The 97,110-nt window shown below is 63.8% G+C and carries 99 protein-coding genes, 1 tRNA gene and 2 pseudogenes (1 of these 102 only partly in view); 36 read left to right on the forward strand and 66 right to left on the reverse strand.

Annotated features, from left to right (window positions below):
* From IPM80_15585 to IPM80_15595, 3 genes are all read left to right on the forward strand, one after another.
* Nucleotides 1-873, forward strand: partial view of a peptidoglycan DD-metalloendopeptidase family protein gene (locus IPM80_15585; protein MBK8959793.1) — the 3' portion only. The gene continues 474 nt to the left of window position 1, outside the view; only the last 873 of its 1,347 coding nucleotides appear in the window; the start codon falls outside the window, past its left edge; it ends in the stop codon at nucleotides 871-873.
* Between the two features lie 10 nt (nucleotides 874-883).
* Nucleotides 884-1,030, forward strand: coding sequence for a hypothetical protein (locus IPM80_15590; protein ID MBK8959794.1), 147 nt, complete (start codon nucleotides 884-886; stop codon nucleotides 1,028-1,030).
* A gap of 62 nt (nucleotides 1,031-1,092) precedes the next feature.
* Nucleotides 1,093-2,187 (forward strand): anhydro-N-acetylmuramic acid kinase, encoded by a 1,095-nt coding sequence (locus IPM80_15595; protein MBK8959795.1) that lies wholly within the window; start codon nucleotides 1,093-1,095, stop codon nucleotides 2,185-2,187.
* A 78-nt stretch (nucleotides 2,188-2,265) separates the two neighbouring features.
* Here the strand turns inward: IPM80_15595 and IPM80_15600 are convergent, their stop codons facing one another.
* The 6 genes from IPM80_15600 to IPM80_15625 form a co-directional block, all read right to left on the reverse strand.
* A complete protein-coding gene (locus IPM80_15600) occupies nucleotides 2,266-2,664 on the reverse strand; it encodes a PEP-CTERM sorting domain-containing protein (GenBank protein ID MBK8959796.1) in 399 nt (132 codons plus the stop codon).
* The gene (locus tag IPM80_15605; protein ID MBK8959797.1) at nucleotides 2,645-3,148 is read right to left on the reverse strand and encodes a hypothetical protein; all 504 of its coding nucleotides are present in this window, start codon (nucleotides 3,146-3,148) and stop codon (nucleotides 2,645-2,647) included. Before IPM80_15605 ends, IPM80_15600 begins: the two co-directional genes overlap by 20 nt.
* Nucleotides 3,149-3,481: 333 nt before the next feature.
* Nucleotides 3,482-6,421, reverse strand: coding sequence for a PEP-CTERM system TPR-repeat protein PrsT (gene prsT, locus IPM80_15610; GenBank protein MBK8959798.1), 2,940 nt, complete (start codon nucleotides 6,419-6,421; stop codon nucleotides 3,482-3,484).
* 233 nt (nucleotides 6,422-6,654) lie between these two features.
* The gene (erpA, locus tag IPM80_15615; protein ID MBK8959799.1) at nucleotides 6,655-6,999 is read right to left on the reverse strand and encodes an iron-sulfur cluster insertion protein ErpA; all 345 of its coding nucleotides are present in this window, start codon (nucleotides 6,997-6,999) and stop codon (nucleotides 6,655-6,657) included.
* Nucleotides 7,000-7,084: 85 nt separating this feature from the next.
* Nucleotides 7,085-7,477 carry a polymer-forming cytoskeletal protein gene (locus tag IPM80_15620; protein ID MBK8959800.1) on the reverse strand — a complete coding sequence of 131 codons (393 nt, stop codon included), beginning with the start codon at nucleotides 7,475-7,477 and terminating at the stop codon, nucleotides 7,085-7,087.
* A 47-nt stretch (nucleotides 7,478-7,524) separates the two neighbouring features.
* Entirely contained in the window at nucleotides 7,525-8,235 is a 711-nt protein-coding gene (locus tag IPM80_15625; GenBank protein MBK8959801.1) for a hypothetical protein, read from the reverse strand.
* A gap of 273 nt (nucleotides 8,236-8,508) precedes the next feature.
* On the opposite strand from IPM80_15625, the gene hemJ reads away from it, so the two are divergent.
* The 4 genes from hemJ to hemL all read left to right on the forward strand — a co-directional run bounded on the left by hemJ (nucleotide 8,509) and on the right by hemL (nucleotide 11,681).
* Nucleotides 8,509-8,937 carry a protoporphyrinogen oxidase HemJ gene (hemJ, locus tag IPM80_15630; GenBank protein MBK8959802.1) on the forward strand — a complete coding sequence of 143 codons (429 nt, stop codon included), beginning with the start codon at nucleotides 8,509-8,511 and terminating at the stop codon, nucleotides 8,935-8,937.
* Between the two features lie 2 nt (nucleotides 8,938-8,939).
* Complete coding sequence (locus tag IPM80_15635; GenBank protein MBK8959803.1) at nucleotides 8,940-9,644, forward strand: bifunctional hydroxymethylpyrimidine kinase/phosphomethylpyrimidine kinase; 705 nt, start codon at nucleotides 8,940-8,942, stop codon at nucleotides 9,642-9,644.
* Between the two features lie 93 nt (nucleotides 9,645-9,737).
* A complete protein-coding gene (locus IPM80_15640) occupies nucleotides 9,738-10,382 on the forward strand; it encodes a thiamine phosphate synthase (GenBank protein MBK8959804.1) in 645 nt (214 codons plus the stop codon).
* Between the two features lie 15 nt (nucleotides 10,383-10,397).
* Nucleotides 10,398-11,681 carry a glutamate-1-semialdehyde 2,1-aminomutase gene (gene hemL / locus IPM80_15645; GenBank protein MBK8959805.1) on the forward strand — a complete coding sequence of 428 codons (1,284 nt, stop codon included), beginning with the start codon at nucleotides 10,398-10,400 and terminating at the stop codon, nucleotides 11,679-11,681.
* A 57-nt stretch (nucleotides 11,682-11,738) separates the two neighbouring features.
* Here hemL and fabA read toward each other — a convergent pair whose 3' ends face one another.
* The 20 genes from fabA to mnmG all read right to left on the reverse strand — a co-directional run bounded on the left by fabA (nucleotide 11,739) and on the right by mnmG (nucleotide 29,328).
* Nucleotides 11,739-12,302 (reverse strand): bifunctional 3-hydroxydecanoyl-ACP dehydratase/trans-2-decenoyl-ACP isomerase, encoded by a 564-nt coding sequence (fabA, locus tag IPM80_15650; protein ID MBK8959806.1) that lies wholly within the window; start codon nucleotides 12,300-12,302, stop codon nucleotides 11,739-11,741.
* Nucleotides 12,303-12,379: 77 nt separating this feature from the next.
* Nucleotides 12,380-13,738, reverse strand: a complete 1,359-nt coding sequence (locus tag IPM80_15655) for a hypothetical protein (GenBank protein ID MBK8959807.1) — start codon at nucleotides 13,736-13,738, stop codon at nucleotides 12,380-12,382.
* A gap of 24 nt (nucleotides 13,739-13,762) precedes the next feature.
* The gene (locus IPM80_15660; GenBank protein MBK8959808.1) at nucleotides 13,763-14,452 is read right to left on the reverse strand and encodes a response regulator transcription factor; all 690 of its coding nucleotides are present in this window, start codon (nucleotides 14,450-14,452) and stop codon (nucleotides 13,763-13,765) included.
* Nucleotides 14,452-14,745 carry a hypothetical protein gene (locus IPM80_15665; protein ID MBK8959809.1) on the reverse strand — a complete coding sequence of 98 codons (294 nt, stop codon included), beginning with the start codon at nucleotides 14,743-14,745 and terminating at the stop codon, nucleotides 14,452-14,454. Before IPM80_15665 ends, IPM80_15660 begins: the two co-directional genes overlap by 1 nt.
* Nucleotides 14,746-14,900: 155 nt before the next feature.
* On the reverse strand, nucleotides 14,901-15,731 hold the full coding sequence (locus IPM80_15670; protein MBK8959810.1) for a carbon-nitrogen hydrolase family protein: 831 nt from the start codon (nucleotides 15,729-15,731) through the stop codon (nucleotides 14,901-14,903).
* 62 nt (nucleotides 15,732-15,793) lie between these two features.
* Nucleotides 15,794-16,279, reverse strand: a complete 486-nt coding sequence (gene rraA, locus IPM80_15675; GenBank protein ID MBK8959811.1) for a ribonuclease E activity regulator RraA — start codon at nucleotides 16,277-16,279, stop codon at nucleotides 15,794-15,796.
* Between the two features lie 62 nt (nucleotides 16,280-16,341).
* Complete coding sequence (gene glmU / locus IPM80_15680) at nucleotides 16,342-17,709, reverse strand: bifunctional UDP-N-acetylglucosamine diphosphorylase/glucosamine-1-phosphate N-acetyltransferase GlmU (protein ID MBK8959812.1); 1,368 nt, start codon at nucleotides 17,707-17,709, stop codon at nucleotides 16,342-16,344.
* Nucleotides 17,710-17,852: 143 nt separating this feature from the next.
* The gene (locus tag IPM80_15685) at nucleotides 17,853-18,278 is read right to left on the reverse strand and encodes a F0F1 ATP synthase subunit epsilon (protein ID MBK8959813.1); all 426 of its coding nucleotides are present in this window, start codon (nucleotides 18,276-18,278) and stop codon (nucleotides 17,853-17,855) included.
* A gap of 37 nt (nucleotides 18,279-18,315) precedes the next feature.
* Nucleotides 18,316-19,713, reverse strand: coding sequence for a F0F1 ATP synthase subunit beta (gene atpD, locus IPM80_15690; GenBank protein MBK8959814.1), 1,398 nt, complete (start codon nucleotides 19,711-19,713; stop codon nucleotides 18,316-18,318).
* A gap of 57 nt (nucleotides 19,714-19,770) precedes the next feature.
* Nucleotides 19,771-20,631, reverse strand: coding sequence for a F0F1 ATP synthase subunit gamma (gene atpG / locus IPM80_15695; protein MBK8959815.1), 861 nt, complete (start codon nucleotides 20,629-20,631; stop codon nucleotides 19,771-19,773).
* A gap of 23 nt (nucleotides 20,632-20,654) precedes the next feature.
* Nucleotides 20,655-22,196, reverse strand: coding sequence for a F0F1 ATP synthase subunit alpha (locus tag IPM80_15700; protein ID MBK8959816.1), 1,542 nt, complete (start codon nucleotides 22,194-22,196; stop codon nucleotides 20,655-20,657).
* A 48-nt stretch (nucleotides 22,197-22,244) separates the two neighbouring features.
* Complete coding sequence (locus IPM80_15705; protein MBK8959817.1) at nucleotides 22,245-22,778, reverse strand: F0F1 ATP synthase subunit delta; 534 nt, start codon at nucleotides 22,776-22,778, stop codon at nucleotides 22,245-22,247.
* Between the two features lie 8 nt (nucleotides 22,779-22,786).
* Nucleotides 22,787-23,257, reverse strand: coding sequence for a F0F1 ATP synthase subunit B (locus IPM80_15710; protein MBK8959818.1), 471 nt, complete (start codon nucleotides 23,255-23,257; stop codon nucleotides 22,787-22,789).
* Between the two features lie 29 nt (nucleotides 23,258-23,286).
* The gene (atpE, locus tag IPM80_15715; GenBank protein MBK8959819.1) at nucleotides 23,287-23,544 is read right to left on the reverse strand and encodes a F0F1 ATP synthase subunit C; all 258 of its coding nucleotides are present in this window, start codon (nucleotides 23,542-23,544) and stop codon (nucleotides 23,287-23,289) included.
* A gap of 45 nt (nucleotides 23,545-23,589) precedes the next feature.
* Nucleotides 23,590-24,420, reverse strand: coding sequence for a F0F1 ATP synthase subunit A (gene atpB, locus IPM80_15720; protein MBK8959820.1), 831 nt, complete (start codon nucleotides 24,418-24,420; stop codon nucleotides 23,590-23,592).
* Between the two features lie 30 nt (nucleotides 24,421-24,450).
* Nucleotides 24,451-24,906: an ATP synthase subunit I gene (locus tag IPM80_15725; GenBank protein MBK8959821.1), complete on the reverse strand. Its 456-nt coding sequence runs from the start codon at nucleotides 24,904-24,906 to the stop codon at nucleotides 24,451-24,453.
* Nucleotides 24,907-25,018: 112 nt separating this feature from the next.
* Nucleotides 25,019-25,891: a ParB/RepB/Spo0J family partition protein gene (locus IPM80_15730; GenBank protein MBK8959822.1), complete on the reverse strand. Its 873-nt coding sequence runs from the start codon at nucleotides 25,889-25,891 to the stop codon at nucleotides 25,019-25,021.
* 31 nt (nucleotides 25,892-25,922) lie between these two features.
* Nucleotides 25,923-26,699 carry a ParA family protein gene (locus IPM80_15735; GenBank protein MBK8959823.1) on the reverse strand — a complete coding sequence of 259 codons (777 nt, stop codon included), beginning with the start codon at nucleotides 26,697-26,699 and terminating at the stop codon, nucleotides 25,923-25,925.
* A 66-nt stretch (nucleotides 26,700-26,765) separates the two neighbouring features.
* Nucleotides 26,766-27,431, reverse strand: a complete 666-nt coding sequence (rsmG, locus tag IPM80_15740) for a 16S rRNA (guanine(527)-N(7))-methyltransferase RsmG (protein ID MBK8959824.1) — start codon at nucleotides 27,429-27,431, stop codon at nucleotides 26,766-26,768.
* Nucleotides 27,432-27,435: 4 nt separating this feature from the next.
* Nucleotides 27,436-29,328 (reverse strand): tRNA uridine-5-carboxymethylaminomethyl(34) synthesis enzyme MnmG, encoded by a 1,893-nt coding sequence (mnmG, locus tag IPM80_15745; GenBank protein MBK8959825.1) that lies wholly within the window; start codon nucleotides 29,326-29,328, stop codon nucleotides 27,436-27,438.
* 383 nt (nucleotides 29,329-29,711) lie between these two features.
* Between mnmG and IPM80_15750 the strand changes: the two genes are divergently transcribed.
* Genes IPM80_15750 through IPM80_15765 form a run of 4 tightly spaced genes read left to right on the forward strand, consistent with a single transcriptional unit; the run spans nucleotide 29,712 to nucleotide 34,498 of the window.
* Nucleotides 29,712-30,668 carry an ABC transporter ATP-binding protein gene (locus IPM80_15750; protein MBK8959826.1) on the forward strand — a complete coding sequence of 319 codons (957 nt, stop codon included), beginning with the start codon at nucleotides 29,712-29,714 and terminating at the stop codon, nucleotides 30,666-30,668.
* On the forward strand, nucleotides 30,665-31,399 hold the full coding sequence (locus IPM80_15755; protein MBK8959827.1) for an ABC transporter permease subunit: 735 nt from the start codon (nucleotides 30,665-30,667) through the stop codon (nucleotides 31,397-31,399). Before IPM80_15750 ends, IPM80_15755 begins: the two co-directional genes overlap by 4 nt.
* A 36-nt stretch (nucleotides 31,400-31,435) precedes the next feature.
* Nucleotides 31,436-33,322: a Gldg family protein gene (locus IPM80_15760; GenBank protein MBK8959828.1), complete on the forward strand. Its 1,887-nt coding sequence runs from the start codon at nucleotides 31,436-31,438 to the stop codon at nucleotides 33,320-33,322.
* Between the two features lie 21 nt (nucleotides 33,323-33,343).
* A complete protein-coding gene (locus tag IPM80_15765) occupies nucleotides 33,344-34,498 on the forward strand; it encodes a DUF4340 domain-containing protein (GenBank protein ID MBK8959829.1) in 1,155 nt (384 codons plus the stop codon).
* Nucleotides 34,499-34,540: 42 nt separating this feature from the next.
* On the opposite strand, the gene IPM80_15770 is transcribed toward IPM80_15765, so the two are convergent.
* On the reverse strand, nucleotides 34,541-35,104 hold the full coding sequence (locus IPM80_15770; GenBank protein ID MBK8959830.1) for a hypothetical protein: 564 nt from the start codon (nucleotides 35,102-35,104) through the stop codon (nucleotides 34,541-34,543).
* Between the two features lie 140 nt (nucleotides 35,105-35,244).
* Between IPM80_15770 and glyQ the strand changes: the two genes are divergently transcribed.
* From glyQ to hemB, 5 genes are read left to right on the forward strand one after another with little or no spacing between them, the layout of a single operon-like run.
* A complete protein-coding gene (gene glyQ / locus IPM80_15775; GenBank protein ID MBK8959831.1) occupies nucleotides 35,245-36,171 on the forward strand; it encodes a glycine--tRNA ligase subunit alpha in 927 nt (308 codons plus the stop codon).
* On the forward strand, nucleotides 36,168-38,246 hold the full coding sequence (locus tag IPM80_15780; protein ID MBK8959832.1) for a glycine--tRNA ligase subunit beta: 2,079 nt from the start codon (nucleotides 36,168-36,170) through the stop codon (nucleotides 38,244-38,246). Before glyQ ends, IPM80_15780 begins: the two co-directional genes overlap by 4 nt.
* Before the next feature lie 4 nt (nucleotides 38,247-38,250).
* Entirely contained in the window at nucleotides 38,251-38,781 is a 531-nt protein-coding gene (gene gmhB, locus IPM80_15785; protein ID MBK8959833.1) for a D-glycero-beta-D-manno-heptose 1,7-bisphosphate 7-phosphatase, read from the forward strand.
* A gap of 2 nt (nucleotides 38,782-38,783) precedes the next feature.
* Nucleotides 38,784-39,509 (forward strand): 1-acyl-sn-glycerol-3-phosphate acyltransferase, encoded by a 726-nt coding sequence (locus tag IPM80_15790; protein ID MBK8959834.1) that lies wholly within the window; start codon nucleotides 38,784-38,786, stop codon nucleotides 39,507-39,509.
* A 50-nt stretch (nucleotides 39,510-39,559) separates the two neighbouring features.
* Nucleotides 39,560-40,567: a porphobilinogen synthase gene (hemB, locus tag IPM80_15795; GenBank protein MBK8959835.1), complete on the forward strand. Its 1,008-nt coding sequence runs from the start codon at nucleotides 39,560-39,562 to the stop codon at nucleotides 40,565-40,567.
* Nucleotides 40,568-40,577: 10 nt separating this feature from the next.
* Here hemB and ntrC read toward each other — a convergent pair whose 3' ends face one another.
* The 6 genes and pseudogenes from ntrC to IPM80_15825 all read right to left on the reverse strand — a co-directional run bounded on the left by ntrC (nucleotide 40,578) and on the right by IPM80_15825 (nucleotide 47,032).
* Nucleotides 40,578-41,993 (reverse strand): nitrogen regulation protein NR(I), encoded by a 1,416-nt coding sequence (gene ntrC / locus IPM80_15800; protein ID MBK8959836.1) that lies wholly within the window; start codon nucleotides 41,991-41,993, stop codon nucleotides 40,578-40,580.
* On the reverse strand, nucleotides 41,990-43,057 hold the full coding sequence (locus tag IPM80_15805) for a PAS domain-containing protein (protein MBK8959837.1): 1,068 nt from the start codon (nucleotides 43,055-43,057) through the stop codon (nucleotides 41,990-41,992). Before IPM80_15805 ends, ntrC begins: the two co-directional genes overlap by 4 nt.
* 182 nt (nucleotides 43,058-43,239) lie before the next feature.
* Nucleotides 43,240-43,842: a DUF4124 domain-containing protein gene (locus IPM80_15810; GenBank protein MBK8959838.1), complete on the reverse strand. Its 603-nt coding sequence runs from the start codon at nucleotides 43,840-43,842 to the stop codon at nucleotides 43,240-43,242.
* Between the two features lie 101 nt (nucleotides 43,843-43,943).
* The gene (gene glnA / locus IPM80_15815) at nucleotides 43,944-45,353 is read right to left on the reverse strand and encodes a glutamate--ammonia ligase (protein MBK8959839.1); all 1,410 of its coding nucleotides are present in this window, start codon (nucleotides 45,351-45,353) and stop codon (nucleotides 43,944-43,946) included.
* 236 nt (nucleotides 45,354-45,589) lie between these two features.
* A pseudogene (lysA, locus tag IPM80_15820) lies at nucleotides 45,590-46,841 on the reverse strand (diaminopimelate decarboxylase).
* 23 nt (nucleotides 46,842-46,864) lie between these two features.
* On the reverse strand, nucleotides 46,865-47,032 hold the full coding sequence (locus IPM80_15825) for a lipoprotein (protein ID MBK8959840.1): 168 nt from the start codon (nucleotides 47,030-47,032) through the stop codon (nucleotides 46,865-46,867).
* A gap of 317 nt (nucleotides 47,033-47,349) precedes the next feature.
* Here IPM80_15825 and trxA point away from each other — a divergent pair, with 317 nt between their 5' ends.
* Complete coding sequence (gene trxA, locus IPM80_15830) at nucleotides 47,350-47,676, forward strand: thioredoxin TrxA (GenBank protein MBK8959841.1); 327 nt, start codon at nucleotides 47,350-47,352, stop codon at nucleotides 47,674-47,676.
* A gap of 210 nt (nucleotides 47,677-47,886) precedes the next feature.
* Nucleotides 47,887-49,143, forward strand: coding sequence for a transcription termination factor Rho (gene rho / locus IPM80_15835; GenBank protein MBK8959842.1), 1,257 nt, complete (start codon nucleotides 47,887-47,889; stop codon nucleotides 49,141-49,143).
* Nucleotides 49,144-49,250: 107 nt separating this feature from the next.
* Here rho and IPM80_15840 read toward each other — a convergent pair whose 3' ends face one another.
* The 3 genes from IPM80_15840 to IPM80_15850 are packed head-to-tail and all read right to left on the reverse strand — an operon-like array spanning nucleotide 49,251 to nucleotide 50,823.
* Entirely contained in the window at nucleotides 49,251-49,595 is a 345-nt protein-coding gene (locus IPM80_15840) for a histidine triad nucleotide-binding protein (protein MBK8959843.1), read from the reverse strand.
* 32 nt (nucleotides 49,596-49,627) lie between these two features.
* Nucleotides 49,628-50,209, reverse strand: coding sequence for an NUDIX hydrolase (locus IPM80_15845; GenBank protein ID MBK8959844.1), 582 nt, complete (start codon nucleotides 50,207-50,209; stop codon nucleotides 49,628-49,630).
* Nucleotides 50,206-50,823 carry an arylesterase gene (locus IPM80_15850; protein ID MBK8959845.1) on the reverse strand — a complete coding sequence of 206 codons (618 nt, stop codon included), beginning with the start codon at nucleotides 50,821-50,823 and terminating at the stop codon, nucleotides 50,206-50,208. The genes IPM80_15845 and IPM80_15850 overlap by 4 nt, the downstream gene beginning before the upstream one ends.
* On the opposite strand from IPM80_15850, the gene IPM80_15855 reads away from it, so the two are divergent.
* The 3 genes from IPM80_15855 (at nucleotide 50,822) to IPM80_15865 (ending at nucleotide 55,192) form a co-directional block, all read left to right on the forward strand.
* A complete protein-coding gene (locus IPM80_15855) occupies nucleotides 50,822-51,526 on the forward strand; it encodes an ABC transporter ATP-binding protein (GenBank protein ID MBK8959846.1) in 705 nt (234 codons plus the stop codon). The two genes, IPM80_15850 and IPM80_15855, sit on opposite strands and share 2 nt — an antisense overlap.
* Nucleotides 51,519-54,023, forward strand: a complete 2,505-nt coding sequence (locus IPM80_15860; protein MBK8959847.1) for an ABC transporter permease — start codon at nucleotides 51,519-51,521, stop codon at nucleotides 54,021-54,023. The genes IPM80_15855 and IPM80_15860 overlap by 8 nt, the downstream gene beginning before the upstream one ends.
* Before the next feature lie 74 nt (nucleotides 54,024-54,097).
* Entirely contained in the window at nucleotides 54,098-55,192 is a 1,095-nt protein-coding gene (locus tag IPM80_15865) for a ferrochelatase (GenBank protein ID MBK8959848.1), read from the forward strand.
* A 3-nt stretch (nucleotides 55,193-55,195) separates the two neighbouring features.
* On the opposite strand, the gene IPM80_15870 is transcribed toward IPM80_15865, so the two are convergent.
* Both IPM80_15870 and IPM80_15875 read right to left on the reverse strand, forming a co-directional pair.
* Nucleotides 55,196-55,615 (reverse strand): YjbQ family protein, encoded by a 420-nt coding sequence (locus IPM80_15870; protein MBK8959849.1) that lies wholly within the window; start codon nucleotides 55,613-55,615, stop codon nucleotides 55,196-55,198.
* A gap of 10 nt (nucleotides 55,616-55,625) precedes the next feature.
* Nucleotides 55,626-56,210, reverse strand: a complete 585-nt coding sequence (locus IPM80_15875; protein ID MBK8959850.1) for a nitroreductase — start codon at nucleotides 56,208-56,210, stop codon at nucleotides 55,626-55,628.
* Between the two features lie 148 nt (nucleotides 56,211-56,358).
* Between IPM80_15875 and IPM80_15880 the strand changes: the two genes are divergently transcribed.
* Genes IPM80_15880 through IPM80_15890 form a run of 3 tightly spaced genes read left to right on the forward strand, consistent with a single transcriptional unit; the run spans nucleotide 56,359 to nucleotide 60,490 of the window.
* Nucleotides 56,359-58,275 carry a transglycosylase SLT domain-containing protein gene (locus IPM80_15880; GenBank protein MBK8959851.1) on the forward strand — a complete coding sequence of 639 codons (1,917 nt, stop codon included), beginning with the start codon at nucleotides 56,359-56,361 and terminating at the stop codon, nucleotides 58,273-58,275.
* Complete coding sequence (locus IPM80_15885; protein MBK8959852.1) at nucleotides 58,272-59,270, forward strand: complex I NDUFA9 subunit family protein; 999 nt, start codon at nucleotides 58,272-58,274, stop codon at nucleotides 59,268-59,270. The genes IPM80_15880 and IPM80_15885 overlap by 4 nt, the downstream gene beginning before the upstream one ends.
* Nucleotides 59,271-59,281: 11 nt before the next feature.
* Entirely contained in the window at nucleotides 59,282-60,490 is a 1,209-nt protein-coding gene (locus tag IPM80_15890) for a multifunctional CCA addition/repair protein (protein MBK8959853.1), read from the forward strand.
* Here the strand turns inward: IPM80_15890 and IPM80_15895 are convergent.
* The 3 genes from IPM80_15895 to IPM80_15905 all read right to left on the reverse strand — a co-directional run bounded on the left by IPM80_15895 (nucleotide 60,471) and on the right by IPM80_15905 (nucleotide 63,414).
* The gene (locus tag IPM80_15895) at nucleotides 60,471-61,388 is read right to left on the reverse strand and encodes an adenylate/guanylate cyclase domain-containing protein (protein MBK8959854.1); all 918 of its coding nucleotides are present in this window, start codon (nucleotides 61,386-61,388) and stop codon (nucleotides 60,471-60,473) included. The genes IPM80_15890 and IPM80_15895 overlap by 20 nt on opposite strands.
* 111 nt (nucleotides 61,389-61,499) lie before the next feature.
* Nucleotides 61,500-62,126 (reverse strand): peptide-methionine (S)-S-oxide reductase MsrA, encoded by a 627-nt coding sequence (gene msrA, locus IPM80_15900; GenBank protein MBK8959855.1) that lies wholly within the window; start codon nucleotides 62,124-62,126, stop codon nucleotides 61,500-61,502.
* A gap of 121 nt (nucleotides 62,127-62,247) precedes the next feature.
* Nucleotides 62,248-63,414, reverse strand: coding sequence for an SAM-dependent methyltransferase (locus IPM80_15905; GenBank protein ID MBK8959856.1), 1,167 nt, complete (start codon nucleotides 63,412-63,414; stop codon nucleotides 62,248-62,250).
* Between the two features lie 55 nt (nucleotides 63,415-63,469).
* Between IPM80_15905 and IPM80_15910 the strand changes: the two genes are divergently transcribed.
* Nucleotides 63,470-64,219: a pteridine reductase gene (locus IPM80_15910; GenBank protein MBK8959857.1), complete on the forward strand. Its 750-nt coding sequence runs from the start codon at nucleotides 63,470-63,472 to the stop codon at nucleotides 64,217-64,219.
* A 7-nt stretch (nucleotides 64,220-64,226) separates the two neighbouring features.
* On the opposite strand, the gene IPM80_15915 is transcribed toward IPM80_15910, so the two are convergent.
* Together IPM80_15915 and folB are read right to left on the reverse strand one after the other, a co-directional pair.
* Nucleotides 64,227-64,820, reverse strand: coding sequence for a hypothetical protein (locus tag IPM80_15915; protein ID MBK8959858.1), 594 nt, complete (start codon nucleotides 64,818-64,820; stop codon nucleotides 64,227-64,229).
* Nucleotides 64,817-65,173 (reverse strand): dihydroneopterin aldolase, encoded by a 357-nt coding sequence (gene folB / locus IPM80_15920; protein ID MBK8959859.1) that lies wholly within the window; start codon nucleotides 65,171-65,173, stop codon nucleotides 64,817-64,819. The genes IPM80_15915 and folB overlap by 4 nt, the downstream gene beginning before the upstream one ends.
* 111 nt (nucleotides 65,174-65,284) lie before the next feature.
* Here folB and plsY point away from each other — a divergent pair, with 111 nt between their 5' ends.
* Nucleotides 65,285-65,878 (forward strand): glycerol-3-phosphate 1-O-acyltransferase PlsY, encoded by a 594-nt coding sequence (plsY, locus tag IPM80_15925; GenBank protein MBK8959860.1) that lies wholly within the window; start codon nucleotides 65,285-65,287, stop codon nucleotides 65,876-65,878.
* Nucleotides 65,879-65,897: 19 nt separating this feature from the next.
* Here the strand turns inward: plsY and tsaD are convergent, their stop codons facing one another.
* Complete coding sequence (gene tsaD / locus IPM80_15930) at nucleotides 65,898-66,932, reverse strand: tRNA (adenosine(37)-N6)-threonylcarbamoyltransferase complex transferase subunit TsaD (GenBank protein MBK8959861.1); 1,035 nt, start codon at nucleotides 66,930-66,932, stop codon at nucleotides 65,898-65,900.
* A gap of 109 nt (nucleotides 66,933-67,041) precedes the next feature.
* Here tsaD and rpsU point away from each other — a divergent pair, with 109 nt between their 5' ends.
* The 9 genes from rpsU to IPM80_15975 all read left to right on the forward strand — a co-directional run bounded on the left by rpsU (nucleotide 67,042) and on the right by IPM80_15975 (nucleotide 75,923).
* On the forward strand, nucleotides 67,042-67,257 hold the full coding sequence (gene rpsU / locus IPM80_15935) for a 30S ribosomal protein S21 (protein ID MBK8959862.1): 216 nt from the start codon (nucleotides 67,042-67,044) through the stop codon (nucleotides 67,255-67,257).
* Nucleotides 67,254-67,715 (forward strand): GatB/YqeY domain-containing protein, encoded by a 462-nt coding sequence (locus IPM80_15940; GenBank protein MBK8959863.1) that lies wholly within the window; start codon nucleotides 67,254-67,256, stop codon nucleotides 67,713-67,715. Before rpsU ends, IPM80_15940 begins: the two co-directional genes overlap by 4 nt.
* Nucleotides 67,716-67,792: 77 nt before the next feature.
* Entirely contained in the window at nucleotides 67,793-69,532 is a 1,740-nt protein-coding gene (locus IPM80_15945; protein MBK8959864.1) for a DNA primase, read from the forward strand.
* 248 nt (nucleotides 69,533-69,780) lie between these two features.
* Nucleotides 69,781-71,655: an RNA polymerase sigma factor RpoD gene (gene rpoD, locus IPM80_15950; GenBank protein MBK8959865.1), complete on the forward strand. Its 1,875-nt coding sequence runs from the start codon at nucleotides 69,781-69,783 to the stop codon at nucleotides 71,653-71,655.
* A 62-nt stretch (nucleotides 71,656-71,717) separates the two neighbouring features.
* Nucleotides 71,718-71,794 (forward strand) — tRNA-Ile (locus IPM80_15955).
* 174 nt (nucleotides 71,795-71,968) lie between these two features.
* Entirely contained in the window at nucleotides 71,969-73,222 is a 1,254-nt protein-coding gene (locus IPM80_15960; GenBank protein MBK8959866.1) for a tyrosine-type recombinase/integrase, read from the forward strand.
* A gap of 441 nt (nucleotides 73,223-73,663) precedes the next feature.
* A complete protein-coding gene (locus IPM80_15965) occupies nucleotides 73,664-73,876 on the forward strand; it encodes a transcriptional regulator (GenBank protein ID MBK8959867.1) in 213 nt (70 codons plus the stop codon).
* Nucleotides 73,877-73,932: 56 nt separating this feature from the next.
* Nucleotides 73,933-74,334 carry a DNA primase gene (locus IPM80_15970; GenBank protein MBK8959868.1) on the forward strand — a complete coding sequence of 134 codons (402 nt, stop codon included), beginning with the start codon at nucleotides 73,933-73,935 and terminating at the stop codon, nucleotides 74,332-74,334.
* Nucleotides 74,331-75,923 carry a DUF3987 domain-containing protein gene (locus tag IPM80_15975; GenBank protein MBK8959869.1) on the forward strand — a complete coding sequence of 531 codons (1,593 nt, stop codon included), beginning with the start codon at nucleotides 74,331-74,333 and terminating at the stop codon, nucleotides 75,921-75,923. The genes IPM80_15970 and IPM80_15975 overlap by 4 nt, the downstream gene beginning before the upstream one ends.
* A 231-nt stretch (nucleotides 75,924-76,154) precedes the next feature.
* Here the strand turns inward: IPM80_15975 and IPM80_15980 are convergent, their stop codons facing one another.
* The 5 genes from IPM80_15980 to IPM80_16000 form a co-directional block, all read right to left on the reverse strand.
* Nucleotides 76,155-76,391, reverse strand: a complete 237-nt coding sequence (locus IPM80_15980; GenBank protein ID MBK8959870.1) for a hypothetical protein — start codon at nucleotides 76,389-76,391, stop codon at nucleotides 76,155-76,157.
* 543 nt (nucleotides 76,392-76,934) lie between these two features.
* Nucleotides 76,935-77,900, reverse strand: a complete 966-nt coding sequence (locus IPM80_15985; protein ID MBK8959871.1) for an EAL domain-containing protein — start codon at nucleotides 77,898-77,900, stop codon at nucleotides 76,935-76,937.
* Complete coding sequence (locus IPM80_15990) at nucleotides 77,876-78,268, reverse strand: diguanylate cyclase (protein ID MBK8959872.1); 393 nt, start codon at nucleotides 78,266-78,268, stop codon at nucleotides 77,876-77,878. Before IPM80_15990 ends, IPM80_15985 begins: the two co-directional genes overlap by 25 nt.
* A complete protein-coding gene (locus IPM80_15995; protein MBK8959873.1) occupies nucleotides 78,220-78,555 on the reverse strand; it encodes a PAS domain-containing protein in 336 nt (111 codons plus the stop codon). Before IPM80_15995 ends, IPM80_15990 begins: the two co-directional genes overlap by 49 nt.
* An 85-nt stretch (nucleotides 78,556-78,640) precedes the next feature.
* Nucleotides 78,641-79,114 carry a PAS domain-containing protein gene (locus tag IPM80_16000; protein MBK8959874.1) on the reverse strand — a complete coding sequence of 158 codons (474 nt, stop codon included), beginning with the start codon at nucleotides 79,112-79,114 and terminating at the stop codon, nucleotides 78,641-78,643.
* A gap of 594 nt (nucleotides 79,115-79,708) precedes the next feature.
* On the opposite strand from IPM80_16000, the gene IPM80_16005 reads away from it, so the two are divergent.
* Nucleotides 79,709-82,432 carry a hypothetical protein gene (locus IPM80_16005; GenBank protein MBK8959875.1) on the forward strand — a complete coding sequence of 908 codons (2,724 nt, stop codon included), beginning with the start codon at nucleotides 79,709-79,711 and terminating at the stop codon, nucleotides 82,430-82,432.
* Nucleotides 82,433-82,591: 159 nt separating this feature from the next.
* On the opposite strand, the gene IPM80_16010 is transcribed toward IPM80_16005, so the two are convergent.
* From IPM80_16010 to IPM80_16090, 17 genes and pseudogenes are all read right to left on the reverse strand, one after another.
* Nucleotides 82,592-83,011: a hypothetical protein gene (locus IPM80_16010; protein ID MBK8959876.1), complete on the reverse strand. Its 420-nt coding sequence runs from the start codon at nucleotides 83,009-83,011 to the stop codon at nucleotides 82,592-82,594.
* Nucleotides 83,008-83,895 carry a type II secretion system protein gene (locus IPM80_16015; protein MBK8959877.1) on the reverse strand — a complete coding sequence of 296 codons (888 nt, stop codon included), beginning with the start codon at nucleotides 83,893-83,895 and terminating at the stop codon, nucleotides 83,008-83,010. The genes IPM80_16010 and IPM80_16015 overlap by 4 nt, the downstream gene beginning before the upstream one ends.
* Nucleotides 83,896-83,908: 13 nt before the next feature.
* Entirely contained in the window at nucleotides 83,909-84,409 is a 501-nt protein-coding gene (locus IPM80_16020) for a hypothetical protein (protein MBK8959878.1), read from the reverse strand.
* A gap of 280 nt (nucleotides 84,410-84,689) precedes the next feature.
* Nucleotides 84,690-84,860: pseudogene (locus IPM80_16025) on the reverse strand (prepilin-type N-terminal cleavage/methylation domain-containing protein).
* A 73-nt stretch (nucleotides 84,861-84,933) separates the two neighbouring features.
* Nucleotides 84,934-85,377 carry a prepilin-type N-terminal cleavage/methylation domain-containing protein gene (locus IPM80_16030; GenBank protein MBK8959879.1) on the reverse strand — a complete coding sequence of 148 codons (444 nt, stop codon included), beginning with the start codon at nucleotides 85,375-85,377 and terminating at the stop codon, nucleotides 84,934-84,936.
* Nucleotides 85,378-85,522: 145 nt separating this feature from the next.
* A complete protein-coding gene (locus IPM80_16035; protein MBK8959880.1) occupies nucleotides 85,523-86,755 on the reverse strand; it encodes a type II secretion system F family protein in 1,233 nt (410 codons plus the stop codon).
* 22 nt (nucleotides 86,756-86,777) lie between these two features.
* Nucleotides 86,778-88,580, reverse strand: coding sequence for a Flp pilus assembly complex ATPase component TadA (tadA, locus tag IPM80_16040; protein MBK8959881.1), 1,803 nt, complete (start codon nucleotides 88,578-88,580; stop codon nucleotides 86,778-86,780).
* Nucleotides 88,577-89,227 carry a hypothetical protein gene (locus tag IPM80_16045; GenBank protein ID MBK8959882.1) on the reverse strand — a complete coding sequence of 217 codons (651 nt, stop codon included), beginning with the start codon at nucleotides 89,225-89,227 and terminating at the stop codon, nucleotides 88,577-88,579. Before IPM80_16045 ends, tadA begins: the two co-directional genes overlap by 4 nt.
* Complete coding sequence (locus IPM80_16050; protein ID MBK8959883.1) at nucleotides 89,197-89,763, reverse strand: hypothetical protein; 567 nt, start codon at nucleotides 89,761-89,763, stop codon at nucleotides 89,197-89,199. Before IPM80_16050 ends, IPM80_16045 begins: the two co-directional genes overlap by 31 nt.
* Nucleotides 89,760-90,638 (reverse strand): AAA family ATPase, encoded by an 879-nt coding sequence (locus IPM80_16055; protein ID MBK8959884.1) that lies wholly within the window; start codon nucleotides 90,636-90,638, stop codon nucleotides 89,760-89,762. Before IPM80_16055 ends, IPM80_16050 begins: the two co-directional genes overlap by 4 nt.
* Before the next feature lie 33 nt (nucleotides 90,639-90,671).
* Nucleotides 90,672-91,130, reverse strand: coding sequence for a hypothetical protein (locus IPM80_16060; GenBank protein MBK8959885.1), 459 nt, complete (start codon nucleotides 91,128-91,130; stop codon nucleotides 90,672-90,674).
* On the reverse strand, nucleotides 91,127-92,419 hold the full coding sequence (locus IPM80_16065; protein ID MBK8959886.1) for a secretin N-terminal domain-containing protein: 1,293 nt from the start codon (nucleotides 92,417-92,419) through the stop codon (nucleotides 91,127-91,129). The genes IPM80_16060 and IPM80_16065 overlap by 4 nt, the downstream gene beginning before the upstream one ends.
* 22 nt (nucleotides 92,420-92,441) lie before the next feature.
* Nucleotides 92,442-92,798: a hypothetical protein gene (locus tag IPM80_16070; GenBank protein ID MBK8959887.1), complete on the reverse strand. Its 357-nt coding sequence runs from the start codon at nucleotides 92,796-92,798 to the stop codon at nucleotides 92,442-92,444.
* Between the two features lie 21 nt (nucleotides 92,799-92,819).
* A complete protein-coding gene (locus IPM80_16075; GenBank protein MBK8959888.1) occupies nucleotides 92,820-93,437 on the reverse strand; it encodes a hypothetical protein in 618 nt (205 codons plus the stop codon).
* A 93-nt stretch (nucleotides 93,438-93,530) separates the two neighbouring features.
* On the reverse strand, nucleotides 93,531-94,106 hold the full coding sequence (locus tag IPM80_16080; protein ID MBK8959889.1) for a hypothetical protein: 576 nt from the start codon (nucleotides 94,104-94,106) through the stop codon (nucleotides 93,531-93,533).
* On the reverse strand, nucleotides 94,103-95,044 hold the full coding sequence (locus IPM80_16085) for a hypothetical protein (GenBank protein MBK8959890.1): 942 nt from the start codon (nucleotides 95,042-95,044) through the stop codon (nucleotides 94,103-94,105). Before IPM80_16085 ends, IPM80_16080 begins: the two co-directional genes overlap by 4 nt.
* A gap of 329 nt (nucleotides 95,045-95,373) precedes the next feature.
* Nucleotides 95,374-97,089: a response regulator gene (locus tag IPM80_16090; GenBank protein ID MBK8959891.1), complete on the reverse strand. Its 1,716-nt coding sequence runs from the start codon at nucleotides 97,087-97,089 to the stop codon at nucleotides 95,374-95,376.
* Nucleotides 97,090-97,110 lie beyond the last annotated feature (21 nt).

The following is a 97,110-nucleotide window of genomic DNA, read 5'->3' on the forward strand; positions in this document are numbered from 1 at the left end:
CTGCGCCCCGGGCAGATTCTCCGCTTTCGCATCGAAGATTCCTCGGTGGACGAGATGGTCCTCGAACTCGACCAACTCAATTCGCTCAACATCGTGCGCGCGGACAACGGTTACGTCGCCCGGGTGGATTCCATCGAGCCGGATATCAAGGTCACTGCCGCGACCACCACAATTACACAGTCGCTGTTCGTCGATGGACAGAAAGTCGGTTTGTCCGACGGCGTCATCATGAAGCTCATCGATATTTTTGGATGGGATATCGACTTTGCTCTCGATTTACAGCCCAACGACCACTTCAGTGTGATCTACGAAGAAGTTTATAAAGGCCAACAACTGGTCAAGCAGGACAGAATTCTCGCTGCTGAATTCGTCAATCAGGGCAAGCGCATGCGCGCTGTTCTGTATACCGGGCCGGATGGACGTTCGTCTTACTACTCGGACAAGGGCGAAGCGATGCATAAGACCTTCCTGCGCACGCCGGTCAAATTTACCCGCATCAGCTCGGGGTTCACGTTGGCACGTCGGCATCCGATCCTGAATACCATTCGCGCTCATCGGGGTGTCGATTACGCAGCTCCTGTCGGAACGCCTGTGCGCGCCACTGCAGACGGAAAGATTCTTTCAGTTGGAATAGGGCCGGGCTATGGAAACTTGGTCGAGATCCGGCACGGCGATTCCTACAGCACGCTCTACGGACATCTCTCGCGATTCGCACGCGGAATCAAGCGTGGCAGCTTCGTCAACCAAGGCCAGATTATCGGTTACGTCGGTCAAACGGGTCTCGCTACCGGGCCGCACCTGCATTACGAATTCCGTATCAAAGGTGTGCATCGTGATCCCTTTGAAAGTAGTCCTGCCGCGCCTGCCAATTGAAAAACGCTACATGGCAGACTTCCGTCAACGCTCCGCACCTCTGCTCGATCAACTCGACGTGCTGGTTGCGAAGCATGACAACTCGCACAAGACCTACGTGGCGCAGCTCGAATCGACCAAGTATTTGCAAGCCGCTGACAGCAACTCGCCGAATTGAAATTATCAGCGCCAGATTCCAGTGGTGACGGGCTCTTTCTGGGACTGATCTCCGGCACCAGCATGGACGGCGTAGACGCCGTCCTGATTGAAATCGCCGATGGTCGCTGCCGTACCTTGGGCAGCCTGACTCACCCCTACCCAGAATCGTTACATCGAAGATTGCATGCTGCAATCTCGCCGGATATGCGGCTCAGCCTACATGAAATCGCTTCTCTGAATATCGAAGTAGGCGAATGGTTCGCGAATGCTGCCTTGCAGTTGCTTGACCGCTGCGGCGTGCACCACGCATCGGTGGTTGCCATTGGCAGCCATGGACAAACGCTTCGGCACGCGCCGCGAGCTGAATGGCCGTATAGCATCCAAATCGGCAGCCCGGCGGTCATCGCGGCTCGCTCGGGCATCATGACCGTCGCCGATTTTCGTTCGATGGACATTGCCTACGGAGGAGAAGGCGCGCCGCTGGTGCCTGCTTTTCACGAGTGGGTGCTTAGAACATCGATAGAGAATTTGGCTGTCGCGAATATCGGCGGAATCGCAAACCTGTCGCTGCTCCCTGCGTCCTCCGACATTGCCATCAGCGGCTATGACACCGGTCCAGGCAATTGCCTGCTGGATAGTTGGAATGCGCGCCATCGAGGCCAGGCTTTTGACGAATCCGGAGATTGGGCGGCGTCCGGCACGGCGCATCATGAACTGCTCATGGCCCTGTTGCGCGACCCGTACTACGCGATGGCGGGCCCGAAAAGCACCGGGCGCGAGGTTTTCAATCTCGACTACCTGGAGCGCGTCCTGGCGATGTCCCCTATTTTCTCGGCCTTGGGAGCCGACGACGTGCAGGCCACGCTGGTGGAACTGACGGTCGAGACGCTGGCGCGGGAAATGGAAAAGCTGGAGGCGGGTTGGACCGCAAAACTGCTTATCTGCGGCGGCGGCTCGCGCAACACTCACCTCATGCACAGGCTCGCCCACCGGCTTGCTCCGATCGAGGTAATGTCAACCGCTTCGGTGGGCGTCGATCCGGATATGGTCGAAGCCAGCGCCTTTGCTTGGCTGGCTTACATGCGTCTGCAGGCTCGGCCGGTACGAGTGACGACCGGCGCGGCGGGGAAAGCGGTGATTCTAGGCGCCGTCTACCGGCCAACCCCCGAAAGCTGAGGGTGCTGCCGCGCTTCCTACTGGAGTGCAGCGCGCCCGCGCTCGAGAGAATTGCTCTGAAAGGGCGAACAGCAACTCTCAGGAAGCAGCGGCCAAGCGCCCGCGGCGGCGGCGTTGAAGCGCAACGCCACTCAGCGCCAGGGCGAACAAGCTGAGCGTCTGCGGCTCGGGCGTACCCGTCGGACCGCCACCCCCGCGGGTCAGCCCGGCATTGGTGAAAGGCGTACTGAACACTTTGCCCGTGCCTGCGGCATAGTTGCCCTTGAAGCCGTAGGCCATGGCGAAGGTACCCGCCGGCAGGGCCCCGGAATTGAACGTGATGTTGGCCAAGCCCCTGGCTGCAAGGATGCGGTTAGTGGAGTCGTTCTGGATGGCGAACACGTGGATGCCAAAACTCGTCGCGACGATGCCGTTGACGGCCAGTTCAGCCGCTTGCAAGTTGGTAAAGCTGTTGGAGTTATTGGTAGGTTCGGCCAAGTTGAGAAAGCTGTAAGATGTTGCTGCTGGTCATCGAGCCGTAATACGACTGAACCTCGGTCCCCGGACCATTCAAGCCGTAAACGCCCGCGGCAGGAATGAACGAAGAACCGGCAACGCCGGCATTGGTGTTGAACGTGTCCGGATAAGGGTTGTAGAAAGTGACGTTGGTTATCGGATTCGAAGCGAAGTAATTGGTCGTCTGATTCGGAATGGCGAGGATTAGCAGCAGCGGCTTGTTGTGCGAAGCGGAGACTTCCTGGCTGGCCGAGTTCTCGTAAATGCTGATGGTGTTGCCGGAACCCAGGGCATTCACCTCGTTACCATAAGTAAAACAGCCACCGGTCGGGCAAGTTGAACTGGCTCCTGCCCCCACGCGAAGCGTTGCCGAACCTGAGAATGCGGCGAACGCCGGCAGGGTGATCGTGAGCAACGACGCGCACAGCGCGAGTGCCGTTGCGGGAATGTAGCGAATCGACTTCATGAGTTTTGTAGCTCCCGAGAGTGGACGCATTTCAGGCGCACATCTTTTGCGTTGTTTTTGCAATATCCAGGCCAGAGGATAATTTTCCTATAGATCAATGGCCTGCAAAAATGCGGCCGACGTTTTCCGGCGCGAATGTAAGAATTTCGGACAGAAAGCTCCATCGGATGTAGCGGTTGGCGCGACCAAAAAATCATTTTTTTAATAAAAATCAAAATCTTACATATGCCGCCCGCAAGCCGCGAGCGTGTCGTAATTCTGAGACGGGGATCTCTACCGGCGAGGAAAGCGGACGAGACTATCGTCCGTGAGTCGACGCCCGAGTTTACGAAACTAGTTGGCCGTGAGCGTTGCCAGCAGCGCACGGGCTTCATCTATCCCGTCGAACACTACCCCGCTGCGCAAAGCGTCCTCAAGGGCCATTCGTGCTTCCGCTTCCTGTTTGACGGCCACCAGCGCCTGGGCGAGATGAAACTTGATGACACTCGAATCGGCGAGCAGGGTATCCGCCTCGCGTAAATAGCGCAGGCCCTCTTCCGCCCGGCCGTGGCGCACGAGGATCCAGCCGAGCGTGTCGTTGATGTTGGGGTCTGTCGGCGCCACGGCATGCGCGCGCTTGGCATAGTCCAGCGCTGCAGCCGGCACCGCGGTGATTTCCGCGAGGTAGGCCAGGTTGTTGAGGCATGCGGCGTCATCGGGGTTTTCCTGCACCAGACGCTCATACACCTCGCGCGCCTTGACCGGGGTCTTCTCAGCCAGGTGAACATCGGCCAGCAGCTTGCGCGCGGCAATGTCCTTGGGATGCGCATCGATCCAGGCCGTGACCGTCTTGATGGCCTCCTGACCGCGACCTGCGACGCCCCAGGCACGGGTGACCAATTCGACCGATTCGAGGGATGGCATGCGCGCGAGGAGTTTCTGGTAGCTTTCGGCAGCCGCGATTCCATTGCCACGCCGCAGCGCCAGGTCGCCGGCCAGGCGATGACTCATGATTTCGTCAGGCCACTTGGCCAACAGCCGCTTGAGGTATTCATCGGCACGCTCGAATTTGCCTTGGTCGATGGCAAGACTGGTCAGCGCCACCAGCACCGGCAAATCGTCCGGACGCCCCTGATCGGCCTTGGCAAGGGAATATTGAGCATCTTCCGGACTGCCAATCTGTCGTTGCAGGGTGGAGATCCTCAGCAACCAGGCGGAATCAAAACCAGCCATGTCCGACATTCTTTTGAGCGTGCTGCGCAAGGATTCGCGCTTGCCAGCCGCCAGCGCCGCACGCACCCGCAGTTCGTAAGTTCTCAAGTCTTCCGGCGCCTGTTTCTCGATTTCAGCAATGACGGCTATCGCTTCCTCGTGGCGACCGGCCGCGAGCAACAACTCGGCGAGGTAGCAGCGCACGTCCATGGATTGCGCAACCGCGCTGGGCTGTGAGGTAGTCTCTGCCCCGGACTCCCCAGCTGACTTGTCCGATGGCGGTTTCGTTGACGTGTCACGCGTAGTCTTTGCGCTTGACGGCGGCATCTCCGCCGGCCCGGGAGTAGCGAGCTTGCGCCCATAATCAAGCAGTTTGATGGCCTCATCACGCTGACCTGAATCAGCAAGCAAATGCGCCAGTTCCAGCAACAGGTCGGGGCTGCCGGGATAGAGCTTGCTGGCCTCGCCCAAGCGCTTGGTGGCGGCCGGAATGTTGCCATCCGCGACGTCCAGGCGCGCAAGGTTGATGATGCCGGGGACGAAGGCCGGCAGCTTGGCAAGCGCCTTTTCGAGGCGTTCGCGAGCGCGCTTGCGCTCCCCCATCGCACTTTCCGCGACGGCCATGAAATTGAGGAGCACGACGTTGTCGGGATCTTTGTCCAGCAACGGCTTCAACAGCTCGATGCACTTGCCGTACTCGCCATGCTGATTGTGCAGAACAGCCATCAACAAACGCGCTTGGGGATCCTGCGGGTCGGCCGCAAGCACGGACGACAGTTCTTTTTCGGCCTTGGCCGCGTCACCGCTGTAGATTTGATGAAAGGCCAGGGTTTTGCGCGCCGTGTTGTCCGTGCCCGACAGCGTGGTGGCCTGCTGTAACAGCCGAGTGGCCTTCTCCGCATCGCCCTTGGCCATCCAGGCATTCGCCAGCAAGGTCAGCATTTCCGGGTCGTCGGAGCCCAGGCTGCGCTCGTCCTCCAGAACTTCCAGCACTCGGCCGGGGTCACGCAAGGCCAGCAAAGTAGTGGCGAGCTTCTTGCGAACGTCGGCCAACTTCGGATTGGTATTCAGGCACACTTGGTAATAGTCGCGCGCCTGTTCGAAACGCCCCAGTGCGTAGTTGACCGACCCCGCAAGGTCAAGCAACTGGCAATTATTGTTCACGGCCTCGGAACTGATGTTCTCGAGCAGGACGTTGGCTTCCGCCAGCGCCGAATTGGCGCCGTGGACATCATCTCTGCGAGCAAAGCGCACCGCGCGCAGATAGGCCGGTCGCGGATCGAAGGGATTGTGCTCGGCTTCGTAGGCGAGATCGTCGGCCGTTTCGGCATCTTTGCCCTGCGCCAGGCGAATGGCGATGCGCGCAATCCTCGCGTCGTGCAGGTTCGCCGACAGGCCGAGCGCCTTGTCGTACAAGGCCAGCGCCATGACGATGTCACCGCGCGAGTGGAGCACGGAAGCCTGCACGTTCCAGGCATCGGCATTGCCCGGTTCAAGCTGCACGGCGCGCTCGGCAAAGCCGGCCGCGTCGTCGATTTGGTTCATGCGCAGCGAGGCGACGGCTTTGCCGATCAGCGGCTGGGCACTGTTGGGAGTGAGCTTTTCGACCGCATCGAAAGCTTCAATGGCGCCCTGTGCGTCACCGAGATTGATCAAGGCCTGTCCCCGCACCTGCAAAAACTCGGCGCGTGCGCCGTCGCTCAAGCCGTCTGCCGACAATTCATCGAGCAACTGCCGTTCGCGGTATTGAAAAAGATAAGCCTTGGCCAGTATCGGCACGGTCAGGGAGCGGTCGGCGCCGAGCTTGGCGACAGCCGAGATCTCACGCTCGGCCTCGCTCGCATGCCCCTGGGCAAGATAGGTCTTGGCGAGCAGCACGTGGGGCGCAAGTTTGGCCGGGTCGGCCTGGATGGCATTTTTGAGTTCGATGACGGCGGTGTCGAAATCGCGCTTCGCATAGGAAGCGAGCGCCCGCTCATAATGCCGTTGCGCTTCGACATCGGCATCGGCCGCCCACGCGGACGTCGCGCCCAGCGCTAGCAGCAACAACGAAAACGCGACGCAGCGACTCAATGCCGACATGGGAGCAGCCGTCATGCTATCCAGACCCCGGTAAGGTGGCACATGACCGTGATGGTTCAACGAGGCATGCGCAAACATTTGCAAATTGGAACCACGACGCACGCCGGCGGCGGTTCAAGGCTTGGTAGCGGCGCGCCGGAGGGATTCTGGATGGCCAAGGGGGCGACCAACTCGCCGCCGGGAACCGAGCCGCGGTGTGCGGCCCAGGTCAGGACGCCGGTCGCGCGAGCGATTCAGACCGAGAAGGACGAGCCGCAGCCGCAGGTGGTGGTGGCGTTGGGGTTCCGGATCACGAACTGCGAGCCTTCCAGGCCTTCGGTGTAATCGATTTCAGCGCCCATCAGGTATTGCACGCTCATCGGGTCGACCAGCAACTTGACGCCCTGGTTCTCGACCACGGTGTCGCCCTCGGTCTCGTTCTGGTCGAAGGTGAATCCGTATTGGAACCCCGAACAGCCGCCGCCCGACACGAACACGCGCAGCATGAGGCTCTGATCGCCCTCTTCGTCGATCAGCTGGCGCACCTTGTTGGCGGCCGAATTGGTGAAAACGAGAGTGCTCTCTTCCTGGACTTCCATCGCGCTGATTACCTATGAAATCTGGGCCCTGACGACGCCAAGGTAGTGTCTGCTCTCACACTATTCAACCTCGGGCGGGCTGTGCCTATTCGTATTCGGCCTCGGCTTTCGCTCCCCGGCCATCGTGATCCAGTGCCAGCGGCGCGCGATGCACTTCGGAAATGCGCACCAGTTTGCCGTTGACCTCCGCGCCCATCGCCATTTCGATGAGCGCGTAGTAGACGTCGCCTTCGACCCGAGCGCTGGATGCCAGCTCGACATGCTCGGTGGCGTAGACATCGCCGCGCACCACGCCGTTCAGGATGATGTAGGGCACCCGCACCTCGCCTTCGATGGCGCCACGATCACTGACGGTGAGGGTCGCCTTGTCGTCGCCGTCCGAAGCAACGTTGCCCTTGATTTGACCGTCGACGTGCAGCCCACCGCCGAACCGGATATCTCCCACCACCCGCGATTGGTGACCAATCAGGGAGTCGATTTTCGACGGTTTGCGCTTTTTGTTTCTGCCCAGCATGTGCCCTTTCCTCAGTTCTGCACGGCGGTCCAGTCGTAAGTTTCCGACGATGAACTCGCGATCGGGATTCTACTCTGCACCGCCACGCTGATCTGGCGCGGAATGAAGCCATCCGGCAGCTTCAGCGAGCCCTCGAACATGCGGAAATGCTTGAATTTGAAATTGAGGCTGTCCGAACCGGACTCGATGATCTCGCCCTGCGCCAGCGCCTTGGTCTGGCCTTTCAGTTCGCCCTTGACGGCGATGCGAATCGAGCCCTGGGCTTCCTTGTCGTTTTCATCGATGTGCGCCAACACCAGGCGGTAACCGAATCGCCCCGGGGTATCCAGGGGCTTGAGCTGGATGCCCTTGATCTGCGCCCCATCATCAACCTCCGAAGCCCCCACCACGTCGCGGTAGAATTTGATGTCAGCCTTGAGCCGCGCGAGCTCGGCCTGCATCTGCATGAATTGCAAATGGTTGTCGCTGCGGGCCGATTTGTCGATCTGCTCGCCGCGCTTGAGGCGTGCCACCTCGTAGCGCAGATTCGAATTTTCCTCGCGTAGCCGCGTAAGTTCATCGCCGGCCACGCGATTGCCGACATTTGGCACCATGGCGCGGGCCAACGAGCGCCATTGCCCGAAATCCGTCAAGAGCGCCACCAGCGACAGGGTAAGCACCACGATACCGGCGCCAAGCAGCACACGGCGCATTGGACGGTGCTGTTTGATGACCAGCTTCATCGAGCGCACCACTTACCGGCCGTATTGCGGGCGTCGCGCTCGATCTGGCCGTCCATCAGTGGGAGCGATTGTGGGTGCATTCCGGAGTCGTTGTTGGGCGACGAGCGCGGGCAAGGAGGTGTCGCCGCGCCCAACGCGATCTGATGGGCGCTTGCGGAGTCGGCCCGAAACTTAGCCGTCTATGCCGTGGCGGTCAATCACCGCATGTCGCCCGTCGGCCCCGGGCCGGCCGTCCCGTCGTAGAATTGCCGTTCCAGCCACAAGAGCAGCCGTATGTACGCGTGGGTCAAGGCCTTTCATGTGATTTTCATGGTGACCTGGTTCGCCGGCTTGTTCTACCTGCCGCGCCTGTATGTCTATCACGCCATGACCGAGGACGCGCCCGGCATTGCCCGCTTCAAGATCATGGAACGCAAGCTGTACCGTGGCATCATGACCCCCGGCGGGCTGCTGACCCTGGTGTCGGGTGTATGGCTGGTGTGGCTGCGCGGCGCCGACTGGTTCTCGCACGCCGGCTGGCTGCATCTGAAGCTGGCGCTGGTGATTGCGCTGGTCGCTTACCACCTGTACCTCGGGCGTGTGCTGCGGCGCTTCGCGAGTGACGACAATCGGCACGGCCATGTGTACTACCGTTGGCTCAACGAAGCGCCGGTGCTGGTGCTGGTGGGCGCGGTGGTACTGGTCATCCTGCAGCCGTTCTGACCATGGACAGCCCATCAGCGACAAATCCTCCGGCCATCGTGCTGTGCATCGGTGGCCATGACCCCAGCACGGCCGGCATTCAGGCCGATATTGAGACCGCGGCGGCGTTCGACTGCCTGGCCCTGACCGTGGTCAGCGCCTGGACCACGCAGAACACCTCGAAGGTGCAGCGCGTGGCAGCCGCCGACGCCGACGACCTCATTGCCCAGATCGAGCTGCTGCTGCAGGATTTCCCGGTGCGAGCCTGCAAACTCGGCCTGTTGCCGACCGCCGAACTGTGCGAAGCGCTGGCGCTATTGTTGGCGCGGCGCCTGCCCGGCCTTCCGCTGGTCATCGACCCCCTGCTGCGCGCCGGTTCGGGCGGCATGCTGGTCCAGTCACGCATGGAAGAAAGCTTCCTGCGCCACCTGCTGCCGCGCGCCACGGTGCTGACGCCGAATCGCCAGGAAGTGCTCCATTTCGGCGCCAGCGAAGTGCTGGGCAGCGCCGTCCGGCGGCTGCTAGAGGGCGGCTGTGCGCACGTGCTCGTCACCGACGCCTTGGGCGCCGGCCACGACATCGTCAACCAGCTTCACAGCCAAGACGGCACGGTCGAAAGATTTCGCCATGGCACGTTTCGACGGCGACTACCACGGCACCGGTTGCACCTTGGCCACCGCGATTGCGTGTGGCCTTGCCCAGGGCCGGTCGGTGCGCCAGGCCGTTGACGAAGGGCAACGGTTCGTCCACCGCGCGGTCGCCAACGCCTGGCGCCCCGGCAGTTGCCAGCACATCCCCCGACGCACACCGAGCCTGAGATCATGACACTGACCCTGCCCCGCCGCGGCCTGTATGCCTTGACTCCCGACCATCCGGGCGACACTTCCATGCTCGTCAAGCGGGTACTCGACGCCATCGCCGGCGGCGTGACGCTGGTGCAGTACCGCGACAAGACGGCCTCGCACGCGGAGCGCCGGGCGCGGGCCGCCGCGCTGGTGGCCGCCTGTCATCAGCGCAAGGTACCGCTCATCGTCAACGATACCGTGGAACTCGCGGTCGAGGTCGGCGCGGCCGGCGTCCATCTCGGGCGCGACGACGGCGACTTGTCGGCGGCGCGTGACGCGCTCGGTGCATCGCGCATCATCGGCGTGTCTTGCTACGACTCCCTGGACCTGGCGCGCGCCGCCGCGGCAGCCGGCGCGGACTATGTCGCATTCGGCAGTTGCTACCCGTCGACCACCAAGCCCCACGCGGTGCGTTGCCCCTTGTCGGTGTTACGCCAGGCGGCCGACGAATTGCCGGTCCCCATCGTTGCGATAGGCGGCATTAGCGCCGAGAATGCCCGCCCATTGGTGAGCGCCGGCGCCAGCCTGCTGGCCGTGATCGGCGCGCTATTCGACGCGCCCGACGTGACGGCCGCGGCTCGCGCTTTCGCGCCCGCCTTCTCGCCCGACCTCAAGCCCTGACATTCGGAACTCTTCATGACCACACGTTCTCAAGCATGGTTCGCCCAAGCCCGGAAAGTGCTGCCGGGCGGCGTCAATTCACCGGTGCGTGCCTTCAATGGCGTAGGCGGGACGCCACTGTATTTCACCAGCGGTGAAGGCGCCTGGCTGACCGACGCCGACGGCAAGCGCTACGTCGATTACATTGGCAGTTGGGGCCCCGCGATCGTCGGTCACGCCCACCCGCAGGTGCTGGCCGCGGTCGCAGCGCAACTGGCCAAGGGCCTTGGCTTCGGCGCCCCCAACGAACTCGAAACCACGCTCGCCGAGCGCATAATCGCCCTCATTCCGAGCGCCGAAAAAGTACGCATGGTCAGTTCCGGCACCGAGGCTGCCATGACCGCCATTCGCCTCGCGCGAGGCATTACCGGTCGCGACCGTATCGTCAAGTTCGAAGGCTGCTACCACGGCCACGCTGATTCCTTGCTGGTGAAGGCGGGCTCCGGCGCCTTGACGTTGGGCGTACCGACCTCACCCGGCGTGCCCGCCGCGCTGGCGGAACTCACCACCACGTTGACCTACAACGACAGCGCGGAAGTCGAGCGCGCCTTCGCGCAATTCGGCGACAGCATCGCCGCCGTGATAGTCGAGCCGGTGGCCGGCAACATGAATTGCATTCCGCCGGCGCCGGGCTTCCTGGAAACGCTGCGCAAGGTCACGGCGCGTCACGGCACGATTCTCATCTTCGATGAAGTGATGACGGGTTTTCGCGTGCATGCCGGCGGCGCGCAGGTGCTCTACAACATCACGCCGGATCTCACCACGCTGGGCAAGGTCATCGGCGGCGGTCTGCCGGTGGGCGCGGTGGCGGGCCCCGCCGTCAACATGGACAAGCTCGCGCCGCTGGGGCCGGTCTACCAGGCCGGCACCCTGTCGGGAAATCCCTTGGCCATGGCCTGCGGCCTGGCGACCTTGGATCTCATCAGCCAGCCGGGTTTCCATACGCGCCTTGCCGCACAGACCCGCAAGCTGTGCGAAGGCATCGAAGCACGCGCCAGGGCCGCCGGCATTCCGCTGGTGACCAACCACGTGTGTGGCATGTTCGGACTGTTCTTCAGCGAGCATCCGGTCGACAGTTTCGCGCGGGTGATGGCGTGTGACGTCGAGCGTTTCAAACGCTTCTTCCACGCCATGCTCGAGCAGGGTGTCAACCTGGCGCCATCGGCCTTCGAAGCCGGTTTCGTTTCCTCGGCGCATGGAGATGCGGAAATCGCCCACACGCTGGACGCGGTGAGCGCGGCGCTGGCGACATGCGGCTAGTTGCGCGCGGCTGAATGCGCGCCTCGCCGACGCAAGGCGCGGCGCGGCCGCGAGCAATCAGAGCTGGTCGGCGGTGAACAGTCCGACGCGCAGGTTGGAACCGGTGTAGATCAACTTGCCGTCGACCTCCATGGTCGCATCGGCGATGCCCATCACCAGGCCGCGCGCGATGATGCGGCGAATATCGACGGTGTAACGCACCAGCTTCTTGTCGGGCGTGACCTGACCGGTGAACTGGATGTCGGCGCCACCGAGTGCGCGCCCGCGTCCCAGTCCGCCTTTCCACGCCAGGAAAAATCCTACCAGTTGCCACATTGCGTCGAGGCCGAGACAGCCCGGCATGACCGGGTCATTGTCGAAGTGACATTGGAAGAACCAGAGATCCGGACGGATATCGAGCTCGGCGGTCATCAGGCCACGCTCGTACTTGCCGCTGGTGTCGTCGATGTGCGTGATGCGATCGAACATCAACATCGGCGGTGACGGCAACTGCGCATTGCCAGCGCCGAACAACTGGCCGTGGCTGCAGCCGATCAATTCGTCGTAGCTGTAGCTCGATTGCTGGCGGCCGCTGACGATGATGGGCGCGTCGGCGTTGATGGGAGCGCTGGATTTGGCCATAAAACTCGAGTGCGAAGGGAAGGCGGCAGTATAGCCAATGCCCACGCCCCTCGCGAGAGCGTCAGCGGCGTCTGCCTTTAGCCGAATTCGATTTCGACGTGCGCGTGCGTGCCGGCGGCAGAGGATTCGAAGGACAGTCTGCCGTTGTAGATGTCCTCGACCATATCGCGCACGATGGCCAGCCCGATGCCATGCCCCTCGACCGATTGATCAAGGCGCGTGCCGCGCTCGACCAGCAGCTCGAGCTGGTTCTCCGCGATGCCCGGACCGTCGTCGACGATTTCGAGTTCCAGGCGCGGCGCACCATTGGCGGACTTGCCACGTGTCGCCTTGACCACCACCCGCGTGCGGGCCCACTTGCAGGCGTTGTCCGCGAGGTTGCCGATGATTTCCATGAGGTCACCCTCGTCGCCGAAAAACACGGCCTGGGAATCGAGTTCCGCCACCAGTTCCAGGTTGCGATGGGCATGTACCTTGCGCAGCGTATCGAGCAGGCGCAGGGCCACCGGTTCCACCATCAAGGGCGGCGCCAGCAGCGAACGTCCGGCGGCCGCCGCGCGATGCAGATGGTATTCGACCGTGCGATCGATGCGGCCCAGCTGTTCGCTCGCCACCTCGCGCGCGATCTCCTGGTGCTCGGCCGAGAATTCGTTGCGCAGGACCGCCAACGGCGTCTTGATGGAATGCGCGAGATCGCCCAGCGCGTTGCGGTAGCGTCGCAGGCTCTCGCGATTGTGTCTGAGCAGTCGATTGAGATTGCGCGTCAGCGACTGCAATTCCTTGGGGTAGGTGCCCGTGATCGCTTCGCGGCTGCCGGCCTCGATTTCGCGCACTTCGTCATCCACGCTGCGCAGCGGCCGCAGGCCCCAGTTGAGATTCAAGGTTTGCACCACCAGCAGGCCGACGCTCAGGCCCGCGAACCACATCCACAGGCTGCGACGAAAGCGCGTGACGGTGCTCAGGTAGAGGTTTTCGTTCTCGCAGGCCTGGATCACGAACTGTCGCGCCTTACGTTTGCCCGCGCCTTCCCACAGGATGGCGTAGCCCAGCGAGAACAAGCCTTCATTGGCCGAGGTGGTGGTGCGCTCGAGTCGCCAGGTGCCGGTCTGTATGCGGCGCGGCAGGGGCAAACTCAAGCCGAGCAGGGAGCGACTCTGCCAACGGGTCTTGCCGTTATCGGAAAGGATGCGCACGTAGTTGCCGGAGCCGGGCATGGACAGCGTCGAGTCCGGCAATTCGCCGACCAGCGGCCGCGTCGACGGCGCGTCGAAATCGGCCGCGCCTATCAGCATGTAGATGCGGCCGCGCAAGCGATCTTCCACCGCATTCAGCGCGCTCTCGCGAAACGCCCGGTCCAGCAGCACACTGGCGCAGCCCAGGGCCGTCACCAGTACGACACTGGCGCTCAACAAGACCCGCGTGCGCAGTGAGGTCATCGCGGTGTCACGAGAAAGGAAACGTCAGGCGTCGACGTCGCGCTTGCCGAGGCGCAGACGATAGCCCTGTCCGCGAATGGTCTCGATGGGATTCAGCACGCGGTCGGGATCGATCTTCTTGCGCAAGCGGCCGATGATGACTTCCAGCACATTGCTGTCGCGCTCGGAATCATCTTCGTACAGATGCTCGGTCAGTTCCGACTTGGAGATGACGTCGTCGGTGCGCAGCATCAGGAATTCGAGCACCTTGAATTCGAGCGCGGTCAGTTCGAGTTCGCGCTCATCGACGCTGACTCGCTTGGTGCCGAGGTCCATGACCAATGGCCCGACCTCGATGCGCGACTGGCTCCAGCCCGCCGCCCGACGCAGCAGCGCGCGCAAGCGTGCCAGCAATTCCTCGTGGTAGAAAGGCTTGACCAGGTAGTCGTCGGCGCCGAGTTCGAGACCGGCGACCTTGTCCTCCCAGCGACCGCGTGCGGTCAGGATCAGGACGGGGAACTTGCGCTTGTGCTTGCGCCAGGATTCGATGATGGACGAACCCGGCAGATCCGGCAGCCCGAGGTCGACGATCGCCGCATCGATGGGATATTCGAGTCCGAAGAACTCGCCCTCGCGACCGGAACCGGTCTCATCGACGGCGTAACCCTCGCGCCGCAGGCGCTCGACCAGTTGGGCCCGCAGAGTTTCTTCGTCTTCAATGACCAGTATGCGCATCAGCGTTCCATGAAGTCCGGTGCGGAAGTGGGGTTGGCTTCGACCTCGACGACTTTGACACGACCGTCACCGAGCAACACCTTGACGACGTACATCGCCCGTTCGCCGAAGAAGCGCTTTTGCACGTCGAGCACCCGCCCGCCGGTCATGCCCACCGCCTGGCGCGCGGCGGCGCCGGCATCCTCGACCACGTCGACCGAGTCGGCGTTCGAAGATTCGCTCTCGACGCCATGCGCAGCGCACGCCAAGGTCATCAGCGAGGCAATCACGAACGGGCGGAAAAATAACCGCATGCAGGAATGATAGCGCAGGGCCCTGGCGCGGGATACGCAGCCCCGCCCTCTTCTCTCGCCTTGTCGCGCCATGCCATGCATGGGCCGCAAGCTAGCGGCGCGGCAGTGAACAAGTCCTGAACTTTTCGCGTGCGTGTAAGTGAAAAGACGATGGCCTATGCGGACGGTCCGACGATGTCGCGGTCATGCTCCAGCGCTGGGATCATGCGTCGCACTTCCGCGACCCGCGCCGGGTCGACTTCAGCCACGATCACGCCTTCTTCATCTCCCCCGTCGGCCAGCACCGTTCCCCATGGGTCGACGATCAAGGAATGACCGTAGGTCGCGCGCCCCCACGGACGCGTGCCGCACTGACCGGGCGCGAACACGTAGCAACCGGTCTCGATGGCGCGCGCCCGCACCAGCGTATGCCAATGGGCGGCGCCGGTCTTGGCGGTGAATGCCGCGGGGATACTCACGAAACTGGCGCCGTGCTGGGCGAGCCGTCGGTACAGGTGCGGAAAGCGTACGTCGTAGCAGATGGTGAGACCCAACCCGCCCCACGGCAGGGGCGCGATTACCGCCTCACCACCGGCCGCGACGCCATTCGATTCCTTGTAGCTCTGGCCATCCTTGATGGCGACATCGAACAGGTGAATCTTGTTGTAGCTGGCGACGAGCTCACCCTTTGGGTTGAGAACCAGGGAGCGGTTGTGGACCTTGCGTGCGTCGGCTTTGACCGGCATGGAGCCCAGCAACAGCCACAGGCCGAGTTCGCGTCCGAGTTCGCGCATGGCGGCCAGCGCCGGATGCGCATCAAGGTCATAGCCGTTGTCGTAATAACTGCCGTCGGCGGGCTCGAGATTACAGAAGAACTCGGGAAGACAGACCAGCGCCGCGCCCTGGCTGTGACCCGCGCGCACCAGGCGCTCGACGGTAGCGAGGTTGGCCGCCATGTCATTGGTCGCGCAGTTCTGCACGCAAGCCACTTTGAATGCGTTGGTCATGACGGCATCCTCACGAAAATTCACGGCGTTTCCACTGGTGCGGATTCATTCGCACCTGCAGCTCAATGCAACTGCTTGTCCGCCAGCACTACGCCATCGATGTCGGCGTAAAGGTAGTCGCCCGGTGCGATCACCACTTCGGCAAAACGCAGCGTCACGTCACGCTCGCCTTCGCCTTTCTTGACGCTCTTGCGCGGATTGGTGGCAATGGCCTTCACGCCGATGGCAATACCGCCGATGGGCGCGGCATCGCGGATGCAACCGTAGACCACGATACCGGCCCAGCCATTCTTGTGCCCGAGCGCCGCCAGGTTGTCGCCCACCAGTGCGCAACGCAGCGAGCCGCCGCCGTCGACCACCAGCACCCGGCCCTGTCCGGGTTCTTCGAGCGCGGCCCTGACAAGACTGTTGTCTTCGAACACCTTCAGCGTCACCACCGGCCCGGCGAACGTTTGCAAGCCGCCGAAGTCGCGAAAAATTGGCGCCAGGACTCGTAATTTCTCACCATGGGTGTCATAGAGATCCGCGGTGGCCGGTAAGGTCGACATACCTTCTCCTTCAAGCAGGTTTTACGATTCCGATCCGTCGCATCGTCGACGACGACGCGGGCTTATTTCTTTGGCTTGCGCGGCCGCTGCCAGCCGCTGATGGTCTTTTGGCGCACGCGACTGATGACCAGCTTGTCCGCTTCAACATCATCGGTGACGGTGGTGCCGGCACCGATGGTCACACCCTTGCCGATGCGCACCGGCGCCACCAGCTGGGTATCCGAGCCGACGAACACGTCGTCCTCGATGATGGTCTTGTGCTTGAAAGCGCCATCGTAATTGCAGGTGATGGTGCCGGCGCCAACATTCACCGCGCGGCCGATCTCGGCGTCGCCGACATAGGCCAGGTGATTGACCTTGCTCCCTTCGCCGATATCGGATTTCTTGATCTCGACGAAATTGCCGATATGCGTGTCGCGACCGAGATTGGTTTCGGGACGCACGCGTGAAAAAGGCCCGATACGCGACACCGCGCCGATGGTGGCCGACTCGATCACGCAGTTGGGCAGGATCTCCACGCCCTCACCGATGCTGGCATTGGCGATGAAATTGTTGGGGCCGATGCGCACGTTGTCGCCCAGCACCACGCGGCCTTCGAACACCACGTTGACGTCGATGACGACATCGCGTCCGCAGATCAGCTCACCGCGCACGTCGATGCGCGCCGGGTCCATCAAGGTCACGCCCGCGTCGAGCAGCGCGTTGGCGATGCGGGTTTGATGAATGCGCTCGACCTCGGCGAGTTGGCGGCGGTTGTTCACGCCCATCGCTTCATCGGCGTCGTCGATGTGCACGCGTTTGACGGCGATGCCCTCGCTGACCGCCATCTCGACGCAGTCCGTCAGGTAATACTCGCCCTGGGCGTTGCTGTTGCCGAGTTTCGGGATCCAGCGTTTGAGGTGCGCGGCGTCGATAGCCATGATGCCGGTATTGATTTCGGCGATTTCAAGTTCCACGGCCGTGGCGTCCTTGTGTTCGACGATGCGCGCCACGTTGCCGGCCGCGTCACGCAGGATGCGCCCGTAACCGCTGGGGTCGGTCATGGTGACCGTCAACACGGCGAAGCCGCTTTCAGCGGCGGCGTCGAGCAGGCCCGCCAGCGACGACGCGCGCAGCAGCGGCACATCGCCGTAAAGAATCAGCACCAGGCCCTGCGCCGGCAACTGGTCGAGCGTCTGCGCCACTGCATGGCCGGTGCCCAGCTGTTCAGCCTGCTCGGCCCAGGCGAGATTGCGATGCGCAAGGCCTTCGCGCAGGCGTTGCCCGCCGTGGCCGTAGACCACCACCGGCGTGGCCGTCGCCACTTCGGCGGCGGCATCGAGCACGTGTTCGACCATGGGCTTGCCAGCCACGCGGTGCATGACTTTCGGCAGGTTGGAATGCATACGTTTGCCCTGCCCGGCGGCAAGGACGACGATCGCGGCAGACATGAATTCCCCTTCAGCGCTGACGTGGTTGGAGTCTAGAGCAAGTACGCCGGACATTTAACGAAAAAACGCGGCTCGAAGCCGCGTTTCCGAGTTCGTCGCGACCACTGCGTTAGCGGCCGCGAGGCAGGGATATGCAGTGGCGCTCAGCGCCCGCCGCGCCGGCGCAGGCGCTGGATGGTCTGCAGCTGCGCGATGGTCTCGGCCAGCTCGGCACGCGCCTTGGCATAGTCCATGGCGCCGGAGTGGTCGGAGAGGTTACGCTCGGCCGCTTCCTTGGCTTTCAACACCGCCGCCTCGTCGAGGTCTTCGGCGCGCTCGGCGGTGTCCGACAGCACGGTCACCACGCGAGGCTGCACTTCGAGCATGCCGCCCGAAATGTAGAAAGCCTGTTCCTTGCCATCTTCGAGCTTGAGCCGCACTTCGCCCGGCCCCAGACGGGTCAGGAGCGGCGTATGGCCAGGCGCGATGCCGACTTCACCAAGAATGGCGGGCGCGAACACCATCTCGGCAAGGCCGGAGAAGATTTCGCGCTCGGCGCTGACGATATCGACGTGTACGGTCATGGCCATGTCCTGTCTCGCTCTATGCTCGCCCGAAGTCGCCCGTTCAGATCTTCTTGGCCTTCTCGACCGCTTCTTCGATCGAGCCCACCATGTAGAAGGCCTGCTCCGGCAGGTGGTCGTACTCGCCGGCTACGATCGCCTTGAACCCGGCGATGGTGTCCTTGAGCGGCACGTACTTGCCCGGCGTGCCGGTGAACACTTCCGCGACCGAGAACGGCTGCGACAGGAAGCGCTGGATCTTGCGCGCGCGGAACACGGTGAGTTTGTCGGTTTCCGACAGTTCGTCCATGCCCAGGATCGCGATGATGTCGCGCAGTTCCTTGTAGCGCTGCAGGGTGTTCTGCACGGCGCGTGCGGTGTCGTAATGATCCTGACCGACGACCAGCGGGTCGAGCTGACGGCTGGTGGAGTCCAGCGGGTCCACGGCCGGGTAGATGCCGAGCTCGGCAATCTGACGGGACAACACCACGGTCGCGTCCAAGTGCGCGAAGGTGGTGGCCGGCGACGGGTCGGTCAAGTCGTCGGCCGGCACGTACACCGCCTGGATGGAGGTGATGGAACCGGTCTTGGTCGAGGTGATGCGCTCCTGCAGCTTGCCCATTTCCTCGGCGAGGGTCGGCTGGTAGCCCACCGCCGACGGCATGCGGCCGAGCAGCGCGGACACTTCCACGCCGGCGAGGGTGAAACGATAGATGTTGTCGACGAACAGCAGCACGTCGCGGCCTTCATCGCGGAACTTCTCGGCGATGGTGAGACCGGTCAGCGCCACGCGCAGGCGGTTGCCGGGCGGTTCGTTCATCTGGCCGTAAACCATGGCCACCTTGGACTTCTGGAAGTCCTTGACGTCGACGACGCCCGCTTCCTGCATTTCATGGTAGAAGTCGTTGCCTTCGCGGGTACGCTCACCGACACCGGTGAACACCGACAGACCCGAGTGCTCGGTGGCGATGTTGTTGATGAGCTCCATCATGTTGACGGTCTTGCCCACGCCGGCGCCGCCGAACAGGCCGACCTTGCCGCCCTTGGCGAACGGGCACACCAAGTCGATGACCTTGATGCCGGTTTCGAGCAGCTCGGTGGTCGGCGACAACTCGACGAACTTCGGCGCTTCGCGATGGATGACCATACGCTCGTCCTCACCGATGGGGCCGAGTTCGTCGATGGGCTCGCCGAGCACGTTCATGATGCGGCCGAGGGTCTTGATACCGACCGGCACCTTGATGCCGGCGCCGGTGTTGGCCGCGACCATGCCGCGACGCAGACCGTCGGTGGAACCGAGCGCGATGGTTCTGACCACGCCGTCACCAAGCTGCTGCTGCACTTCCAGCGTGATCGAGGTGTTCTCGATGGTCAGCGCGTCATAAATATGCGGCACGCTCGCGGTCGGGAACTTGACGTCCACGACGGCGCCAATGACCTGTACTACGTCTCCAGAACTCATCGCTAAAGTTCCTCTTAAGTCGGATGCTTTGATTCAGTTGTTCGTTTGCGCGCGCGTTTAGACCGCGGCGGCGCCGGCCACGATTTCGGACAGCTCTTGCGTAATCGCCGCCTGTCGGGCCTTGTTATAAATGAGCTGCAGCTCGTCGATGAGCTTGCCGGCGTTGTCCGAGGCCGACTTCATGGCCACCATGCGCGCCGCCTGTTCGCAGGCGATGTTCTCGACCACGCCCTGGTAGACCAGCGACTCGATGTAGCGGGTCAGAAGCTGATCCATCACCTCGCGCGCTTCGGGTTCGTAGATGTAATCCCAATGGTGCTTGAGATCCGCCGAGTCGCTCGGCGGCAGCGGCAGAAGCTGCTCGAAATCCGGCTTCTGGGTCATGCGGTTGACGAACTGGTTGTACATCAGGAACACCTGATCCACGCGCCCTTCGTCGTAGGCATCGAGCATGATCTTGATGGTGCCGATCAGTTGTTCGAGCTGCGGCGCATCGCCGAGACCGCTGACCTGGCCGACCACGTTGCCACCGATACGCGAGAAGAAGCCCACGCCCTTGGTGCCGATCACGCACAGCTCGAGTTCCACACCCTCGCCTTCCCATTTCTGGAACTGGCGCAGCGCCTGGCGGAACAGGTTGCCGTTCAGGCCGCCGCACAGGCCGCGGTCCGAAGTGACGACGATCGCGCCGACGCGTTTGACTTCGCGCTGGATCAGGAACGGGTGCTTGTACTCGCTGTTGGCATGGGCGATGTGCGCCACCACCTGACGCATCTTGTCCGCGTAGGGGCGCGCCGAAGCCATGCGGTCCTGCGCCCGACGCATCTTGCTCGCCGCGACCATTTTCATGGCCTTGGTGATCTTCTGCGTGTTCTTGACGCTCGCAATCTTGGTGCGAATCTCTTTGGCTGCGGCCATCTTCGACTACCTTAAGGTTGCGCTTACCAGCTCTGGGTCGACTTGAAGCTGTCGAGGGCCGCCTTCATGCCGCTCTCGATGGCGTCGTCGAAGTCGCCGGACTCGTTGATCTTGTCGATCAGCGCCTTGTGCGAGGACGCCATGTAGCTGTGCAGCGCGGCTTCGAAGTCGCCGACCTTGGCCAGTTCGACGTCGTCGATGTAACCGCGATCAACTGCGAACAGCGACACCGCCATCTGCGCCACGGACAGCGGCGAGTACTGCTTCTGCTTCATCAGTTCCATCACGCGCTGGCCACGCTCGAGCTGCTTGCGGGTCGCCTCGTCGAGGTCGGACGCAAACTGCGAGAACGCCGCGAGTTCGCGGTACTGGGCGAGCGCCAGACGCACACCGCCGCCGAGCTTCTTGATGATCTTGGTCTGCGCCGCACCACCCACGCGGGATACCGACAGACCGGCATTGATGGCCGGACGGAAACCCGAGTTGAAGAGGTTGGTTTCGAGGTAGATCTGGCCGTCGGTGATGGAGATCACGTTGGTCGGCACGAAGGCCGACACGTCACCGGCCTGGGTCTCGATGATCGGCAACGCGGTCAGCGAACCGGTCTTGCCCTTCACTTCACCATTGGTCAGCTTCTCGACCTCGACCGCGTTGATGCGCGCGGCGCGCTCGAGCAGACGGGAATGGAGATAGAACACGTCGCCCGGATACGCTTCGCGACCCGGCGGACGGCGCAGCAGCAGCGACACCTGGCGATAGGCCCAGGCCTGCTTGGTCAAGTCATCATAGATGATGAGGGCGTCTTCACCGCGGTCGCGGAAGTACTCGCCCATCGCGCAACCGGCGTAGGGCGCGATGTACTGCATGGCGGCGGAGTCGGACGCGGTGGCCGCGACGATGATGGTGTGCTCCATCGCGCCGTGCTCTTCGAGCTTGCGAATGACAGTGTTGATCGACGACGCCTTCTGGCCGATGGCGACGTAGATGCACTTAATGCCGGTGCCTTTCTGGTTGATGATGGCGTCGACGGCGACGGCGGTCTTGCCGGTCTGGCGGTCACCGATGATCAGTTCGCGCTGACCGCGACCGACCGGCACCATCGCATCGATGGATTTCAGACCGGTCTGCACCGGCTGGCTGACCGACTGGCGCGCGATAACGCCGGGCGCGATCTTTTCGATCGGCTGGGTGAGCGCCGTGCCGAGGTCGCCCTTGCCGTCTATCGGCTTGCCGAGCGAATCGACCACGCGACCGAGCAGTTCCTTGCCGACCGGCACTTCGAGAATGCGACCCGTGCAACGGCAGGTGTCGCCTTCCGAGATGTGCTCGTACTGGCCGAGGATGACCGCGCCCACCGAATCCTGCTCGAGGTTCAGAGCGAGGCCGAACACGCCGCCCGGAAACTCGATCATTTCACCCTGCATGACGTCCGACAGGCCGTGGATGCGGGCGATGCCGTCAGACAGGCTGACCACGGTACCTTCGGTCCGCGCTTCGGCCTTCAGGTTGAGGCCTTCGATCTTCTTCTTGATCAGTTCGCTGATTTCAGTTGCGCTGATGCTCATGGCAATCCTCTGCGGCAAAGACTATGTAGTTTCGTGTGGGGCCGGCCTTCAGCCTGCCTGCTGGGCTAGCGCCGTCAGGCGGCCGCGCAGCGAGAGGTCAATCACGGAGTCGCCGACCTTGATGACCGCGCCCCCAATAAGGGCGGAGTCGACGGACGCGTCGATCTTGCAGTCCTTGCCAAGTCGTCCGCGCATCGCGGCATCGATCTTGGCGCGTTCCGCGTCGCTCAAGGGGAAGGCGGAAACGACTTCCACTTTCACCTGGCCTTCGGCATTTGCACGGCTGCGTTCGAACAGCTGGGCGATTTCCGGCGCGAGTTCCAGGCGTTCGCTCTCGATCAGGGTGGCGACGAAGTTGCGTCCCGCGGCGGAAAGCCGCGTGCCGAACAGGTCGCTGACCAAGCCCAGGAGTTGCTCGCGGCTGACCTTGGGATGACCGATGAAGCCGGCCAACGCCGGATCGACGACCGCCGAGGCCAAGGTCTGCAGGGTGGCCGACCAGGCAGGCACCTCGCCGTGCTCGACGGCATAGGCAAAGGCCGCGGCGGCGTACGGACGGGCGATGGTGAGTTTCTCTTGCATGACCGCTGCTACAGGTTGGCTGCGAGCTTGTCGAGCACGTCGCGATGCGCCTTCTCGTCGACTTCGCGCATCAGGATCTGCTCGGCTCCGACCAGCGCGAGACGCGCGACCTGGCCACGCAGTTCATCACGTGCCCGGTTGCGGTTCTGCTCGATCTCGGCGGCTGCCGACAGTTTGATCTTGTCGGCTTCATCGCGCGCGACGGTCTTGGCGGCTTCCACGATCTCATCGTGACGCTTCTGCGCCTGCACAATGAGTTCCTGGGCCTTGTCCTTACCCTCACGCAGAAGATCGGTCGCACGCTTCTCGGCAAGCTCGAGGTCGTGCTTGCCACGCTCACCGGCGGCGAGGCCGTCGGCAATACGCGATTCACGCTCTTCCAAAGCCTTGATGATCGGCGGCCACACGTATTTGACGCAGAACCAGACGAAGATCCCGAAGGAGATCATCTGGCCCAGCAGTGTCAGATTCATGTTCATGACTGGCCTACCTTGTTCTGAACCGCGGTTTAGTGAGCGATCTGACCGAGGAAGGGGTTGGCGAACATCAAGAGCGCCGCGAAGGCGATGGCGATAATCGGCACCGCGTCAGTCAGACCGAGCATGAGGAACATGCGGGCCTGCAGCATCGGCACCAATTCGGGCTGGCGCGCCGCGCCTTCCAGGAACTTGCTGCCGAGGATACCGATACCCACACCAGCACCCAACGCACCCAGACCGACCATGACACCGGCAGCCAGGGCCGAAAAGGCAACTATAGATTCCATAGTTATTCTCCTCTGATGAATTTCGTTGAAAAAGAAACTTGAAAATTAATGCGCGTCGTCGTGACTTTCGTGAGCCTGGCCGAGATACACGATGGTCAACATCATGAAGATGTAGGCCTGCAGCGTAATGACCAGGATGTGGAAAATCGCCCACGGCACCGACACCACCCACTGCAACCAGAATGGAATGAGCGCGGTGATCAACACGAACACCAGCTCACCGGCGAACATGTTGCCGAACAGTCGCAGTGACAGCGACAGGGGCTTGGCGATGAAGGACACGAGTTCGAGCGGCAGGTTGGCGAACACCATGTACTTGCCGAAGGGATGAAAGAGGAATTCTCCGGCGAAACCGCCGATGCCCTTGACCTTGATGCCGTAGTAGATCATCAGCAGGAAGACCGAGAGCGACATGCCGAAAGTGGCGTTGACGTCGGTGGTCGGCACCATCTTCATATGGCCGAGGCCCGCCGCCGAAGCCAGCATCGGCACCACGTCCACCGGCACGAGATCCATGAGGTTCATCATGAAAATCCAGGCGAAGATGGTCAGCGCCAGCGGCGCGATGAGGGCATTGCGGCCGTGGAAGGCGTCCTTGACGCTGCCGGCCACCATTTCCACCACCATCTCGATCAAAAGCTGCAGGCGCGATGGCTTGTCGACCGACACGTTGGCCGCGACCTTGCGGAAGTAGTAGCAGAAAATCACGCCGCACAGGATGGCCCAGCCCATGGTGTCGACGTTGATGGCCATGAAGCCCATGGCCTTGGCATCGGCGGCGTGTTCGGCGAAACCCAGCGAGCCGTCGGGCAGGCGCCCGTAGGTCAGGTTCTGGATGTGATGGCCGATATATTCAGCGGGTGAAGCCGATGACATTGACTGAAATCCGATGTTATCCGTTCGTTCTTACAAAGATGAACCCGCGCCCGTCGTCGGCGACCGCGGTGCTTCACCGACATCGATGAACAGCAGCGCCAGCCAGTTGATTGCCACCATCGCGAGATAGCCCGCGACGACAATCAGGAACACGACATCCAGGAGCCGGATCGCAATCACGAACAAAGCGATCGTGAACGCGATCTTGAGCAGTTCCCCCGTATAAATTCCGCGCAACGACTCGCTCGGCGTTGCGCCCGGTCCCCGCCGCAGCAGGCGTCTGGCCAGGTAGAAATTGGGCACGATCGCAATGACGGCGCCGACCAGGGCCGAACAGGCCGCGGTCTTTCCAAGCCACACACCGAGAATCAATGACAGGGCCACGGCGGCCAGCGATTGCGCGGCCAAGAGCCTCATCATGGCGTGCTGCGCGCGCTCGCGCAGTGGTCCACGAGCGACGCCTTTAGGGCGCTGACTGGTGAGCACGCTATCTTCTGCTGGCGTTAAGTCGGCGAGTTTAGCCGCTCATGTCGCAGCGCGGCAAGCCTCGGCGGCGAAAAGTTTGCAAACAAGCCTGCCGGCAAGCGCGGCGCCGTCGTCATTTGATGTGGGCGAGGATGCCATCGAGCTCGTCCAACGAGCCGTAGCTGATGACCAGGGTGCCCTTGCCGCCCGCCGCGTGCTTGATGGCGACCACGGCGCCGAGACGCTCCGCCAGCGATTGCTCGAGCTGACGCACGTTGGGGTCGACTTCCTTCTTCGACGCGGCCGGCTTGTCGGCCTGCTCGCCCTTCAGCCGCCGCACCAGCGCTTCGGCTTCGCGCACCGACAGGCCGGCGGTGGCTATCTTGCGGCCGGCCTCGACCTGCACCGCGCCCGCTAGGCCCAGCAAGGCGCGGGCATGACCCATCTCGAGGTCACCGCGCTCGAGCATTTCGCGGCACGGCGCTTCCAGTTCCAGCAGGCGCAGCAGGTTGCTGACCGCGGCCCGTGAGCGGCCGACGGCGTCGGCGACTTCCTGGTGGGTCATGCTGAATTCGCGGATCAGGCGCTCGAGGGCCAGCGCCTCCTCGATCGGATTCAACTGCTCGCGCTGGATGTTCTCGATCAGCGCGATGCTCATGGCCTGGGCGTCGGGCACGCGCTTGACGATGGCCGGAATGGCGCTCAAGCCGGCCAATTGCGTGGCGCGCCAGCGCCGCTCGCCGGCGATGAGTTCGTAGCGGCCGCCGTCGCCGATGGGCCGGATCACGACCGGCTGCACCACGCCCTGGGCTTTGATCGAATCGGCCAGTTCCTGCAGGGTGTCGGTCTTCATGTCCAGGCGCGGCTGGTACTGGCCGCGCTGGATGAGGTCGACCGGCACCATCTTCAGCTGGTCGCCGTTGGCTTCCTCTATCGCGACCTGCTCGGCGCCGAGGCCCAGCAAGGCGTCGAGTCCGCGTCCGAGTCCGCGCTTCTTGATGGTCATGGCCGCTCGTTTCCCCCGTAGTGCGCGGACGTCAGGCCGCGCTCGCCTCTTCGCGGCGCAGCATCTCGCCGGCCAACGCCAGGTAGGCCGTCGCGCCGCTCGAGGACTTGTCGTAAATCAACGCCGGCAGGCCGTGGCTGGGTGCCTCGGCCAGGCGTACGTTGCGTGGAATGATGGTGCGATAGACCTGCTCGCCGAAATGCTCGAGCAGCTGCCGCGACACCTCGTTGGCGAGGTTGTTGCGCGGGTCGAACATGGTGCGCAACAGGCCTTCGATCTTGAGGCCGGGATTCAGGAAACGGCGGATTTTCTCGATGGTTTCGAGCAACGCCGAGAGTCCTTCCAGGGCGAAGTATTCGCACTGGGTGGGGATCACCACGGCGTCCGCCGCGACCAGCGCGTTGACCGTCAGCATGTTCAGCGACGGCGGGCAGTCGATGATGACGTAGTCATAGCGGGCGCGCAGGTGTTCGAGCGCGTGGCGCAGGCGCATTTCGCGTCCCAGCTCCTCGAGCAGGCCAACCTCGGCGCCGGTCAGGTCGGCATTGCCCGGCAGCAGGTGATAGCCCGCCGCGGCATTGGTCACCAGCGCGTCCTCGATGCTGCTGTCGCCCATCAGCACGTCGTAGCTGGAGCGGAACAGCTGGCGCTTGTCGATGCCGCTGCCCATGGTGGCATTGCCCTGCGGGTCGAGATCGATGAGCAGGGTCGGGCGCTTGAACGCGGCCAGCGAGGCGGCCAGGTTGACGCTGGTGGTGGTCTTGCCGACACCGCCTTTCTGGTTGGCAATGGCGAGAACGCGTGACATCGCTACGGCATACCGTTGGCAGTGGATGGAAGATGCATGGTGCGGTCTGGGCGAGACCGGCCTGGATTATGGCACAAAGGCACCGGCCTCCGAAGCCGCCGCGTCGGCCTTGACGATCACGAGGTGACGCTCGGCATAGCCCGGGACCTCGAGGCTGACGGTGGTCAGCGCCGCCGCCGGCAGCGCGCAGGCATCGAGCTCATTGGCCACCAGCGGCCCCTTCATCGCCAGCAGGCGCGAGCCCGGGCGCCGCAGGGCGCCCGTGGCGGTCAGCAGCGCCGGCAGCGACGCCACGGCGCGTGCGATGAGGGTGTCGTAGTCGTGGGCCGGGCGATGATCCTCGACCCGCGCGCACACCACCTCGACGTTCGCGAGTGCCAGTTCGATACGCACCTGGGTCAGGAAACGGGCGCGCTTGGCGCGCGGCTCGAGCAGCGTCACGGCGAGATCCGGGCGCGCGATGGCCAGCACCACGCCGGGCAGGCCATTGCCGCTGCCGATATCCAGCACGCGACCGCTGCCCGCATACGGCACCACCGCCAGGCTGTCGACGAGCTGTTCGCGCGCGAAGGCCAGCGCGGTGGCGGCGCCGGTCAGGTTGGCAACCTGCCCCCAACGCATGACCATGGCGATGTACCGTTCGAATTGCTCGAGCTGTGACGGCGCGAGAGCGAGGCCATAGCGCGCCGCTGCCTCGGCCAACACCTCGCGCACCGACGTGGCCGACGTCACGCGCTCACGCCGAGCGCGACTGGCGCGCTCCGCTCTTCTTCAAATGCACCAGCAGCAAGGAGATGGCGGCCGGCGTGACGCCGGCGATGCGCGCCGCCTGGCCGACGGTATGCGGCCGGTGGCTGGCGAGCTTCTGGCGCACCTCGCTGGACAGGCCACGCACCAGCGCGTAATCGAGCGCGGCGGGGATGGTGGCGTCTTCCTGTTCGCGGTGACGCACCACTTCCGCCTGCTGCCTGTCGATGTAACCGCGGTAACGAGCGCTGATCTCGAGCTGGTCGATGACTTCCGCATCGTCCACGCCCGGGCCGACGCCGGGCAGCTGCATGAGGCGCGCGTAGTCGAGCTCCGGCCGCCGCAGCAGATCCGACAGGCGCTGGTCCTTGCGCAAAGGCTGTCCGAGCACCTCGGTGGCGACGTCGGCCGCCAGGCGCTCGGGCGACAGCCACACGCTGTCCAGACGCGCCTGTTCGCATTCCAGGGCCTGGTGCTTGGCTTCGAAGCGCGCCCAACGCGCGTCATCGACCAACCCGAGCTCACGTGCAATCGGCGTCAGGCGCAGATCCGCGTTGTCCTCACGCAGCATCAGGCGGTATTCGGCGCGGCTGGTGAACATGCGGTAGGGCTCGGCGGTGCCGCGCGTGACGAGGTCGTCGACCATCACGCCGATATAAGCCTCGTCGCGACGCGGATACCAGGGTTCTTGCCCGCGCGCGCGGCGCGCGGCATTGATGCCGGCCAACAGGCCCTGCGCGGCGGCCTCCTCGTAGCCGGTGGTGCCGTTGATCTGACCGGCGAAGAACAGGCCGGCAATCTCCTTTGTTTCGAGCCACGGCGTGATGTCTCGCGGATCGAAATAGTCGTACTCGATGGCATAGCCCGGGCGCGTGATCACGGCCCGTTCGAAGCCCTTGATGGAGCGAATGAAGTCGAGTTGGATGTCGAACGGCAAACTGGTCGAGAGCCCGTTCGGATAGATCTCGTTGCTGGTCAGGCCTTCCGGTTCGACGAAGATCTGGTGGCTGTCCTTGTCGGCGAAGCGCACCACCTTGTCTTCTATGGACGGGCAATAGCGCGGTCCGACGCCTTCGATGGCGCCGTTGAACAGGGGCGAGCGCGACAGGCCGTTGCGTATCAACTCATGGGTGCGCGCACTGGTGTAGGTGATGTGGCACGGCACCTGGCGCGGATGTTCCGCGACGCGGCCCATGAAGGAAAACACCGGGCAGGGGTCGTCGCCGGGCTGGGTGTCGAGCACGCTGAAATCGATGCTGCGGCCATCGATGCGCGGCGGCGTCCCGGTTTTGAGCCGCCCGACCCGGAGCGGCAGTTCACGCAGACGCGCGGCCAGGCGCATGGCGGGCGGGTCACCGGCGCGGCCGGCGTTATAGTTGGCGTCGCCGATGTGCACGAGGCCGGCCAGAAAGGTGCCGACTGTAAGCACCACCACCGGCGCGCGAAACGCGAGTCCCATCTGCGTCACCACGCCGGCCACGCGTTCGCCCTCGACCAGCACATCGTCGACCGCCTGCTGGAACAGCGTGAGATTGGGCTGGTTCTCCAGCGCCTGGCGTGCGCTGACCTTGTACAGGGCGCGGTCGATCTGCGCGCGCGTGGCACGCACGGCCGGACCCTTGCTGGCATTGAGAATGCGGAAATGGATGCCGCAGGCATCGGCGCCGTGGGCCATGAAGCCGCCCATCGCGTCGATCTCTTTCACCAGGTGGCCCTTGCCGATGCCGCCGATGGCCGGATTGCAGGACATCTGTCCCAGGCTTTCGATGCTCTGGGTGAGCAGCAGGGTGCGCGCGCCCATGCGCGCGGCGGCCAGCGCCGCCTCGGTGCCGGCGTGCCCACCGCCCACCACGATGACGTCATAGGACTCGGGATAGTGCATGGCGCGCGGGCTCGCGAAGAAAAACGGGCGGTGAGGATACTGCCGCGTGGCAGGCATTTGAAGCGCGGAGCGTGGTGCGGCGCGCGGCCCGCTGTCACGCGCTTCATCATCGCCACCATGAAACTTCGCGGCGCAGGTCGGGTCTGGCCCTTTTGTTGACGCATTTAACGGGCGTGTGGAACACTCTCGCGCCCACCGACGGGGGTGCTGAACACCGCGACGAGGGCACGGGTTCAACCTTGAGACGCAGTCGAACGCACCCCGACACAGTCCGGACGACGACAGTTGCCGTGCATGGCCGAGCGGGCGCGTAGCGCCGTTCGCCGAGTATCCGGCTGCCCGTTCAAACAAGCGGCATACAAGAGGCCCACGGCATGGAAACCTTGATTGAAGTCAAAGGTTTGAGCAAGAACTTCGGCGCGCTGCAAGCGGTCAGTGACATCTCGCTCACGGTCACGCGCGGTGAAGTGCTGGGGTTTCTCGGCCCCAACGGCGCCGGCAAATCCACCACCATGAAAATGATCACCGGCTTCCTCGCGCCGAGCGCGGGCAGCGTGTCGGTGGCCGGCTTCGATATCGAACAGGCGCCGCTGGATGCCAAGGCACGGCTCGGCTACGTGCCCGAAGGCGCGCCCGCCTATGGCGAGATGACGCCGGCCACCTTCCTCGACTTCATTGCCGACATCCGCAACATTCCCCACGCGCGCCGTCGCGAACGCATCACCGAAGTGATCGGCAAGATTCACCTCGAGAAGGTCATGCATCAGCGCATCGAAACCTTGTCCAAGGGTTTCAAGCGCCGCGTCGGCCTCGCCCAAGCCATCCTGCACGACCCCGAAATACTGGTGATGGACGAGCCGACCGACGGTCTCGATCCGAATCAGAAGCACGAGGTGCGTGAACTCATCAAGGAAATGGCGCCGCACAAGGCCATCGTCATTTCCACCCACATCCTCGAGGAAGTGGACGCGGTGTGCACGCGCGCCATCATCATCAACCAGGGCCGCCTGATCTTCAGCGGCACGCCGCTCGAACTCGCGCAGCGCTCGCGTTATCACAATGCGCTGACCGTGATCGTGCCGGCGGCGGCGCGCGCCGAGGCCCGCGCCGTGATTGCAGGTCTCGCCGCCGGCCACACCATCGAAGAACAACTGGTGGGCAGCGATGCGCGCCTCACTGTCAGCGGCGGCCCGGCGCTGCCGCTGGCCGAGCTGCAACGGCGTCTCGGCGAGAAGGAATGCAACGTCAATGGATTCTTCGTCGAACACGGCCATCTCGACGAAGTGTTTCGCACACTGACTACCGCGGCCAGCGCCAGCGGCGAGGTGCATCGCACATGAACGGTCTGTCCACCATTTTGAAACGCGAACTGCGTGCCTACTTCGCGACGCCGGTCGCCTACGTGTTCATCGTCATCTTCCTGGTGCTGGCCGGGGTCGCGACGTTCTACATGGGCGGTTTCTACGAACGCGGCCAGGCCGACCTGGAGCCTTTCTTCCAGTTCCATCCGTGGCTGTACATGTTCCTCATTCCCGCCATTTCGATGCGCCTGTGGTCCGAAGAGCGCAAGGCCGGCACGCTGGAATTGTTGCTGACCCTGCCGGTGCCGCTCGGCGCGGCGGTGGTGGGTAAATTCCTCGCCGCCTGGATCTTCACCGCGGTGGCGCTGGCCGGCACGCTGCCGCTGTGGCTGACGGTCAACTACCTCGGCGATCCGGACAACACCGTGATCTTCGCCGGCTACCTCGGCAGCCTGTTGATGGCCGGCGGCTTTCTTGCCATCGGCGCCTGCATTTCGGCGCTGACCAAGAACCAGGTCATCGCCTTCGTGGTGAGCTTCGTGATCTGCTTTGCCTTCAATCTCAGCGGTTTTCCGATGGTCATCGACATGTTCAGCGCGTGGGCGCCGCAGGCCATCGTCGACGTGATCAGTTCCTTCAGCTTCCTGACCCATTTCAATTCCATCGTCAAAGGCGTGATCGACGTGCGCGACGTGGTGTTCTTCGCCACGCTGATCGCGTTCTGGCTGTATGCCAACGTGCTCGCCATCGAAATCAACAAGAGCAATTGACGCGCCCCTGCGCGCTTCACACGCCAAGGTAATGCCATGAACAGAAAGCTGGTCACTGGAACGGGGCTCGTCGTCGCGCTGGCGCTGTTCCTGACGGTCAACATCATCGCCAACCAGGGCCTCACCTCCCTGCGTCTCGACCTGACGGAGAACAAGCTCTACACCCTGTCGTCGGGCAGCAAGAACATCCTGAAGCAGCTCGAGGAACCGATCACCGTCCGCCTGTACTACTCGGCCAAGGAATTCGCCAACATCCCGCAGCTCCTGAATTACGGCAAGCGCGTGCGCGACATGCTGGAGGAATACGCGGCGGCGGGCGACGGCAAGGTCAAGCTCATGGTCATCGACCCCGAGCCGTTCTCGGAGGCCGAGGACGAAGCGGTGTCCTACGGCGTGCGCCCGGTGCCGCTGTCGGCGAGCGGCGAACAGGGCTATCTCGGCGTGGTCGCCACCAACGCCACCGACGACGTGCAAGCCCTGCCCCTGCTGAGTCCGGATCGTGAGGATGCGCTCGAATACGAGTTGACCAAGATGGTCTACGCCCTCGCCCATCCCAAGAAACGCGTGATCGGTGTGATCTCGACCTTGCCGGTGCTGGCGCCGCCACCCGATCCCATGACCGGCCGCCAGCGCGCCCAGGACTGGACCAGCTTCCTGCTGTTGAAAGAGCTGTACGACATCAAGGAAATGACGCCCGACACCACCACCATCGACAAGAGCGTCGACACCCTGGTGGTGGTGCATCCCAAGAGCCTGCCGGCGGCAACGCTGTACGCCATCGACCAGTTCGTGCTGAAGGGCGGCAAGGCCATGATCTTCGTCGACCCGCTGGCCGAACAGGACCAGGCCCAGCCCGATCCGGAGCGCCCCGGCGTGCCGCCCAAGCTCGATTCCGATCTCGAGCCGCTGTTCGCGAAATGGGGCATCAAGTTGACGCCCGAAAAAGTGGTGGGCGATCCGACCGTGGCGGTGCGCGTGACCTTCCGCACCCAACGCGGCCCGCAGGAAGTGGAATACCTGCCATGGCTGCAACTGCAGGGCGCCGCGCTCAATCACGAGGACTTCATCACCAACGAACTCAACTCGGTCAACATCGGTACCGCCGGCTCGCTGGAAGCCCTGCCCGACAGCAAGATGAAAGTCGTGCCGTTGCTGCAGACCGACACCAGCGGCGGTTTGATCGATCGCGACTCGATCATTTTCGTGCGCAATCCGGCCGGCCTGCTCGACAACTTCAAGTCCGACGGCAAACACCACGTGATCGCCATGCGCGTCTCGGGCAATGCCGCGACGGCCTATCCCGACGGGCGCCCGACAAGCGAAGAACAGAAGAACGCCGGGCCCGATGCCGAGTTCGTGGCCACCTCGAAAGCGCCCATCAATGTCATCGTGGTGGCGGATACCGACCTGCTCGCCGATCGCTTCTGGGTGCGCTTCAACACCTTTGGCGACATGCGCCAGCCCGAGCCCTTCGGCAACAACGGCGACTTCCTGATCAACGCCATCGACACCCTCGGCGGCAATGACGACTTGATCAGTCTGCGCAGCCGCGGCCAGTACACGCGGCCGTTCAAGGTCGTGCAAGACATACAACGCGAAGCCGAAGCGCAGTTCCGCGATCGTCAAAAGGCCTTGCAGGACAAGCTCAGCGAAACCGAGCAGAAGCTGGCCAGCCTGCAGGGCGAGCACAGCGGCAAGGAGTTGATCCTGACGCCGGAGCAGAAGACCGAGCTCGAGACCTTCCGCCAGGAGCAGCTCAAGACGCGCAAGGAACTGCGCGCCGTGCAGCATGAACTCGACGCCAACATCGAAGGTCTGGGCACGCGCCTGAAATTCCTCAACACCGCGCTGGTGCCACTGGTGATCGCGCTGCTGGCCATCGCCGTGAGCCTGGTGACGGGCCGCGCCCGTCGCGGCGCGTAATTGGCCGGGAGAGCGCCACCGATGAACAACAAATTGCTCGCCGCCCTGCTGCTGGCCGTGGTATTGGGCGCCATGGCCTGGAAGATCAGCCGCGACAAGGCGCCACAGACCGAGGTCACGCGCAGCGCCTTGAGCGCCGGTCTGCTCGACAAGCTCAACGAGGTCTCGCGCATCGAACTGCGCGGCGCCGACAACAGCACCACCTTGAAGCGCGCCAAGGATCAATGGACGGTGGCCAACCGCGACGATTTCCCGGCCGAGCCGGCGGCGGTGAAGCGCCTGCTGCTGGGTCTTGCGGATCTGCAGATCGTCGAAGCCAAGACCAGCCTGCCCGGCAGTTACGCGCGTATCGGCGTGGCCGATCCCGGCGCGGGCTCCGACAGTCTCGGCGTCGAACTCTACGGCGCCAAGGACGCCAAGCTGCTGGCGCTGGTGGTCGGCCATAAGCGCGAGGGCGGGCAACAAAGCCAGCGCTATGTGCGGCGCGCGGGCGAAGCGCAGTCCTACCTCGTCAACGGCAAGGTCGAGGCCAGCGCCGATCCCATCACCTGGCTCGATGCACGCATCGTCGACGTCGATACCGCGCGCGTGCGCCAGGTGGTCATCACGCCCGCCGACGGCGCGCGCATTGCAATCGCCAAGCGCAAGCCCAAGGACAACTTCTTCGAACTGGTGGACGTGCCGGCCGGCAAGGTGCCGCGCTCCAAGGCGCTGGTCTCGAGTCTCGGCGCCGTGCTTCTCGACCTGCGCTTCAACAGCGTGGCGGCCGCCGCGCGTTTCGCCGACGCCAAGCCGCTACGGCAAACCACCGTCGAGACCTTCGACGGACTGGTGACGCGCATCGACGAATTCGAAGCCGAGGGCAAGACCTGGGCGCGCTTCGATTTCGCCTACGACGCCGCCATCGTCGACGCCGAGGCGGTGAAAGACATCGCGCCGGCCGCCAGCGAGCCGCCGCCGGTGCCGGGCGCCGAGGGCGCCGAAGGCGCCAAGCCGGCTGTCGAGCCGGCCGCCAAGGAGAGCGTCGATGCGGAAGCAACGCGCCTCAAGGCGCGCAACGCGGCGTGGGTCTACGAACTACCGGATTACAAGCTGCGCTTGCTTGGCAAGCGCCTGGATGACCTGGTGCAGGCGCCGAGCAAGGACGACGCGAAACAGCCCGCGACCACGCCCTGACGGCGAAGTCGCGCCGCGGGGCGCCCTGCCCCGCGCCAGCGCTCAGTGAACGTGCTGACTGGTGCCGCAGGACGCCGGCAGCGCGCTGGTCATGGAGCGCAGCATGCGCCAGCCATGGGCGCTGCCGAGTTCATGCCACAGGTTGTAGGCATTGAAGCCATCGATGCAGGGCTCACCGCTCTGCAACACGCGCAGGGTCTGCAAGGTATCCATGGCGCGCACGAACTCGTCGGCGAGCGCCGCGTGGATTTCCGATTTGTGTTTGGAAGCGTACTCGCGATAGGCGTGGCGTCCGACTTCGACGAAGTAGGACACCGGCACGCCCTTGGCGATGGCGTGCTCGGGAAACAGCCCGGCGAACAGCAGGCATTGATCGCCGACCACGGCCGGGTCGGAGGTATCGGCATGCAGGATGCGGTCGATACGGTCGATGAAGCCGTTCTCCAGGTCCTGGGTCGAGACCCCGGCGCCGACATGGCGGAACAACAGGCTCACCAGGTGTTCCTCGACCGCGGGCGTGAGGCGCACACCGGCAGCCAACTGGGCATGGGTGAGCAGGGCACGCCAACCGGCGGTCTCGGCAATGTGCAGTTCGGGGTGGGCCATGATGATTCCTCGCTTGGGGAAAATGTCGGCCCGCGGCGCCTAAGCTTTAGTCCGCGCGCGGCGGCCGGCGCGTGCCCTGGGATGCGGCCTGCGGCTATACTGCCGCCCCCTATGGCCACCCGCGATCGCGCCCACCACCCATGACTCAAGGAAGCTCCACGCCCGCCAGTTTCCAGGCACTGATATTCGAATTGCAGCGTTACTGGAGCGGTCATGGTTGCGTCATCGCGCAGCCCTACGACATGGAAATGGGCGCCGGCACCTTTCATCCGTCGACCTTCCTGCGCGCCATCGGCCCCGAGCCGTGGCGGGCGGCCTACGTGCAACCGTCGCGCCGGCCGACCGACGGGCGTTACGGCGACAATCCCAATCGCCTGCAGCACTACTTCCAGTTCCAGGTGATCCTGAAACCCTCGCCCGACAACATCCAGGAGCTGTACCTCGAGTCGCTGCGCACGCTCGGCATCGATCTCAAGGTGCACGACGTGCGCTTCGTCGAAGACAACTGGGAATCGCCGACGCTCGGCGCCTGGGGTCTCGGCTGGGAGGTATGGCTGAACGGCATGGAGATCACGCAGTTCACTTACTTCCAGCAGGTGGGCGGCCTCGACTGCCGGCCGGTGTCGGGCGAGATCACCTATGGCCTCGAGCGCATCGCCATGTACCTGCAGGGCGTCAACTCGGTCTACGACCTGCTGTGGACCGAATCAGCCGGCGGTCGCGTGACCTACGGCGACGTCTACCATCAGAACGAAGTGGAGATGTCCGCCTACAACTTCGAGCATGCCGACACGGCGGCGCTGTTCGCGTGGTTCGACCAGTGCGAAGCGGCCGCCACGCGCATGATTGAAGTCAACCTGCCGCTGCCCGCCTACGAGCAGATGCTCAAGGCGTCCCATACCTTCAACCTGCTGGACGCGCGTCGCGCGCTGTCGGTGACGGAACGCCAGCGCTACATCCTGCGCGTGCGCACCCTCGCGCGCGCCGTCGCCGAGACCTATCACGCCGCGCGCGAGAAGCTCGGCTTTCCGCTGCTGGCAGCGAGCAAGGAGGGGCAGCCGGCATGAGCCGCCACGACAATCTGCTGGTTGAACTCGGCACCGAGGAACTGCCGCCCAAGGCGCTGTTGAACTTGTCCGAGGCGTTTGCCGCCGGCCTCGACAAGCTGTTGCGCGGCGCCGGCTTCGAATTCACCGCTCTCGAACGCTACGCCACGCCGCGGCGCCTCGCCCTGCGCGTGGAGCAGATCGCTGCCGAACAGCCCGAGCGCGTCGAAACCCGCCGCGGCCCGGCGCTCGGCGCCGCCTTCGACGCCAGCGGCGCGCCGACCAAGGCCGCGCAGGGATTTGCGCGATCCTGCGGCGTCGAGGTCAGTGCCCTCGGGCGCCTGAAGAGCGACGAAGGTGAATGGCTGAGCTTCGAACAGCGGGTGGCGGGACGCCGCTTGTTCGATGTGCTGCCCGAGATGGTCAACCAGGCGCTGGCCGGTTTGCCGATTCCCAAGCGCATGCGCTGGGGCGCGCACAGCGCCGAATTCGTGCGACCGGTGCACTGGGTGGTGATGCTCTATGGCAGCGAGGTGGTGGCGGGTGAAGTGCTGGGCCTCGCCGCCGATCGCGTGACGCGCGGTCATCGCTTCATGCATGGCGCACCAATCGCGCTGGCCCACGCCGACGACTACGTCGCGAGCCTGGCGTCGCCGGGCTATGTGATCGCACCCTTCGCCGCGCGTCGCGATCGTGTGCGCGCCCTGATTGAAGCAAGCGCGGCGAGCGAAGGCGGTACGGCGGTCATCGACGACGCGCTGCTCGATGAAGTGACCGCGCTGGTGGAATGGCCGGTGCCGATCTGCGGCAGTTTCGATGCCCATTTTCTCGAACTGCCCGGCGAAGTGCTGATCGCGTCCATGCAGGGCCATCAGAAATATTTCCCGATCCGCGACGCCCACGGCGCGCTGCGCAATCGCTTCATCACGCTCGCCAACCTCGAGAGCGCGGCGCCGGAAGCGATCCGCGCCGGCAACGAGCGCGTCATCCGTCCGCGCCTGTCGGACGCCGATTTCTTCTACCGCGCCGACCGCGCCAAGCGTCTCGACAGCCGCCTGCCGGGGCTGGACAGCATGATGTACGAGAAGCGTCTCGGCTCGCTGGGCGACAAGACGCGGCGCATCGTCAGTCTCGCCGCCACGCTGGCCAGCGCCTGCGGCGCGGATTCGGCGCTGGCGGGCCGCGCCGCCGAGCTGTCGCGATGCGACCTGCTATCGGACCTGGTCGGCGAATTCCCGGAGCTGCAGGGCACCATGGGCAGCTACTACGCGGCCGCCGATGGCGAGGCGGGCGAAGTGAGCGTGGCCCTCGGCGAGTTCTACCAGCCGCGCTTTTCCGGCGATGCCATTCCCGCCACCGAGGTCGGTCGCGCGGTGGCGCTGGCGGACAAGCTCGATTCGCTGGTCGGCATCTTCGGCATCGGCTCGGCGCCGACCGGCGATCGCGATCCCTTTGCCCTGCGCCGCGCCGCCATCGGCCTGTTGCGCATCGTCATCGAGGCCGACATCGCGCTCGATCTGCGCGAGGCCATCGACTTCGCGCTGGCGACCTATGCCGGCGTCAAGCTGGCGCCCGACACCGCCGAGCAGGTGTACGCGTTCGTGCGCGAACGGCTGCGCGGCTATTACCTCGAGCGCGGCACGCCCAACGACGTGTGCGCGGCGGTATTCGCCAATGACCCGAGTTCGCCCGCGGAAGTGGCGCGCCGCCTGGTGGCCGTCAGCGGCTTCCGCGCCTTGCCGGCCGCCGCGGCGCTGGCCGCCGCCAACAAGCGCATTGCCAACATCCTGAAGAAGCTCGATGCGCCGCCGGCGGCCAAGGTCGATGACACGCTGCTGGCGGATCCCGCCGAGCGCGAGTTGGCGGCGCGCTACGCGGCGCTGGCGCCGCAGGCGGAACAGCTCTTCCTTGCGCGCGAATACACCCGCTACATGGAATTGCTGGCCTCGCTGCGTGAACCGGTCGACGCCTTCTTCGACGGCGTGATGGTGATGTGCGAGGACGCCGCGCTGCGTGCCAATCGCCTCGCGCTGCTGGCGCAACTGCATGCGCTGTTCACGCGGGTGGCCGATATCGCGCGCCTGCACGACGCCTGACGCGATGCGCACGCTGCTGCTCGATCGTGACGGCGTGATCAACCAGGATTCGCGTGACTACATCCGCTCGCCCAGCCATTGGCGCGCGCTGCCGGGCGCGCTCGAAGCGATGGCGCGTGCGCAACGGGCCGGCTTCCGACTGGTGGTCGTCAGCAATCAATCGGGGCTCGCGCGCGGTCTGTTCGGCATCCGCGAATTGAACGCCATTCACCAGCGCCTGTGCGACGAGCTGGCGCGCTTCGGCGGCCGCGTCGAAGCCTTCTTCTTCTGCCCGCACCTGCCCAGCGAGGACTGCAACTGCCGCAAGCCGCGCGCCGGCCTGCTGTTGTCGCTGGGTGAACGCCTGGGCATCGACCTCGCGCGCACCACCTTCATCGGCGACCGCGTCAGCGATGTGCGCGCGGCGCGCGCGGTGGGCGCCCGCCCGATGCTGGTGCGCACCGGCATCGACCCCATCAATCCCGATGAACTCGCGCCTTGCGGCCCGGTGGAAATCTTCGACGCGCTGCCGGACGCGGTGGCGGCCCTGGTGTAGACATGGCCAAGTTCCGCTCGATCGTCTTCTACACTGGGCTCGCGCCGCTGACGGTGCTGTTCAGCTTCATCGGCATCGCCATCCTGCCGCTGCCGCGTCCGTGGCGTTACGCCGTCATCACGCGCTGGTCACGGCTGACCATCGCCTGGTTGAAACTCGCCTGCGGCCTCGACTGGCGGGTCACGGGTCGCGAGAACATTCCCGCCACGCCGGGCGTGATCCTGTGCAAACACCAATCGGCATGGGAGACCATCACGCTGCAGCTGATCTTTCCGCGCCAGTCGCAGGTATTGAAGAAGGAACTGCTGCACGTGCCGTTCTTCGGTTGGGGCCTGGCCAGCCTGAATCCGATCGCCATCGACCGCAAGGCCGGCACCAAGGCGCTGCGCACCGTGCTCGAACTCGGCGCCGAGCGCATCAGGCAAGGCTGGTGGGTGCTGCTGTTCCCGGAAGGCACACGCATCGCGCCGGGCGAAAAAGGTCGCTACACGCAGACCGGCGCGGCGCTGGCGCTGGCGGCGGAAACCGTGGTGGTGCCGGTCGCGCACAACGCCGGCGTGTTCTGGGCGCGCAATGCCCTGACCAAGTATCCCGGCACCATCGATGTCGTGATCGGCCCGCCCATCGAAACCACGGGCAAGAGCGCCAAGGCCATCACCGTCGAAGCGGAACACTGGATCGAACAGACCTGCGCGCGCCTGCCACGCACGCCCGGCGGCTCGGCGTAGCGCGGTCCGACCCTTTACCATTGACCGACATATTTTTGGATAGCCAGGCCATGCGACACTCGAGCGACTCCCGATTTCCCGCCACCCGCATGCGCCGACTGCGCACGCACGACTTCATACGGCGGCTGGTGCAGGAAACCCGCATCTCGGTCAGCGATCTGATATGCCCGATGTTCATCTTGGATGGCGAGCGGCAACGCGAGCCGATAGCGAGCATGCCCGACGTCGAACGCTTGAGCATCGATCTCGCCATCGAACGCGCGCGCCGGCTGTACGAGCTCGGCATTCCAGCGGTGGCGCTGTTCCCGGTCACACCCGATGCGCGCAAGAGCGCCGATGGCCGCGAAGCCTACAATCCCGACGCCATCGCGCAGCGCGCCATCTCGCGCATGAAGGACGCGCTGCCCGAACTTGGGGTGATCACCGACGTCGCACTCGATCCGTTCACCACCCACGGCCACGACGGCGTGATGAACGACAAGGGCGAGATTCTCAACGATGCGTCGGTGGACGTGCTGGTGCGCCAGGCCCTGTCCCAGGCGCGCGCCGGCGTCGACATCGTCGCGCCGTCGGACATGATGGACGGCCGCATCGGCGCCATCCGCATGGCGCTCGAGAGCGAGGGCTTCCACAACGTCAAGATCCTCGCCTATTCAGCCAAGTACGCCTCGGCGTTCTACGGCCCGTTCCGCGACGCCGTGGGCTCGGGCGCCAAGCTCGGCAAAGGCAGCAAGAAAACCTACCAGATGGACGCCGGCAACAGCACCGAGGCGCTGCATGAAGTGGCGCTCGACCTGGCCGAAGGCGCGGACATGGTGATGGTCAAGCCGGGCATGCCCTATCTCGACATCGTGCAGCGTGTGAAAGCCGAGTTTGGGCGCCCGACTTTCGTCTACCAGGTGAGCGGTGAATACGCGATGCTGAAGGCCGCCGGCCAGGCTGGCTGGCTGGACGAACGCGCGGTGGCGCTGGAGTCCATGCAGGCGTTCAAACGCGCCGGCGCCGACGGCATCCTCACCTACTTCGCCGAAGCCGTCGCCACCTGGTTGGCCGAATGAACCCGCGCGCTCACACGTCGAGATCGAGCTCCTTGATCTTGCGCGTGAGCGTATTGCGTCCCCAGCCCAGGAGCTTGGCCGCTTCCTGACGACGTCCGCGCGTCGCCTTCAAGGCCACCTCGATCATGGTGGTTTCGAAGCGCGGCACCGCCTCGGCGAGGATCGGCGATTCACCGGCACTGCGGGTACGCAGTTCCGCCCACTGACGCAAGGCCGTCTCCCAGTCCGCCGGTCCGGCGCTGGCCTGCACTTCGCCGTCGGCCAACAGCTCGGCCGGCAGATCCTCGGTATCGATCTCGCGCGACGGCGCCATGATCATCACGCGCCGGCATACGTTCTCGAGCTGGCGTACGTTGCCGGGCCAGGCAAAGCGCCGCATCACCTCCAGTGCGCGCGGCAGCAGCTTCTTGGGTTCGACCTGCAGTTCGCTGGCGGTCGCGCGCAGGAAATGATCCGACAGCGCTTCCAGATCGTCGGCGCGCGCGCGCAGTGGTGGCAACTGCAGGCGAATGACGTTCAGGCGGTGGAACAGGTCTTCGCGGAAGTGCCCCGCGCGCACGCTCTGCTCGAGATGCTGATGGGTGGCGGCGATGACACGCACGTCGACGCGCACCGGCTCGTGACCACCGACGCGGTAGAACTCGCCGTCGGCGAGCACACGCAACAGGCGCGTCTGCAGCTCGGCCGGCATGTCGCCGATTTCGTCCAGGAACAAGGTGCCACCATTGGCCTGTTCGAAGCGCCCGATGCGCTGCACGGCAGCGCCGGTGAAGGCGCCTTTCTCGTGGCCGAACAGCTCCGATTCCAAGAGATCGCGCGGGATGGCGGCGGTGTTCAAGGCGATGAAGGGTTTGTTCGCGCGCGGGCTGTGACGGTGCAGGGCGCGCGCGACGAGTTCCTTGCCCGTGCCCGACTCGCCGGTCAGCAACACCGTCATGTTGGAATTGGACAGCCTGCCGATGGCGCGAAACACTTCCTGCATGGGCGCCGACGAGCCGATGATTTCCGGCACCGGCGTATTGTCCGCCGGTTCGGATTCGACGCTCGCGCCGGCGGCGGATTTGCGCAGCGCACGACGCACGATATTGATGACGTCATCGACATCGAAAGGCTTGGGCATGTACTCGAACGCGCCACCACGGAACGCGGCCACCGCGCGGTCGAGATCGGCGTAGGCGGTCATGATGATGACCGGCAGCTGCGGATGCGCGGACTGCACCGCCTGCAGCAGCGCCAGGCCATCGGTGCCGGGCATGCGGATGTCGGTGATGATGACGTCCGGCTCGAACTTCTCCAGTCGCGCGAGCACCTTGTCGGCGTTCTCGAAGCTGCGCGTGGCGACGTGCTCTTTCTCGAGAGCACGCTCCAGGACCCAGCGGATAGCGCGGTCGTCGTCGACGATCCACACTTCGTGCTGTCGATTCATTGCTGTTCTCCCACAGGCAACCATACGGAAAATTCAGTGTGTCCGGGCTCGCTCTCGAAGCCGATGAGCCCGCCCTGGCGATGCACCAGCGATTGCGCGATGGGCAGGCCCAGTCCCGAGCCATCGGCGCGCCCCGAGACGAGCGGAAAGAAAATGCTGGTGGCCAGCGCCGGATCGACGCCTGGCCCGTTGTCTATCACCTGCGTGCGGATCACCAGGCGATGCAGGGTATTGCCGATGGTGAACTTGCGTTGGATGCGTGTGCGCAAGGTCACCGTACCGCCCTGCCCTTCGATGGCCTGCACCGCGTTGCGCACCAGGTTGAGAAAGGCCTGCACCAGTTGATCGCGATCCGCGCAGATCTCCGGCAGGCTCGGATCGTAATCGCGCACGATTTCAACGGCGCCGCCGCGCTCCACCGACACCACCTGGCGCACATGCTCCAGCACGTCGTGGATGTTGAGCGTCTGCTTGTTGGATTCGCCGCGCGGCCCCAGCATGCGGTCCACCAGGGTGCGCAGACGGTCGGCCTCGCCAATGATGATCTGGGTGTACTCGGCGAGCTTCTGATCTTCGAGTTCGCGCTCCAGGAGCTGCGCCGCGCCGCGAATGCCGCCCAGCGGGTTCTTGATCTCGTGCGCGAGCCCCTGCAGCAGCACCGACGAGACCTGGTTGCGCATCAGCATGTTGCCTTCGAGCTGGATGCGCTGATGGCGCTCGACATTGGTCATCTCGATCAAGACCAGGCACGGGTCACTGCCGTTACGCCACAGCGGCGTGATGGTGCAGTCGACCGTCGTGACATTGACCCGGCCCAGCCTGAGGTCGAGATCGCGTTCGGTGAACGAGCGCCCTTCAAGCAGCGCGCGCCGCGCCGCCGCGATCAGTTCATCGGCGCCGGGCAGCACATCGGGCAAGGACAGGTCGCGCAGGCGGGTTTCGCTGGTCGCGATGAGCGACTGGGCCGCGGCATTGACCCGCACCAGGCGCAGCCGCTCGTCGACCATGATGACGGCGGTGGCCAGGGCCTCGAGAAGGTCAATATCAGGGTCGTTACACGGCATCATTTTCAGGCAAGCAGTTTGCGCTCTTTTGGTGCACGCGTTCCAAGCCTTTGATGGTCGCTACACCGTTTGACCCTTCATCCGGCCATAAGGAGGCCGAATTCGGGCGTGCGGGCGACGGCCCGCGTCCGGGAAGCACCTGGCGGGTGCCCTCAGGTTAACAAGGGCAAAATTCGGACCAATTACCTGGGCTTGGGGGGCGTGGGCAGGGAAGGTCGATGGGACTTGCCGGTCTTGGGGTCGGCAACGGAGGTTTTGTGGAAATGGAAGACCGTCGCGGTGGAGCGAATCAATTCAGCGCCCCCCGCATCGACCACCGCCGCCGCGAGCTGGTGGCTGCCGCGCGCCATGCCCGGCAGCACGAATTGCGGACTGTCGCTGGGCTCCCCGGCGGCGACGCCGTCGACATACAGCACCACACGGTGGCCGAGATCGACCATCAACGCCGGTTCGATGGCGACATCGACGGCGACCGACTGCTGGTCACGCAAGGTCTCGTCGTCGGGCGGGGCCACCACTTCGATGCTCGAATACGACGTCGGCTGGTCGGGAGTGGCGGATAACTCGGCCGCGGCGTCGGCCGGCTTGGCCGACTCGACCGGCGGCTCACCGGGGATGACCGTGGTCGGGCCCAGTTCGATGATTTGTGCACCATCGTGGGGCTGGTCCGAAAAGATCACGTTGCCGTCGGCGTCTTTCCAGCGGTACACCTCGGCCTGCACATCGCCGAGAGCGGCCAGGAGCAAGAGCAGCAAGGGCAGGCGCATCATGGTCTTCGCGGCCAAATCTGGGTTCCAGGCGCCAGTCTATAGGTCGCCCAGGCAAAAAACAGCCGGCACAAAAAAGCCCCCGTGAGGGGGCTTTTCCGCAAGTTGTGTCAGCGCGCTCAGACGCTGTAGTACATCTCGTATTCCACCGGGTGGGTGGACATGCGCAGCGTGGTGACGTCCTGCATCTTCAGCTCGATGTAGGCGTCGATCGCGTCGTCGGACAGCACGCCGCCGGCCTTCAGGAATTCGCGATCGCCATCCAAGGCCTCGAGAGCCTGGTCCAACGAATGGCAGACCGTCGGAATGCCCTTCGACTCTTCCGGCGACAGGTCGTAGAGATCCTTGTCCATCGCATCGCCCGGGTGGGTCTTGTTGAGGATGCCGTCGATGCCGGCCATCATCATGGCCGCGAAGCCGAGATAGGGGTTGGCGGACGGATCCGGGAAGCGCACTTCGATACGACGCGCCTTCGGGCTGAACACCCACGGAATACGCACTGAAGCCGAACGATTGCGCGAAGAGTAGGCCAGGAACACCGGCGCTTCGAAGCCCGGCACCAGGCGCTTGTAGCTGTTGGTACCCGGGTTGGTGAAGGCGTTGATGGCCTTGGCGTGCTTGATGATGCCGCCGATGTAATACAGCGCAATGTCGGACAGGCCGCCGTAGCCGTCGCCGGCAAACAGGTTCTTGCCATCCTTCGCCAGCGACTGGTGCACATGCATGCCGCTGCCGTTGTCGCCGACCAGCGGCTTGGGCATGAAGGTCGCGGTCTTGCCATAGCCATGCGCGACGTTGTGCACGACGTATTTCAGAATCTGGGTGGCGTCGGCGCGCTTGACCAGGGTGTCGAAGCGGGTACCGATTTCGCACTGACCGGCGGTCGCCACTTCGTGGTGATGCACTTCCACCGGCACGCCCATCTGCTCGAGGACCAGGCACATGGTCGAGCGGATGTCCTGCAGCGAATCGATCGGCGGCACCGGGAAATAGCCGCCCTTCACGCCCGGACGGTGACCGATGTTGCCGTCGTCGAACACCTTGGCGGAGTTCCAGGAGCTTTCGTCGGAATCGACGTTGAAGAACGAGCCCTTCATTTCCACGCCCCAGCGGACGTCATCGAAGATGAAGAATTCAGGCTCGGGACCAAAGTACGCGGTGTCACCGACGCCGGACGCCTTCAAATAGGCTTCGGCGCGCTTGGCCACCGAACGCGGGCAGCGGATGTACCCTTCGCCGGTCGCCGGCTCGACGACGTCACAGCGAACGATCAGGGTCTTTTCTTCGAAGAAAGGATCCATCACGGCAGTCGACGGATCGGGCATGAGGATCATGTCGGATTCGTTGATGCCCTTCCAACCGGCGATGGACGAGCCATCGAACATCTTGCCTTCTTCGAAGAACTCGTCATTGCATTCGCGCGACGGTACGGTGAGATGCTGCTCCTTGCCCTTGGTATCCGTGAACCGGATATCGACGAATTTGACTTCTTCGTCCTTGATCGTCTGCAGAATGCTCTCGACTGACATGGGGTAATTCCTCCAACCATCCACTTAAAGAAAAAAACGTTAGGCCTGACGCAAAAATTTGTCGCAGAAAGCATGCACGCCAAGAGAAAGGCTGCCCGGTCTGCCGTATGCGCCAAATCCGAGCACGATGTGTGCCAATGCTAAGCCATTGAATCTGCGAACACTAGCCGCCATTCGGGCGCAAAACGCACCAAAATAAAGCGCGCCTGTTTTGATTCGCACCAATAGAGCGCAAATCAGGGAATGAGGTGGTCCCGTTCGTTGGCCATCAGCGCCGGCAGCGACTCCCGCGCGCGGATGACGGAGAAGCTGTCGCCCTCGACCAGCACCTCCGGCGGGCGCGGCCGCGCATTGTAATTCGAAGTCATGGCGAAGCCGTATGCGCCCGCGTCGAGGATGGCGAGCACGGCGCCCGGCACGGCGGGCAAATCGCGGGCGCGCGCCAACCAGTCGCCGCTCTCGCACACCGGCCCGACCACGTCACAGTGCACCTGCGCCTCGCCCTCGCTCGGCGCCATGAGCGGCACAACACCGTGCCAGGCGTCGTACAGTGCCGGCCGCATCAAGTCGTTCATCGCGGCATCGACGATGGCAAAGGTCTTGACCTCGGTGGTCTTCAGGTACTCGACGGTGGTGAGCAGCGTGCCCGCCGCGCCTATCAACGACCGCCCCGGCTCCATCATCACCGCGTAGTGCGGCGGCACGCGTTCGCACACGGCAGCGACCAGCGCCTCTATGGGTGGCGGCGTCTCGTCCTGGTAGCTGATGCCCAAGCCACCGCCGACATCGATGTGCTCGAGGACGATGCCTTCGGCGCGCAGGCTCTCCGCCAGGTTCACCACTTGCGTGACGGCGTCCAGCACCGGCTCGATGTCCGTCAACTGGGACCCGATGTGACTGGCGATGCCCGCCGCGCGCAGCAGGGGATGCGCGGCGATGGTTCGATACAGCGCCAGCGCTTCGTCGAGCGGTACGCCGAACTTGTTCTCCTTGAGCCCCGTCGAGATGTAGGGATGGGTCTTCGGATCGACATCCGGATTGACGCGCAACGCCAGTTTGACCGGCTGCTGGAGTTCGGTCGCCAGTTCGGCAACGCGCTCGAGTTCGCCGCGCGACTCGACATTGATGCATGCCACACCGGCGCTGATGGCGCGCGAGTTCGGAGCGGGATTTACCGACGCCGGAGAACACCACGTCGGCCGCGCTGGCGCCCGCCGCCAATACACGCTCCAGTTCGCCACCCGAGACGATGTCGAAACCGGAGCCGAGATGTTTCAGGACGCGCAGGATGGACAGATTGTCGTTGGCCTTCACCGCGTAGTGAACACGGTGGCGACGCGTACCGAAAGCGCCATCGTAGGCGCGCCAGTTGGATTCGAGCTGCTGACGCGAATAGACATAGCAGGGCGTGCCGAGCGCCGACACGATGCGCCGCAGGTCCACCCCGTCGACATGCAAAACTCCGTCGCGATAGCCACGCATACTCATCAAGCGCCTCTTGTGAATCTTGGTCAGTGAGCGACGAAGTCCTGCTTCTTGTCGGACTCGTCCGGCAGGTAGAGGTCGCCTTTCTGGCCACAGGCCGCCAGCAGGCACAGCAACACCACTGACAAAAGAATTCTGCTCATGAGCCGTCCCGTAGTAATCCTGTTGGAGCCGCGGTTCGCCGCGCGCGACATTGCTCGACTGCTTTGCACCTTGCACCGCGCGGGCAACGCACCGTCGCGAGGAGCGCATTGTAGCGACAGGCGTAGCCATCGGCGACCACGGGCCGGGCGCGAGCACGCTCTCAAGAGTGGCGACTTGCGGCCGCCATAGCGCGTGTCTCGCCAAGCTCGACAGCGCGTCGGAGCGCCGTGAATGCACATGGCCGGGCCGCGTCAAACGGCCCCATTGAGCGTGGTCGAGCGCCGCCGGGCAGCCGGTCGCCAGCTTGCAATCGAGCTTAGGATCGTTCAAAAATGAAGCTCTTACCACTCCACAAACTCCATCACCCATGAGCGAAAAAATGATCCACGTAACCGACGATTCCTTCGATTCGGACGTCCTGAAATCCGACAAGCCGGTGCTCGTCGATTACTGGGCCGAGTGGTGCGGGCCGTGCAAGATGATCGCGCCCATCCTCGAAGAGGTTTCATCGGAGTATTCCGAGCGCGTGAAGATCGCCAAGCTCGATGTCGATCAGAACCAGGCCACGTCGATGAAGTACGGCATCCGCGGCATCCCGACCCTGATGCTCTTCAAGGAAGGCAACATCGTCGCGACGCATGTCGGGGCGCTGACCAAGTCGCAGTTGACGGCCTTCATCGACAGCAACGTTTGATGCCCGGCGGTGCCTGCGCCACGGTCCCGGCGCAGGCATCCGGATTTGTTTTCGACAGGTAGACGGCACCCATCGAGCGTGCTATTTTCCTGAGTACGGATCCTGGCGGCCTGCCCTGATCCGACCTCCACTGAATCAAGTTTCTTTTGGCACCCCATCGCGCCGCGCTCATGCGTCCCGCGATTCAATCCCACACGCGACTCTTAAACGATGAATCTGACCGAACTCAAGCAAAAACCGGCCTCCGAACTCGTCGATCTTGCGGATGAAATGGGCATCGAGGGCGTCGCCCGGTCCCGCAAACAGGACGTCATTTTCAGCATACTCAAGGCGCACGCCAAGAAGGGCGAAGACATCTCCGGCGATGGCGTCCTCGAGATCCTGTCCGACGGTTTCGGATTCCTGCGCTCCAACGACTGCTCCTATCTCGCCGGTCCCGACGACATCTACGTGTCGCCCAGCCAGATCCGACGTTTCAACCTGCGCACCGGTGACACCATCTCGGGCAAGATTCGCCCGCCCAAGGAAGGCGAACGCTACTTCGCCCTGCTGAAGGTCAGCGAAATCAATTTCGAGCCGCCGGAAAACGCCAAGAACAAGGTCCTGTTCGAAAATCTCACCCCGCTCTTTCCGCAAAAACGTCTGCATCTCGAACTCGGCAACGGCAGCACCGAGGATCTCACGCCGCGCGTGATCGATCTCGCCGCGCCGATAGGCAAAGGTCAGCGCGGACTCGTGATCTCGCCGCCCAAGGCCGGCAAGACCATGATGCTGCAGGGCATCGCCCATTCAATCGAGGCCAATCACCCCGACTGCTACCTGATCGTGCTGTTGATCGACGAGCGTCCGGAAGAAGTGACCGAGATGCAGCGTTCGACGCGCGGCGAAGTGATTGCCAGTACCTTCGACGAACCGGCCAGCCGCCACGTGCAGGTGGCCGAAATGGTGATCGAAAAGGCCAAGCGCCTGGTCGAGCACAAGCGCGACGTCGTCATCCTGCTCGATTCGATCACGCGTCTCGCGCGCGCCTACAACACGGTCGTGCCGTCCTCCGGCAAGGTGCTGACCGGTGGCGTGGACGCCAACGCCCTGCAGCGCCCGAAGCGCTTCTTCGGCGCGGCCCGTAATATCGAGGAAGGCGGCAGCCTGACCATCATTGCCACCGCCCTCATCGATACCGGCTCGCGCATGGATGACGTCATCTATGAAGAGTTCAAGGGCACCGGCAACATGGAAATCCACCTGGACCGCAAGATTGCCGAAAAGCGCATCTTCCCGGCGGTGAACATCAATCGCTCGGGCACGCGTCGCGAAGAGATCCTGACCAAGCAGGATGAGCTGCAGAAGATGTGGATCCTGCGCAAGCTGCTCCATCCCATGGAAGAAATCGCGGCGATGGAATTCCTGCTGGAACGCCTGAAGCAGACCAAGAACAACGCCGACTTCTTCGACGCCATGCGTCGCTGACGCTTTTGCCAGCGCATGTGCCGACAGCATTCGGCACATGCGTTCGTCCTCCATGCCTTCTTCCGCGCCGTGCGCAACGCACACGGCAACGTGCTATTCCGATGCTCTCAGCCCGGCGGCCAGGTGAAACGTCGTCCGCCCAAGACATGCAGATGAAGATGGAATACCGACTGCCCGACCGCGGCGCCGTTGTTGATGGCGACCCGGAACGCATCGCCGTAACCCTGGCTGTTGGCGACCGCCGCGGCCGTCACCAGCAGATGACCTAGCAGTGCGTTGTCGGCGGGGGTGGCGTCGGACAACATCGGCATCGGTTTTTTCGGACATACCAGCACGTGCATCGGCGCCTGCGGGTTGATGTCGCGAAAGGCGATGCACTGCTCGTCTTCAAAGACGATATCCGCCGGGATCTCGCGCGCGATGATTTTCTCGAACAGGGTTTTGTCGCTCATGTCTGTACCTGGGCAGTCAGTCGGAATCCGGTTCAAATCTCGACGGGCACGCGCCGCGGCACCATCACCGAGTGATGACCTTCGCGCACGATGTCGCCGAAATGGAGTTCGTAGCGGCCGCGCGCGCGGTCTTCGAAATAGTAACGCAGGGTATGGGTGATGGTCGGAAAAGCCAGATCCGTCCACGGGATCTCATGCTCGTAATAGAGCTTGCATTCCAGGCTCTCGGTGCCCGGCGCGAATTCCAGCACCGGCAGATGGGCGCGGAACATCATGTAGATCTGGTTGATCTGCGGCAGGTTGAACACCGCGAACAGGTCTTCGACTTCCACCCGTGAACAGGCTTCTTCCCAGGTTTCACGCGCGGCCGCCTCGGCCGTGGTCTCACCGTTTTCCATGAAGCCGGCGGGCAAGGTCCACCAGCCGAAACGCGGCTCGATGGCGCGCTTGCACAACAGGATCTGCTCTCCCCACACCGGGATGCAGCCGGCCACGATCTTGGGGTTCTCGTAAAAGATTTCACCGCAGGCATCACAGATGTGGCGCGGACGATTGTCACCATCGGGCACGCGCCACACCATCTGCTTGGAACCGCATCGACTGCAGAAATTCACGGATTTGCTTTCCTCTGCTTGGCTGCATCGATGGCGGTGCTGACAGCTGGCCACACGGTGGTCAGGATGCGCGGCTCCATGGCCGCCAGCGGGTGCAGGCCGTCCGGCTGAAATGCGCTGGCATCGGCGGCAAAGCCGTCCAGCAGAAACGGGCCGGCCACCACTTCCGGGCGCGCGAAAAACTCGCCGAACACGGCCTCGAAGGCGGCAGTGTATTGCGGCCCATAATTCGGTGGTACTCGAACCTGCAACAAGACCGGCACCGCATCACTGGCCAGCACCGCATCCACCATGCTTGCAAGGTTTTTGCGCAGCTCCGTCGCCGGCAGACCACGCAGGCCGTCGTTGGCGCCCAGCGCCACCACCACGATCGCCGGCCGGTGTTCGCTGAGCAGCGCCGGCAGGCGGCGCATGCCGCCGGCGGTGGTCTCGCCGCTGATGCTGGCGTTGACGACGCGATACGGATAGCCTTCCTCGGACAGGCGCGCGGCCAACAGGCTTGGCCATGCATCCTTCAAGTCAATGCCATAGCCTGCACTCAGGCTGTCACCGAGGATCAGGATGGATTGCCGCGCGTCGCCCCCGGCTGCGCGGCAGGGCCCGGCCACTAGCATGACCAACGCCAAGCACAGCAGCGCGGACCACGCGCAGGGCCACGTCATTCGCGCGCGGCATTTGAGCAAGGAAGTCATTGGTCCCGAGGGTGCGCTACGCATACTGGATGATATCAATTTTAGCCTTGGCGCTCGCGAAACGGTCGCCATCACCGGTGTGTCGGGATCGGGCAAGTCGACCCTGCTCGGCCTGCTGGCCGGGCTGGACAGTCCGAGCGAGGGCGACGTCGAGATCCTCGGCCACTCGCTGGCCGGCCTGGATGAAGATCAACGCGCCGAGTTGCGTCGCGATCACATTGGCTTCGTGTTCCAGGCCTTTCACCTGGTCGGCAGTTTTTCCGCGCTGGAAAACGTCATGTTGCCGCTGGAACTGAAGGGCGAATCCGACGCGCGGGAGCGCGCGCAAGCGATGCTGGCGAGAGTCGGTCTCGGCGATCGCCTCGCGCATTTTCCGCGTCAGTTGTCCGGCGGTGAACAGCAGCGCGTGGCCCTGGCGCGCGCCTTCTGCACGGCGCCCGCGATCCTGTTCGCCGACGAACCGACCGGCAACCTGGATGCCAGCAATGCCGCCGCCGTGACCGAACTGCTGTTCGGTCTGAATGCCGAGAGCGGTACCACGCTGGTCATCGTCACCCACGATCCGGCACTGGCGGCCAGCTGCGATCGCCGCCTGGCGCTGGCGGGCGGGCGGCTGCTTGACTGAGCCGCGAGCGACGGCGCTGCCCTTGTGGCGGCTGGCATGGCGCCTGTTGTGCCGCGACCTGGCCAGTGGTCGGCTGACCGTCATGCTGGCGGCGACGGTCATCGCGGTGGCGAGCACGGTGGCCGTGAGCCTCTTGGTGACGCGCGTCGATCGCGCGCTGGTGGCCGAATCGAGCGCCTTGCTGGCCGGCGATCTCGCGGTACTCGGCAGTGCGCCACCGCCCCATGGCTACGTGAACGATGCCACGGCGCTCGGCCTGCGGCATGCGCGCGTGGCCAACCTGCGCAGCGTAGTCGGCAAGGGTGAACAGCTGCAGCTGGTGCAACTGAAGGCCGTCGACGACGCGTATCCCTTGCGCGGACAGTTGCTGGTCGCCGAGCGCGTCGACGCGCCGGCCCAGGCGATCAGCCACGGTCCGCCGCGTGGTGAAGTGTGGGCCGAAGCCAAGCTCGCCGGCCTCCTGCAACTCGCCCCCGGTGACACGCTCACGATAGGCAGCGCCCGGCTGCGCCTGTCGCGCATCCTGGTGCTGGAACCGGATCGCGGCAGCGACCTGTTCTCGATCGCGCCGCGAGTGCTCATGCACTACGCGGATCTCGCCGCCACCGGCCTGGTCGTGCCCGGCAGCCGCGTCACCTACACCACCTTGCTGGCCGGCAGCGCCGCGACCATCGCCCGCTATCGCGAAGCGTTGGAACTACGCCGCGGCGACAGCGTGCAGGATCCGCGCAGTGCGCGCCCCGAGATGCGCGCGGCGCTCAGCCAGGCCGAGCGCTTCCTGAGTCTCGCCGCGTTTGCCGGCGTGATGCTGGCCGCCATCGGTATCGCGTTGGCCGCGACCGGCTACGCCGAGATGCACGAAGGCACGGTCGCAATCTTGAAGACCCTCGGTCTGACACGCCGCGCGGTGGTCATGCTGTTGTGTTGTGAAACGCTGTACCTGGCATTGGCGGCCACCGTGCTCGGCGACGGCACGGCACTCTTGCTGGAACGCGTACTGGTGCAGCGCCTGGTGCCGATGGCCGAATTCGCGGGCGGCGCGCCGGCGCCGCTGGCCCTGCTGCACGGCGCATGGGTGGCAATGGTGGCCCTGTGTGGCTTTGCCATTCCGGCGCTCGCACGTCTCGGTCGCCTGCCGGTGACCGCCATCCTGTCACGCGATCGGACCGGTCTGCCCGATGCCCGTCCATGGCGCTTGCTCGGCATGGTGCTGGCCTTCATCGCGATCGCGCCCTGGCACAGCGGCAATCCGCGCCTGGTGGCGATGGCCCTCGGCGGCATGCTGGTGTCGGCGCTGCTACTGGCGGCCACCGCCTGGGGGCTGGTGCGCTTGTTGGGCAGATTGCGCAACCAGACGCGCATGAGCTGGCGCTTCGGTCTTGCGAGCGTGGCGCGGCGCGCGCGCCTGTCGGTGCTGCAGACCACTGCCATCGGACTCGGCCTGGCGGTGATCCTGTTGCTCGGCCTCGTGCGCAATGACCTGTTCCGCCAATGGAGCGCGCATCTGCCGCCCGACGCACCCAACCAGTTCCTGATCAACATCCAGAGCGATGAAGTCGCGGCGCTGCGCGATTTCCTGCGCGCCCACGCCAAGCTGACGGCGGATTTCTATCCCATGGTGCGCGGGCGACTGACGGCCATCAACGGTGCGGTGGTGGTGCCGGACAACTACAGCGACCAGCGCGCGCGACGCCTCGCCGATCGCGAATTCAACCTGTCCACGGCACTCGAAATGAAAAGCGACAACCGCATCGTCGCGGGGCGCTGGTGGACACCCCAGGCCCGCGCCGAACTGTCGGTCGAACAGGGCATCGCCGAGACCCTGGGCCTCGTCCTCGGCGATGAGCTCACGTTCCTCATCGCCGATCGCGAAGTGCATGGCCGCATCACCAGTCTGCGCAAGGTCGACTGGGAGAACTTCCAGGTCAATTTCTTCGTCGTCACCACGCCCGAGTTGCTGGCCTCCGCGCCGGCCACCTACATCACGAGTTTTCGTCTGGAGGGCGCCGAGCCGGGCCTCATGGCCGAGATGGTCGAGCGCTTTCCGAGCGTGACCGTCATCGACATCGACGCCTTGATGCGCCAGGTGCGCCAGGTGATGGATCGCGTGGCGCAGGCCCTGACCTGGGTGTTCCTGTGCGCGCTGGCGGCGGGCGGCCTGGTGCTGGCGGCGGCCGTGCAGGCCAGCCAGAAGGAACGCCTGAAGGACACCGTCCTGCTGCGCACCCTGGGCGCGTCGCGGCGCTTCGTGCGCAGCGCGGTGCTGTGCGAATTCGTGGTCATCGGCGTGGTGGCCGGCACGCTCGCCAGCGGCGGTGCGCTGTTGACCGCGGGCCTGCTGGCGACACGCGTCCTCGACATTCCCTACCAGCCGGACTGGCGCATTCCCGTGCATGGCATCGTGGCGGCGGTACTGGCGCTGGCGCTCATCGGTTGGCGGGTCGCGGCACGCATCCTCGGCGCGCCGGTCGCCGACGGTCTGCGCGAGGCGCAATGAAGACCACGCGCGCTCTTTCAGCACACGACGCCATGGTGTAGCGTCGCGTCCTTTCCTCGCGAGAACAACCATCGATGGCCAATTACGCCGGCACGCCGGATTACGCGCACGGTCAACGCCAGCGACTCGGCGTCCTGGTGTGCAATCTCGGCACGCCGGACGCGCCCACGCCGCGCGCGGTGCGGCGCTACCTGGCGGAATTCCTGAGCGATCCGCGCGTCATCGAAACGCCGCGCTGGCTATGGTGGCCGATATTGCACGGCGTGATCCTCAATATCCGGCCACGGCGTTCAGCCCATGCCTACGCCAAGATCTGGCAGGCCGAGGGTTCGCCGCTGCTGAGCCTGTCGCAAAGCCTCGCCGACAAACTCGGCGGCGCGCTGGCGGGCGATGGCGACGCCATCATCACCGCGCTTGGCATGCGTTACGGTTCGCCGTCGATCGCGAGCGCCATCGATGCGCTCACCGCGCACGGCGCGCGACGCATCGTGGTGCTGCCGCTCTATCCGCAATACGCGGCGCCGACCACCGCCTCGGTGATGGACGCGGTGTTCGCCCATTGCGCGCGCCTGCGTTGGGTGCCGGAGCTGCGCTTCATCAATGATTACCACGCCAACCCGCGCTACATCGCCGCGCTTGCCGATTCGGTGCGCGAATACTGGGCCGCGCACGGTCGCCCCGAGCGCCTGCTGCTGTCTTTCCACGGCCTGCCACAAAAATACTTCCTGGCGGGCGATCCGTATTTCTGCCAGTGCCAGGCGACCGCGCGCCTCCTGCGCGAAGCCCTGGCGCTCGATGCCGAGAATTGCATGGTGAGTTTTCAATCGCGGGTCGGACCGACGCGCTGGCTGGAACCCTATACCGATCTCACGCTCGACTCGCTCGGCAAGGCCGGCACCCGGCGTGTCGACGTGCTATGTCCCGGATTCGCCGTCGACTGCCTGGAAACCTTGGAAGAAATCGCTCTGCAGAACGCCGACAGGTTCCGCGCGGCCGGCGGCGGTGAGCTGCGTTACATCCCGGCCTTGAACGACAGCCCGCGCCACGTCGAGCTGCTGGCCAGCCTGGTCGGTGATCATCTCGGCGGCTGGCGCGAAGCGGTGGCGGACGAGCCCGCCGCACGCGCGGCGGCCGCGGCCCGCGCCCGCGCCGCCGGCGCCAGGCACTGAGCCTCACTCACCGAGCAGCGTCACCTCGACGCGCCGCTGATGGCCGTGGCGGCGGTGTTCCCACAGGAACACGCCCTGCCAGGTGCCGAGCGCCAGGCGCCCGTCCCGCAACGGTATGTTCAGATCCGTATGGGTCAACACCGCGCGCACATGGGCTGGCATGTCGTCGTCGCCCTCGTCGACATGCCGGAACAGCGCGTCGCCGTCCGGCACCAGGCGCGCCATGAAGCGCTCCAGGTCGCGCAACACTTCCGAGTCGGCGTTCTCGCACACCAGCAGTGAAGCGCTGGTGTGACGAATCCACAGGCAACACAGGCCGACGCGCATGTCGCTGTCCAGCACCAGCGCGTTCAGCGCGTCGCTGATTTCGACATAGCCACGACCGTGCGTCGTCACCGACAGTTCGCGCGTCACCACCCGCATCGCCACGCCCTTACTCGATACGCGCCAAGACCTGCGCCAGCGGTCGACGTTGCTGTTCGACGACGCTCGCCGGACGGCCGTACCAGAACAGGCCGACCACGAACTCCCGCGCGGAATGCAGACCCAGCATGTGGAACAGCTCGGGGTCGCGCGTAATCGCGCCGGTCGTCCACTTGCAGCCCACGCCGTCGGCCCACAGCGTCAGCATCATGTTCTGCGCGGCGCAGGCGCAGGCCGCGTAGTCCTCGCGTTCGCGTTGCGCGTCATCGCTGCGCAGGCAGGTCATCAGCAGCCAGCCCGGCACTTCCAGCCAGCGTTGCCGTTTGATCTCGGCGGCGCGATCACCTTTCTCGGCGCGCACCAGTTCGGTGTTGCGTGCGATGATCTGCGTGCGCGCCATGGCGCCGAGCACGTAGAAGCGCCAGGGCTCGGTGCGATGATGGTTGGGCGCCCAGCGCGCCACCTCGATGGCGCGCTCGACGATGTCGTCGGCAATGCGCTCGGGCAGAAAATCGTGCACGGTGCGGCGCGTGCGCAGCACGTTCGCGACGGCGTCGCCATCGAGAGGCGTAGGCATGGGCGTCCTGTCGTTCATCAGTGATTGGTCCTTCGGTTAGAATCGAAGCCACGCGCATTCGCGCTGCAATTCGAATGAATATGTTAACGCCTTCGCGCCGTCGATGAAGTCACACTGCGGATTGAACCGCGCGCCGCGCCGAGCGCGCCGCTGCTGGCCGGCGCTCATGCTCCTGCTGTGCATGATGAGTCACGGCGCGTGGGCCGACATTGCCGCCCAGCGCGAGGTGTTCAAGCGCGCGCGACAGGCGCAGACCCATGGCGACCTGGTGCAGGCTCGTCGCCTCGGCGCCACGCTCGGCGACTACCCGCTGCGCGCCTACCTCGAATACGAAGACCTGCGTCAGCGTCTCGCCGGCGCCGCCGACGAACAGCTGCTGGACTTCATTGCGCGCCATGACGGCGACTATCTCGGTGAGCATCTGCGCAGCGCGTGGCTGCGCGAACTGGCGCGCAAGGCGCGCTGGTCGGTGTTCCTGGCCGCCTACCGCCCGCAGGACGATATCGCCTTGCAATGCCAGGCGCTCACCGCGCGCCTGCAAAGCGAATCCGCCGCCAGCGTGCTGCCCGATATCGTCACGCGCTGGCGGGCGGGCGGCGGTCGCGGCACAGCCTGCGTGCAACCCTTCGCGCGACTCTACGCAAGCGGCACGCTCAGCGACGCGCAGCTGTGGGAGCGGGTCTCCAATGCCTTCGAAAACGGCGAGGTCACCACGGCCAAGGAGGTGGCCGGCCACTTCAGCGGCGCGCGCCATCGCCAGCTGTTCGGCCTGTGGCAGCGCGCGTTGGCTTCGCCCGCGACGCTGTTGCGCGCGGCGGACCTCGAAGACAGCAGCGAAGCCCGGCGCGTGGCGCTGCACGCCCTCACGCGCCTGGCGCGCGCCGACGTCGATGGCGCACGTGGCGCCTGGCAGGAGGTGAGCGCGCGTCTGGCCTTCAGCGAAGCGGAGCGCGGCGAGGCCGCGCGCGCCATCGCGCTCGCCGCGGCCGGTAGCAACCACGCCGCGCGCATCGCCTTGCTCGACGCCGTGCCGCCGGCGGCGGTCGATGTCGACGTGCAACGCTACCAGTTGCGCGAAGGCATCGCGCGCATGGCATGGCCGGAACTCGCGCGCTGGACCGAAAGACCGCCACAGATCCCCGATGAATCCCTGCGCTGGCGTTACTGGCACGCGCGCGCCCTCGGCGAACTCGGTCATCACGACGAGTCGCAGCAGGCGTTGCGTGAACTCGCCAGCGAACGCGACTACTACGGATTCCTGGCCGCCGATCGCGTCGGCCTGGACTACCAGTTCCGCGAAGTACCGATAGCCGCGACGCAAGCCGAGCTCGCCGCGCTCGGCGCGCGCGGCGGCCTCGTACGCAGTCGCGAATTCGAGCGCGTCGCCCTGCCGCAGCATGCGGCGCGCGAATGGCACCATGAAATGAAGCGCCTGACCTCGCGCGAGCTGCAGGTCGCGGCGGTACTGGCCACGCAGTGGGGCCGTCCGGAGCGCGCCATTTTCGCGCTGGGCATGGCCAACGCCTATGACGACCTCGGCGTGCGCTTTCCGCTGCTGTATACCGAGCTCGCGCGCAAACACGCGGCGCGCCGCAATCTGGACCCGGCGCGCGTGATGGCCATCATCCGTTCGGAGAGCGCCTTCAATGCCAGTGCGCGTTCGCCGGTGGGCGCACTCGGCCTCATGCAACTCATGCCGCAAACCGGACGGGAAACGGCGCGCAGCATCGGCCTGCGCCTCGACAATCCCGCCGCCCTGCTCGAAACCGGCACCAATATCGCGCTCGGCACCGCCTATCTCGCGCAGATGCTGGCACGCTACGACGGCAACTTTGCAATGGCGGCGGCGGCCTATAATGCCGGACCGGGCCGGGTCCGCCAGTGGCAGGGCGCGCAATGCGTTCCCAGCGAACGCTGGGTGGAGTCCATTCCTTTCACCGAGACCCGCGGTTATGTACGACGCGCCTTGTTCTACACCGCCATCTACCAACGACGACTCAAGCTGCCAGTCATGAAATTCAACGCCGTGATGCCTCCGATACCCGCCCGCGACGGCCGCGTGACGCAGGACTGCGCGTCGTGAGCAAACCGCTGGTCGCGCTGTTCGGCGGCAGCGGCTTTGTCGGCACCGTGCTGGCCAACCAGTTGCTGCGCGCCGGCTACCGCCTGCGCATTTTCACTCGCGACCGCCAGCATGCACGGGCGCAGTGGCTGCTGCCGGATACCGAATTGGTGGTGGCGCATGTCGACGAGGAAGAGCGCATTGCCCAGGCGCTCAAGGGCAGCGTCGCCGCCATCAACCTGGTAGGCATACTCAACGAGCGACGTGACGACGGCGCCGATTTCAAGCGCGCCCATGTCGATACCGTGCAGCACCTCGTCAAGGCCGCCAAGCAGGCGCGTGTGCCGCACTTCGTTCACTTGAGCGCCCTCGCGGCCGACGTCGCCGCACCGAGCTACTACTTGCGCAGCAAGGGCCAGGCCGAGCAACTGCTGCTCGGCGCGGGCACTCGACACTTCCGTACCACCATCCTGCGGCCATCGGTGATATTCGGGCGCGGCGACGACTTCCTCAATCGCTTTGCGTCGTTGCTGCGCTTCGCGCCGCTGCTGCCGCTGACCGGCGCGCAGGCCGAGCTGCAGCCGGTCTACGTGGGCGACGTGGCGGCGGCGGTGTTGCGTTTGCTGGAGACCCCGGGCGCCGCGCCGCAGGGTGTGTACGAAATCGGCGGCCCTGACGTGATGACGCTGCGCGCGATCGTCGAATATGTCGGCGCGCTCGGCGGCCGCCGCCCGCTGATCGTGCCGATCGGCGGCCCGCTGGCAACGCTGATGGCGTGGTGCATGGAATGGGTGCCCGGCAAACCGCTGACCCGCGACAACCTGCGTTCACTGTCGGTGCCGTCGGTATGCCGGTCGGGCAACTCGCTGCTGGAACTCGGCATTCGCCCGACGCCGTTGGACGAAATCGCGCCCGCCTATCTCGCCGCCCGCCATCAGCGCGGCCGCTACGATCATTTTCGCGAGCAGGCGCGTCGCGCCCGTCAGGGCCCTGCCGCCGCGCGGCGGCGCGATTGAGATATCCCGCGATGCGCATCTACCAAGTCGGCGGCGCGGTGCGCGATCGTCTGCTGGGACGCGAAGTCAGCGATCGCGATTGGGTGGTGGTGGGCGCCAGCGCCGAGCAATTGCTGGCGCTCGGATATCGCCAGGTCGGCGCCGACTTCCCGGTGTTCCTCCATCCCGGCACCCACGAGGAATACGCCCTCGCGCGCACCGAGCGCAAGAGTGGCCACGGCTACAAGGGCTTCATCACCGACGCCACGCCGACTGTCACGCTGGAGGACGATCTCGCGCGGCGCGATTTCACCATCAACGCCATGGCGATGGGCGAGGACGGCGTGCTCGTCGACCCCTACGGCGGGCAGCGCGACCTGGCGGCCGGCGTGCTGCGCCATGTGACCGCCGCGTTCGTCGAAGACCCTTTGCGCGTGCTGCGCGCGGCACGTTTCGCGGCACGCTTCGGCTTCACGATCGCCGACGACACGCAAGCCTTGATGCAGGAACTCAGCGCCGCCGGCGAACTCGCCACGCTCGCGCCGGAAAGGGTGTGGCAGGAACTGCGCAGGGCGCTGGGCGAGCCCCATCCCGAGCGCTTCATCGAGGTGCTGCGCGCGTGCGGGGCGCTGCGCGAATTGTTGCCGGAAGTCGACGCCCTGTTCGGCGTGCCGCAGCCGGAGCGCTATCACCCGGAAATTGATACCGGCGTGCACCTGCTCATGACCCTGCAGCAGGCGGTGCGGCGCGAGGCCGACGAAGTGGTGCGCTTCGCGGTGCTGACGCACGATCTCGGCAAGGGCACCACGCCCGCCGAGATCCTGCCTTCCCATCACGGTCACGAGGAGCGCAGCGCCGAATTGACCGAAGCGCTGTGCACGCGGCTGCGCGTGCCGCGCGAACATCGCGAGCTCGCGGTGCTGGTGGCGCGCCTGCATACCCGCGTGCATCGCGCGCAGGAGCTGCGAGCATCGACCACCGTGCGCCTGCTGGCGGAAGCCGATGCCCTGCGGCGGCCGGCGCGCTTTGAACAGTTGCTGGAAGCATGCCTCATCGACGCGACGGGACGGCTGGGGCTCGAGCAGCAGCCCTATCCGCAAGCCGCCAGGCTGCGCGCGGCGCTCGAAGTGGTGATGACGGTGTCACCGCAGCCCTTGTTGGCGAAAGGGCTCAAGGGTCCGGCGCTGGCAGCGGCGCTCGAGCAGGCGCGTATCGAAGCGCTCACAGACAGCGGTATTTGATCGCGTAGTCCGCTTCTTCGGGTCCGGGCTTACCGGGAATGATCAGACCGGCGCCGGACAGGCGTAAGGATTCACGTTTGAATTCGACGCGCCGTCCATCGACGCCTATCACGCATGAACCATTGGTGCTGTTGTCGGTGATGGTGCAACGACCGCGGCTGAACTGCGCCGACAGGTGCTGGCGCGACACCAAGTCCTTGGCGACCACCAGGTCGTTCTTGTCGCCGCGACCGATGGAGATCACTGGTCGCGTACCGTCGACCTGCACACTTTGTGGACCGTAGGAAAATTCGACAGCCACACAGGTCTGGCTGTCGCGACCGGGCGCTTCGCCGTTGTAAGCCGTGATCGATTCGACATCCCAGATGATTTCGTACAGCTCGACGTGCTCGAGCGAAATGAAATTCCAGGTTTCGTCGTCGACGTAACGCGACACCGCGCGATACATGCGCGGCAAGCGATCGATGGTGGCCTTGGTGGCCAGCGATTGTTCGGGCTTGGCGTGGCTGCCCACCCAGTGGGCAATCTTGGCGGTCTCACCGGACAGGGCATCACTGTCACTCTTCACCGGCCCGTAATGCAGACCGATGCGCATGCGCATGCGCGGCCGCGCATCACGGCTCGCGCGTTCATGCATTTCGACATGGATTTCCGAGGCCGCCGAGGCCGCCGCGGTGGGGTCATCGAACAGCACCACGACCTGGTCTCCGACTTCGGCGACCACGCGGCCGTGCCTGGCGACGCACAGATCCTTGACGGTATCCAGGCATGCGGCGACCAGCGCCCGCGCCTCGGCGTCGCCGACCTGCTCGTACAGGGCCGTGCTGCCGGCGATGTCGGCCGACATGATGACCTGGCTGGTCGACTGCACCGTGCCGCTCATAGTGCTCAAATCCATAGCGCTGACCGGGAACTCCACGCCCTGTAGCGGCACGGAATCGACAAGTTCAAGTTAGCACTTCGGGGCAGCACGCTCCAGCGCGTGCGCGGCGCCGCGCCAGGGCTCAAATCAATGGCCGGCGCTTCCCCACAGTTCGGTCAGACGCTGGTCGCGGCCGCAGTTGTAGCGATAGAACTTGTAACGCAGCGGATTCTTCTTGTAGTAGTCCTGGTGGTAGTCCTCGGCCGCATAGAAAGGGCCGGCCTTGACCAGGCCGGTCTTGATCGGCGCTGTGAAGGGTTTGTGCTCGTTGAGCGCGGCGAGGGACGCCTCGGCGGCCTGCTTCTGCGCGTCGTTGTGGTAGAAGATGGCGGTGCGGTATTGATTGCCATGATCGCAGAACTGCTGATCGACGACCGTCGGGTCGATGTTGTGCCAGAACACCTCGAGCAGTTTTTCGTACGTCACCCGTTGCGGGTCATAGGTCACCTGCACCGACTCGGCATGCCCGGTGCCACCGGCCGACACCTGTTCATAGGTCGGGTTGGGCTGGGCGCCGCCGGTATAGCCGGCCGTGGTGGATATCACGCCGTCGAGCACGTCGAAGGGCCCTTCCATGCACCAGAAGCAGCCACCGGCGAAGGTCGCGGTTTCCAGCATTGCCGGTTCATCGGCATCGGCCGCCGGGCCGGCGGACGTGCCGCCCTCCTGGGCGCTCACCGCAAAGGCGGCCAGCAGCAGGAGCCACCCGGCCATCAATCGAAAGGTGGACGTCGACAACATGGATACACTCCCGCGCTGGGCCATGGATTCGTTACGACTCGGGCCGCCGGTTGAAGTTGCAGGCCGCAACTCGCCCGGCGTGCAGGCCCTGTGATCAGGTCGCGAAGCCGTCGAGGCGATGTCGTTCATCGTGCCGGAAACCGCGCAGCGCCGGCTGTTCACCGACGCCGAGCGCCATGACCTTGAAGGTTTGTCCCATGCTGCCCGGCATGAGCAACAGCTTGGCCTCCTGGGCCAGACGATAGCGTTCGGTGTCGTTGGCCGCCGCGCTGGCGAGGACCTGCTCGAGCCCGCAGTCGATGAGAAAGTGCGCCTGGGTGGCGTAACCGAGGATATCGAAGCCGGCCTCAAAGGCCTGCTCGGCGACGGCGGTGAAATCGACGGACGCGGTGATGTCCTGCAGTCCCGGGTAGAGCAGCGGGTCGTCGTGAACGTGGTGCAGGTAATGACACTTGAGCGTGCCGGCGCCGCGCGACGGATGCAGGTACTCGTGTCGCGGGTAGCCGTAGTCGGCGAGCAACACCAGCGCGCGCGACAGGCGCGAACGCAGGGTGGCGAGCCATGCGGCGAGCCCCGGGTTGGCCTCGCTCACGTAGCCGTCCGGCAGTCGCGCCGCCCAGGCCGGGTCGAAGTCCTGGCCGTGATAGGGTCGCGTGGTCCAGACCAAGCGCTCGTCTTCGACGGCCACCATGCACTCGAGCCAGGCGCCGGCGCGTACCACGCAGCGCGTGACCGGCATCGCATCCAGCACTTCGTTGGCGATCACCAGTCCATGGCTGCCGGCCGGGGCGTGCTCGTCACACCAGTGCACGCGGCTGCGCAGGGATTCGGGCAATTGCGCCGTGGCCGCCTGCTGGCGAACTCGCAGCGCCGCGCTCGGCTCGACGATGCAATAGCGCGCCGGCAAGGGCCCGTCGTGCGCGAGCGAGGTCAGCAGGTCGCAGGCCAGCCGTCCGCTGCCCGCGCCGTATTCGACGATGTCGTCGTCAGGTGTGAGCACGTCCGCGCACTGACGCGCGAGGCAGGCCGCGAACAGGCCGCCGGCTTCCGGCGCGGTGATGAAGTCGCCGTCGCGACCGAAGATCGCGCCGCCGCCGGTGTAATAGCCAAGCGCGGGCTCGTAGAGCGCCATCGCCATGTAGGTATCGAATCCGATCATGCCGCCGGCGGCGTGGATGGCATCACGAATGCGCGCGGCGAGCCGGCGCGATCTTTCTAGCGCCGCGCGATCCGGATCCGGTAAGCTTGATGTATCAACCATGTCCCGTGCCGGTTTCAAAGCGCGGCGAATATTCCACTTCCCATTGCCGATACCGATGACGAGCGTCACCTCTTGCAACGACGCGCCGGTGGCGCTCATCACCGGCGCCGCCAAACGCCTCGGCGCCTGCACCGCCCGCGCGCTGCATGCGCTCGGCTACGACATCGTCATTCATCATCACACGTCCGGCGACGAAGCCCATGCGCTCGCCGCCGAGTTGAATGCGCAACGCGCGGCATCGGCTTCGACCTTGCGTCAGGATCTGGCCGACGCCCATGCCGGCAAACTCATCATCGAAGCGCTGCACGCGCTGCGCGCGCGTCTCGATGTGCTGGTCAACAACGCCTCGGTCTTCGACCCCACGCCCATTGCCAGTGTCGACGTCGCGGCCTGGGATCGCCTGCATGCCATCAACGTGCGTACGCCCTACTTCCTGTGCCTCGCGGCCGCACCGCTGTTGCGCGCCAGCCGCGGCGCCATCGTCAACATCACCGACATCCACAGCGAACGTCCGCGCGCCGACTACAGCGCCTATTGCGCATCCAAGTCGGGCCTGGTGGCCGTGACGCGCGGACTCGCGCTCGAACTTGCCCCCGAGGTGCGCGTCAACGCGGTCGCGCCCGGCCCCATCCTGTGGGCGGCCAGCGAAGACGCCGCCTTGCAGGCCGCGACGCTCGCCGGCACGCCGCTGGCGCGACGTGGCGATCCCGCGGACATTGCCGCGGCGGTGTGCTATCTCGCCCGCGCGCCCTTCGTCACCGGCCACGTGCTGGACGTGGACGGCGGTCGTCACCTGGTGCTGTAAGGCGGGCTCAATGCCGACTGACGGGCGGCGCGCTCGTGGCCGGCGCGGCGCTCTTGGGCGGCGGCGGGCTCTGCGGTAACGGCAAGGTCTGCATCGGCGCCGCGCCGCGCGTCAGCGGCACGGTATCTTCATCTTCCACGCCAAAATTCGGCAAGGGCGACGCGAGGTACCAGCGTTTGCCCGTGGCGTCGTACCACCACATCTGCGCATCGTGCAGCAGGCGAATGACGCCCGAATCGAGTTCGTAGTATTCGATGGCGGCAATCACGCGCGCTTCCTTGCCGTCATCGCCCACGAAGGAATTGCTGACCGTGTAATTGGTGACGCGGTAGCGCGCCGCGGTCTTGAGATCGGCGGCGATTGGCTGGCCGTCGGGCGTGCGCAGGTACTTGGCCGCTTCGTCGTAATAGCCCCAGCGGATGAGCTTGCGGTAATTGTTGAGCGCCGCTTCGAGCACGACGGCGCGGTCGGACTTGCCGAGCGGCAGCGAGCCGCAGCCGGCCAGTGCGGCCAGCAGCAGCGCCGCCAGCAGGGTTCGAATGATGTTGATGCGCATGGCGGGGGCTTCGTCGTTGGTGAGCAAGGCGGCGTCAGGCGTCACGTGCGCGCGCCGCGTTCGATGATCACGCACACGTCGCGAACATGGCGCACCACGCCTTGCTTGTTGATCTGCAAACGCACCCAGTGCACGGGAAATTCCGCCAGCAGAATGCGCGTGATGTTTTCACCCAGGGCTTCGATGAGTTTGAACTGGCTGTCGCGTGCGAAGTCGCGAACGCGATCGGTGACGGCCTTGTAGTCGACCGTGTACTGCAGGTCGTCGGTCTCGCCGGCGCGGCGGGTGTCGAGTCCGAGTTCGAGATCGAGGATCAAGGTCTGGCGTATGCGGCGTTCCCATTCCCACACGCCGATGACGGTGTCGACCGTCAGATGCTTGAGGTAAATGATATCCATGCCAACCGATGCCGCGGAACACAAGCGGCGATGGTAGCAGAGTAGCGCGGCTGTTTGAGACCACCTGCAGCGCGCCTTGATCGGGGCTGCGCCATCGGTTGCAATACCGGCATGTTGATCCCCGTTCTCATGATCGCCGGCGCCTACCTGTTGGGCTCGGTGTCGACCGCGATCCTCGTGTGTCGCGTGATCGGCGCCACCGACCCGCGCGAAGCCGGCTCGCGCAACCCGGGCGCGACCAACGTGCTGCGCATCGCCGGCAAAGGGCCGGCCGCCGTCACACTGCTGGGTGATTCGGCCAAGGGTCTCATCCCGGTATTGCTTGGTCATGCGCTGGGGCTCGATGCCACGTGGCTGGCGGCCATCGCGCTGGCGGCCTTTCTCGGCCACCTGTACCCGCTGTACTACGGCTTCGAGGGCGGCAAGGGCGTCGCCACTTTCATCGGCGTGACGCTGGCCTTGAACCCGTGGCTGGGCGCGAGCTTCGTCGGCATCTGGCTGCTGGTGGCCGTGGCCTTGCGCTGGTCATCGCTGGCGGCGCTGGTCGCGACCGCCTGCATGCCGCTGGTGTCGTGGTATCTGCAAGCGCCGCCGGCGGCGGTGGCGCTGGTCGGCGTGATGGCGGTGCTGGTGTTCTGGCGTCACCAGGGCAACATCCGCAATCTGCTCGACGGCACCGAGAAGAAGATCGGCCAGAAGGCCTGAACCGAACTTCGAGTGCGCCTCAGCTCGCGACCTCGTGTTCCCCCAACGCGCCGAGCGTGGTCATGGGCCAGCGCGGCATGACCTTGAACGGCGCGCCGTCGTGTTCGCCGGCGGCCAATCGCAAATATCCGACGAACGCGATCATGGCGCCGTTGTCGGTGGCATAGCGCAAGCGCGGGAAAGCGGCCGTCGCGCCGAGGCCCGCGCACAACTCGTTGAGCCTCGCGCGCAGCGCCTGGTTGGCGCTGACGCCGCCGGCCACCACCAGGGTCTTCATGCCGGTCTGTTTCAAGGCCCGTCGGATCTTGATGGCAAAGGTGTCGACCACCGCGTCGCTGAAGCCGCGCGCGATGTCGGCGTGCAGGCTGGGCGCGGGCTCGGCGCCGCGCAAGGTATTGACGACGTGGGTCTTGAGCCCGCTGAAGCTCATGTCCAGTCCCGGCCTGTCGGTCATCGGGCGCGGGAAATGGAAACGCGCCGGGTCGCCCTCGCGCGCCAGTTTCTCGACCGCCGGCCCGCCGGGGTAACCGAGGTTCAGCATCTTGGCGACCTTGTCGAAGGCCTCGCCCGCGGCATCGTCGACCGACTCTCCAATGATTTCGTAGCGCCCGTAGGCCTCGACGCTGACCAGCAGGGTGTGGCCGCCGGACACCAGCAGCGCCAGGAACGGCGGCTGCGGCCCGCCCGGCTCGAGCAAGGGCGCGAGCAGATGCCCCTCCATGTGATGCACACCGAGCGCCGGAATACCCAGCCCCCAGGCGAAGCCGCGCGCAAAGCCGGCCCCGACCAGCAGCGCGCCGGCGAGGCCCGGGCCGGCCGTGTAGGCCACGCCGTCGAGCTCCGATGCGGCCATGCCGGCCTCGGCCAGCACCGCCTCGACCATGGGCGCGAGCTTGCGCACGTGGTCACGCGAGGCGATCTCCGGCACCACCCCACCGTACTGGCGATGGGCGTCGACCTGGCTGTACAGGTGGTCGGCGAGGATGCCCCGCTCGCCGTCGTAAATGGCCACCCCGGTTTCGTCGCAGGAGGTTTCTATGCCCAGGATACGCACACTCAAATGCTCCAATGACGCTCGCCGGTCTCGACTTCGGGAATGATCATGGCTATATTTCGCGGTTCCCGCCGTGCTGGCTGTAATCAGTTAAGGAACTCAACAAGGTATGCCAAGCGTTCGCGTTCGCGAGAATGAACCTTTCGATATCGCCATGCGGCGATTCAAACGGGCCTGTGAAAAAGCCGGCGTACTTGCCGAAGTACACCGCCGCGAATTCTACGAGAAGCCCACCCAGGTGAGAAAGCGCAAAGCCGCTGCCGCCGTGAAGCGCTGGCAGAAGAAGGCCGCCCGTCAGACCCTGCGTCGTACGCGCCCGTTCTGAAATCAGTGAGCGGGTCGTTCAAAGAACGGCTGAGCGAAGACGTCAAGACCGCCATGCGCTCGGGCGACAAGCCCAAGCTCGCGGCGCTCAGGCTGATCTCGGCGGCCGTCAAACAGTACGAAGTCGATCACCGCGTGACTCTCGAGGAGGGCGCGGCGCTGGAGTTGCTGACCAAGATGGCCAAGCAACGCCGCGAATCCATCAGCCAGTTCCAGTCCGCCGGCCGTGACGACCTCGTCACCCAGGAAGAATTCGAACTCGCGCTGATTCTCGATTACCTGCCGCAGCCGCTCAGCCCGGCCGAAGTCGAACAACTGGTGTCCGACGCGATTGCGTCCACCGGCGCGGTCGGCGTGCGCGACATGGGCAAGGTCATGGGCGTGCTGAACGCCAAGATGAAAGGCCGCGCCGACATGGCCGCGGTCAGCGCGATGGTCAAGGGCAAGCTGGCCGGCTAGCCCTGCGCGGGCGCGGCTACCGGCCGCTCCCGTCGCTGCATACAATCGCCCTTCCCTAGCCACCTGCGCCGTATCCCATGGCTGGCCGAATTCCCGAACAATTCATCGCCGACCTGCTGGCCCGCGTCGACATCGTCGAACTGGTCGAGGGTTACATGCCGCTGCGCAAGGCCGGCAAGGATTTCCAGGGCTTGTGCCCGTTTCACGGCGAAAAGACCCCGTCCTTCACGGTCAGCCGTGACAAGCAGTTCTTTCACTGCTTCGGCTGCGGCGCCCACGGCAGCGCCATCGGCTTCCTGATGAAGCACCGCAACCTGGAATTCGTCGAGGCGGTGGAAGAACTGGCGGGCGTGGCCGGCATGGAAGTGCCGCGCGAGGCCCGCGGCAGCCAGCGCGCCAGCGGCAGCCGCGACCTGTTCACCATCCTCGAGCACGCGCGCGCATTCTTCGAAGCGCAGTTGCGCCAGAGCAGTGAAAAACAGGTCGCCATCGATTACCTCAAGAAGCGCGGCCTGTCCGGCGAGATTGCCAAGGCCTTCCGCCTGGGCTATGCGCCGTCGGGGTGGCGCAACCTGCTCGACACCCTGACCGCCGCCGGCATCAGCGAGGAGCAGGCGGAACGCGCGGGTCTCGCCATCAAGCGCGAGCGCGGTGGCTACTACGATCGCTTCCGTGAACGCGTGATGTTCCCCATCCACGACCGTCGCGGCCGCGTGATCGGCTTCGGCGGCCGGGTCATCGAGAACGGCGAGCCGAAATACCTCAATTCCCCGGAAACCGAGGTCTTCCACAAGGGCCGCGAGCTCTACGGCCTGCACGAGGCGCTGGCCGCCAAGCGCAAGCTCGACAGCCTGTTGGTGGTGGAAGGCTACATGGACGTGGTCGCGCTCCATCAGTTCGGCCTGCCCAACGTGGTCGCCACGCTCGGCACGGCGGTCACCCGTGAGCATCTCGAACTGCTGTTTCGCCAGGTGCCGGAGGTGGTGTTCTGCTTCGATGGGGACGCGGCCGGCAAGCGCGCCGCGTGGCGCGCCCTGGAAAACGCCTTGCCGCTGGTGGAAGGCAATCGCGCGGTGCGCTTCGCGTTCCTGCCCGACGGCCACGACCCGGACAGTGCCGTGCGCGAGTTCGGCCCCGAGGGCTTTCTGAAAGCCGCGCGGCAGTTCGGCCTGGCCGACTACCTGCTCGACACCTTGAAGCTCGAAGTGGATCTCACCAGCGGCGACGGCCGCGCGCGTCTCATCGAACGGGCCAAACCCTATCTCACCCAGATCCCGAGCCAGAGCCACCGCGCCGGCGCCGTGCGAACGCTGGCGAACCTCAGCAAGTTCGACGAAGACCTCATACGCCGCGAACTGGGCCTTGCCGCCAACCGCGGCTTCGCGCCACGCCGCGCGCCGGTGCTGAACCGTTTCACCAGCCGTTCGCTGGAAGAACAGGCGCTGGCCATGCTGCTGCAAAAACCAGCGCTGGCCGCGCAAATCGACGCCGGACTGGTGGATTTCTGCCGCCAGGAACTGCGCGACGGCCTCACCCTGCTGGAAGTCGGCACGGCCATCCAGGCCCAACCGCCGGCCTCCACCGCCGCGCTCTTGGAACGCTGGCGCGACGACCCGATGGAAGCGCAACTGGCCGCCCTCGCCGCGCTCGATCTCGGCATCCCCGACAGCGCTTTCGAAAGCCAGTTCGCCGGCGCCCTGGCGCGGCTGCGCGCCAAGGCCGAGGAACAGCGCTTCGCGCGCATCAAGGCCATCCCCTTCGAACAGTGGACCGAGGAGCAACGCGACATCGTGCGCAACTACAAGCGCGCCAAGTGAGGCACACGGGCCGCGGCCGCACGGCAGGCTTGCAAGTTGTGACCGGCGGCCCCAAATAGCGGAGCGGCCCACACGCCCGGCGGCCGATAAGCCCACCACGCACGCTGCTGCGGGCTAGGCAAACGACGCCTTCGGCACCTATACTACGCGGCTATTTTGCTGCCCAGCACACCTGGCGGATCCACCGCCCTATACTAGAATTTCAACGATCCATCCCACGGATCGACGGACTACGAGGCACGTGGAAGTTGAGCAAGGCCAAACAAGATTCGGTCGAGACGGTTGAAGAACTCGATACCGCCGACCAGCAGTCGCAACTCAAACTACTCATTTCGAAAGGCAAGGAGCAGGGCTTCCTGACCTATCACGAGGTCAATGATCACCTGCCCAACGACATCGTCGATCCTGAGCAGATCGAAGATATCATCAACATGATCAACGACATGGGCATCGCGGTCCACGAGACTCCGCCGGACCTCGACGCCATGCTGCTGAACGACAACGACGTCGACGAAGAAGCGGCTGAAGAAGCCGCCGCCGCGCTCGCGGCGGTCGACAACGAATTCGGCCGCACCACCGACCCGGTGCGCATGTACATGCGCGAAATGGGCACGGTGGATCTCCTGACCCGCGAGGGCGAAATCAAGATCGCCAAGCGCATCGAGGACGGCCTCAACCAGGTGCTGTCCGCGCTGGCCGATTTCCCCACCGTGTCCGAACTGTTCTTGAGCGAGTACGCGCGCAGCGTCAGCGGCGAGATCAAGATCACCGACGTCATCTCCGGCTTCATCGACTACAGCGAAGCGGCGGCCATGCCGCCGCCGGTGGTGGTGGCTGAGGAAGCGGTGGCCGCCGAGGGCGATGACGAGGAAGAAGTGGAAGGCGCCAGCGAGGACGAGGAAGCGGCCGCGCCGACGCTCGACCCGGAAGAAGTCATCCGCCGTTTCGACGAATACGGCAAGCTGTTCAAGAAAGTGCAGGCCGCGACCAAGCGCAACGGCCGTGAGCATCCCAAGACCGAACAGGTACGCAAGGAACTGCAGGAGCGCTTCCTCGAGTTCAAGCTGGTGCCGAAGCTTACCGACAAGCTCGCCGAGCACGTGCGCCTGGTGGTGGAAGAGATCCGCAAGCAGGAAAAGTCCATCATGGACGTGTGCGTCAAGCACTGCCGCATGCCGCGCAAGGACTTCCTCGCGGTATTCGTCGATGCCGAGACCGACGACAAGTGGGTCAAGACCTTGGTACGCGCCAAGAAGCCCTATGCTGCAGCGATCAAGGAAAGCCAGGGTGAGATCGAGACCGCGCAAAAGCGCCTGCTCGAGATGGAAGAACTGCACGCCATCACCATCGGCGCGATCAAGGACATCAACCGTCGCATGTCGATCGGCGAAGCGAAGGCACGCCGCGCCAAGAAGGAAATGGTCGAGGCCAACCTGCGTCTCGTGATCTCGATCGCGAAGAAGTACACCAACCGCGGCCTGTTGTTCCTGGACCTCATCCAGGAAGGCAACATCGGTCTCATGAAGGCGGTCGACAAGTTCGAATACCGTCGCGGTTACAAGTTCTCGACCTATGCCACCTGGTGGATTCGGCAGGCCATCACGCGCTCGATCGCTGACCAGGCGCGCACCATCCGCATCCCGGTGCACATGATCGAGACCATCAACAAGCTCAACCGCATCTCGCGCCAGATCCTGCAGGAGAAGGGCCGCGAGCCGACGCCGGAAGAGCTGGCCGATCGCATGGAGATGCCCGAGGACAAGATCCGCAAGGTGCTCAAGATCGCCAAGGAACCGATCTCGATGGAAACGCCCATCGGTGACGACGAAGACTCGCATCTCGGCGACTTCATCGAAGACACCAACATCCAGGCGCCCATCGATTCGGCCACCTTCGAGGGCCTGTGCCGCAGCACCCGCGAAGTGCTGGCTGGGCTCACGCAACGGGAAGCCAAGGTGCTGCGCATGCGCTTCGGCATCGACATGAACACCGACCACACCCTCGAGGAAGTCGGCAAGCAGTTCGATGTCACGCGCGAACGCATCCGCCAGATAGAAGCGAAGGCGCTGCGCAAGCTGCGTCATCCCTCGCGTTCCGAGCGTCTGCGCACGTTCCTGGATTAATCCGCAAGCTGATGGGCCTGTCGCGTCACCATGACGCGACAGGCCGCTCGATTCATGTCTGCGGGCCTGTAGCTCAGTTGGTTAGAGCAGGGGACTCATAATCCTTTGGTCGTAGGTTCAAGTCCTACCGGGCCCACCATTCACCCTTCCAGCACCCTCCAGCGCAGTCCAGATTCTTCCGAAATCTCTCTATTTTTCGACAAGTTACGTGCCTATGCCTTCCGACGCGATCTGTTGACAGCCTGACCCGGCTGACGGTAGCTTGAACGGTAACTACCCCAGTTACCGCCAAAACGCTACAGGAGTTACCGTCATGGCAGGCAAACTCTCCGCGACCAAGATCGAAAACGCAAAGGCGAGCGACAAGCCCTATAAGCTCACCGACGGGGACGGCATGTACTTGCTGATCACGAAGGGAAAAGCTTCGCCGGATGGCAAATTTAAGCCTGGAACCCAGAAATGGTGGCGTTTCGATTACCGGTTCCATGGCACCCGACGGACCTTGTCGCTCGGTGTCTATCCAGACGTTTCGCTGAAGGACGCCCGTGACCGGCTCCGCAAGGCTCGCGAGGTGCTGGCATCGGGTCGTGACCCGTCCGCCGAAAGGCAGCGGGAGAAAGCGAGCAACGAGAAAGGCAATTCTTTCGAAGCGGTCACCAACGAATGGCTCGATAAGTACCGCCCGACGTGGGCGCCAAAACACACAGAAAAAGTCGAAGGCCGATTCAAACAATACGTCTATCCCTGGCTGGGAGCGCTGCCCGTCAACGGCATCACGGCAGCCGACCTGCTTCGAATTTTGCGGCGGATAGAAGAGCGCGGAGCCAATGAAACCGCCCATCGCGTTCGCCAGCATTGCGGGCAGGTCTTCCGCTACGCCATTGCAACGGGACGCATGGAAACTGACCCGACGCATGGGCTGCGCGGCGCGCTCGCACCCGCTCAGGTCAAACACCATGCCAGTATCATCGAGCCCAAAGCGATTGGTTTGTTGTTGCATGCGCTCGATGCATACACGGGATATTTCGTCACCCGCTGCGCACTCATGCTCGCGCCGCTCGTATTCGTTCGCCCCGGCGAATTGCGGAATGCCGAATGGAAGGAATTTGATCTCGAGGCCGCCGAGTGGCGGATCCCGGCAGAGAAAATGAAAATGAGCCGGCCGCACATTGTGCCGCTGTCGACTCAGGCGATCGAAATCTTAAAGGATCTCCAGGCGCTGACTGGCACTAGCCGATACACGTTTCCGAGCGTTCGCAGCCGGCTCAAACCCATGAGCGATGCCACGCTCACCAACGCCCTGCGCAGCTTGGGGTATTCCGGCGACCAAATGACTGTGCACGGCTTTCGCAGCATGGCGAGCACGCGCTTGAACGAAATGGGTTGGCATCGTGATGCTATAGAACGACAGCTCGCTCACATCGAAGGCAATGCTGTGCGTGCCGCTTACAACTATGCCGAACATTTACCAGATCGCCGCCGCATGATGCAGGCATGGGCGGATTATCTGGATGGGTTGCGTAAGAGCGCAAATGTAACGCCCATTGCCCGAATTCGCGCGGCATGAACCCAGCCAAGAAATTTAATTTCACCTCACTGAATTTTATTTTTAATGCGGGCTCAAGTACGACAAATTCCGCTTAATTCCGCAGACAACCAGAATGGAGAAGTTGGGTTCGTCTGATCGAAAGAAATTCAAAAAAAGCCTGATTGCAATCGCGTTTCTTGGTGGTAACGTGGCGCCCAGTATCGACTCGCAGGACTTCATTGTGTCTCCGTTATCACGAGACGAACGCGGGGTTAATGGGAGTTGATACTGTGATGTATACGCATTGCTGCTTTACATGTGAAAGGGCTGCGTCAGTGTGAGTGGACCGACAGAACCATAGGTCAGAGCCAGGGATTGGCGGCACCAGAACGCGCCCTCCCAGTTCCGTAACGCTCCGGCCGAAGCACGGCGGCTTTTTTAAACAGAAGCAGCTTTTTTCACCATCGGGAGAAAAAAGCCTTGAGTTACTCAAACAGATTGCCGGTGCCCGGCTATTCCCGGGTCCGCGACATCCTTGAAGTTTTTCCTGTCAGCCGAAGCCGTTGGTATGCCGCAATTGCGGAGGGTCGTATCGCGCCACCGACGAAACTCGGAGCGCGCACGGCTGCTTGGCCCAATGTCTACCTGAATGAATTGCTCACCCGCCTCGAAGCGGGCGAGCGAATTCTCTGAGTTCCGACATGGCCACGCACCGCGGGGGATCAACGGGCCCGTCTCATGTGCGAGCGTTGCTCGACCGTCTGGAGAGAGTGACCGAGCGCGGTGGCGGCCACTATATGGCTCGATGTCCCGCCCACGATGACAGCAATCCCAGCCTGTCGGTACGCGAAGTCGACGACCGCGTACTGGTGCACTGCTTCGCAGGATGCAGCGCCGGCGCAATCGTCGCAGCAGCAGGTCTGTCGCTGGCCGACCTGTATGTCGCTTCCCCCATCCGCAACTTGTCGCCCCTGCCGCGCGCGCGGCGATATGACGCTCACGCACTGCTACGCCTGCTCGCTCATGAAGCACTGGTCGTCGCTATTGCTGCAGATGATGTCGCAAACGGAAAGCCCCTATCGGAGACTGATCGAGAACATCTCACAGCTGCCGCTCTCCGGATCCGACACTCAATTGAAGCGCTGACATGAATCTGCTCGAGCGCGCCAATGCGGATCTTGCTCAAATAGACCTCACCGCGCGAATGCTGGACGAGGCGATCTCAGCCCAGCCCTCGCCATTATCAGAAGTGTCATCCAAGCCGGTTGCGACAGCGACAGTTGCGACTTCTGCGACAGTTTGGCCGGCACCATTGCCGATTGAGCGGCACGCCGCGCGAGCCCCCTACCCCATGGACGCATTGCCGGCGGGCGTCGGCGCAGCCGTACGTGAATATCAGTCCTATGGGCAGCAACCCGTCGCACTGGTCGCGTCGTCGGCATTGGCGGTGGTGTCGCTGGCTACGCAGGGCCTGGCTGATATCGCGCGCGACGAACAACTATCGGGACCACTGTCATTGAATTTCCTGGTCGTCGCGCAGAGCGGCGAGCGCAAAACGGCCGCCGACAGGGCGTTGGGCCAAGTCCTCAGCGATTGGGAACGCGAACGCTCCGATGCCCTTCAGGACGACATCAGAGAGAGTCGCTCCGCAGTGGATGCCTGGCTGGCAGAACAGGAAGGACTCAAAGCTGCGCTCAAGACAAGCATCCGCAAAAAGCCACAGGAAGCCGAACGCCTGCGCGTCGAACTCGCTGCCCACGGACTGCGCAGACCCGCCGAGATTTACGCCCCACGTCTCCGCTATGAGGACGTCAATCCCCAGTCCCTCGCCTTCCTGCTAGCCACAGGACATCCCTCGGCGGCACTGTGGAGTGACGAAGGCGGCATGGTGACAGGCAGTTTGGGCATGGCCAAGGAATCCCTGTTGGGGTTTCTATCGTCCCTCAATCGACTGTGGGATGGTGGTGCAATCCGGCAGGACCGTAAGCAGGCCCAATCCGTTCACCTTGAAGGCCGCCGTTTGACCGTCAGCCTCATGCTCCAGCCCATCGTATTGGCAGAATTATTCGCGCGCGGCGGCGGACTGACTCGCGGCAGCGGCTTCCTCGCACGGTATCTGATCACGGCGCCGGACTCGACCATGGGCACGCGCTTCTATCAGCCGCCCCCACGAGGCATGCCGGCTCTCACCGACTTCCATCGACGGGTACGTCTATTACTCGATTCGACCTTGCCTATGGACGGTCAGAGTCGTCTCGCTCCTCCCCAACTGCGCATGTCGGAAAACGCGTTCGCGCTTTGGCGCGCATACCACGATGAGATTGAACGCGAACTCCGCCCTCTCGGCGAGTTCGCAAGCGCTCGCGACTTCGCGGCCAAGAGCGCTGAGAACGCTGCGCGCATCGCCGGCTGTCTACATTTGTTCCAAGGTATCCAGGGCGCGGTCCAAGCGCGAACAATGGACCAGGCAACACGCTTGGCCCACTGGTACTTGCGCGAGGCACTGAGCGTCTTGAATGTGTTGGACGAGCCGCAAGCTTGGGGTGACGCGCAACTCCTCGACAATTGGCTGCAGAAAACCAGCAACGCTTCTACGCGCGACGTGCTGAGGTCCGGGCCTAACCCATTGCGCGACAAGCATCGCCGTGACGCCGCGATCGAAGTGCTCGTTGAACTGGGTCGAATTCGCATTGGTCGCGAAGGAAAATCCGAGCGGATTTTGCGCAATCCGGCCTTGTGAGCCTATTGGCCTTCGAAAGGATTCTGAATCCACGCGTAAAACCGGAAGTGTCGCAGAAGTCGCAACTGTCACTGTCGCAGCGAACCGGCATCACAATTCCGCAATCGGCATTCTCGATCAACAGAAATAGCCTATAGCTGAGAGAAACCAGAAGGGAGCTTCGGTAATCTCAGAAAAAGGCATCTGTGTTGAGTTGCATCTCCGATTGACCCGCCGTGGGTGCGTTTATCGTCACTTGAACTCCAGCAGGATCATCTGCAATGGCGTTTGCCCCTCGTTCAGCGCGATGTGACAGGTACCGCCAGCTGGCACTCTCGAACGCACGATGGTGCCGTGCGCGGTGGAGAACCGCGCACGGCCCTCGGTCGTGGGCAAAGGTTCCGTCCCGCCGCTCAGCAGGCTGTAGGTCTCGAGTTCGCCGGCGACGTGGCTGATCGTCGGTTCGCCACCGCCGGGGAAGGTCGCCACGTAATCGCGCAGATGGCGATGTGGCGATGTAGGGATGTGGCGATTCCAGGCTTGAAAAACTCTTCCCGCGCGGCGCAATGCGGTGTTCGATCATGAGGACCATATCGCGGGTCTCCTTTTGAAATATCCGGCGTTACGACCAGAAGATGTTTCTCGATACCCGCTCGGATACTCGCTTTTCAAGGCGGCACGCTCGTGCGCCTGACCAAAACAATCTGACTCTTGAGAACTAAAAGCACCGGGACGGCATTTTCGCCCAGAACAGCCGGGCAATGCATCTATGGCGTTGGATCAATGAAGACTCGCGCGTCTAGGAACTCGGTACCCCGCGGATGAGCGGAGAGCGCACAAGCCAATCTTAATGGCGATGCTGCGATCATTGGACGACTTCCTATTGGCCAGAATGTGTAGCCCTACGAATTTCGACGCAGTTTCTGAAAATCTAACTGTGCCGGTATGGTTGATCGAAGAGAAGCAGATTACGGTGCGTAGCCCGCGTAAGGACAAGTCCAGTGGGGCCCCCGACTCTGCGCGGGAAAAGCTTTACGCACGTTCAGCGCAAGCTGAAGCGCCTTGCAAAAGCCAATCAAGAGGCTGAGGTCGGCTGACGGCATAACCTTGGGCGAAATTTACGCCTAGTCCCTCTACGGCAGCCATTATCTCCGCGTTTTCCACGAACTCCGCAATCGTCCTAATTCCCATCACATGCCCAATTTCATTAATCGATTTCACCATTGCGTAATCGACTGCATCCCCTAACATTCCTTTCACAAACATGCCGTCGATTTTTAAAAAGTCGACGTCCAGAGTTTTGAGGTAACCAAACGACGATAGGCCACTACCAAAGTCATCTAACGCAAATCGGCAACCACGGGACTTGGTAATTTGAATGAATCGAGTCGCCAAGGTGAGATTAGCGATTGCGGCGGTTTCCGTAATTTCGAAGCAAAGCAATTTTCCTGGAATGCGATACTCATCCATCTTTCGGATTATGAAATCCAGGGTTTCTTCGTCGCCCAGAGAAAGCCCCGAGAGATTGATACAGAATAGAGCGTCTGCACTGACGTTGAGTTTATGCTTACTTATCCACTTGAATAGCGTGCCGATCACCCAACGATCAATTCGAGAAGCCAAGCCGTAGCGTTCCGCCGCGGGGAGGAATGCTCCAGGAGAAAGAACTTTCCCGTCGGGGTCTAACAATCGGATTAGTAATTCGCAATGGATGTCCTCGCGCGGCGTCGGTCCGAGTGGTGCAATGGTCTGCGCGTAAAGGCGGAATCGATCATGCTCCAGAGCGTCATTGAGGCGTCCGATCCACTGCATCTCCTCATTGCGAAGGTTGACTGCTTCATCATCGAGTGCGTACAGGTGGACACGGTTCCTGCCGTTGTCCTTGGCCACATAGCATGCGGTATCTGCACGCTTCATCGCCTCGGCGACGTCTCCCATTTCGGCGCCAATCGATACGAGTCCAATACTGGCCCCTAGATGAAAGCTCCTCCTTCCCATGGAAATCGATAGTCAAAAATAATCTCACGAATTCGATTCATCACGGTTTGGGCATGGCGCAGTGAGCACTCTCCCATGAGAATCGCGAATTCGTCACCGCCCAATCTCGCTAACGTGTCTGTGGCTCTCATATGTGTGGCAAGGATTGTCGAGATCTGGCGCAACAGCTCGTCGCCTGCAATGTGGCCGCAGGTGTCGTTAACAATTTTGAATTGATCCAAATCAAGGAAAGCCAGGAACGATTGGCCGCCATTACGTTGGCGTGCGGATATGCAATCCCGCAGCCGGCGCTCAAATTCAGAGCGATTAACAAGGCCGGTCAGGCTGTCATGTATGCCGCCTGGTGCCCCAACTTGGTATGTAGCAATTTTTCTTCAGTAACGTCATGAAGCAGTCCGTTCCAGATAACACTCCCGTCCATTTGCTTTGGTTCAGGAACCGACTGACCGCGGATCCATTTGACGATCCCGGCGCTGGTCTGAACACGAAATTCATGAGACCACTCCGAATGATTTTCGAATGCCGCATCAATACTTGCTTGAAGCGGAGCCTTGTCGGAGTCCACAACGAGAGCAAATAGATGAGAAAGTGTAATCGTTTCGGTTGGCAAGTCCGTCCCCAAAAGCTTCTTTGAACCAGCGCTCATGAAAAGCATGGCCTGCTCGCCGTCTGGGGTCCGTAGAAACTGAAATAGAGCGCCCGGTACCGTATCAGTGATGTTTCTTAGACGGGATTCGTGTCTATCGTTGGAGTGGGGAGAATGGATGTCGGGCGTGGGACATTCCATAGCCAAGGCCCACACTCCATCGGATCGGGGGGCGGTCGGTACCACGGAGACGGTCACCGGCGCGAGTGTTGGGTTGGGAGGCAGGCATAGCAGGTGCCGTGAGAAGTTGGCGCTCTTTCCGGCCACTGCATCGAACCCCGGTTCGAGGACGCCACGGGGATTGATGTCGAGATCCGGGAAGAGATCGCTTTAGTGGACGACCGAGCAACTCGTCCAATCTTGTGCGTGCAACGGTTGTTGCGGATCGATTGGCGTCCAGGATTGTTCCAGCATTGGATACGATTAGGAGTGCTTGCGACAAATTGTCGAACAAGTCGTGCAGAAAGGCCGAGTCCAGTTCGGGCCGCACCGGCGCGGGGGATGCTGCGTTCTCCTCGATAAGTAGAGGAGGAAACTGTCGAAAATCTTCGTGGTGTATCATCTTCATCGTCCCTTGGTGCGAAAGCGAAACGATCCTCTCGTGGCTGTCAACCTTCTCTAGTGACTCTTCAATTCAAATTCCGTCGTGCGGTAGCAATTGCGGGCCGTAAGTCACCGCATCCCAGTTAAATTGCTCCCCGCAATGGAGCTGCGCCGGTAATAGGGAAAGAAGCGGGTACCGATGCCGACCAATTGCGATTGACCGGAGTTGCAGTCGATTGTTTCGGCCCGATTTACAGAGACTTAAACTGGCGAGTAAAAAGCTCCCAAGGTTATCCGACAAAACCCCTTCGGCCTTAATTAGGTTGAATGCATTCCCCAGTCCGGAGGACCGAGGTGCGATGCTGATTTCGAGCGAGTGACAGTGAGGTCTAAAGGCCGGGACGACGCGGCCGCTAGACCCTGCATGACGCAGACGATCTTGTCCGTCTCTGTCGTTAATCGACGCGCGACGGCCGCACGAGATTATGGAAGCCAAGCCTGCCGTTCCCACCACAAGACCAGTCATACTTTAGGACTCGCCGTGCAGAACAGCGATCCCCATATTTGGGCGAGGCAGCGAAGCGTTAGACGCGCGTGTGCTTGGATTGCGTGTAAGTTCGTGTTGCTGAGTCTGCTGTGTGCGCCGCCGGCAGAAGCGCTCACCTATAAAGACACTTCAGTGGCGATGAACTGGGTCGACCCAGCGAAACACACCGCAGTCACCTGGACCAGCGGCGCATCGTGTACCGCCTATGCCTCTGCGCCCGCCGACGACGACATCACCGCGCCACTGAATATCGGTTTCAATTTCGTGTACGGCGCCACCACCTACACGACCGTCCAAATCATGACCAACGGTCGCCTGCAGTTCGGCAACAAGCATTGTGGCTTTGGCACCCAATCGAGCGGTAGTCCACCGACTTACGCCTTGCCGTACTTCGATGCCAACCTGAACAACACCATGCGCATCTACGGTGCCGATCTCGATCTGAGCGTGAAGGGCACGGGCACCAGTTGCCCTGCCGCGACCTGTGGCGTGCGCTACACAGCGACGCCAATCGGCACCGCGCCGAACCGGCAGTTCGTCGTGACGTGGCTCAATGTGCCCGAATGGTCGCAAGGGTCGAGTTTGTTCAATCTGCAGATCATCCTGAGTGAGGATGGCTCGTTCACCTATCAGTTCGGCTCCTTCAGCAATCCGTCCAAGGGCAGCGCCCAGAGCGGCTGGCAACTTAGCGCCAGCGACTTTTTCGTCAAATCCAAGGGCACCCAGTCGAACGGCACCGCGATCAAGTACCTGCCGACCGCGGTGGCCACCAGCGGTCTAAAAATCAGCGTTGCGTCTGCCACCGCAAGCACCTGCACGCCGACGGTGGTGACGGTGTCCGCCATCGACGGTGCCGGCAATGTCGTCAGCAGCTATGCCGGCACCATCAAGTTGACGACTTCGAGTGCGCACGGCAGCTGGACGGTATCGACTGCCACCGGCAGCTTCAGTGCCGGTGGCGGTGACAGCGGTACGGCGACCTACTCCTTCAACGGCTCCGGCGGCGGCAAAGACAATGGTGTCGCCGCGTTTGCCTTGAGCAACACCCACGCCGACACACTGACCATCAGCGCGGCCGACACCGTCGTCAGTAGTCTGGCGGTCACCAGCGGCACGGTGTCATTTCTTACCAATGCGTTCGTGGTACAGCCTACCGATGGCCTCGGTAACACCGTGGTGGCGGGACGCGCCCACGCCATGAAGGCCGAACTGTGGCAGAAAGACCCGACCTCCGGCACCTGCAGTATTGCCAGTACCTACAGCGGCGCCAAAACCCTCGACGCGTGGCTCACGCGCGACAGCGCAGACCCGGGCGGCAGTGCGCCGACCATCGGCGCGGTGGCGTTGCCCAACGTGCCGTCCGGCGGCAAAGGCAGCGACAATATCATGCTGACTTTCAGCGCCGGCACGGCAACGTTTTCCCTTGCCACCGGCGACGTCGGCAAGTACGCGCTCAACCTGCGTGACGACAGTCGTGTGTTCGCCGCTGGCATCGATGTCAGCGGCGCCACCTCGACGGTCACGGTGCGGCCGTTCGCACTCAGCCTTGAGTCCATCGCCGCCGGCGCAATCAGCAATCTCGCCAACGCGGGCGCGACCGGCACGGTGTTCGCCCGTGCCGGCGCCAACTTCAGCGCGACCGTGCGCGGCGTGTTGTGGCAGTCGGCCGACGATCCCTCCAACAGCGGCAGTCCGATCACCGGTGCCAACCTGACCGACAACGGCACCGCAGCGAGCTTTGCCTGGGCAACCAATGTTGCGGTCGCCGCGCCGTTCACCCCGGCCAGCGGCGTGCTGGGCGTACTCAGCAACGGCAGTGTCGCGCAGGGCGCGTACGCCGGCGGTCGCGCCACGGCCAGCACCCTGCAGTATTCGGAAGTCGGCAGCGCCAGCCTTGCCGCAACCGCCAGCACCTACCTCAATACCGCCGGGCTCAATCTGAACACACCCGGCGTGGTGGTCGGGCGCTTCACGCCGACGGCCTTCGCCGTTGCGACTAATACTCCGGTTTTCAGTGCCGGCTGCGCCGCCAGCGGCTTCACCTATGTCGGTGCGCCTTTCACCTATCGCACCGCGCCCGTCATGACCGTCACGGCACTCAATGCCGCCGGTGCCACCACCCGCAATTACACCGGCAGCTTCTGGAAACTGACCACCGCCAGCCTCACGGGAAAGAGCTATCAGGCCATGACCGGCACGCTCAACACCGGCAACCTGCCGGCCACGGATCCGGTGATTGTCGATAACGGCAACGGCACGGGAACCCTGACCTTCAGCAGCGGCAGCGGCGGTCTGAATTTCGTACGCGGCGCGCCGAGCGCGCCGTTCAACGCGGAGCTCGCACTACAGATCAACGTCATCGACACCGACGCCGTGGCGTTTGCCGGCAACCCGGCGCGCTTCGGAGCGGCGACCGCCGGCAACGGCATCGCCTTCGATGACGGCAGTGCATCGACCAGCAACGACAAGCAGATGCTGTGGGGACGGTTGCGCCTGGTCAGCGGCTTCGGCTCGGAGCTGCTGCCGGTCAGCGTCAACGCGGTGTTTGAAAACTATTCTGCGGCAGGCAACTTTGTACTGAATGCGGCGGACAACTGCACGCCGGTGCCGACCACGGCGGTCAATCTCGCCAATACCCTGCAGACGCCCGCGGCCGGCACCACCTCAATCCGGATTGCCGGCACGGCCACAAGCACCGCGACCATCACCAGCACGCCCGCGCGCCTCGGTTTGTCGTCGTTCCTGTTCAGCGCACCCGGTGCCGGCAACACCGGCTACACCGGGCTCAGCTTCTGATCTCGGCGCAGCGTCCACCAGCTGGCTGCAATTTGATTGGAGCGGCACCGGCACCACAACCAGAATCCCAACGCACGCGCCGACTTCGGCATCTTCAATGGCCCGCGCACCGTCATCTACGCCCGCGAGCCCTGGTAGCCCGGCGTGCGTTTTGGTCCTTTACGGCGCGCTCGTGACCGTTGCCAGCAATGTGCGGGTGACCAAATCTCCGGTCGCACTTGCGCCTGAAGTCGCAGTCGCACCGAGGCTGTATACCACGTAGGTGGAAGTGCCTTCGGTGACGGTGACAGCGCTGCACGTCACTCTGACCGTGAAGCCGAGCAGACCGGCGGTGGTCGAACTGAAACTGGTATTGGCACAAGTGGCGCCCACCAGCGCCGCACGCGCTGCATAGGCGAGCCCACTCTGGGCGGCATTGAACGCGCGAGCGCCCTGGATCGAAAGCAGCGAACTGGCCTGCTGCGAACCGGCAATGTTGATCAGCACTCCGGCGATGGCCGCCAGCACCGTGATCAGAAATATCGCCGCGGGTAGTGCAAACCCCGCGACCGGCCCCGGTCTGGCCCGTGTGCGCTTCACGGCGCGTTCACCACACTGACTTGCTGCAAAAGACTGACGGTCTCGGTCGTTCCCGCGATGGTGTTGGCGGCACTGACCGCAATCTGGATGGACAGCAGGCCCGCCCGCGTAGCCGTACCCGGGGTGTAGCGAAATACGCAGGCACTGACGTCCAGCGCCAAAGGTTGCGCGCTGCCGGCCGGCGGCACCGCCATCGCGGCGCTGATGCCGTAGCCTGCATAGCGGCTGAGCGTACCGGTACCGAGATCGCACACAAAGCTCACCGCGCTGTCCACCACATGCAGCCGCTGATTGGGCGAAGCACGCGGCAGCAGGCTACCGACATCACTGCGATCGAAGGTCAATGCCACACCGCGCGCGTTGTTGACGACCGCCGCGACTCCCGCAAGATCATCACCGCTGTAGGCATTGGCGCCGGTCTGCCCGGTGTTGTAGACAGCAATGCAGTCGATGCGCCCGGCCATGCACGCCGTACGACCACCGCTGCCGCTGACTATCTGCGCGGCATTGGGCATCCCACCCACCAACTCCACACAGTCGCGGGTACTGGCGAGGTTGATGGCGTCGGCATCGGGGGCGGTACACAAATCGTTATTGCTGCCGTCCCCTTCAGCACGGTAACGACCGCCGGAACGGGTGCGCAGGAATTCGATGGCGGTGCCGGCGTTGTTGACGCGAATGCTGTTCGGTAACGCCAGACGCAGTTCGCGGGTTATACGGCTGAGCGCAGTCTCGGCGTAGTCCACCAGCGCAGCGCGGGTGGTGCCATCGCGAGCCCCGGTTATCTGCGGCACGATGGCGCGCCACACCACCGAAGCCAGAATGGTGGTGATGACCATCACCGAGATCATTTCGATGAGGGTGAATCCGTGATTGCCGCGCATGGCCATCGCCGCTTCAGTAATTGGCGCGATAAACCGACAGCACGACCGGATTTGGCATACTGGCATGCGTCACTGTCACCGTCGCCCTCACCACTGCACCACTGTTTGAAGTCAGACCATTCAGGCTCTCACCGACACTGCTCACGTTCACCGCCACGGTGTATTGCGAGAGCTGCACGATCGCGTTGTTGAACTGGTCACGGGCACCGACGTCGCGCAGACCGTTGTAGTCACACACGTCGTCAAAGCTCACGCGTGTTTCGGCAGCGCCAATGGCGCCGGCACAGGTGCCACAGGCCGAGGTTGTACAGACGCTCGCGCAGTTGGCGGAGAAGTCAGGGTCGCAGAATGACTTGGAACCCAGTTCTTCGATGTAGGCCTGGGCCAGCGCAGACGCCTGTTCCTGCACCATCGGATCTGCACTCCGTGCAATGCTGGCGTTAATGGTGAACAGGATCCCGGCGAGCGCCACACCGAGTACCGCCATGGCGGCGATCAGTTCGACCAGACTCAAGCCTTGCTGCCGGTGGTAGCCGCTCACTGCACCAGCCCAGTTTCCGCATCCACTGAAAAGGAAAAGCTGCCGACGCTGACGACGTTGCCGGCTGTGATCGCAACCGCGCGGCCGATTTTGTCGAAAGTGATGCTGGTGGTGGTGACAGTGACGCCGCCGGGGCGGCACCGCTCAGGGCGTCGGCACTACCTGGCCGCGGCACGCCGGTCTCCGCTGCGCTGTTGCAGGACATGAACGCGCTGTAGCCGGCATTGAAGGCAATGCGCACGTTACAACCCGACGCGATGGCTAGCTTTTGCGCATAGCGCGTGGCCGCCACCGACTCGTCGAAAAATGCCCGCACGCGGAACGGTCCGGGATCGGCGAAGCGGGGCGCCGCCACGGCCGCCATCGCGCCCACCAGCACCACGACCGTGATCAATTCGACCAGTGTGAATCCGCCCTGTGCCATCGGCGCAGGGCGCAACGTGGCCCGGTGTGCGGCAGACATGGCCGCTACACGCGTGGCCGCGTTGCCGGGTCGCTTATGGACAGCCGCTGGTGACGACGGTGACGGTCGGCTGGGTATTCGCCGCAGTCGGGGCCACATAGGTAACGCTGCAGTTGGCAGGCGTACCCGCGGATGCGACCGTGTACACACCGGTGGCCGCAGTGTGGGTGTAGCCGGTGGTGTCGGTGATGGTGTTTTCAATGCCTCCGGCGCCGGCCGTGGGATATCCATTGACCATCGCCACCGCATTACCTTCCATGGTCACCGAAGTGCTCGCACTGACGTTCTGCGCGATTTGAACGCCGTGCGCCAACGCCGCCGCTGAGCGGATGCTGCCGGCCAGACCGTTGATGGAGGCGACACGCGCCTGTCCTTCGACACCGGCGAAGCGCGGCAATGCGAAGGCCGACAGCAAGCCCAGGATTACGATTACCGCAATCAGTTCGATTAACGTAAAGCCGCCCATGTTCCGATTCATAGATGTCCGTCTCGTGTTTGAGTTTCTGGCTGGCAATGTGGCGTTGTCGAAATCTGTGCCTGACGACACGCAGTTCGATCAGCAGACATGCTTGGAATTCTTAGCGTCGGCCCTGCCTGAAAACTTTAGCGGCCTGCCATCGCGTTCAATGTCCGGCCTGCAATTTGACGCCGGCCAGATCCCACATCGGCAGAAAGATGCCGAGTGCGAATATCAGCACGAAGCCCGCCAGCACCACGATCAGAATGGGTTCGATGGCCGAACTCAGGTTTTTGACGTCGTAATCGACCTCGCGCTCGTAGTAGCTCGCACACTCCGCCAGCATGCGGTCGACCGCGCCGGTTTCTTCACCGACGGCCAGCATCTGCAAGACCAGGGGTGTGAACATGCCGGTTGCGGTGGCGCTGCGCGTCAGGGTGTCGCCACGTTCGACGCCAGTGCGAATGTTGCGGATGCGCTCGCCGACCTGCTCGTTGTCGACCGCCTGCGCCATCACACCCAGGGCCTGGGTCAGCGGCACACCGGCAGCCATGGACATGGCAAAGCCGCGCGCAAAGCGGCCGAGGGTTGCGCGGTGAATGATGTCGCCGACCAGCGGTAAGCGCAGCTTGATGCCATCCCATCGGTAGCGGCCCTGCTCGGAGCGGATCCAGGCACGAAAAGTGAACGCGGCGAGCGCGCCCGCGCACAACATCACACCCCAGTACTCCGTGCAGAAATTGGACATGCTAATCAACAGGCGTGTCGGCAGCGGCAGTTCGACCTTGGCACGCGCAAAAATCTGCGCGAACTGCGGAATGACCACCACATTGATGACGCCGATGGCAGCAACGATCGCGCTGATAACAAAACTTGGATAGCGCAGCGCGCTTTTAATCTGGGCGCGGGTGTTGCGATCCCGTTCCAGGTATTCCGACAGGCGCAGGAAAGCATCGTCGAGCCGGCCGGTACTTTCGCCGATGCGCACCGTGTTGACGAACAGGCTCGAGAAAATCTGCGGGTGCTGGGCCAGTGCAGTCGACAGTTCGCGACCCCTCTCCAGCACGGTGCGAATTTCAGCGAGCACTTTGCCGAGCACCGGGTTGCGTGCCGAGCGCACCAGCCCGGTCAGACCCTGTCCTATCGGCACGCCGGCGTGAATGAGGGTGTACATCTGCCGGCACAGCAAGATCAAATCGTCGAGTGACGGCTTGTTTGGCTGCAGCATCTCGCGAAGCGCCGCCAGGACATCGACGCGCGTCACCGCCACCTGGATATCCACCGGCGTGATGCCGCTGGTGAGAAGCTGGGCTGCGACCGCGTCGCGCGACGAGGCTTCCAGTGTGCCCTTGATCAGGTCGCCGCGGCGACCGCGCCCCTTGTATTCAAATTGGGCCATGAGCGGACCGGAATTCGTCGGCTCAAGCCGCGTTGCGCCGCGGCGTGGTCACGGTCGGGCCGCCTTGCGCATCGCCGTCACCGGGCTCTGCGCCGCCGCCGGCGTGCAACTCCGGCAGATCGCCGAACTCGCCGTCGGCGGCAACCCGCAACGCTTCGCTGACAGTGGTCAAGCCGGCTGCCGCGTGATCCAGCGCCAGCCGATCGAGCGTGCGATAGCCGGCACTGGCGCGCGCCAGCCGCGCAAACTCCACGCCGTCCCCATGGGTCAGCGCATCGGCCATCGGTCCGTCGATTTCGAGCATTTCATACACACCCATACGACCGCGGAAGCCTGTGTTGTTGCAGCGGTGGCAGCCTCTACCCATCTGATAGACCGGCAGCGGCAGTTCGTCGCCCAGGCGTCCCTGCACCCAGATCCGCTCGGCGGTATCGAGTTCGGTCGGCGCGCGACAGTCGGCGCAAATGCAGCGGATCAGGCGCTGTGCCAGCACCAGGCGCAATGCGGAGGCCAGCAGATATCCCTGCGCGCCCATGTCCAACAGCCGGCTGACGCTGCTGACCACGTCGTTGGTATGCAGCGTCGACAAGACCAGGTGACCGGTCATGGCGGCGCGCAGACCGATTTCCGCAGTCTCCTGGTCACGCATTTCGCCTACCAGCACGATGTCCGGATCCTGACGCAAGGTGGTGCGTAACACCCGCGCGAAATCGAGTCCGATTTGCGCGTTGACCTGTACTTGATTGACCCGCGGCAGCCGGTACTCGACCGGGTCCTCGACCGTGATGATCTTCACCGCCGGGTCGTTCAGGTGATTGAGCGCCGAGTACAGCGTGGTCGTCTTGCCGCTGCCGGTCGGGCCGGTCACCAACACCAGGCCATGCGGTCGCTTCAGGGCGCGGCTGAAGCGACGCAGCAATGACGGCGGCATACCGAGTTGGTCGAGGTCGCGCACGCCGTCGCTCTGATCGAGCAAGCGCATCACCACCGCTTCGCCGGTCTGCAGCGGCATGGTCGCGATGCGCACATCGATGCTCTTGTCACTTACCCTGATGCTGAAGCGGCCGTCCTGCGGCAGACGCTTCTCGGCGATGTCGAGGTTGGACATCAGTTTCAAGCGTTGCACCAGAGCAGCGGCGATACGTCGCTCGTTCAATACCTGCTCGTGCAGAATGCCGTCGACGCGCATGCGGATGCGCAGCACCGTGTCGTCGGGCTCTATGTGGATGTCCGAAGCCTTGATTTGCACGGCGTCCTGAAACAGCGAGTGCAACAGTTTGACCACTGGCGCTTCGCTCAGGTCGGCGCCCGCGGCCAGTTGGTCGACGTCGAAGTCGCTGTCCTTCAGTTCGTCGTTGAGCTGTTCTGCGAGGCCCGAGATCTGGTCACTCTGGCGATAGGCGCGGTCAATAACCTCCAGCAATTCATCTTCGCGTACCACGGCAATTTCAATCTGCCGATGCACGAGGCGCGTCAATTCGTCGTAGGCGAACAGATTGGTCGGGTCAGCCATGCCGACCAGCAAGGTCGTGCCACGCTGCTTCAAGGCAATGACGCGAAAGCGCCGTGCATGGATTTCGGGAATGAGTTTGATGGTATCCGGCTCGAACTGGTAATGGCCCAGTTCGACGAATAGCACATTGAGCTGTTCCGACAGGAAGGTCAGCAGACTGTCCTGGGTCAGGCAGCCGGTCTCGACCAGTACCTGACCAAGTTTGCGCCCGGATTTTTTCTGTTCGGCGAGCGCCAGATCAAGCTGGTGCGCCGAGATGACTTTCTTTTCGACCAGCAGATCGCCGAGTCGAATCTTGCGCGGCAAACTCATGGGCTGGCCTGCAGGCGAACGATTTCAGCGGCGGCATAGCTGTCCATGGTCTGTGACAGCGTGCCGCTGGATCGTGCCTGGCTAAAAGCGGCCACCGCTTCGCGGCGTGCATCGAGCGCGGCAAGTGATATGGCGAGACCCATCCACGCGTTGCCATGGGATGGCGCTGCCTGCAGGACTTCGCGGTAGGTGGCCACCGCCGCCGCGTGCTCTCCCTGGCGCTGTTGTAGCGCAGCGAGGAACTCGTGGTACTCAAGCGCCTGGGCAACGGGTGGAGCGGAACGGGTGAGGACCGCCAGCGCGCCGGCACTGTCACCGGCGTCGTAGCGCAGATGCGCGAGCATTTGCGCGAGAGCGGCCGCACGGGGCGCCTGTTTGAGCCCCTCGCGCAACGCGGTTTCCGCTTCGCCGCTACGGCCCGCCTGCAGTAGATGCCGTGCATAAGCCAGATTCAGTCTTTCGCTGCCCTGGAAGCGCGACACTGCCGCTTTCAAAAGCGCGAGGCCGACCGCCGTATCGCCGCGTACGAAGGCCTGCTCGGCCTGCTGTATCGCGCTCGCCTGATCGTCGCTACGGCTCGGGGGCGCACGCGAAATATGCATCGTCCCCAAGTTCTCTACCAGTTCGGAATCCGCGTCCAGCGCCACCGGCGGCGCTGCAGGCTCGAACAAACGGCGCGGCGTATCGCTGTCGGTGGCGGGCTCAGGCGGCGGCGCGGCAGAGGTGCATTGATTGCTTCGACGACCGCTTGCGGTGGTGTCGGCGATGGCGTTGCGGTCAATGCGGCCGGCGCGGGCGGCGTGGTGGTGGTCGCGGGCATCGCCGCAACAGTGGGTGCGGGCGGCGTCACGTCCAGCGGCGCCGCCACGGCAGAAGCTGGAGGCGCAGGCGCGATGTCGGACTGGGTAACGACCACGGCAGCACCGGTTGGCGCCGGCGCCGAGGCAACGGCACGAAACGGCGCCGACCTCGTCATGCCGATGTCGATGATCGCATCGCGATCCCACAACAGCAGCGTGCTGAACAACGCTGCCGACAACACCCACGGTAAAGCCGGATGGACTTTCACCTCGCGCGGCAACACATCGGCCGGCACCAGATTGGCCAGTACGCCGTCCAAGGACACGCTGCGTCGCCGCTGGCGCTGGTCGAGGTCGCGCAACATCTTGTTGATGAGGCTCATGCGTGCCCCGCCAACAGACGCAACCATCCCAGGCCGCGCGGATAGGTGCGCTGCACTCCAGCTTCGCGCGCGTCGACGGTATCAGCGATGGCGGCCCCCACCGTACGACGGCTGACGGTCGTCAAGCCGAGGCCGTAGGCTGCCATCAGCGACTTGTGGGCGAGGATGTTGACCAGGCGCGGCACACCGCGACTACCCTCGTACAGCGCGTCGAGTGCGCGCCGCTCAAACAAATCGCCGTCGCGATAGCCGGCGACATGCAGTCGATGGGCGATGTATTTGTCCAATGCCGCCCGCCCGAGCGGCTGGAGTTCGTAGGCAAAGGTGATGCGCTGGCGCAGTTGCCGAATCGAGGGCTGGTTGGAGGTGGCTTCCAGCTCGGGCTGACCGAACAGCACCACCTGCAGCAGTTTGCGCTTCTCGGTTTCGAGGTTGGTCAGCAGGCGCAGGGTTTCCAGGGTCGCTACCGGCACCGCCTGGGCTTCGTCCATGCACAGCACCACTTGCCTGCCACCGGCATGCAAGGCGAGCAAGGCATCGGTCAGACAGCGTGTGAGTTGATGCTGGGTGGCGCGCTTCGGGTAGATGACACCCAACTCATCGGCGAGCGAAAACAACAGGCTGGACGGCCGCAGATAAGGATTGGGCAGATAGGCGCTGGCGAACTCGTCACCGAGTTGCTTGAGCAGCGTGCGGCACAACATGGTCTTGCCAGTACCCACTTCGCCAATCACCTTCACGAATCCTTCGCCGGCACGCAACGACACCAACAACACGTTGAGCGCATCGTGATAGCCGTCACGGGTCATGAAAAACGCCGTGTCAGGCGTCAGGGTGAACGGCATTTCGTTCATTGCGAAATGTTGCAGATACATCTGTGCCCCTCCTGTGACTAACGAACTACGTGCTCAGGGCTGCGGGATGCCCAGCGTGCCGCCGACCTGCTTTTCAGCCATCTGGCGCGCAGCCTCGCCGAGCGAACCGAGTTCTTCATGCGCGTTGTTGAATGCGGCGGACCAGTCGCTGGGTGTATCGATGACCATGGGCCGCAGCAGGATCACCAACTCGCTCTTGCGCGTACTGCTCTGCTTGTGACGAAACAGCGCACCCACCATCGGCAGTTCTCCAAGCCCGGGCGTCTTGGCGTCCAGATCAGCGTCGCGGTTCTGCATGAGACCGCCTATCACCACCAACTGTCCGTTGAGCGCCTTCACGATCGAGTCGGATTCGCGCACGGTGCTGCGCGCCAACGGCAGCTTCTGAGATACGCCGCCGACCGTGATGTTCTTCTGCTGATCGGTCACCTCACTGACGCTCGGGTGGATGTGCAACATCACCTCACCGGCCTTGCTGATCTGGGGCGTCACATCGAGCGCGATGCCGGAAAGAAAGGCGTCAGTTCAATATTCGGCGTGGAGGTGGTCGACGTGCCGGTCACCGTGGTGGTGGACACATCGGTCACAAAGAATTCATCAGTACCGACCTTGATGACCGCTTTCTGGTTGTTCATGGTCGAAATGCGAGGGCTGGACAACACCTGCACGTTGCCCTGGGTTTTGAGCAATTCGAGAAAGGCACCGAAATCCTTGCCCTGCAGCGCGAGCGAGAACACGCCGCCAAAGCCCGATGCCGGCACCGCCATGCTCGCCAGATTGGGCAGCGAGAACTGCGCGCCGCGATTGTTGCTGGCCACGGTGGTGTCCGGGAACACGGTGCCACCGCCGGTATGGCCGAGGGTGAATTCGCCAATCACACTCGACCAGTTGATGCCTGACTGAAAACCGTCGGACAACTCGACTTCAAGAATTTTCGCCTCCAGCACCACCTGGCGCTGGGCAATCAACTGCGCCGCCGACAGAAAGGATTCCACCTCGCGCAGCTCGGTGGTCAGTGCACGCACCACAATCACGCCGGATTGCGAGTTGACCACCACACTGCGTCCATTGCCTTCACCGATGATGGCGGCAACCGAGGCCGACAGTTCCTGCCAGAACGAAGTCTCGGGCTGTCGCGTGGTGATTTGCGTGCCGACCGCGGAGCGACTGTTGTTGCTGCCGCGGCGATGCCCGTTGCTTTCTACCGGTTGGTCCTGGCCGTTCTGGGTTCCGCCCTGCGAGTCGTTGCGGTCTTCATCGTTGCCCCGCTGCAGCGTGCCGGCGCTGACGAAGGTTGAGGACGAACCACTGCGATTCATGTTCAGGTAGTTGATCGGATAGACGCGCGCCTCAAGGCGTGCCGGCATGATCTGAAATCCATAGGACGTGCGCTGGAACTCGTAGCCGTAAACGTCGCGGGCGGCGGCGATCACTTCCGGAATGGTGACGTTCTTGAGGCTCAGCGAGATTTTGCCGGCAACATCAGGATGCACGACCATGTTGTATGGCGTGCCATCGACCAGACTCATGAAGAACTGCCGCGCCGGCACTTCATTGACGGAAATTTCGAAGCGTTGCTCGGCGGGCGCGGTTGTGCCCGCCGCGTCGATTTTGAGGGTCGGCACCAGCGCGCGGCTGACTTCGTCCGGCACCGGTGGCGCGGGCGCCGTCGCAGCGGGCAGCGGCGCGCTGCGTGCCGCGTCGATGGAGGTCTGCATCGCGGTCAGATTGTCGGTGCGCGGCGGCGGATTCTGACAGCCGCTCAGCAGCAGCGCACACAAGGCCGGTACGAGGACACGCCGCTCAGCGGAGATGTTTGCGGACTTCAATGTCATGTTTGATCTCATAGCTGTTAAGGCGGAGCACCAGCGGCCCCTTGCTTGTACTGATATCGACTTGTTGACTGCGGATCTTTCGCACTACCGCCTGGCCGATACGCCCGCCCTCGTAAACGAGTTCGTCATTGATGATGGCGTGGGAGCGTCGGCCGTCCAGTTTGATCGCGGACAGCGCATAACTTTGCTCGTCTTGCGGGGCGGAAACGGCTGTCGCCCCGGCGCCCGGCACGGCCAGTGGACGCATTGGGTCAACCAGTGGCTCGGGCTGCGGCGGCGTTTCACGCGGTGCGGCGACGGCGGCAGTGGAGAGAACGAACAGCATGAGGGCCCAGCAACGCATCGGTCACACCCCAATCCAGTGGCGGCTCAGGCTGACCGTGTAGACCACAATCGCGCCTTCGGTGTTGGGATAGTCTTTGGTTTCGAGTTCGATGCGGTCCCAGAAAAATCCCCACGGCAAGGCTTCGAGAGCCCGCAGATAGGCGAGCGTGTCGAAATAACTGCCTTTGAAGCGAATGCGGATGCCATGCCGGTAGGCACCGGCCTGGCTTTTGTCGGTGTCGCCTGTTGGCGCGTCACCCGCTTGCGCTGCGGGCATAGCGATGGGTTCAGCGCCGAGCCCTTCCAGGGCCACGAACTGCAGCTTGTCGAAGCGGCGCAGCACTGCGGACAGCACCTCGGCCATGCGCTCGCTCGGTACCATGTTGCCGATCTTGGCCTGGACGTCCTGGTCGAGGGTGGTGAGTTCAGAGCGTCGGCGCGCAATCGCGGCCTCTACCGTCGCATCGGGATTGTCGCGCGCCGCATTGACCACCGAATCGGCCAGCAAATGGGTCTCGCGCAGATTTTGACTCAAGGTCGCGACTTCCCCTTCGAGACGGGCGCGCTCGGCTTCTATCGGTCGCAGCAACAAGGCATCGCAGATCTTCAGCAACACCAGCACCGTCGCACCCAGCAACAAGACGCGCTCATTGAGACTCAGGCTGTCGATGCGTTCCAGCCACGGCTTGAAATCAGCCACGCTCGTCCTCCCGCTTGGCAATACCGTCGGTAGTCACCGAGAACTCGATGGCATGGTCATCGGCGGGGTCGTGCCGCAATTCAAAGCCGCTGAATGCCTTGCCGCCAAACACCGCCTCAGCCGCCAGACGCTGCACGAATTCGGGATCAAGGCCGGGCTGACGGCGCGGCCGTGTAGGCCGATCACACCGCCGTCGGCGATTTCGATATGCGTCAGCCACGTTCCGTCAACATGCTGACGTGAGAAGCCGAGTAGATAGGATGACAGCCCGGTGGTGTTGCCGAGCGCGCCGCCCTGCAGCGCGCCGGCCAGGGCTTGAACGCGACCGACCGCCGTTTCCACATCCACCAGTTCCTGCTGCAAAAGCGGGCTGCTGACGCGCACAGGATACTGCTGGCGCAATTGTTCGAGGCGCTGTTGCTCGCGCGCCTGGGTCGCCGACAATTGCGCGACCTCGGCGGCCAGGGTGTGGGTGCGCCAGTAGCCATAGCCGGCCATCGTCAGCAGGGCCAACATCGAAGCGGTAACGATGGCGAGCAGGGTCAGCGCCGAAAATACCTTGCGCGGGTTGCGAAATACCGGTTGGAAAAGATTGATCTGCTGTTTCACAGCGCCACCTCTTCGCGGCGCAGCGCGCTGCCGATGGCGAGCAGACAATGGGCCTGGGTGTTGCCATCCAGCGTCTCGTCAACGGCCAACATCTGGTTCAAGTCCATTTCACGCACCGCCACACCGAGTTGGCTCTGCAGGTAGGCGCGCGCCGCGCTGAGCGGCACGGTGCAGGGCGCCAGCACGATGGTCTGTATCGGATTCTGGCCAAAGTGCCGTTCGTAGTAATCCAGCGAGCGCTGAATCTCGATCACCAGACTGTCGAGCACGCCTTCATTGGCGGCGTCCACCGCCGGACCGGCACCGAACAGGCGGGCTGTTCCGAAGTCCAAGCGCCGCGACAGATACAAGTCGCTCTGGCGGGTGATGGTCAAGATGCCGCGCTCGGCTTCGAGGGCGATTACCGCAACGCCATGGGCATCTTCCGGCAGACGTTCGGCAAGATTGCGCAGCGCAAATTCAGGGATGTCGATCACCGCCAGGCTCAGCCCGCTGGCGGCGAATTCATCGACCGCACGGCGGACGGCGGCGCTGCGCGCGGCCACGGCATAGACGCGATTGGAGCGGGCACCGGCGCTGCCGGGTACGTCGAAAATGTCGACCACCGCATCACCGACGTGAAAATCCAGCAACTCGTTCAGACGCCAGCGCACTGCGGCGCGCATTTCAGCGGGCGGAACATCCGGCTGGTCGACCATCACCAGCGTGTACTCATCGTGATTGAGGGTGGTGACCGCACCAATGCCGCGAGCTTTGCGCTGCTGCGCGAGGCTGCTCAAGCCACGCAGTCCTTCCTCGCCCTGGATATGCAGCGTCCACTGTAAGCGCGGCGGGGAGCCGACATCATGCTTGACCACGGCGGCACCCAGCCCTCCATGGGCCGCACACACGCCTAGCTGCAATGCTTTGTCGACTTTGCGATTGAACCAGCCCAACACCCTGCCCCTCCATTGCGCGTGGTCTGATTCGGCCCCGCTCTAGGGTCCGCACGGACTGCGTGTTCTTTTTAGCGGCGGGCGGCGGCAGGGACTGAAGTGCGAGAGGGTGACGAAGAGTGAACGGTCGCGGACTCGTTGGTTTGGCCGCTGCGGACGGACGGTGACTGGAAGCGACCCACGGCTGACTACAGCACACTGGCGTTCGCACAATTCACGTTGCTCAACCCATCGCGCAAGGCGTGGCGCTAAAGTCCGGGCGCGGCGTCGAGCCCGACGGTGCATGGCAGAAGTTTGGATTCCCCTATCGGGGATCCGTAATCCCCCCGCTCTCAGGTCATAGATACCCGGTGAACTTTTGCGGCGCCGGTCGCCGAGTCCGGCAGTGATCCGGGCGGCTCGTCTGCCAGCAGGGCGTCGAGCCCGGCCAGCACCTGTGCCAACTGCGTATCCAAGACGGCGGCATGCTGCCTGATATCGCCTTCCTGCGCGCCACTCCTGCAGGCTTTTTCCAGCACGTCGGCCGCTTGCTGCACGCCTGTTGCCCCGACATTGGCGGCGACGCCTTTGAGCGAATGGGCGACCCGCGTTGCCGCTTCGAGGTCGCCGTTCGCGAGCGCGCCGGCAAAACGTTCGCCAAAGCCGCTCTGATTATCGCGGAAGCGCAGCAACAGGCGGCGATAGAAGTCCGGTTTGTCGCTTGCGATGGCCAGCCCTGCGTCCATGTCCAGACCCGGCAATTCTGGAAGCCCGCTGTGATGGCGGCGCGCGGGCTCAGACATCTCCGGCGCGATTGCCGCGTGCGACGTCTGTGCTGCAGATCCGGCCAAGAGTGTCGCGGGGCGTACCCAACGCACCAGCGCCGCGAACAACGCCTTGCGATCGATGGGCTTGCCAAGGTGATCATTCATACCTGCTTCCAGCGCACGGTCGCGATCACCGCTCATCACGTTCGCGGTCAGGGCAATGATCGGCATGTCGGCAAACTTCTGGATCTCGCGAATCTTGCGGGTGGCCGTGTAGCCGTCCATGACCGGCATCTGGCAATCCATAAGTACGCCGTCAAACGTCGCGTTATCAAGCCGCTCCAGGGCTCTGGCCCCGTGTTCCGCCAACACGACCTCAATGCCAGCATCACCCAACATTTCGGCGATGACTTCCTGATTGATGTCGTTGTCTTCCACCACCAGCAGGCGCGCGCCCCGCAGCTGGTCAATGGCCGCCGAAAGCTGCTCTCCGCGCGAAGCGGCGCGGTCGCGCACCGCCGCGCGCTGGCCGGTGGCATGCAGTATTGTGTCAAGCAATGTCGAAGGTAGTACCGGTTTGCTCACCACGGCCGTCACCGGCACATCTTCGCCGGCTTCGCGTACCACGTCGGTACTGCAACCCGTGACCATCACCACCGGCGGAGCCGGTCGGTCCGGGGAGCGACCGGCACGCATGCGTCGCACCGTTTCGAGTCCATCGATGCCGGGCAGACTCCAATCCATCAGCACCACATCGTAATCTTCCTCTGCGCCCAGGCGTTCGAGTGCCTGTTCGCCACTCTCGACAATGTCGACCCCGTAACCAAAGCCTTCGAGCATGTCACCGAGCACTTCGCGGGTGGTGATTACGTCGTCGACCACCAGTACGCGCAGCGCGCGAGGATATGTCGTGCGGCTGGCAGTACCCGCCTCCTGTCGTTCAAAACGCACCGTGAAGTGGAACACGCTGCCTGCGCCGACTGTACTGGTGAACCACATGGCGCCGCCCATCATCTCGACCAGCCGATTGGAAATGCTGAGCCCGAGTCCCGTCCCACCGTACTTGCGCGTGGTCGAGCTGTCGGCCTGGGTAAACGGCGTGAACAGTGATTCCTGTTGCTCCGCGGAGATGCCAATGCCGGTGTCGCTCACCGCGAAATGCATCGTCATCTCCTGCCCGGCATCCTCCATAATTTCTATCTTGACGGCGACATGCCCGCCTTGCTCAGTGAACTTGATGGCGTTGCTGCACAGGTTGGCCAGCACCTGGGTCAGACGCAGTGGGTCACCCCGCACCGCCATGGGCAAAGCATGCTGAAGGTC

The sequence above is a fragment of the Pseudomonadota bacterium genome, assembly GCA_016719885.1.
In the GTDB taxonomy this organism is placed as follows: Bacteria; Pseudomonadota; Gammaproteobacteria.

Excerpts from the sequence above, each read along its gene's own strand:
- mnmG (MBK8959825.1), bottom strand. The coding sequence starts at position 29,328 with ATGCACTATCCCGAGTCCTATGACGTCATCGTGGTGGGCGGTGGGCAC.
- IPM80_15985 (MBK8959871.1), bottom strand. The coding sequence starts at position 77,900 with ATGGGAAGGAGGAGCTTTCATCTAGGGGCCAGTATTGGACTCGTATCG.
- IPM80_15960 (MBK8959866.1), top strand. The coding sequence starts at position 71,969 with ATGGCAGGCAAACTCTCCGCGACCAAGATCGAAAACGCAAAGGCGAGC.
- IPM80_16015 (MBK8959877.1), bottom strand. The coding sequence starts at position 83,895 with ATGCGCGGCAATCACGGATTCACCCTCATCGAAATGATCTCGGTGATG.
- plsY (MBK8959860.1), top strand. The coding sequence starts at position 65,285 with ATGTTGATCCCCGTTCTCATGATCGCCGGCGCCTACCTGTTGGGCTCG.
- IPM80_15880 (MBK8959851.1), top strand. The coding sequence starts at position 56,359 with ATGCTCCTGCTGTGCATGATGAGTCACGGCGCGTGGGCCGACATTGCC.
- hemB (MBK8959835.1), top strand. The coding sequence starts at position 39,560 with ATGCGACACTCGAGCGACTCCCGATTTCCCGCCACCCGCATGCGCCGA.
- IPM80_15605 (MBK8959797.1), bottom strand. The coding sequence starts at position 3,148 with ATGAAGTCGATTCGCTACATTCCCGCAACGGCACTCGCGCTGTGCGCG.
- IPM80_15635 (MBK8959803.1), top strand. The coding sequence starts at position 8,940 with ATGGACAGCCCATCAGCGACAAATCCTCCGGCCATCGTGCTGTGCATC.
- IPM80_15840 (MBK8959843.1), bottom strand. The coding sequence starts at position 49,595 with ATGAGCGACAAAACCCTGTTCGAGAAAATCATCGCGCGCGAGATCCCG.
- hemL (MBK8959805.1), top strand. The coding sequence starts at position 10,398 with ATGACCACACGTTCTCAAGCATGGTTCGCCCAAGCCCGGAAAGTGCTG.
- trxA (MBK8959841.1), top strand. The coding sequence starts at position 47,350 with ATGAGCGAAAAAATGATCCACGTAACCGACGATTCCTTCGATTCGGAC.
- IPM80_15765 (MBK8959829.1), top strand. The coding sequence starts at position 33,344 with ATGAACAACAAATTGCTCGCCGCCCTGCTGCTGGCCGTGGTATTGGGC.
- atpD (MBK8959814.1), bottom strand. The coding sequence starts at position 19,713 with ATGAGTTCTGGAGACGTAGTACAGGTCATTGGCGCCGTCGTGGACGTC.
- IPM80_15865 (MBK8959848.1), top strand. The coding sequence starts at position 54,098 with ATGGCCAATTACGCCGGCACGCCGGATTACGCGCACGGTCAACGCCAG.
- fabA (MBK8959806.1), bottom strand. The coding sequence starts at position 12,302 with ATGGCCAAATCCAGCGCTCCCATCAACGCCGACGCGCCCATCATCGTC.
- msrA (MBK8959855.1), bottom strand. The coding sequence starts at position 62,126 with ATGGCCGGGTGGCTCCTGCTGCTGGCCGCCTTTGCGGTGAGCGCCCAG.
- IPM80_16090 (MBK8959891.1), bottom strand. The coding sequence starts at position 97,089 with ATGGCGGTGCGGGGTGACCCACTGCGTCTGACCCAGGTGCTGGCCAAC.
- IPM80_15705 (MBK8959817.1), bottom strand. The coding sequence starts at position 22,778 with ATGCAAGAGAAACTCACCATCGCCCGTCCGTACGCCGCCGCGGCCTTT.
- IPM80_15945 (MBK8959864.1), top strand. The coding sequence starts at position 67,793 with ATGGCTGGCCGAATTCCCGAACAATTCATCGCCGACCTGCTGGCCCGC.
- IPM80_15910 (MBK8959857.1), top strand. The coding sequence starts at position 63,470 with ATGACGAGCGTCACCTCTTGCAACGACGCGCCGGTGGCGCTCATCACC.
- IPM80_15875 (MBK8959850.1), bottom strand. The coding sequence starts at position 56,210 with ATGAACGACAGGACGCCCATGCCTACGCCTCTCGATGGCGACGCCGTC.
- IPM80_15730 (MBK8959822.1), bottom strand. The coding sequence starts at position 25,891 with ATGACCATCAAGAAGCGCGGACTCGGACGCGGACTCGACGCCTTGCTG.
- IPM80_16030 (MBK8959879.1), bottom strand. The coding sequence starts at position 85,377 with ATGAATCGGAACATGGGCGGCTTTACGTTAATCGAACTGATTGCGGTA.
- gmhB (MBK8959833.1), top strand. The coding sequence starts at position 38,251 with ATGCGCACGCTGCTGCTCGATCGTGACGGCGTGATCAACCAGGATTCG.
- IPM80_15975 (MBK8959869.1), top strand. The coding sequence starts at position 74,331 with ATGAATCTGCTCGAGCGCGCCAATGCGGATCTTGCTCAAATAGACCTC.
- IPM80_15790 (MBK8959834.1), top strand. The coding sequence starts at position 38,784 with ATGGCCAAGTTCCGCTCGATCGTCTTCTACACTGGGCTCGCGCCGCTG.
- ntrC (MBK8959836.1), bottom strand. The coding sequence starts at position 41,993 with ATGAATCGACAGCACGAAGTGTGGATCGTCGACGACGACCGCGCTATC.
- hemJ (MBK8959802.1), top strand. The coding sequence starts at position 8,509 with ATGTACGCGTGGGTCAAGGCCTTTCATGTGATTTTCATGGTGACCTGG.
- IPM80_15850 (MBK8959845.1), bottom strand. The coding sequence starts at position 50,823 with ATGCTAGTGGCCGGGCCCTGCCGCGCAGCCGGGGGCGACGCGCGGCAA.
- IPM80_15665 (MBK8959809.1), bottom strand. The coding sequence starts at position 14,745 with ATGCGGTTATTTTTCCGCCCGTTCGTGATTGCCTCGCTGATGACCTTG.
- IPM80_16035 (MBK8959880.1), bottom strand. The coding sequence starts at position 86,755 with ATGGCCCAATTTGAATACAAGGGGCGCGGTCGCCGCGGCGACCTGATC.
- glnA (MBK8959839.1), bottom strand. The coding sequence starts at position 45,353 with ATGTCAGTCGAGAGCATTCTGCAGACGATCAAGGACGAAGAAGTCAAA.
- prsT (MBK8959798.1), bottom strand. The coding sequence starts at position 6,421 with ATGTCGGCATTGAGTCGCTGCGTCGCGTTTTCGTTGTTGCTGCTAGCG.
- IPM80_15780 (MBK8959832.1), top strand. The coding sequence starts at position 36,168 with ATGAGCCGCCACGACAATCTGCTGGTTGAACTCGGCACCGAGGAACTG.
- tadA (MBK8959881.1), bottom strand. The coding sequence starts at position 88,580 with ATGAGTTTGCCGCGCAAGATTCGACTCGGCGATCTGCTGGTCGAAAAG.
- glmU (MBK8959812.1), bottom strand. The coding sequence starts at position 17,709 with ATGTCTGCCGCGATCGTCGTCCTTGCCGCCGGGCAGGGCAAACGTATG.
- IPM80_15625 (MBK8959801.1), bottom strand. The coding sequence starts at position 8,235 with ATGAAGCTGGTCATCAAACAGCACCGTCCAATGCGCCGTGTGCTGCTT.
- IPM80_16050 (MBK8959883.1), bottom strand. The coding sequence starts at position 89,763 with ATGAGCCTCATCAACAAGATGTTGCGCGACCTCGACCAGCGCCAGCGG.
- IPM80_15640 (MBK8959804.1), top strand. The coding sequence starts at position 9,738 with ATGACACTGACCCTGCCCCGCCGCGGCCTGTATGCCTTGACTCCCGAC.
- IPM80_15895 (MBK8959854.1), bottom strand. The coding sequence starts at position 61,388 with ATGGATTTGAGCACTATGAGCGGCACGGTGCAGTCGACCAGCCAGGTC.
- IPM80_15700 (MBK8959816.1), bottom strand. The coding sequence starts at position 22,196 with ATGAGCATCAGCGCAACTGAAATCAGCGAACTGATCAAGAAGAAGATC.
- folB (MBK8959859.1), bottom strand. The coding sequence starts at position 65,173 with ATGGATATCATTTACCTCAAGCATCTGACGGTCGACACCGTCATCGGC.
- rho (MBK8959842.1), top strand. The coding sequence starts at position 47,887 with ATGAATCTGACCGAACTCAAGCAAAAACCGGCCTCCGAACTCGTCGAT.
- IPM80_15710 (MBK8959818.1), bottom strand. The coding sequence starts at position 23,257 with ATGAACATGAATCTGACACTGCTGGGCCAGATGATCTCCTTCGGGATC.
- IPM80_15870 (MBK8959849.1), bottom strand. The coding sequence starts at position 55,615 with ATGCGGGTGGTGACGCGCGAACTGTCGGTGACGACGCACGGTCGTGGC.
- IPM80_15655 (MBK8959807.1), bottom strand. The coding sequence starts at position 13,738 with ATGACCTCACTGCGCACGCGGGTCTTGTTGAGCGCCAGTGTCGTACTG.
- IPM80_15660 (MBK8959808.1), bottom strand. The coding sequence starts at position 14,452 with ATGCGCATACTGGTCATTGAAGACGAAGAAACTCTGCGGGCCCAACTG.
- IPM80_15595 (MBK8959795.1), top strand. The coding sequence starts at position 1,093 with ATGGACGGCGTAGACGCCGTCCTGATTGAAATCGCCGATGGTCGCTGC.
- IPM80_15670 (MBK8959810.1), bottom strand. The coding sequence starts at position 15,731 with ATGACCAACGCATTCAAAGTGGCTTGCGTGCAGAACTGCGCGACCAAT.
- rpsU (MBK8959862.1), top strand. The coding sequence starts at position 67,042 with ATGCCAAGCGTTCGCGTTCGCGAGAATGAACCTTTCGATATCGCCATG.
- IPM80_15905 (MBK8959856.1), bottom strand. The coding sequence starts at position 63,414 with ATGGTTGATACATCAAGCTTACCGGATCCGGATCGCGCGGCGCTAGAA.
- atpE (MBK8959819.1), bottom strand. The coding sequence starts at position 23,544 with ATGGAATCTATAGTTGCCTTTTCGGCCCTGGCTGCCGGTGTCATGGTC.
- IPM80_15805 (MBK8959837.1), bottom strand. The coding sequence starts at position 43,057 with ATGCCGTGTAACGACCCTGATATTGACCTTCTCGAGGCCCTGGCCACC.
- IPM80_15685 (MBK8959813.1), bottom strand. The coding sequence starts at position 18,278 with ATGGCCATGACCGTACACGTCGATATCGTCAGCGCCGAGCGCGAAATC.
- IPM80_15770 (MBK8959830.1), bottom strand. The coding sequence starts at position 35,104 with ATGGCCCACCCCGAACTGCACATTGCCGAGACCGCCGGTTGGCGTGCC.
- IPM80_16070 (MBK8959887.1), bottom strand. The coding sequence starts at position 92,798 with ATGCTGTTCGTTCTCTCCACTGCCGCCGTCGCCGCACCGCGTGAAACG.
- atpG (MBK8959815.1), bottom strand. The coding sequence starts at position 20,631 with ATGGCCGCAGCCAAAGAGATTCGCACCAAGATTGCGAGCGTCAAGAAC.
- glyQ (MBK8959831.1), top strand. The coding sequence starts at position 35,245 with ATGACTCAAGGAAGCTCCACGCCCGCCAGTTTCCAGGCACTGATATTC.
- rraA (MBK8959811.1), bottom strand. The coding sequence starts at position 16,279 with ATGTCGACCTTACCGGCCACCGCGGATCTCTATGACACCCATGGTGAG.
- atpB (MBK8959820.1), bottom strand. The coding sequence starts at position 24,420 with ATGTCATCGGCTTCACCCGCTGAATATATCGGCCATCACATCCAGAAC.
- IPM80_15755 (MBK8959827.1), top strand. The coding sequence starts at position 30,665 with ATGAACGGTCTGTCCACCATTTTGAAACGCGAACTGCGTGCCTACTTC.
- IPM80_15825 (MBK8959840.1), bottom strand. The coding sequence starts at position 47,032 with ATGTCGCGCGCGGCGAACCGCGGCTCCAACAGGATTACTACGGGACGG.
- IPM80_15995 (MBK8959873.1), bottom strand. The coding sequence starts at position 78,555 with ATGCTTTTCATGAGCGCTGGTTCAAAGAAGCTTTTGGGGACGGACTTG.
- IPM80_15590 (MBK8959794.1), top strand. The coding sequence starts at position 884 with ATGGCAGACTTCCGTCAACGCTCCGCACCTCTGCTCGATCAACTCGAC.
- IPM80_15735 (MBK8959823.1), bottom strand. The coding sequence starts at position 26,699 with ATGTCACGCGTTCTCGCCATTGCCAACCAGAAAGGCGGTGTCGGCAAG.
- IPM80_15760 (MBK8959828.1), top strand. The coding sequence starts at position 31,436 with ATGAACAGAAAGCTGGTCACTGGAACGGGGCTCGTCGTCGCGCTGGCG.
- IPM80_15855 (MBK8959846.1), top strand. The coding sequence starts at position 50,822 with ATGACCAACGCCAAGCACAGCAGCGCGGACCACGCGCAGGGCCACGTC.
- IPM80_15890 (MBK8959853.1), top strand. The coding sequence starts at position 59,282 with ATGCGCATCTACCAAGTCGGCGGCGCGGTGCGCGATCGTCTGCTGGGA.
- IPM80_16000 (MBK8959874.1), bottom strand. The coding sequence starts at position 79,114 with ATGAAGATGATACACCACGAAGATTTTCGACAGTTTCCTCCTCTACTT.
- IPM80_16055 (MBK8959884.1), bottom strand. The coding sequence starts at position 90,638 with ATGTATCTGCAACATTTCGCAATGAACGAAATGCCGTTCACCCTGACG.
- erpA (MBK8959799.1), bottom strand. The coding sequence starts at position 6,999 with ATGGAAGTCCAGGAAGAGAGCACTCTCGTTTTCACCAATTCGGCCGCC.